This is a genomic window from Pseudofrankia sp. EUN1h (genome assembly GCF_001854645.1).
Classification (GTDB): Bacteria; Actinomycetota; Actinomycetes; order Frankiales; family Frankiaceae; genus Pseudofrankia; species Pseudofrankia saprophytica.
Window position 1 is genome coordinate 1 of sequence record NZ_MBLN01000099.1, and the last position, 87,657, is coordinate 87,657.

54 protein-coding genes and 4 pseudogenes are annotated in these 87,657 nt (G+C 74.0%); 22 read left to right on the forward strand and 36 right to left on the reverse strand.

The genetic code is table 11. The features are described 5' to 3' along the window. Positions 1–585 (reverse strand): toll/interleukin-1 receptor domain-containing protein (locus tag BCD49_RS36830; protein ID WP_442960540.1); only part of this gene is annotated, 585 nt, incomplete at its 3' end. Between the two features lie 389 nt (positions 586–974). Between BCD49_RS36830 and BCD49_RS36835 the strand changes: the two genes are divergently transcribed. Next, on the forward strand, positions 975–2,453 hold the full coding sequence (locus BCD49_RS36835) for a VWA domain-containing protein (protein ID WP_007517273.1): 1,479 nt from the start codon (positions 975–977) through the stop codon (positions 2,451–2,453). Positions 2,454–2,897: 444 nt separating this feature from the next. Here the strand turns inward: BCD49_RS36835 and BCD49_RS44485 are convergent, their stop codons facing one another. From BCD49_RS44485 to BCD49_RS36845, 3 genes are all read right to left on the reverse strand, one after another. Further along, positions 2,898–3,128, reverse strand: a complete 231-nt coding sequence (locus tag BCD49_RS44485; RefSeq protein ID WP_198939481.1) for a hypothetical protein — start codon at positions 3,126–3,128, stop codon at positions 2,898–2,900. Further along, positions 3,125–3,433, reverse strand: a complete 309-nt coding sequence (locus BCD49_RS44490) for a carbonic anhydrase (RefSeq protein ID WP_198536014.1) — start codon at positions 3,431–3,433, stop codon at positions 3,125–3,127. Before BCD49_RS44490 ends, BCD49_RS44485 begins: the two co-directional genes overlap by 4 nt. Before the next feature lie 320 nt (positions 3,434–3,753). After that, a complete protein-coding gene (locus BCD49_RS36845; RefSeq protein WP_007517271.1) occupies positions 3,754–4,629 on the reverse strand; it encodes an AraC family transcriptional regulator in 876 nt (291 codons plus the stop codon). 48 nt (positions 4,630–4,677) lie between these two features. Between BCD49_RS36845 and BCD49_RS36850 the strand changes: the two genes are divergently transcribed. Continuing rightward, entirely contained in the window at positions 4,678–5,121 is a 444-nt protein-coding gene (locus tag BCD49_RS36850; protein WP_007517270.1) for a DUF2000 domain-containing protein, read from the forward strand. Positions 5,122–5,286: 165 nt separating this feature from the next. Here BCD49_RS36850 and BCD49_RS36855 read toward each other — a convergent pair whose 3' ends face one another. Next, the gene (locus BCD49_RS36855; protein ID WP_007517268.1) at positions 5,287–5,649 is read right to left on the reverse strand and encodes a YybH family protein; all 363 of its coding nucleotides are present in this window, start codon (positions 5,647–5,649) and stop codon (positions 5,287–5,289) included. A 102-nt stretch (positions 5,650–5,751) separates the two neighbouring features. Here BCD49_RS36855 and BCD49_RS36860 point away from each other — a divergent pair, with 102 nt between their 5' ends. Together BCD49_RS36860 and BCD49_RS36865 are read left to right on the forward strand one after the other, a co-directional pair. Beyond that, positions 5,752–6,660: a LysR family transcriptional regulator gene (locus BCD49_RS36860; RefSeq protein ID WP_071042441.1), complete on the forward strand. Its 909-nt coding sequence runs from the start codon at positions 5,752–5,754 to the stop codon at positions 6,658–6,660. Between the two features lie 290 nt (positions 6,661–6,950). Beyond that, the gene (locus BCD49_RS36865; protein ID WP_083401926.1) at positions 6,951–7,787 is read left to right on the forward strand and encodes an acyl-CoA thioesterase; all 837 of its coding nucleotides are present in this window, start codon (positions 6,951–6,953) and stop codon (positions 7,785–7,787) included. Between the two features lie 52 nt (positions 7,788–7,839). On the opposite strand, the gene BCD49_RS36870 is transcribed toward BCD49_RS36865, so the two are convergent. Continuing rightward, complete coding sequence (locus tag BCD49_RS36870; RefSeq protein ID WP_232794103.1) at positions 7,840–8,847, reverse strand: antibiotic biosynthesis monooxygenase; 1,008 nt, start codon at positions 8,845–8,847, stop codon at positions 7,840–7,842. 230 nt (positions 8,848–9,077) lie between these two features. Here BCD49_RS36870 and BCD49_RS36875 point away from each other — a divergent pair, with 230 nt between their 5' ends. Further along, entirely contained in the window at positions 9,078–9,644 is a 567-nt protein-coding gene (locus tag BCD49_RS36875; RefSeq protein WP_007517261.1) for a nucleoside deaminase, read from the forward strand. A gap of 57 nt (positions 9,645–9,701) precedes the next feature. On the opposite strand, the gene BCD49_RS36880 is transcribed toward BCD49_RS36875, so the two are convergent. The 3 genes from BCD49_RS36880 to BCD49_RS36890 form a co-directional block, all read right to left on the reverse strand. Beyond that, the gene (locus tag BCD49_RS36880; RefSeq protein ID WP_051466333.1) at positions 9,702–10,838 is read right to left on the reverse strand and encodes a hypothetical protein; all 1,137 of its coding nucleotides are present in this window, start codon (positions 10,836–10,838) and stop codon (positions 9,702–9,704) included. Between the two features lie 91 nt (positions 10,839–10,929). Beyond that, positions 10,930–11,679: an SDR family oxidoreductase gene (locus BCD49_RS36885; protein WP_007517259.1), complete on the reverse strand. Its 750-nt coding sequence runs from the start codon at positions 11,677–11,679 to the stop codon at positions 10,930–10,932. Continuing rightward, entirely contained in the window at positions 11,672–13,243 is a 1,572-nt protein-coding gene (locus BCD49_RS36890; protein ID WP_007517257.1) for a DHA2 family efflux MFS transporter permease subunit, read from the reverse strand. The genes BCD49_RS36885 and BCD49_RS36890 overlap by 8 nt, the downstream gene beginning before the upstream one ends. Before the next feature lie 226 nt (positions 13,244–13,469). Here BCD49_RS36890 and BCD49_RS36895 point away from each other — a divergent pair, with 226 nt between their 5' ends. Then, on the forward strand, positions 13,470–14,486 hold the full coding sequence (locus tag BCD49_RS36895; RefSeq protein ID WP_007517255.1) for a sigma-70 family RNA polymerase sigma factor: 1,017 nt from the start codon (positions 13,470–13,472) through the stop codon (positions 14,484–14,486). 149 nt (positions 14,487–14,635) lie between these two features. On the opposite strand, the gene BCD49_RS36900 is transcribed toward BCD49_RS36895, so the two are convergent. Next, positions 14,636–14,989: a DoxX family protein gene (locus BCD49_RS36900; protein WP_007517254.1), complete on the reverse strand. Its 354-nt coding sequence runs from the start codon at positions 14,987–14,989 to the stop codon at positions 14,636–14,638. A 40-nt stretch (positions 14,990–15,029) separates the two neighbouring features. Here BCD49_RS36900 and BCD49_RS36905 point away from each other — a divergent pair, with 40 nt between their 5' ends. The 5 genes and pseudogenes from BCD49_RS36905 to BCD49_RS41565 form a co-directional block, all read left to right on the forward strand. Next, the gene (locus tag BCD49_RS36905) at positions 15,030–15,692 is read left to right on the forward strand and encodes a TetR/AcrR family transcriptional regulator (RefSeq protein WP_007517253.1); all 663 of its coding nucleotides are present in this window, start codon (positions 15,030–15,032) and stop codon (positions 15,690–15,692) included. Between the two features lie 201 nt (positions 15,693–15,893). Continuing rightward, positions 15,894–16,787 (forward strand): NAD(+)/NADH kinase, encoded by an 894-nt coding sequence (locus BCD49_RS36910; protein WP_007517252.1) that lies wholly within the window; start codon positions 15,894–15,896, stop codon positions 16,785–16,787. A gap of 199 nt (positions 16,788–16,986) precedes the next feature. Next, positions 16,987–19,008, forward strand: coding sequence for an FUSC family protein (locus tag BCD49_RS36915; protein WP_007517251.1), 2,022 nt, complete (start codon positions 16,987–16,989; stop codon positions 19,006–19,008). 213 nt (positions 19,009–19,221) lie between these two features. Further along, entirely contained in the window at positions 19,222–20,256 is a 1,035-nt protein-coding gene (locus tag BCD49_RS36920; protein ID WP_007517250.1) for a DUF3592 domain-containing protein, read from the forward strand. A 236-nt stretch (positions 20,257–20,492) separates the two neighbouring features. After that, a pseudogene (locus BCD49_RS41565) lies at positions 20,493–20,649 on the forward strand (metal-sensing transcriptional repressor); the annotation flags it as partial. 224 nt (positions 20,650–20,873) lie between these two features. On the opposite strand, the gene BCD49_RS36925 reads toward BCD49_RS41565, so the two are convergent. Continuing rightward, complete coding sequence (locus BCD49_RS36925) at positions 20,874–22,286, reverse strand: MBL fold metallo-hydrolase (protein ID WP_071042442.1); 1,413 nt, start codon at positions 22,284–22,286, stop codon at positions 20,874–20,876. A gap of 354 nt (positions 22,287–22,640) precedes the next feature. Between BCD49_RS36925 and BCD49_RS36930 the strand changes: the two genes are divergently transcribed. The 4 genes and pseudogenes from BCD49_RS36930 to BCD49_RS36940 all read left to right on the forward strand — a co-directional run bounded on the left by BCD49_RS36930 (position 22,641) and on the right by BCD49_RS36940 (position 26,647). Beyond that, complete coding sequence (locus BCD49_RS36930; protein ID WP_007517241.1) at positions 22,641–22,931, forward strand: YgaP-like transmembrane domain; 291 nt, start codon at positions 22,641–22,643, stop codon at positions 22,929–22,931. Next, a pseudogene (locus BCD49_RS46655) lies at positions 22,928–23,681 on the forward strand (sulfite exporter TauE/SafE family protein); the annotation flags it as partial. The gene BCD49_RS36930 and the pseudogene BCD49_RS46655, both read left to right, overlap by 4 nt. A gap of 311 nt (positions 23,682–23,992) precedes the next feature. Continuing rightward, positions 23,993–25,036: pseudogene (locus BCD49_RS46660) on the forward strand (cysteine--tRNA ligase); the annotation flags it as partial. Positions 25,037–25,279: 243 nt separating this feature from the next. Further along, on the forward strand, positions 25,280–26,647 hold the full coding sequence (locus BCD49_RS36940) for a phosphoribosyltransferase family protein (RefSeq protein ID WP_007517237.1): 1,368 nt from the start codon (positions 25,280–25,282) through the stop codon (positions 26,645–26,647). An 87-nt stretch (positions 26,648–26,734) separates the two neighbouring features. Here BCD49_RS36940 and BCD49_RS36945 read toward each other — a convergent pair whose 3' ends face one another. The 4 genes from BCD49_RS36945 to BCD49_RS36955 are packed head-to-tail and all read right to left on the reverse strand — an operon-like array spanning position 26,735 to position 27,960. Next, positions 26,735–26,986: an acyl carrier protein gene (locus BCD49_RS36945; protein ID WP_007517235.1), complete on the reverse strand. Its 252-nt coding sequence runs from the start codon at positions 26,984–26,986 to the stop codon at positions 26,735–26,737. Next, positions 26,916–27,287 carry a 2-oxo acid dehydrogenase subunit E2 gene (locus BCD49_RS46665; protein ID WP_083401928.1) on the reverse strand — a complete coding sequence of 124 codons (372 nt, stop codon included), beginning with the start codon at positions 27,285–27,287 and terminating at the stop codon, positions 26,916–26,918. The genes BCD49_RS36945 and BCD49_RS46665 overlap by 71 nt, the downstream gene beginning before the upstream one ends. Next, positions 27,194–27,454, reverse strand: a complete 261-nt coding sequence (locus BCD49_RS36950) for an FCD domain-containing protein (RefSeq protein WP_007517234.1) — start codon at positions 27,452–27,454, stop codon at positions 27,194–27,196. The genes BCD49_RS46665 and BCD49_RS36950 overlap by 94 nt, the downstream gene beginning before the upstream one ends. Continuing rightward, the gene (locus tag BCD49_RS36955) at positions 27,451–27,960 is read right to left on the reverse strand and encodes a DUF4440 domain-containing protein (RefSeq protein ID WP_007517233.1); all 510 of its coding nucleotides are present in this window, start codon (positions 27,958–27,960) and stop codon (positions 27,451–27,453) included. The genes BCD49_RS36950 and BCD49_RS36955 overlap by 4 nt, the downstream gene beginning before the upstream one ends. A gap of 493 nt (positions 27,961–28,453) precedes the next feature. On the opposite strand from BCD49_RS36955, the gene BCD49_RS36960 reads away from it, so the two are divergent. Beyond that, a complete protein-coding gene (locus BCD49_RS36960; protein WP_007517231.1) occupies positions 28,454–30,646 on the forward strand; it encodes an MMPL family transporter in 2,193 nt (730 codons plus the stop codon). Positions 30,647–30,743: 97 nt separating this feature from the next. On the opposite strand, the gene BCD49_RS36965 is transcribed toward BCD49_RS36960, so the two are convergent. After that, positions 30,744–31,745, reverse strand: a complete 1,002-nt coding sequence (locus BCD49_RS36965) for an iron-siderophore ABC transporter substrate-binding protein (RefSeq protein ID WP_007517230.1) — start codon at positions 31,743–31,745, stop codon at positions 30,744–30,746. 88 nt (positions 31,746–31,833) lie between these two features. Beyond that, positions 31,834–33,603: an amino acid adenylation domain-containing protein gene (locus BCD49_RS36970; RefSeq protein ID WP_007517224.1), complete on the reverse strand. Its 1,770-nt coding sequence runs from the start codon at positions 33,601–33,603 to the stop codon at positions 31,834–31,836. A gap of 293 nt (positions 33,604–33,896) precedes the next feature. On the opposite strand from BCD49_RS36970, the gene BCD49_RS36975 reads away from it, so the two are divergent. After that, positions 33,897–34,550: an MOSC domain-containing protein gene (locus BCD49_RS36975; protein WP_007517223.1), complete on the forward strand. Its 654-nt coding sequence runs from the start codon at positions 33,897–33,899 to the stop codon at positions 34,548–34,550. Next, a complete protein-coding gene (locus BCD49_RS36980) occupies positions 34,547–35,359 on the forward strand; it encodes a hypothetical protein (protein ID WP_007517221.1) in 813 nt (270 codons plus the stop codon). Before BCD49_RS36975 ends, BCD49_RS36980 begins: the two co-directional genes overlap by 4 nt. Before the next feature lie 49 nt (positions 35,360–35,408). On the opposite strand, the gene BCD49_RS36985 is transcribed toward BCD49_RS36980, so the two are convergent. The 16 genes and pseudogenes from BCD49_RS36985 to BCD49_RS37055 all read right to left on the reverse strand — a co-directional run bounded on the left by BCD49_RS36985 (position 35,409) and on the right by BCD49_RS37055 (position 80,060). After that, positions 35,409–37,223 carry an AMP-binding protein gene (locus tag BCD49_RS36985; protein WP_007517219.1) on the reverse strand — a complete coding sequence of 605 codons (1,815 nt, stop codon included), beginning with the start codon at positions 37,221–37,223 and terminating at the stop codon, positions 35,409–35,411. Between the two features lie 117 nt (positions 37,224–37,340). After that, positions 37,341–38,477 carry a YqcI/YcgG family protein gene (locus tag BCD49_RS36990; RefSeq protein WP_071042443.1) on the reverse strand — a complete coding sequence of 379 codons (1,137 nt, stop codon included), beginning with the start codon at positions 38,475–38,477 and terminating at the stop codon, positions 37,341–37,343. A gap of 101 nt (positions 38,478–38,578) precedes the next feature. Further along, complete coding sequence (locus tag BCD49_RS36995) at positions 38,579–58,564, reverse strand: non-ribosomal peptide synthetase (RefSeq protein WP_071042444.1); 19,986 nt, start codon at positions 58,562–58,564, stop codon at positions 38,579–38,581. 140 nt (positions 58,565–58,704) lie between these two features. Then, on the reverse strand, positions 58,705–60,381 hold the full coding sequence (locus BCD49_RS37000) for a (2,3-dihydroxybenzoyl)adenylate synthase (RefSeq protein ID WP_007509289.1): 1,677 nt from the start codon (positions 60,379–60,381) through the stop codon (positions 58,705–58,707). Further along, entirely contained in the window at positions 60,378–65,489 is a 5,112-nt protein-coding gene (locus BCD49_RS37005) for a salicylate synthase (protein ID WP_007509288.1), read from the reverse strand. The genes BCD49_RS37000 and BCD49_RS37005 overlap by 4 nt, the downstream gene beginning before the upstream one ends. Next, positions 65,486–65,761, reverse strand: coding sequence for an MbtH family protein (locus tag BCD49_RS37010; protein ID WP_007509287.1), 276 nt, complete (start codon positions 65,759–65,761; stop codon positions 65,486–65,488). Before BCD49_RS37010 ends, BCD49_RS37005 begins: the two co-directional genes overlap by 4 nt. Positions 65,762–65,908: 147 nt before the next feature. Beyond that, the gene (locus BCD49_RS46670) at positions 65,909–66,832 is read right to left on the reverse strand and encodes an ATP-binding cassette domain-containing protein (protein WP_425343350.1); all 924 of its coding nucleotides are present in this window, start codon (positions 66,830–66,832) and stop codon (positions 65,909–65,911) included. 3 nt (positions 66,833–66,835) lie between these two features. Then, a pseudogene (locus tag BCD49_RS46675) lies at positions 66,836–67,660 on the reverse strand (ABC transporter transmembrane domain-containing protein); the annotation flags it as partial. After that, complete coding sequence (locus BCD49_RS37020; protein WP_051466335.1) at positions 67,653–69,434, reverse strand: ABC transporter ATP-binding protein; 1,782 nt, start codon at positions 69,432–69,434, stop codon at positions 67,653–67,655. The pseudogene BCD49_RS46675 and the gene BCD49_RS37020, both read right to left, overlap by 8 nt. 148 nt (positions 69,435–69,582) lie before the next feature. Further along, complete coding sequence (locus BCD49_RS37025) at positions 69,583–70,503, reverse strand: ABC transporter ATP-binding protein (RefSeq protein WP_007509283.1); 921 nt, start codon at positions 70,501–70,503, stop codon at positions 69,583–69,585. A 79-nt stretch (positions 70,504–70,582) separates the two neighbouring features. Beyond that, positions 70,583–71,653, reverse strand: coding sequence for a FecCD family ABC transporter permease (locus BCD49_RS37030; RefSeq protein ID WP_007509281.1), 1,071 nt, complete (start codon positions 71,651–71,653; stop codon positions 70,583–70,585). Then, positions 71,650–72,711, reverse strand: coding sequence for an iron ABC transporter permease (locus BCD49_RS37035; RefSeq protein ID WP_007509280.1), 1,062 nt, complete (start codon positions 72,709–72,711; stop codon positions 71,650–71,652). The genes BCD49_RS37030 and BCD49_RS37035 overlap by 4 nt, the downstream gene beginning before the upstream one ends. Then, complete coding sequence (locus BCD49_RS37040) at positions 72,702–74,456, reverse strand: ABC transporter ATP-binding protein (protein WP_007509278.1); 1,755 nt, start codon at positions 74,454–74,456, stop codon at positions 72,702–72,704. Before BCD49_RS37040 ends, BCD49_RS37035 begins: the two co-directional genes overlap by 10 nt. Further along, positions 74,453–76,204 carry an ABC transporter ATP-binding protein gene (locus BCD49_RS37045; protein ID WP_007509276.1) on the reverse strand — a complete coding sequence of 584 codons (1,752 nt, stop codon included), beginning with the start codon at positions 76,202–76,204 and terminating at the stop codon, positions 74,453–74,455. Before BCD49_RS37045 ends, BCD49_RS37040 begins: the two co-directional genes overlap by 4 nt. Further along, positions 76,204–78,132 (reverse strand): ABC transporter ATP-binding protein, encoded by a 1,929-nt coding sequence (locus BCD49_RS37050; RefSeq protein ID WP_007509274.1) that lies wholly within the window; start codon positions 78,130–78,132, stop codon positions 76,204–76,206. Before BCD49_RS37050 ends, BCD49_RS37045 begins: the two co-directional genes overlap by 1 nt. Continuing rightward, entirely contained in the window at positions 78,129–80,060 is a 1,932-nt protein-coding gene (locus tag BCD49_RS37055) for an ABC transporter ATP-binding protein (RefSeq protein ID WP_007509272.1), read from the reverse strand. The genes BCD49_RS37050 and BCD49_RS37055 overlap by 4 nt, the downstream gene beginning before the upstream one ends. A gap of 302 nt (positions 80,061–80,362) precedes the next feature. Between BCD49_RS37055 and BCD49_RS37060 the strand changes: the two genes are divergently transcribed. Genes BCD49_RS37060 through BCD49_RS37075 form a run of 4 tightly spaced genes read left to right on the forward strand, consistent with a single transcriptional unit; the run spans position 80,363 to position 84,685 of the window. Beyond that, a complete protein-coding gene (locus BCD49_RS37060; protein ID WP_007509270.1) occupies positions 80,363–81,367 on the forward strand; it encodes an ABC transporter substrate-binding protein in 1,005 nt (334 codons plus the stop codon). A gap of 3 nt (positions 81,368–81,370) precedes the next feature. Beyond that, positions 81,371–82,576: a FecCD family ABC transporter permease gene (locus tag BCD49_RS37065; protein ID WP_007509269.1), complete on the forward strand. Its 1,206-nt coding sequence runs from the start codon at positions 81,371–81,373 to the stop codon at positions 82,574–82,576. 35 nt (positions 82,577–82,611) lie between these two features. Then, positions 82,612–83,778, forward strand: a complete 1,167-nt coding sequence (locus tag BCD49_RS37070) for an iron chelate uptake ABC transporter family permease subunit (RefSeq protein ID WP_007509267.1) — start codon at positions 82,612–82,614, stop codon at positions 83,776–83,778. Between the two features lie 49 nt (positions 83,779–83,827). Then, positions 83,828–84,685, forward strand: coding sequence for an ABC transporter ATP-binding protein (locus BCD49_RS37075; protein WP_071042447.1), 858 nt, complete (start codon positions 83,828–83,830; stop codon positions 84,683–84,685). Between the two features lie 136 nt (positions 84,686–84,821). Here BCD49_RS37075 and BCD49_RS37080 read toward each other — a convergent pair whose 3' ends face one another. The 3 genes from BCD49_RS37080 to BCD49_RS37090 form a co-directional block, all read right to left on the reverse strand. Beyond that, positions 84,822–85,523 carry a class I SAM-dependent methyltransferase gene (locus BCD49_RS37080; protein WP_035925055.1) on the reverse strand — a complete coding sequence of 234 codons (702 nt, stop codon included), beginning with the start codon at positions 85,521–85,523 and terminating at the stop codon, positions 84,822–84,824. A 155-nt stretch (positions 85,524–85,678) separates the two neighbouring features. After that, a complete protein-coding gene (locus BCD49_RS37085; protein WP_027140822.1) occupies positions 85,679–86,455 on the reverse strand; it encodes an alpha/beta fold hydrolase in 777 nt (258 codons plus the stop codon). Between the two features lie 364 nt (positions 86,456–86,819). Further along, positions 86,820–87,428 (reverse strand): TetR/AcrR family transcriptional regulator, encoded by a 609-nt coding sequence (locus BCD49_RS37090; protein WP_035925058.1) that lies wholly within the window; start codon positions 87,426–87,428, stop codon positions 86,820–86,822. Positions 87,429–87,657 lie beyond the last annotated feature (229 nt).

Here is an 87,657-nt window from a genome sequence, read left to right on the forward strand (position 1 = left end):
GGGGTCGGTGACGTCCCAGAGCCGCACCGTCTTGTCGGCGCTACCGGTGGCGAGGGTGCGTCCATCCGCCGCGAACGCCACCGACAGCACGGGCAGGGTGTGACCGATGAGGGGCCGGCGGATCGGTTCGGGATTGGCTGACAGCGGCTCGGGGGCTGGTCGGGCGAGACGGGGGAAGGCGGGTGCGTCGATGGGAGGGGCGCTGCGTGYGGGTACKGGGAACTCGGGAGCGGAAGTGGGCTTGGCTCGGCCGGTCACGGTGCCACGAATCTGATCAAGAATGTGCCGATGGGCGTCCTCCGCGCTCCGGTTGAAGAGGTCGATGGACACGACAACGCCAAGCAGACCCGGGCGTGGGCAGTCCTCGATACGGACCGGCAACAGTTTGCGGGCGAAGCCGTTGGGGTCGGCGGCCTGGGCGGCTTCCCACTCCTGGCGGCCGTAGATCGAGTCCAGGTAGGCGGCAGACAGGATCGCGATCGTCCGCTCGGAATGTTGGACGCCTTCGCCCATGCGGAACCGCCAGTTCGAGCCGGCAACGAAGTCCCACGCCTGAATCAGAACGCGGTATCCGGCGTCCTCCAACTGCCAGGCCACCCACTCCGCCCAGCCACGGTCCACGCTCGTGTAGGAGACGAAGAAGTCCCATCCCTCGTCCCGCGGCGATGCCCCCAAATCCACCACACCACAGATCTTCGCACCGCGTCAGGACCGCATGACGCCAGACAGGACATGGCGCAGCGGCGGCAACTCACCAACTGATGGTGGCAGCACGGGAGGCCGCCGGTGATAGCGGCTGGGGTCGAGTTGTCGAGTAGGGCAGCACGTCGAGCATCTTCCGGGATCAAACATGGAACCGTGAAGTCTCGCCGGCCGCCGGCCCGTTGCCAGGTCAAGGACCTCGGTCGAGCCAGCACCTCCGAAGGTCATGTTGGCGATATTCGGAATCGGACCCGGCGCACGATACTGGCCGCGTGGAACTGGCCAAGGGCGCGAACACCGTTCTCGGTGACCGGCATGTCGAGATCATCGTGAGCTGGCCCGCCGCCGACGCCGCTGGACGCCCGTCCCCGTCGTTGGATGTGTGCGCGCTACGGCTCGACGCCAACGGGAGGGCTCGCGAGGACGCCGATCTGGTCTTCTTCAACGCGCCGAGCAGCCCTGACGGGTCGGTCCGCCACCGCGGCCGCACGCCGGACGGCGCGGGCGAGGCGGTCACCGTCGACATCAACCGCCAGCCGGCCGACGTGGCGTCGATCGTCATCACCGCCACCGTCGACGTCGCCACCCCGCACCTGACGTTCGGCGGGCTGACCGTGTCGGCCCGGGTCACCGGCCTCGCCACGGGTACGGAGCTTGTCCGCTTCACCCCGCCGCGGCTGGACGCGGAAAGGGCCCTCATCCTCGTCGAGATCTACCGCCGGTCCGGTGCATGGAAGATCCGCGCGGTGGGCCAGGGCTACGCGTCCGGCCTCGCGGGCCTGGCCACCGACTACGGCATCGACATCTCCGCGGACGTGGGCGTCGCCGCCGCGCCGTTTCCGGTGACGGTGTCCGCGGCGTCGGTGTCCGCGGTTTCCGCGGCGTCGGTTTCGGCGGTTTCCGCGGCGTCGGCGTCCGCACACGCCGCGGCCGTTCTGCCGCCGCGGTCAGCCGCCGCGGCCGACCCGCCGTCGACGGAGAGTTCGGGCCTCGACATGCGCACCCGGCTCGATCTGCGCAAGAGGACCGTCCACACCGTTCTGACCGGGCACGGCATCCCTGAACACCGGGCCCGTGTGGCGCTGGCGCTCGACGCCAGCGGCTCGATGACGACGCATTACCAGACGGGCATCGTCGCCCGCGTCGTGGAGCGGGTGGCGGCCGTCGCCGCGACCATGGATGACGACGCGACGCTCGACGTCTGGTCCTACGCGACCATGCCACTYGCGCTGCCACCTCTGCGGGCCGACCAGCTGGCCGAGTGGATCCCGCTGTATGTCCGGATGTCCTACCCGGGGACCGGACAGGGCGGCAGGGACGCGACGCTCGCCCGCGAGCGCGCCGCGCGGGCCGCCGGCCGGCGGATACCCAGGTGGTATCTCCTCGGCGAGGAGAATGTGGAACCAAGGATTATGAGGCGGATCGTCGCGCATTACCAGCGGCTCCCATCCCCACCGCCCGCACTCGTTCTGATACTCACCGACGGTGGCATCTACCATAGCGCGCAGATCGCGAAGCTGCTGCGGAAGACATCGAATCTGCCGATCTTCTGGCAGTTCGTCGGCCTCGGGCAGGCCGAATACGGAATCCTGGAGAAGTTCGACACGCTCTCTGGCCGCGTCGTCGACAACGCGGGCTTCTTCGCCGTCGACGACATCGACGCGATCGACGACGAGACGCTCTACCGGAGACTTCTCGGCGAGTTTCCGACCTGGTTGCGGGCGGCCCGCGTCGCTGGTATTCCAGCATGACGTACGAATTCCGGCGGCGTGGCGTATGCGCGTGGGCGTGGGCGCCGGTGATCGGGCGGGATTCTCGGCGCCAGAGCGAGGAACCCTAATTACTCAGGTCTCGCATCGGATCTGGTCATGGGTTGTGGGGCGGATCCCGGCTTCCCGCCCGCCACAACCCATGGGTGGATGGACGTGCGCAGCGGAGCGGCGGCCCGGGCGCCCGGGAAATCCCGGGCGTCGCGTCAGACGTCAGGGGCGCCAAACGGCGCTGGTCGTGACTCTGACGTCGGACAGGACGAGCACCCAGCCGCCCGAGCGCCCGGGCGGCGCCCCGACCGGGCCCGGGCCGGGCTCCAGGCGGGGTTGACTCCGCGATCGCCAAGACGATCCCAGGGCGATTGCGTTCTTGCGTGCCAGGGCTCCGAGGATCTCACCGGATCATGAAATTCGACGCCGACGTTTCTAGCCGGTGGGCACCTGGGTGGGTGCGACGACGGATTCGACCAGGCCGGTCGAGACGTCGTAGACGAGGCCCGACACCAGGTAGCCGGGGCTCCGGACCTCCTGCCTGATGACGCCGACGTCGACTCGTACCGAGCCGTACGGGTCGCTGACGGCCTTGGCGCCTGGCTCATCGATCGGGATCTCGAAGTAGCCGGCCAGCAGTTCGGGGAAAGAGGCGAGATCCGTCATCCCGCAGTCGGTGTGATGCAGGATGACCAGGTTCCAGTCCCCTGGGCGGCGGCTTTCCGCATTGGCCTGGCCGACCTTTCCCAGCATCGCCATCGTGCGGAGTGTCGCGGCGTGATCCGCCCTCCGACATTGCGGATCACGGCGGCCTCGCCCTGCTCGAGGCCCAGCACGTGGGTCGGGTCGACGCGCGGGTCGACGCAGCCGACGACCATCAGGTTGCCGCTGGGGTTTATGGTCAGATTGGCCGAGAATCGGCTGGCGGCGAACTCCGCGTTGCGCCCGATCAGGTCAGCGGTGCCGGTCACGACGTGCCCCTCACAGGTGTGTGGTGCTCGATGTTCCCCGAGGCTTCCTTACGGCCGGTGCGCGGCGGACCCATCAGACCGAGCACCCACCGATCTCCGGCAGGACATCGGTGCCGCCGGAGGACCACGTTCGGCGACGATATCGGCGGCCCCTGCCTTCAGGCGGTAGGCAAGCTCGGAGACACGTGGGCTCGGCCGTCGGTGACCGCCACACGCCCTTGATCGCCAGCGACGTGTTGCCAGCGTCGTGATTTTGGCGCATTCGCGACGACGGCAACACGTGCGCGGCGATCACGGGGGTGAACGTGGCCGAGGCGGCGCTAGTCGTCCGCTCGGCGCGGCGGGTCCATGGGTGGGAGCGCTCGGGACTCCGCCCGGCCGGTTCCGGTGATCGGCTCCGGTACCACTCCCCTGGCGTAACGCCCGGGCCCGGTCCCCACCAGGCGGGTGAGGTGGCGCGTCAGGTGGGACTGGTCGTAGAACCCAGCCATCGTGGCCGCCTCCGCCGGGCGGTGGCCGGCGAGGAGCAGGCGGCGGGCCAGGTCGAGGCGGCGACCGATCAGGTACTGGTGCGGCGGCAGACCGTACTCCCGCCGGAATGCGCGCACGAGGTGTGCCGGGTGGGCGTTCAGGGCCTGGGCCGCCTCGTCGAGCGACAGGCCCCGCGGCACGCTCCCGTCCAGGAGGTCCCGCAAGCGGCGGGCCACCCCGGAGTCCCGACGGACGGGCGGGTCGCCGAGCCGAGGACGCAGGTGCCCCAGCAGTCGCTCCCTGATCAGCGCGAGCCGGCTCTGCGCCTCGAGCAGCTCATGCGGACGCGCGAGCAGGTTGTGCAACTGGTGGACGCCGTGGCGCAACGCCGCGTCCCGCAGGCTCGGGGCGTCGACCGCCGCGCCGACCAGGCGATCGTCGAGCAGAGCGCGGTCCAGGTACAGGACCCGCTTTCGAAACCCCTCCGGACGGACCGAGCGACCGTCATGGGGGACATCCGGCGGCAGCAGCGTCACGAACGGGGGCACCGCGCCGTGCTCACGCCGATCGAGGTCGTACCGCACAACCCCTTCGTCGATGACGAGCAGGGTCCAGGCGTCATGGGTGTGCGACGGATACGCGTGCTCGGTGAAACGGGCGTGGAAGACCTCGACGATTCCGCTCACCGAGGGCCGCCACGCCGCGATGTCCGAGCGTGCGGCCATGTCAAGAACGTACAAGACACCCGTGCCGGCGCCGGACAGATTGCACCCATGCCCCCTGCACCCATGTCAACAGACGGATCCGTCCCCTTCACCACCAAGATCGCCGTTGTGGTGCGCGATGATCTGGCGACCTGGCAACGGCTCAACGTATGCGCGTTCCTCGTCAGCGGCATCGCCGCCGCGAATCCGGAGCTGATGGGCGAGCCGTACGCCGACGGCGACGGCACGCCGTATCTGCCGATGTTCCGCCAGCCAGTCCTCGTCTTCTCCGGGTCGAAGGAGACCATCACGGCCGCGCATTCCCGTGCGCTGGCACGGGGCATCACGCCGGCGGTCTTCACCTCCGATCTGTTCGCGACCGGGAACGACCGCGACAACAGGGCAGCAGTGCGGGCGGTCCTGCGCGATCGGCTCGACCTGGTGGGCCTCGCCGTCCACGGCCCGCGGAACGCCGTCGACAAGATCCTCAAAGGAGCCCACCTGCATACCTGATCGACGCCAGGTCGACCTACCGCGAGCGGCGGATACAGCCCCGAACGGTTCGGAAAGGCCACAGCCCCGAGCGGTTCGGAAACGCTGACGCCGCCGGCGGTCTGGCGCGGCGGGCCGTGGAGGAGTCCGGACCGTCCTGGAGGCCAGGGCTGGTCCGTCACGCGGTCAGCGGGTCGGTGAGACGAACTCGGGCTGGTCGAGCACCCGCAGCCAGCTGCCGTCGGGCTGGCGCCGGACGACCTGCGCCCGGGCGCCGGCCCCGTCCCCGGGCGGCGTCGAGGTGAGGGCGATGTCGCCGCTGACCAGGGTCGGCAGCGGCTCCTCCGGCTCGAAGCGAGGACGGTTGGCCAGCACCTGTGCCCACAGCGCACGGATCGCCTCCCGGCCCACCGTCTGGCCGCCCGGCGGGTAGGCCAGCACCGCGTTCTCCTCGTAGAGCTCGGCGACTCCGGCCGCGTCACCGGCGTTGGACCGCTCGACGAACAGGCGGGTGATGTCCTCGGGCCGCATGGCCTTTTCGTAGGGCATGTTCCGCTCCTTCCAGGGGTCCGGCTCGTATGCCTCTCAGACTGGTCACTTGCCAGCCAGAAGTCCAACAGATGATTCTTCTGGAAGCTAGAATCTGGAGTCATGGAACTGCGGCAGCTGGAGTACTTCGTCGCGGTCGCCGAGGAGCGGAACTTCACCCGCGCGGCCGAGCGGGTACGGATCAGCCAGTCCGGCGTCAGCGCCCAGATCCGCCAGCTCGAACGCGAGCTCGGCGCCGAGCTGTTCGACCGCTCGGCGCGCGCCGCGACCCTCACCGTCGCGGGCAAGGCCGCGCTGGAACACGCCCGCGCCGCGCTCGCCGCCGCGGCGGCGGTCGACGAGGCGGTCGACGAGGTGACCGACCTGATCCGGGGGCACCTCACCGTCGGCATGGTCTCCGGCTGCACGCTGGCGCCGCTGTTCGACGCCCTCGCCGCCTTCCACCGGGCACATCCCGGCGTGGAGCTCGCACTGCTGGAGGACRGGTCCACCCAGCTCATCGAGGGAGTCCGCACCGGGACGCTCGACCTGGCCCTGGTAGGTACCGCGGGCACCACACCGCCGGGACTGGAGGCGTTCACCATCTTCAGGGACCGCCTCGTGGCCACCGTCCCGGCCGGTCACCCGCTGGCAGTGCGCGCGACACGGGGGTCGGGCGTCGCCCTGCGCGAGGTGTGCTCGTACCCGGTCGTGTGCATGCCGCCCGGCACAGGCCTGCGCACGATGTTCGACCAGGCCCGCGCCGAGCAGCGGATCGAGGCCAGGGTCGCGTTGGAGGCGAGCGCGCCGGACGCCATCGCCGGCCTCGCCGTCCGCGGGCTCGCCGTCGGGATCCTCAGCGACTCGATGGCCGCGTTCTACCAGGATCAGCTCACCGCGCTGACCATCGAGGACGCGCCGGCGCCCGTCCTGCTGTCCCTGGTCTGGCGCACGGCTCACGGTCCGGCGGTGCGCGAGCTGGTCGGGCACACCCGGCGGACGTTCGCCGACCAGGGACCAGGCCCGGCCTGACGGCGGGTCCGCCCGGACCAGCCGACGGTCGGACGAGGACCAGACGGTCGGACGCAGCCTGGACGGTTGGACGAGGGCAACGGTTGGACGCAGCCCGATTAGTTGGACCAAGGCCAAATAATTGACGAAGGCCACACGGCCGGACGAAGGCGGCGCGCGTGGGCGGGTTCCTCCTACGATGCGACTGCGCGTCGCCGCCGGCGACCGGCCCGTGGACGACGTTGCCGCCCTGCTCACCGCGGGTGGTGGTACGCCGTCCGGCGGCCTTCTCCCGCGAATGAGGAACTGCCATGATGATCGATCTGGACCCGGTTCTCGACACGTTGGCGCTCACGCGGGTCGCCGACGACCGCTATCGCGGGGAGAACCTGCCGATCGGCACGGGCGTGGTCTTCGGCGGGCAGATTCTGGCGCAGGCGATCATCGCCGCGCTGGTCGGGCAGGACGGGAAGTCGGTCAAGACGGTCCACACCGTCTTCGCCCGCGGCGGGGTCCCGGACCGGCCCATGGAGATCAGCGTCGACCGCGTGCACGGCGGGCGGACGTTCGCGAGCAGCACCGTGACTTTCAGCCAGGACGAGAAGGTGCGCAGCCGATCGATGGTCCTGCTGTCCGCCGAGGAGCCCGACCTCATCCGGCACGCCGACACCCCGACGCCCGCGCCGTCGCCCGCGCCCACCGAGAAGGCGGTCCGTCGCCTGCAGAGTGTGATCGTCGGCGATGTCGACCTCAACAGCCCCGACCTGGTCGGCCCGCCTKACCTCGACGTGTGGTCGCGCTGGGCCGACGCCCCCGACGACCCCGGGACGAGTCAGGCGCTGATCGCGTTCGCGAGCGAGAGCTTCCTGATCGGGACGGCGATGCGCCCGCACGAGGGGGTCGGCCAGGCACAGGGTCACGTGACGCTGTCGACCGGCGTCATCAGCCACACCATCACGTTCCACCAGGCGTGTGACGCTGGCAGCTGGTTGCTGTCGCGGCTGCACAGCTCATACACGGGCGGCGGACGTGCCTACGGACGCGGCGACATCTTCACCGAGGACGGCCGCCTGGTCGCGTCCTTCGTCCAGGACAGCATGATCCGTGCCATGCAGACGTCCGTGGACGGCTCCCGGCCAAGGTTGTAGGCGCCCAACACCGACGATCCGGCGGACCGCTGACGGCGGGACCGCGGGATCGTCAGCCGACGGTCAACCCGAACACCAGCAGCGAAAGCGCGTAGCAGGCGACCACGAGGGCGGCGCCGACAACCTGCCTGCGCCGGCTCCTCGCCACGCCGGGCAGCAGCCAGAAGGCGAATGTCCGGTTCACCAGCGGCATGAGGATCCAGGTCAGTGCGGCGACGCTCAGGACGTTGCCGAGGAAGAAGACCAGGAATTCGGGTACACCGCCGCCGGCCAGCGCATCGCCGACGGTGACGGTCACTACCATGACCGTCGGGTAGAGCGCGAGCAGGACCATCATCGCCTGTTTCCAGTTCGGCGGCTGCTCCGCCCGGCCGCTGGCGTCGCCGAATCGGAACCAGCCGCTGAAGGAGGAACCCACCTTCCGGACGTCGAAACCGCTGACATGGTCGCGGCCGTCCTCGATCAGGCGGCGCCGGGTGGAGGAGTCCAGCCATTCCTCCAGGTGACGCATCGAGTCGTACCGGAACACGGCGACCCACCGTTCCTGCACGCCGCGAACCGGCTGGAACAACTCGTAGCCCAGGAATCCAGGCGTGGTGGTCTGGACCTTGCGCACCTTCTCCTGCCAGGCGAGGAATGCCCTCTCGTGGCCCGGGCGGACGTCGTGTGCGACTACCGCCGACACGATGTCACGGTCGGGCGGCTCACCCGCGAGGATCTCCTGCCTGCCCGGACCGCTGAACAGGTCACGGCCCTCGTCGAGCAGGCGCCTGCGGTCGGGCGAAGCCAGCCAGTCGCGGAGCTGGGTGACGGTCCCGAACCGGAACACCGCGACCCAGGAACGGTCATTTGCGGACGTGGGTGGGTAGAGCTCCGCGGCCTCGAAACCGGGGCGCCGCCGAGCCGCGTCGTCTGTTCGCTCCTGCCAGCGCAGATAGTCGCGTTCCCGTCCTTCGCGCACGTCGACGATCATGACGGCGGTCGCCGCGCCGCCATCGACATCGGTGCCGACTCCGGTGCCGGAACCGACACCGATGTGACCGTTCCGCGAGTTCTCCACCACGCCGAGAGTAGGCCGACAAAACGAGCCCGGCGACCGCGCCACCCCTTATTCACCATTTTGCGTTCTCAGCGCTCCGACGCCGCGAACGACGCCAGGAACAACGACGCTAGGAACAACGCGGACATGGGTACACCCGAACATTGCAAAGACGCCGCCGGCGCGCGGCGGCACGGTAGTACGACGCGGCGGCACGGCTGTACGACCAGACGGCGGAAATGAGGGCGGAAATGGACAAGCGGGCATTGATGGGCGAGGCGGCGCGGCTGGCGACCCAGTCGGTCCAGAACGGCTGGGGCGGACCGTTCGGTGCCGTGATCGCCAAGGACGGTGACATCATCGCTCGCGGCCAGAACCGTGTCCTGCTGACCGGCGACCCCACGGCGCATGCCGAGGTCGAGTGCATCCGCAAGGCGATCCAGGTACTCAACCCGGACGGCCCGACGATCAGCCCGGACGAGCAGAACCGCACGACACTTCAGCTCGTCCCCCGGCCGCCAGGCTCCCCCGACCTCGTCCCCGAGCGGGCCCGGATGCTGCTCGGCTATTCGCTCTACACCGCCGGCATCCCGTGCCCCATGTGCATGAGCGCCATCTACTGGTCCCGGATCGACGACGTCTATTTCAGCAGCGACCTCGACGCGACCCAGGGAATCGGCTTCAGCGACGCCTTCCAGTACGAGGACTTCAGCCGGCCGCTCGACGACCGCTCGATCCACGTCGAACAGCTCAGCCCCGAGCTGGGCGAACAGGCGTACGCCACCTGGAACGAGAAGCCCGACCGCCATCCGTACTGACCGGACCGCCGGGCACGTTCCCGACAGGCCGGCGCGGCCCCGGCCCGCCCCACAGGATCAGCGGAAGGCGGGGGCGAGCGGCAGTGGCACGGGGCCCCATTCGCGCAGGGTCGCGGCATGGAGTGTGGCGGCGAGCTGGCGCAGGGCGGGTAGCGGGGCGTCCGTCTGGTCGGCGGCCCACCGCAGGCGATGCTGCAGCAGGGCCCGGCGGGTCGGGACGAGGTCATGGCGGGCGGGATCGGCCGGGCGCGGGTCGCCGTCGAGGGCGGCCTCGAGGAACCAGCCGGCGGAGATGAACACCCACGTGAGTGCGGCCTTGACGAGGTCGCGGTCGAAGGTGGAGGTCGTCACGACCGGCAGGGTGGGCGCGAGCGCCGCGCGCCAGTGCTCCAGCGCGGTGGCGGCGACCGGGGCGGGCAGCCGCCAGCCGCACCAGCACGACGGCCAGGGCACCCTCAGGTAGGCGGCGTCCCAGGCGACGTGCCGGTACTCGGCACCCTCGAAATCGATCAGTACCGGGCCGTCGGTCGTGACGATGGCGTTGTCGGGGCAGATATCGCCCGGGGTCATCGCGCCGGGTCGACCGGGATCCGACACGTCGAGGCCGGTGGCGACCGCGTGCAACTCGTCCCAGGCGGCCGGGTTCGCGGCGACGTCGAGCCGGGGCAGCACACGACGCAGCACGGCCACCGTCTGGCCGACCGTCTCCGCCGAGGTGTCGAGGCTCGGCGTTCCCAGCGGGGACAGCGCGGCGAGTTGTTCGGCGAAGGAGTCGCGTAGCCCGGCGGTATCGGCGTGGAACGAGCCGAGCGCCCCTGCCCAGGAGAGCAGGGACGTCTCGGCGGCGCGCGGTGTCGCACCGAGCAGCCGGTCGGCCAGCGTCGGTCCCGTGCCGAGGTCGTCGAGGACCAGCAAGCTCGGATCGGATCCGGCGGCCAGTAGCCGCACGGCCCCTGGAACCGCGCGGGCCGTAAGAAGCCGCAATGCCGCCTCCTCGCGAGCCGCGCCGTCGCCCGCACTCACGGCCGTCTTCACCACCAGCCGGTGGTACCGGCCGTCCCGGCCCTGAGCCGACACGCGCAACACCTGGTTCCGGTTGCTGCCTCTCAGCCGCTCCCCGACCATCACATCGACCACGCCAAGGACGGGTTCCAGCGCGGCCTCGACCGCTCGCCGCATCGCCTCGACGGACACTCCCCCAGCCTTTCAGACCGCGGCCGACCGCGACCCGCGCCTTTGGCCTATGGCCTTTGGCTCGCCGGCTTCGTCGCGGGATTCCCTCGGCCTACGGAGCCAACGCCCTCAGGCCGTCGCCGGTCAGCAGGTAACCGGGCGCGACGGTGGCGGTGTCGGCCCGCACCAGGCCGACCAGGGCGGTCCCGGCGATCTCGGGGGTGAGGGGCTCACCCAGCTGGCGGAGGTAGTCATCCTCGGACTGGCCACCGCGCGCCGCGTAGGCCCGGACCGCGGGGCGCCCGAGGTCGGTCAGTGGCGTCAGCCGGGGAAGCACCGCGGTGAAGGTGATTCCCAGACCGGCGCGGTCCGCCTCGTCGCGCGCGTAGCCGGTGATCAGGCGCTGGGTGGCCTTGGCACCGGCATATCCGCCGCTGAGCGGGGACCCGGCCATCGCGGCGCCGCTACTGACCACGATCACCGTGGCACCAGGCCGCAACGGCCGGAGCAGCGCCTCCCGGAGCCAGTGGAACGCGATCCGGACGTCGGTGTGCCAGTTGGCCGAGAACGTCTCCCAGGTCTGGTGGTGCAGCGGACGCATCAACGGGCTGGCGCCGGCGACCAGAACGACGATCGACGGCTCGTGGCGGTCGAGGAGGCTCCCCGCCGCCGCGGCGTCGGCTGCGTCGGCGACCTCGGTCCGGATGCGGGCGTCGGTGGCGGCGAGCTCCGCCAGCGCCGCGCCGGTGCGGGCGACCGCGACGGTCGGGGCCCCCGCCTGGGCGAAGGCCCGGGCGATCCCCCGTCCCAGGCCCCGGCTCGCGCCGACGACGAGCGTGGTCCGGTCCGACAGGTCACTCATGGCTTCCTCCGGTCGATGCTGTCGGGATCGCGGTGAGGTCGCGGCGACCGGGGACTGCCGCGGCGGCGATGATCCCGACGGCGGAGAACGCCGCCCCGATCCACAGGGCCGCGGTGAAGTGGTCGACGAACGTCCGCGTGGACGTGTAGACGCCGGAGCCCGCGAAGACGGATGCCAGGATCGCGATCCCGAACACGCCGCCGATCTCGCGCACCGCGCTGTTGGTGCCCGACGCGACGCCCATCTCCGAGGCGGGCACCGAGCCGACGACCACGCCCGCGACGGTCGGGAAGCACAGCGATATCCCGACGCCGGCGACGCCGAGCGCCACCGCCAGCCACCGGTAGCTCATCCCCGGTTCGGCGATGGCGGCGATCCAGCCCAGCCCGGCGGCCTGCAGGGCCAGGCCCGCGACCAGGAAGGGACGGTTCCCGAACCGGTCGGCCAGCGCGCCGGCGATGGGCGCGACCACCATCGGGGCGCCCGTCCACGGCAGGGTCCGCAGGCCCGCCGCGAGCGGCGAGTATCCGAGCCCGGTCTGCAAAAACTGCATCATCAGGAACAGCACGCCGAACAGCGACGCGTACATGAAGAAACTGACGCCGTTGGCGGCGTTGAACGCCCGCGACTGGAACAACCGCACCGACAGCATCGGCGTCGCGGTGCGCCGCTCCCACACCACGAACGCCGCGACCAGGACGACGCCTGCTCCGAGCGCGCCGATGGTCTGTCCGCTGTCCCAGCCGACCCGGCTGGAGCGGATCAGGCCCCAGGTGATGCCGAAGAACCCGGCGGCGGCCAGCGCCAGCCCGACGATGTCGAGCTGCGACCGGGGACCGAAGCTCTCGGTAAGGCGTGCCATGGACAGCGGTACCAGCGCCAGGCCGACGGGGACGTTGAGCCAGAAGATCCAGTGCCAGCTGATCCCGCCGACGATGGCGCCGCCCACGACCGGCCCGAGCGCGACCGCCAGCCCGGTGATACCGCCCCACAGCCCGATCGCGGCGCCCCGCCGGTCGGCCGGGAAGGCCTCGCTGATCAGGGTCAGCGTCATGGGCATGACGGCCGCCGCCGCCACGCCCTGCACGCCGCGGGCCGCGATGAGCACGCCGACGCTCGGTGAGAGCGCCGCCGCGGCGGAGGCAAGGGTGAACCCGAGCAGGCCGATCCAGTAGGTCCGCTTGCGTCCGTACCGGTCGCCGAGGGCGGCCCCGGTCAGGAGCGCGACCGCGAACGCCAGGTTGTAGGCGTTCACCGTCCATTCGAGGTCGCCGAGATCGGCGTGCAGGCTAGCCCGCAGCGCGGGCAGGGAGTTGGCCACCACCAGTGTGTCGAGCGCGGTCATGAACACCCCGAGCGAGGCCAGGATCAGCGTCCAGGCCCGGCGCGCCGGCTGGGCGCCCGGCTCGGCGGGCAGTGCGGTCGAAGCAGTGCGGGTGGTCGGGGCCCGGTCGCTCCGGCCTGGGTCCGGCTCCACGCCCGGACCCGGAGCCGGAGCCGGGGCCGGAGCCGGAGCCGGGGCCGGCTCGGCGCCGGGCCCGGTAGTCGTCGATGACACTGACATGTCGCGTCGTTTTCCCTTCGGTCGCGCCCTCGTGGGCGTCCGCACGCCGTCGACCGCCGGGGCCGCCAGGTCGCGCTGCGGTCCGCGGTCGGTGCGGATGCGTTCGAAGGAACAGAACCGGCGCTCGCCGGAAACTGGGCGGCCCGACGGCGACCAGTTCCGCCCACGCCCGGTGTCAGTAGGTGGAGAGGCGACCAGACGGCGGTGGCAGACACGGAGGTGGCAGATGTCGGCGGAACTGCTCCAGCGGGCCCGCGACGGTGACCGCGACGCGTTCGCCGACCTCGTCGAGCCCTACCGCGGCGAACTGGCCGTGCACTGCTACCGAATGCTCGGTTCGCTTCAGGACGCGCAGGACGCGGTGCAGGAGACGCTGCTGTCCGCCTGGCTCGGCCTGGCCGGCTTCGAAGGACGATCGTCGGTGCGGACCTGGCTGCACCGGATCGCCACCAACCGGTGCCTCAACCTGCTGCGCTCGTCCATGCGGCGGCCGACGACCACGTCGCCGCTGCCCGCGCCACCGCCCGAGCCGACCCACCTGGGTCCGGAGCCGACGCACCTGGGTGAGGTCCCATGGCTGCAGCCGTATCCGGACGCCCTGCTGGAGGGGCTGCCCGACGAGGCGCCGGGACCCGAAGCCCAGTACGCCTCCCGCGAGGCCGTCTCGCTCGCGTTCGTCACCGCCGTCCAGCTGCTGCCGCCAAACCAGCGGGCCGTCCTGATCCTGCGAGACGTGCTCGGGTACCGCGCGAGCGAGACCGCCGACCTGCTCGGGCTCACCGGCGACGCGGTCACCAGCGCGCTGCGGCGCGCCCGCGCGACGATGGACCCGGCCCGTTCGCCTGGCCCGCCGCCGCCGGCGCCGCGCAGTCCCGAGGAACGCGCGCTGCTCGACCGCTTCGTCGCCGCCTTCACCGACCTGGACGTCGACGCGCTCGTGGCGCTCATGACGGACGACGCCTGGGTGCGGATGCCGCCGCTGCCGTTCGAGTACCGCGGCCACGAGGCCATCCGCCAGTTCTTCACCGCCATCCGCTCCCGCCTGCGGCGGATCGACCACCTGGTGCCTGTGCGCGCGAACGGTCAGCCCGCGTGGGGCGAGTACCTGCGCGATCCGGTCACCGGCGGCCTACACCTCGCCGGGATCATCGTGATCGATGTCGCCGGTGACCTGATCTGCGAGCTCACCCGCTTCGAGACGACGGTCGCCCCGTACTTCGGCCTGCCCCGAACCCTCGACTAGGGCGCCTTCACCCAGCGTTGACCCAGCCGCACCACCGCGCCACGGGCCGATCTTCGAGGCACCGACCGACCGGCGTTGCTGTGGATGACTGTGCCCACTCCTCACATCCCACAGGTCGCCGCCCGCTTCGGCGCGCTCAGCGGTATCGGTCAGGCCGTGACGGCGCGCAGCACCGCGACGACTACGGCGAGCGCGCCTACGGCGATCGGCGGTGCCAGGGCCGCCCCCAGAAACCGCGCCCGCAGGTGCAACACGACGGCGCCGGCCATGAGCAGCGCTGCGCCGACGGCCGCGGCGATGCCGAGGGGCGCCCGCCACAACCCGGCCACCAGGCCGACGGCGGCGAATGCCTCCGGGAGACCGACCGCGGTCCACAACCGCGGCGACACGCCGAGGCGGTCACGCAGCAGCAACGTCTGCTTGTCTGGATTGGCCTTGCGGACCGTGGACTGTGCCATCACGGCGGCGAGAAGCACGGACAGCACGGCGGTGAGAACGAACATGGAAGACCCTTCGCTATAGTGGCGGTGAAATGAGGTGAGCATGACTGTAGCGAAAAAATCGCGGCCTTACCATGCCCCGCGACGGGCAGAGCAGGCCGCGGCGACCCGAGACGCGATCATTTCGGCCGCGTCGGCGTTGTTCGCCGAGCACGGGTACGCCACCACCACGATCGCGGCGATCGCGAAGCGCGCCCGGGTCACGCCGAAGTCGGTCTATGCGGTGGCCGAGAAACCTCAGCTGCTACTGCTCGCCGTCGACCGGGCAATCGTCGGCGACGACGAGCCGGTCGCGCTGGCCGACCGGCCCGAGATGCAGGCGCTGTTCGCCACTCGCGATCCGGAGGCGCAGGCCCGGCTCGCCGCTCGGATCGGAGCGCCGACCCTGCTGCGGCTCTACCCGATCTACCGCGCGTTCGAGCAGGCCGCCGTCACCGACCCAGCGCTGCGCGAGGCGTGGCGCGAATCCCAGCGCCAGCGCCACGCCGACGTGCGGCGGGTCGTCGGTGCCGTGGCCGAGGCCGGCGGTCTGCGGCCCACCCTGTCCGTCGACGACGCCACCGACACGCTGTGGGCGCTTGTGGGCTGGCACGCGGTCGCGCTGCTCGTTGAGGAACGCGGTTGGGACCTCGCCCACCTCACCCGCTGGCTCGAAGATGTCTTCGTGTCATTGCTCGGCCCGGCGTCTGAGGGCAACCCCCGCTGAGGACGGCGTGGACGGCGTCGTCCTACCCGCGCTCGCCGCCCTCCCCAACCAGATCACGCCGCTGATCGTCTGGGACGCGCGAGAGAGGCAGCGTTCCTGGAAGGCTGTTGGGCGGCCCGCCGCGATCGTCAGCAGAATGAGGCTGGGCCGCGGCTGTACGCGGCCGTGGGACCGGTGGCGGCGAGGAGCGGAGCGAAGCGGATGCACACGGTGGGGATCGTGCTGCACCCTCTTCGCGACTCGTCTGAAGCGGTGACCGCCATCGTTGACTGGGCCGCCGGCCGCGGTGCCCAGGTGCTCGGCGTCGAGGAGGAGATCCGGCGGTTGGGATGCGCCGCCCTTCCGGTGCCGGCGGCGGAGCTGGGCGGTCGCAGCGACTTGATCGTCAGTCTCGGCGGCGACGGCACGATGCTGCGGGCGATGCGGCTGGCCGACGGCGGACACGCGCCCGTGCTCGGCGTCAACCTCGGCAGGCTGGGCTTCCTGGCCGAGGTCGACGTACCCGACCTGCCCGACGCCCTGTCCGCGATCGACCAACATCTGTACACGGTCGAACCGCGGCTCGCGGTCGACGCCGAGGTGCACGGCGAGACGGTCACCGCGTTCAACGACGTCGCGGTCGTACGGGTACCCGGTCACGGCATCGCCGCGGTCTCCCTGCTGGTCGGCGGCCGGCCGTTCGTCAGCTACGCCGCCGACGCGGTGGTCGTCGCCACACCGACCGGATCGACCGCCTACAGCTTCTCCGCCGGGGGGCCGATCGTCAGCCCGTCGGTCGAGGCGCTGCTCGTCACCCCGGCGGCGCCGCACTCGGCGTTCAACCGCGGGCTCGTGCTGTCGGTGCAGGACGCGCTGGCTCTGGACGTTCTGCCGACGAGTGGCCGGCTCGCGGTCGAGGTCGACGGCCGCGTGTCCGGCTACGTCGAGCCGGGCGCGTGCGTCATCCTGCATCCACGGCCCGCCGCGGCGCACGTCGTCCGCCTCGGCCGGACGACGTTCTACGAGCGCGCGCAGCGCAAGCTGCGGCTGATGGGATCAGCCGAGGTCGAGCCTGCGCCGGCCCGGCCGCGCGACGGCCGTTCCACACCGTCATGATCCGCTGACCCGCTGACCCGGCCGGGACATCGACACGTCCCACGCGGGGTGGCGACGCAGGGCCGGGTAACCCGAGGTGTCGCTGCTCTCGTCGACCCCGCCATGCGCCTGAACGCCGGTTCGCCGCGGCCAGGCACCGCGGTCGACTGGCCGGGCTGGGGAATGCTTGCGGTGTGGTGCCGAGCCCTGCCGCCGCCTCATGACGAGCGACCCGCCCCGGCCGCCGGTTCCCGCGCCCGCTGGCCCGAGCCGGATCGGCGCGGTGTTCGGCGTCGCCCGCCCCCGCGGACGGCTGCGGATAGCCGTGGTCTGCGCGGTCGCGTTCGCCGTGCCGTTGACCGTCGGTGAACTTGCCGGAAAGCCGCAGGCCGGACTTCTGGCGACGTTCGGCGCCTTCTCCGCCGCGTACTTTCCGGACGCGGCCCTGGCCTTCCGGGCCCGGGCGCTACCGGTGATCGGCGTTGGCCTCGCCCTGTCCGCCGCGATCGGGGTGACGGCGGCGGGAGCCAGCTGGACGATCGCGGTGGGGATCTCCGGACTGGCGGCCTTGGCGACGCTACTCGTGCGCGCGTTCGACGTGCCCGCGCCCGGGGCATACCCGTTCGTCATCAGCTGTGCCGTGGCGACGCAGCTTCCGCAGGACGTCGAGCAGCTCGGCGAACGCGTCGCACTCACGCTGGCCGGTGCCGGTTTCGCCTGGCTGCTGACGATATCCGCGTCGTTCCCGGACCGGCACGGGCCGGCGCGGCGGGCAGCCGCGAAGGCCCTGACCAGCCTCGCCGACATGCTGGAGGCGATCGGTACGCCGGACTACGACTCCGCGCGGCACAACGCCGCGCAGGCCGTTCGCCTTCTCAGGACGGTGCTCAGGGAAGGCTCAGGGCAGGACAGGAGCAGGCGAGCGCTGTCGACGGTGGCATACGGGGCGCAGCACGTGTTCGACGCGGCAGTCTCCTACGCGACCACGACCCGGGAACCGGTCCCACCGGTTCTCCCCGCGACCCTGCGTGAACTGGCCGCCGGGATCCAGGTCGGCGCCGGTGGCACCGGTGCCACCGGCGCCGACCTGGTCGACCAGAAGCGGGACCGTGCCGATCTGCCAGGTGTGGGAACGTCGGCCTCGAGGGCGCGGGCTGGCCTCTGCGCGGCCGTCGCCGGGCTGGCTCATCCCGCGCCGGACCGGCCGTCGGACCGACCGCCGGCCCCACTGCTGCCCTCCGCCCGGGCCGAGCGGCGCCGGCGGCTGGACCGGGAGGCGTTGGCCTGGCCGCTGGCGGCCCGGGCCGGTCTGGCCGGGCTCGTCGCGGCGGCGCTGGCGATCGCCGCCGGGGTGGACCACCCCTACTGGGCTCCGGCCGCCGCGGCCACGGTGGTGCAGGGGACGACCGTCCGCTCCGCCGGCCGGCGGTCACTGCAGCGAGCCGCGGGCACAGCCATCGGAGCGGTGGTCGCGCTGGGCATCCTCAGCGTCCAGCTGCCCGCCTGGTGGCTGATCGTCATGATCGCCGTGTTGGAGGGGGCCGCCCAGATCCTCATGGCCGCGAACTACGCACTGGCCACGGTGCTCATCACACCACTGGCCCTGATCCTCGTGGAGTTCGCCAGACCGGGCACGCCCCCAGCCGAGCTGGTCGCGCCACGACTGCTGGACACGCTGCTGGGATGCGCCGTCGGCCTTGTCGTCGTCCTGCTGCTCTGGCCGCACGCCGCCGAACGCAGGCTGCCGAGAGCACTGGCGAACTCCCTCGACGCTACCGGCGACCTGCTCGTCCTTCGGCTCACGGCAGGCGGTAAGAACCCAGGCGACGCCAGTCGCGCGACGGGAGTCGCCGCTGCCCGTGAACGGCTGGAAATGGCCCTCGCGCGGATGACCGCCCTGCATGTCGACGCCGAGGACGAGCGGATACGCGGACCACGGACGGCCGACCTGCTCTGGCCCGCTGTGGTCGCCGCCCGCCGGCTCGGCTATCTGGTGCTGGCCGATCCGGCCGGTCTCCACGGGCCGCTGCCCGCCGGACCGGCCGCCGTCCGCGCCGCGTTCCAGGCGTGCGCCGACGCGATGACCGGCCGGCCGGGGGCCAGTCGTCCGGGGGCCGGCGAGGACCCGATGTCCGCGCTGCCCGCCTTCACCCCCCTGCGGACCGAGTTCGCCGCCCTGGCCGAGGCGGTGACGGCCGCCCGCGCGGCCGGAGCGCTACCCCCGCCCGGTCCGCGTTCCTGACCCGGTCGAAAAGAGCCGATACGTACTCGGGTTCGAACGGCGTGCACTCCCAGCTAAGCCCTCAGCCGATGCAGATCCGACCGCCTGTCACCCGTGTGCATGCCACCATCCTGGCCACTTGTCCGGTATCAGCCGCAGCACCATCGTTCCTGATCGGTGTGCCGGGAAGTCTGGTCGGCGGTCTGGTTCGGATGCTGACTCCTGGAGGCCCGGATGGCCGGCACGTTTTCCTCCGACAGGGCTCCCAGCGAAACGGCTCCCGGCGACGCGGGATACCCGGGCGGCCCTCGGAGCTGGTGGCGCCCCGAGACACGGGTCGCGGTGCTCGCGCTGGCCACGGCCCTGGTCGCGGCGGTGGTGGTTGCTGGTTTCTCCTGCCGGGGCCTCTGGGCCTACCACCACGCGCGCGCCCGGGCGACCGCGCAGGCGAACGGCACGATCACGGCCGTCAGCTCGGATGGGACGATCCGGCTCCGCTGGACCGATGGCGCGGGTGTGGCCCACACACGGTCGGTCGACGTCGACGGCCCCCGTGCGGTCGGCGAAAAGATCCGCATCGCATACGACCCGGCGGCGCCCGCTCGGATCTTCCCCGCGGACTCCGGGGACACCTCCGCCATCACGCGCTATTACCTCGAGCTTGCGGGCGCGGTCATCCTGGCCGTCCTCTATTCGCTCGTATGGACGGCCCGGTTGCTGCGGCTGCGGTCAACCGGCCAGCCAGGCCGGCCCGCGGCGGCGACCCTCTGGTCGGGCAAGGCATCCATGTTCAGCCGTAGTCCAGGCGCCGGCCCGAGCACCTGGCTCCGCCTCATCGAATCTCCGGGTTCGCCCCACCGCGGGGAACGAGAACTCGGATGGCAGCGGGTCATGTGGAACCCCGCGCTCGAACGACTCGAGCCGAGGACTCCCGTCACGCTGTCCGGCTCCATGACCACTCGCAGCCTGCTCGCGATCACGCTGCCCGACGGCACCCGGCTGTTGTCCATCGGCCGTCTGCGCCGTCGGCGACCGGACTGGCGATGGAACCTCGACCGCAGGCCGGCCGCCGACGGCCGGGCCTTCAAGCACCGTCGAGTCGTACCCGCGCTCTCCTGGGCGCTGCTCGGCGCGACGACCGGCGGGGTCGCCGTCGGTCTCGTGTCCGGGCACTGGATGTACGCCCCCCTTGGCGTCATCGTCGGCGCCGCGTATCTCGTGAACGCCTGGGCGCTCACCGGCGGCGCGCCCAGACTGCCGCTCCTCTGATCCCCGGCTACCCACGCTGTCTGGCCCATCACGCATGACCGGTATAGGCCGCGGTCTGCCTCTACGGGCAGCTCCGGCTGTTCCGCGAGGAGGTCATGCCGCTGGTCCGGCGCAGGCGGCGGTCCCGGTCGCGCAGTCGGCGCTGTGCCAGTCCCCTGCCGAGTAGAACAGCGTGAACGTCCCGTCGCGGGCGAGCATCGCGGGGCCTTCGATGACGCCGTGCTGCCACGGCAGGTGTGGTCACCCAGCTCGCCGCGGTCTCCCGCGCTCTCGACCGCGCGGGATTCAAGATCGTCGCTAGCGGCATGCGTCAGTGCATGACGGCCAGTGCCACCGACACTGCGCCCATGACCGAAGCCGAACTTTAAAAAGCTCTTCCTCGCACTGGCCTGACACCGGACCAGCCGCCTCGCCGAGCATCGCGATTTTCGCGGCGTCAAGGCCGGCACCGCGTCCGCCGATGACCCCGGTCGGCGTTCTCCCATCAGCGAGCGGCACGAGCCAACGCCCGTCACGCCCACCTCGTCATCTGTCCCGGCCGATGGCGGTGCGGGTGGTTGGTGCTCCCGGATCGGGTGACGGCGTGGGTGGTGCAGCCAGTGGCGGGGGCGGTGCGCTCAGACGGTGGTGGGGGTGAAGGCCTGCGCCCAGGCGGTGTATCCACCGAGCAGGTCGGACACGTCGCCCCGTCCGGCGGCACGCAGCACGCTCGCCGCGACGGAGGAGCGGTAGCCCCCGGCGCAGTGCACGACGACCGGCCGGTCGACGGGCACCTCGGCCAGGCGGCGGGCCAGTTCCGCGAGCGGGATGTGCAGCGATCCGTCGATCGCGCCCAGCGCGCGCTCGCCCGGGTTGCGCACGTCGAGCACGACGGGTGCGCCGCCCTGCTCGGGCTTCCGACCGATCGCGTCCCGCAGCTCGTCGGCGGTCAGCCGGTTGGCCGGGACGATCYGGCCGGGCGCGGCCCCGTCGGCCATCTCACGGAAGGCGCGCTCGGGCTCGCGCAGGTAGCCCGTGGCCTGGTCGAAGCCGATCCGGGCGAGCCGCACGACGATCTCCTCCTCGCGGTCGGGTGGAGCGATGACCAGCACCGTGCGGCCCGGTTCGACGACCATGCCGGCCGTCTCGGCGAACCGACCGTCGGCTGGGACGTTGAGCGAGCCGCGCAGGTGTCCGTCGGCGAACTCCCGCGGGTCGCGGGTGTCGACGACCAGGGCGCCCTCGGCGCGGGCCGCGAGGAACTCGGTGGTGGTCATCGACCGCGGCGGCGCCGTCGGGTCGAAGACGGCGTGGTCCTTGCGGTTGAGGACCGCGTCGAAGACGAAGTAGCCGGGCGCGGACGGCTGACCGCCGGTGACGAGGGTGAGGAACTGTTCGACGTCCATGGGCAGGCAGGCGTAGTTGGTGCGACGTTGACCGCCGATCGTGGAGGATCGTTCGGTGGACAGGTTCTTGCCGCAGGCCGAGCCGGCCCCGTGGGCGGGGAAGACGCGGACCTCGTCGGGGAGGCTCATCAGCTTGCGCTGCACGCTGTCGTAGAGCATCCGGCCCAGCTCGTCCGCGGTGACTCCGAGCGAGGCGAGCAGGTCGGGGCGGCCGACGTCGCCGATGAACAGCGCGTCCCCGGTGAGCACCCCGTAGGGGACGGCATCGGCGGCGTGCTCGTAGACGAGCACGCTGATCGACTCGGGCGTGTGGCCCGGGGTCTCCATGATCTGCAGGGTGACGTCGCCGAGGCTGATCCGGTCGCCGTCGGCGAGCTGGCGGATCGGGTATTCCGTGACGGCGCGGCGGCCGTAGCCGATCCAGGCACCGGTGGCGGCCGCGACCTCCAGGTGGCCGGCGGCGAAGTCCGCGTGGAAGTGCGTGTTGATCACGCCTTCGATGGTCAGCTCGAGCGTCTGGGCGTCGGCGAGGTACTCGGTGATGTCGCGGCGCGGGTCGACCAGCACGGCTCGGCGGCTGCTCTCGTCGGCGATCAGGTACGAGGCCTGGGACAGGCAGTCCAGGTAGTACTGGCTGAACAACACGATGCGTTCCCCCCTTCACACTCGGTCAACTTAATACCCATGGGGGTATCAATCGAAAATCGGCGACCTTCATTCCGGGCCGGCGCGGGTGGGCGGCGAGTTCGGACCTTGCGAGTGGTGCGGCCTCGGCGAGTCTTGCGCAATTTCGATCATGCGGACACGCGCCTCGACGAGGGTCCGCCCACTATACCCCCAGGGGTATAGTGGCCTCATCGTCGGCCACGTTCGAGGGCGTCATGGGACTCGCGCCACGTCCCTGGCGTGAACACCCGGCCGGGTGCGCTTCCGGTGCCCGGACTGTTGGCGAGCCGCCCACTGCGCGACCGAACCTCCGTCGCCGGGCTTGGAGGAGATATGAACAGTTCCGAACTCACCCGCCCGGCCGGCTGGGAACTGGAGCGTCAGGTCCGGTTCGCCGCTGGCCTGATCGTGCTCGTCGGCATCGTCCTCTCGGTCCTCGTGCCCCCGGTCCGCCACGTCGCTGGGGTCATGGGCGCCGGGCTCGCCCTGGCCGCGCTCGCCAACGCCTGCCTGCTGGGCAGGCTGCTCGCCAGGCTTCCCTACAACCCGGGTGCCGCCTGCGACCTGGCCACCATCGTCGGCCAGCCGCGGAACGCGCGGACCCCTGCGTCGAGCCGGCGGTGAGCATCGCCCTGACCATCGGGCTCGCCGTCGCCATCGGGGTGAGCCTGGGCCTGCTGGGCGGTGGCGGGTCGATTCTTGCTGTGCCGCTGCTGGTGTATGTCGCCGGCCTGCCGGTCAAGGAGGCGATCGCCACCTCGCTGTTCGCCGTCGGGGTCACCAGCGCGGTGGCGGTGCTGCCACATGCCCGCGCCGGACGGGTCCGCTGGCGCACGGGCCTGGTCTTCGGCCTCGGTGGAGTGACCGGCGCGTACGGCGGCGGCCTGCTCGCACAGTTCGTCCCCGCGGGGGTTCTGCTCACGGCGTTCGCGTTGATGATGCTCGTCACCGCCACCGCGATGATCCGAGGCCCCCGCACGGTCGAGAGCCGGCAGGCGTCGCACCCGCTGCCGGTGCCGCGGGTCATCGCACAAGGCGTCGCCGTTGGCCTTGTCACCGGCCTGGTCGGCGCGGGAGGCGGCTTTCTCGTCGTGCCCGCCCTCGCTCTGCTCGGCGGTCTGCCGATGTCGGCCGCCATCGGGACCTCGCTGGTCGTCATCGCGATGAACGCCGTCGCCGGCCTGGCGGGCGCCCTGTCCCACGTGGGCATCGACTGGAGACTGGCTGGCGCGGTGACGGCGGCCGCGCTGCTCGGCAGCATCCTCGGCAGCCGGCTCGCGGGCCGGATCCGCGAGAACCTGCTTCGCCGGGCCTTCGGCTGGTTCGTCGTCGTGATGGGCGGCTTTGTCCTCGCCCAGCAGCTTCCCACCGGCGTCTGGACCGAGCAGCGGTTCTGGGCCGCGACCATGGGCACAATCGTGATCGGCGTCGTCGTGGCACGTGCCTGGAGTTCGCGACGGCGCCGGGCCCGGGGCGCCGGCAGTCGTCACCGTCGCGGTGTTCGTCGCCGTCCGATCCGCGGTCGATCCACCTGCCAGTTGACAGCGGCGGACGGGCCGCTCGGGTCGGTGTTACCGGTGAGGCGGTGTGGCAGCCTCGTGGACATGACGACGACTTCCGGGGCGTTTCCGGTACCACGGCTGGGTGGACGCGGTGTGCCTCTGGTGGGCACGTGTCGCATGTACGTGTGCGGGGTGACGCCCTACGACGTCACGCATCTCGGGCATGCCTTCACGTTCGTGTGGGCGGACGCCGCCGCGCGAGTCCTGCGGCTGACCGGGGTGGACGTAGAGGTGTGCCGGAACGTGACCGACGTCGACGACGTGCTCACCGCGGCGGCGGCCCGTCGCGGTGAGCCCTACGACCGGTTCGCCGCCGTCACGCAGTTCCGCTTCGAGCAGGACATGACGGCGCTGGCGGTGCAGCCTCCGCGCAGTGAGCCCCGCGCGCACCAGTTCGTCACACAGGTCCAACGCCTGGCCAGCGCGCTCGTCGACATCGACGCGGGATACGTCCGGGACGGCGCGGTCTACTTCCGCGGCGCGGACGCCGCGCGGCGGGCGGGCCTGTCGCAGGCGGAGGCGATCGAGCTGGCCGCCGAGTACGGCGACAACCCCGACGACCCCGGCAAGCTCGATCCGCTCGACGTCGCGGTCTGGCAGCCCTCGGGTCCCGGCGACCCCGCCTGGGACAGTCCCTGGGGTACCGGCCGGCCGGGATGGCACGCCGAATGCGCGGCCATGGCCCTGAGCACCTTCGGACCGGCGCTCGACCTGCATGCCGGCGGAGCCGACCTGCGGTTCCCCCACCACGCCTACGAGGCCGCCATGGCCGAGGCGGTGACCGGTGTCCGGCCGTTCGCGCGAGCGTGGCTGCACGTCGGCCTCGTCTCCTATGAGGGCCACAAGATGGCCAAGTCGACCGGCAACCTGGTGCTCGTCCGGGACCTGCTGGGACACACGCCCCCCGCCCACATCAGGACGATGCTGCTCGACCGCCCCTACGACACCGCCTGGGAGTACACCCCCGCGGCCCTCGACGAGGCGGCGGACAGACTCGACGCGCTGCGCGTCGCCGGCGGCCGTACCGGACGCGCCGCCGCGAGGGCCGCCGCGCTCGCCGCGCTGCTCGACGACCTGAACATCTCCCGAGCCGTCGATATCGCGATCGAGGACGGCGGGGAAGCCGCCCATCTCGTAGCCTCCGTCCTCGCCCCCGCCCTCGGCTGACGTTTCGCGGCGTCCGAGAGCGGGCTCGAGGATGTCCCAGGCGAAGCCGCCGTCGGCGAACAAGTGGTGGTACTTCGGCCCATGTTCCGACCGTGGCCGCCCTGTCCCTGTCGATCACATCGCCACGCCGCCATGCTGCCGGGCCAGCCCGGGGCCACGGCCCGGCAGCCGGGAGGGTTGCGGTGTCGCCACCGGCCCGAGGGGGGAGGCCTAGGTCATGGCAGGAGGCAACAAGGGGCTAAGATGATCTTTCGACATCGCGCGGACGCGGGCCGGCAGCTGAGCCGGCGGCTGGCACATCTTCGCGGGCACGACGTGGTGGTGGTCGGGCTGCCCCGCGGCGGTGTCCCGGTCGCCTACGAGGTAGCGAAGGCGCTGGGCGCCCCGCTGGACGTCATCCTGGTTCGCAAGCTCGGCGTCCCGTTCCAGCCCGAGCTGGCGATGGGTGCCATTGCCGAGGGCGACATACTGGTCATCAACGAGCAGGCCCGGCGGCTGGCCGACATCACCCCGGAGGAGCTCGCCGCGGTCGAGGCCCGGAAGCGAGCCGAGCTCGACCGGCGGGCACGCCTGTTCCGGGGCACCCGGCCTCGCGAGCCGCTGGCCGGGCGTGTGGTCGTCGTCGTCGACGACGGAATCGCGACCGGGTCGACCGCCTCGGCCGCCTGCCAGGCCGTCCGCGCCGCCGGTGCTGCCCGGGTTGTCCTGGCCGCGCCGGTCGCGCCGCCGCCGGTGGTCGACCTGCTGCGCCGCGACGCCGACGAGGTGGTCTGCGTCGACACCCCCGAGGCCTTCTTCGCCATCGGCCAGTTCTACCTGGACTTCTCCCAGACGCCGGATGCCGAGGTCGTCGACCTGCTGCTGCGAGCCGCGGCGACAGCCCAGCCGGCGGCGCCCAGGGCCGCCACCACGGGAACGCACCCTGACCCTCCGGCCAGCGTGGTCGGTTCGCCCGCCCGGGAGATCGAGGTGGACATCCCCGCCGTCCCGGTACGCCTGGCCGGCCGACTCACCATCCCCAGCGCGGCCCGCGGCATCGTCGTGTTCGCGCACGGCAGTGGCAGCAGCCGGCACAGCCCCCGCAACCGCTACGTCGCCGACGTGCTCACCGCCGCCGGGTTCGCGACCCTGTTGTTCGACCTGCTTACCCCGGCCGAGGAGGTCGACCGGGCCGCGGTGTTCGACATCGCCCTGCTCGCCCATCGGCTCGTGGACGTCACCAGCTGGCTGCGCGGCGAACCGCAGGTGGCCGGCCTTCCCGTCGGCTACTTCGGGGCCAGCACCGGCGCCGCCGCCGCCCTGTGGGCCGCCGCCGAACCCGACTCCCACATCGCCGCCGTCGTCTCCCGCGGCGGCCGTCCCGACCTCGCCGCCTCGAGACTGGCCGCCGTGCGCGCCCCGACCCTGCTCATCGTCGGCGGAGACGACGACCTCGTCCTCGAGCTCAACAACCAGGCCCAGGCGCAGATGCAATGCGAAAGCCGCGTCATGGTCGTCCCCGAAGCCACCCATCTGTTCTCCGAGCCGGGCGCTCTGGAGACCGTCGCCGCGCTCGCGCGCGACTGGTTCGTCCGCCACCTCGACCTGGTCGCGTCACACCGTGGCGGCTGACGAACCGCGGATACTCACCAGCACCAGCCACCCCCACCTCGGCCAGGCGGCGGCGGGCGCGAACCGGGTGAAGACCCGGTCAGGCGGCTACTGACCCGCGGCGCGCTCGTGCAGGTAGGCGACGAACGATTCCACTGTGGACAGGCGTCCGATGTCGTCTTCTGGGATGTCGATGCGGGCGCTGCGCGCGACGGTCTCGATCAGCGACAGCATGTCCATCGAGTCCAGGTCCGCGGCCCGCTGGAGGTTCGCGTCCTGGTCGATCCCGTCAAGGTCGACCTCCGGGGCGATCTCGGCCAGCGCCTCGGTCAGGAGCTGGCGGGCTTCCTGGTCGGTCATGCGGCCGCCCCTGTCGACGGTTTTCCGGTCTGCCGAGCCAGTCGGCGAGACTGGACAGGAACGCTCCGCCGCGGTGGCCGTCGCTGGCCCGGTGGTCGGCGGCCAGGGTGACGGTGACGGCCGGACGGACGCCGAGGCATCCGTCGACAGCCCAGGGCGGTTCACTGATCCGGCCGAGGCCGACCATGGCGACCTGAGGCGGGTAGATCACCGGCAGGACGCTGTCGACGCCCAGTTCACCGAGGTTGGTGACGGTGATCGCCGGGTCGGTGAGCTCGTCCCGGGCAAGCCGGCCGTGGATGCCGTTCCCCCGCCCGCGTACCGCTCGATCGGGTCGTCGAACCTGTCGGCGATGGCGGCCGCCTCCCGGATCTGGTCGAGCTGCTGCGGAGTGCGCCGCTCGGCGGCGAGCCGGGCCGCGGGCACCTCCAGCAGGTCACAGACCTCGATCATCTGGTCGACGGTCACGAGATCGACGCCCGAAAGCGGGCCGAGGCCGCCCAGGCTGGCTCGACGGTGACACCGTCGCGTTCGTCGTCCCAGGCCACGGCGCTGATCCGCCACCCGCCGGTTGTCCGGACGAGCTGCAACGTCTTCATTCCGCGGGCAGTGAAGGGGGTCCCGTCCTGCACACCGGCCTTGGCGTAGCTCCCGAGGTGCTGGGCGATGTCGCCGAAGACAAAGGTCTGCCCACGCAGCTCCCACTCGGTGAAGTCGATCAGGGTACCGCCGGTGAGCAGTTCCCGTCGGGGAGCGATGAAGCTTTCCACGTCATAGACGGCAGGCTCGCGACCACAGGTCCGCACGATCACCGCATCGGGAAGGAACAACATGCGCAGCTCGTCGAGGCGGCCGGCGCAGCCGGGACCAGAGGTGAATGCACCGAAGAAGGTCCGCACTATGCCGGCGATCGCCTCGTGGTCAGCCGTCGTGCCCGTGCCCGGCAGGTCGTCAGACAGACCATGTGCGATCACGCGGTGAGCTTACGGCGGGCGACGCTGCCAGCAGAAGACTCGTCGGATCGTCGGATCGTCGGGCGAGGTTCCGGCGCACGGCCCGCCCCAGCCGGCCCGTTCATGATCTGGTGGGATCGTCGGAGCTGGAGCTCCCAAAAGTCCACCAGATCATGAACGGCGCGGCGCCGAGGTTCGCACGCGGCAGCCGATGAGCCACGGGCGGCCGGCATCCGCGATAGGTCGGCCGCCGGCCTGGACAAGTGGATGTTCTACATCGGCCACGAGGAGTCCACCCGCGACGAGGAGCTCCGGCTGTTCTGCGAGGTGGTCATGCCGCTGGTCCGGGCCGGCTGCGGCTGACAGCCGCGCCCGCCGCGACCGGCATCTCCACGCGGCCGGCCACGGGCACGGGCACAGGCACGGTCGAGGGTGGGCGAACGGTGCCCTGGTGGAACAAACCGCCCGCCCGGCACCTACGGTGTGGCTCGTGACGGAAGCTCGGCCGGGTTCGATGGGCCGCCTCGGCAGGTTCTGTGCGCGTCACGGGTGGTGGGTGCTCGCCGCCTGGATCGCGCTCCTCGTCGCCGCGACGGTCGGTCATCGCGCCGCGGGCGGGCACTACTCGGACGACTTCCAGCTGCCCCGCTCGTCGGCGCAGCAGGGTGCCGACCTGCTCAGGGCGCACGAGCCGCGGGCGGGTGGCCTGACCGGGCAGCTCGTCTTCACCATCCAGGACGCCACGCTGCGGTCATTCTCCTCCCAGCTGACGACGGCGACGGACGACGTCGCGAGGCTGCCGCACGTCCTCGCCGTCGGCGACCCGCTGGCCGCGGCGACCACGTCGAGGGATGGCCGTACCGCGTACGCGACGGTGCGTTTCGACGTCAACCCCAGGATCCTGGGCCCGTCCTACCTCGCCTCCGTCGACCGGGCGGTCGCCGGGGTGCGGGCGGCCGGCGTCGACGTCGACTACGGCGGTGTCCTCGGCCAGGCCGCGCGGCCGAAGGCCAACGAGGCGGTCTCGGAGGTCATCGGCATCGTCGTCGCGATCGTGGTCCTGCTGGTCGGGTTCGGCAGCGTCTACGCGGCCGGGCTGCCGATCCTCACCGCTGTGCTCGGCGTCGGGACCGGCATCGGGGTCCTTGGCATCGTCGCATCGGCCACCACCTTCGCCTCCGTGTCACCGACGCTCGGCATCATGATCGGACTCGGGGTCGGGATCGACTACGCCCTGTTCCTGGCCACCCGGCACCGCCAGCTCGTCATGGACGGGGTCGAGCCGATCGAGGCCGCCGCCCGCGCCGTCGCCACCAGCGGCCAGTCGGTGCTCATCGCGGCCGGCACGGTGGTCATCGCCATGCTCGGGCTGTTCGCCTCCGGCATCGGGTTCATCGGCAAGCTCGGCCTGGCGGCGGCGATCACCGTCGCGGTGTCGGCGCTGGCCGCCACCACGCTGGTCCCGGCGCTGCTGGGACTGGCGGGGCCGCGCATCGACCGGCTACGGGTTCGCCGCCCGGTGGCCGAGGGCACCGCGGGCGGCGCCCTGGGCGACACGGGCTGGCATCGGTACGCGGCCAGGGTGGGTCGCCACCCCTGGCGCTTCCTCGGCGCCGGCGCCGCCGTGCTGGCGGTACTGGCGGTCCCGATGCTGTCGATGACGCTCGGCCACGTCGACGCAGGGGCCGACCCGACCTCCTACACCGGTCGCCGCGCCTACGACGCCATCAGCAACGGGTTCGGACCAGGCGCGAACCGCCCGTTCGCCGTCGTCGTCCAGCTCGCCGACGGCGCGCCGGCCGCCGCGGTGGCCACCGATCTCGACCGCGCGCTCGCCGACACACCGGGYGTCGCCACGACCACCCCGGCGAGGACCACCACGGACGGGTCGCTGCTCATCGCCACCGTCGTGGCCAGTACGCGCCCGCAGGACGTGGCCACCGACCAGCTGCTCGCCCGACTGCACGACCACACACTGCCCGACGTGCTCGCCGGAACTGGCAGTCACGGCTACGTCACGGGAAACCTCGCCGCGAGCCTCGACTTCCGTGACCAGGTCGCGGCGCGGCTCCCGGTCATCATCGCCGTCGTCATCGCCGCGGCGTTCCTGCTGCTGCTCGTCAGCTTCCGCAGCCCCTTCCTCGCGCTGAAGGCCGCGGTGCTGAACCTGTTCTCGATCGGCGCCGCCTACGGCGTCGTCGTCGCCGTCTTCCAGTGGGGCTGGGGCGGGTCGCTGCTCGGTGTCGGCGAGAAGGTGCCCGTCGAGTCCTACGTGCCCATGATGATGTTCGCCATCGTGTTCGGGCTGTCCATGGACTACGAGGTGTTCCTGCTGTCCCGGGTCCGCGAGCGGTGGCTCGCCACCGGCGACAACACCCGCAGCGTCGCCGACGGACTGGCCGCCACCGCCCGCGTCATCACCTGCGCGGCCCTCATCATGACCAGCGTCTTTCTCGCGTTCCTGCTCTCCAGCAACGTCGTCATCAAGATGATCGCCCTCGGCCTGGGTGTCAGCGTCCTGATCGACGCCTCCCTCATCCGGCTGGTCGTCGTACCGGCGACCATGTTCCTGCTCGGCCGAGCCAACTGGTGGCTCCCACGCTGGCTCGACCGCATCCTTCCCCGGCTCGAACCAGGAGCCGAGCCGAAGGTCGAGACCGGTACCGGTACCGAGCGAGAGACGGATCCCGCACCCGCGGCGACGTGACCGTCCCGGCGCCAGATCATCGCGTTGCTTCGACTCGTCGGCGCGCTGGCCAGCGGAACTCGCGCGGCGAAGGCCACGCGAGTTCCGCTCCGCCGGGTCAGCTGGTGGCGGCGGCCTTGGCCAGGGTCGGCTTGAGCTGGTCGAGCTGCCACGGGATGTTGAGGATGGTCGGGTTGTTCACGGCACCCGCCGTGAAGGCGTCGACCTCGAGGGCCCGTCCCGCCTTGACCGCGGGGATCTCGGTGAACAGCTTGTTGCCGGCCATCTCGGTCTTCAGGTCCGGGGTCGCGTAGCCGATCAGCAGGAAGTCCGCGTCCAACGCGCTGAGCTTCTCCATGCTCAGCGATCGGTCCACCACGTTCTCCGTGACGCCCGGCGCGAGCTTCATACCGAGCTCGGCGTAGAGCTGGACCGACACCGTCTCCGGGTCGTCGATGACCGCCAGACCACCCGGCTCGTAGTAGAAGGAGTAGCTGAACGTCTTGCCGGCCAGGCCGGGCAGGCCGGTCGCGGTGTCCTTGATGACCTTCTCGGTCGCCGCGATCGCCGCCGCGGTGTCGGCCTCGCGGCCCACGGCCTTGCCGATGATGGTGCTGTTCTCCTGCCAGGTCGCGATGCCGGCGTCGTCGGTGAAGCCCACGGTCGGCGCGATCTTGGACAGACGGTCGTAGTAGTCGGCCAGGCCGTAGAAGTTCGTGGCCAGGATCAGGTCGGGCCTCAGCTCGACGATCTGCTCGAGGTTCAGGTCCCCCGCGGTGTCGAGCGCGGTGCTCTTCGACAGGTCGACCTTCCCCGTCAGCCACGGGAAGACGCCGTCGGGCTTGTACTCGTTCTTCGCGTACGCGATCGGCGTGATGCCGAGCGTCGCCAGGGTGTCCTCCTCGTAGCTGAGCGCGATGATGCGCTTGGGCTGCTCCGGGACGACCGCGGTACCGAACTTGTCCTTCAGCGTGACCGGGAAGCTGCCCGCCGCCGCGCTCGCGGGCGCCACCGTGTCGTCGCCCCCGTCGCCCCCGTCGCTGCCGCCGCAGCCGGCCGCGAGGGCGAGCGCGATGACGGCCAGCAACGCCGCCGGGATGAGTTTCAGTCTGTTTCGCACTCGTTCTCGTTTCCGTGGGTCAGGCCGCGAGCCTGGCTGGCTCGCGGTCGCGGGTGGGGACCGCGCGGCTCGTCGACCTGGGACGCCGTCAGCGCCGTCCGTCGGCCGTCGCGCGCGGCCGGCCGGCCGCCGCGGCCTGCTCGGTCAGCGCCCGGCGGTCGACCTTCCCGCCGGCGGTGACCGGGAGCGTGGGGAGCACGGTCACGGCGCTCGGCACCATGTACTGGGGAAGCAGGTCGGCGCACCACGCCAGCACCTCGTCGGAGAACGACCCGCCCGGGGCCGCCCCCTCCGCGGCGCCCGGCGCCGACGCTGGCCCCGGCACTGGCGTGCCCGCGGGGCGGTCGGCGGCGCCCCCGTCGGCGTCGGGGACGACGAAGGCGAGCAGCCGGGGCGAGGCGGCGTCGCGGGACACCACGACCGCCGCCCGCCGTACCCGGGGGTGGGTGGCGAGGGCCGCCTCCACCTCCTCCAGCTCCAGCCGCATCCCGCGGATCTTCACCTGGTTGTCGGCCCGGCCGACGAACTCCAGCCAGCCGGCGCCGTTCCACCGGGCGAGATCCCCGGTCCGGTACATCCGCGCGCCGCCACCGGCGAACGGGTCCGCGACGAAGCGCGCGGCGGTCAGCGGCCCGTTGTTCAGATAGCCGCGGCCGAGCAGGAAGCCGGCCACGTACAGCTCGCCGACCTCGCCGTCCGGCACCGGGGCCAGCGTGTCGTCGACGACGTGCAGCTGGGTATGCGGGTTGGGCCGACCGATCGAGGCGGCGAGACGCTCGGCGCTGTCCTTGTAGATGACGTGGGAGACGCCGATCGTCGTCTCGGCCGGCCCGTAGCCGTGGTACATCGCGGTGCCGAGCTGTGCCCGGAACCGGGCGAAGAGCGCGGGCGTCAGCACCTCTCCCCCGCACCAGACATGCCGCAGCGAGGCCAGCGCGTCCGTGCCCTCCGCCGCCTCCAACAGGACGTCCAGCATCGACGACACGAGGTAGACGAAGGTGACCCGCTCGTCCTCGATCAGGTCGACCAGATATCCCGGGTCCTGCTCGCCGTCCGGCTCCGCGACGACCAGCCGGCCGCCGCAGACCAGCGGCAGCAGGATCTCGTTGATCGAGATATCGAACGACAGCGGCGCCTTGAACAGGGACGCGTCGTCCGGGCCGAAGCCGAACAGGTCCGCCACCTGCCACCGCAGCCGCTCGGCGATCGCCTCATGCCGGATCATCGCCCCCTTGGGAGCGCCGGTGGACCCGGACGTGAAGATCACATAGGCCAGCGCCGCCGGCGGAATCGGCAGGTCGAGCGGCTCGGCCGACTCGGCGCCCCAGGACCAGGCGCTCAGGTCGACCGGAACCGCCGGCACCCCGTCAACCAACCCGCCGTCAACCATGCCCCCGTCCGCCAACTCGCCGGATGCCGCCGCCGCGTCCGCGTCGGTCACGATCAGCCGGGCCCGCGCGTCGGCCAGCACCCGCCGGCGCCGCTGGTCCGGCCACCCGGGCTCGATCGGGACGAACGCCCCGCCGGCGACCATGACCGCGAGCAGYGCGACGACCATCTCCGCGGACCGGACCAGCCGGATGCCGACGATGTCCTCTGGCCCGAGGCCCCGGGCACGCAGCACCCGCGCGAGCTGGAACACCCGCGCCCCGAACTCCCGGTACGTCAGCCGCACCCCGGGAGCCACGACGGCGGTCGCCTCCGGCGTACCGCGTACCTGAGCCGTGAACTGGTCCACGACGGTCGTGACCGTGACGGGCCCGCTGAAGTCGTTGAGGTCCTGGAGCGTCGCCGGTTCGTCGACCGGCCGAGGTGACGACACACCGTCACCAGAACGCGAGCTCACCATCATTCCCATCGGTCAGCGGGAAAGATCCAGTCCGTCCCGGCACGCGGGCGGCCGGCTCCCGAGGGCGGCGGAGGCCAGGGCGACCCTGGCGCGCGGGACAGCGTAGCAAGTAAGGCTTACCTACACAAGGTAAACCTTACCTAACCAACACGGCTCGGGCAATCACGGATGTCCCCAGATGCCAGCCGACCGGGTGGTCACCGCGCGGCATCGCCCCCGCCCGGCCGCAAGACCGTAGCCTCTGCCTGAGGTCATTCATCAGCCTTGTTCGAGGTCATTCATCGCGGACATTGGGGTTTCCGTTGGGGAGTCTTCTTGCCGTCAATCTCGCCGTCGTCCGAAATGAGGCGTGGACCGGGCGGCAGGGCCGGAGCGGGATCGACAAGCGTCCCGCCAGCGGGCCCGTGCGGGTCGGCCGCGTCGGCCTGCTCGGGGACACGATCTGCGACCTCACGTTTCACGGCGGCGTCGACCGCGCGGCATACCTCTACGCGCACGAGGATTTCACCTGGTGGGCGAGCACTCTTGACCGCGATATCCCTCCCGGCAGTTTCGGAGAGAACCTGACCTCGTCGGGATTGGACGTCACCGGCGCCGAGATCGGCGAGACCTGGGCGATCGGRTCAGCGGTGCTTCAGGTGACGGCGCCGCGCATACCCTGCCGGGTGTTCGCCGGATTCTGGGACGTCCCCGACCTCATTACGCGTTTCATCCGGCGCGGCACGCCCGGCGCGTACCTGCGGGTCCTGAGCGAAGGAGACGTCGCCGCCGGGGACCGCGTCGACGTCCTGCATCGACCAGGCCATGGGGTAACCGTCGGGCAGGTCTTCCGGGCGCTCACGACCGAGCCCGACGGGCTCCCCGCCCTCGCCGGCGCCACGAGCCTGCTCGCCGAGGACGTGCGGGAGAAGGTCCAGCGGCGGCTCGCCCCGCCGGCTCCCGTCGGCCGCCCGTGATCGCATTCGTCTGGTCGTTGGCCGCCGCCTGCGCGGCGGCCGTCCTGTACGGCGGCAGCAGCGTGCTGCAGGCGCGGGCGGCCAGTCGCAGCGCCGCGGTCAGCGAACTGCTGCGAAGCCCGGCCTACGTCATCGGGCTGCTCTGCGACGGCGCCGCCTGGCTGCTGTCGCTGCTGGCCCTGCGGCACCTGCCGCTGTTCGTCGTCCAGTCGATCCTTGCGGGCTCCCTCGCCGTCACGGCCGTGCTGGGCCTCGCCGTGCTGCGCCTGCCACTGCGGCGGTCGGCCGCCATCTCGGTCGGTGTGCTGGTCGCGGCGCTCGTCGTGCTGGCCGGCTGCGGTGGGCACCAGCCGGCATCGACGAGCAGCGACGCCGTCCGGCTAGGTCTCGTCGCCGGCGCGGCGGCGCTCCTGGTGCTGGCCGTCGTGGCCCGCGGAGCCAGGGCGATAGGCCTCGCGGTCCTGGCCGGGCTGGCCTACTCCGGCGCGGCCCTCGGCGCGCGCGTTCTGCAGGGCCAGCCGACCGGGCTGCCGCGGCTGCTGGAGCAACCGTTGACCTACGCCGTACTGATGTACGGCGTGGCCGGAACCTACTTCTACGCCCAGGCGCTCGAGCGCGGGGAGGTGACGTCCGTGACCGCGACCCTGTGGTCGGTCGAGGTCGTCGTCCCCACCGCCGTGGGGCTCGCCGCTCTCGGGGACGCGGTCCGGCGGGGCTGGTGGCCCGCCCTGGTGCTGTCCCTGCTCGCGGTGCTCGGCGCGACCATCCTGCTCTCCAGGACGGAGAGTCTCGATCTCCCACGGCCATGACCGGCCGAGCACCCGCCGCGCCCTGGGTGACGTGGTCGCGTGGGCGTGCTCAGAACCTCAGGTACATGTCGTCCGGAATGATCGGCTGGTGGTAGGTGCACGATCCCGACAGCACGGTGGACCCGTGCAGGCGCGACTTCGGGATCAGGATCTTGTCACCGTCGCTCAGCTCGATCTTGTGGGTGACGTTGTTCCAGAAGTGCATGTCCCCGGATTCGATCATGACCAGCCGGTGCTCGTCGTGGACGTGCGTCGTCGACGTCTCGTCGCAGGACTCGACGAACGTGTCCAGGTCGACCTCGATCCGCTCGGCCGTGAGGTAGGCGTCGATGGCCTCGGCCTTCGCCTTGTGCTCGTCGATCGAGTCCGCCCAGGCCAGCTGCTCGGCGAGGTCCCGGTCCCACCGGCGGGCGAGGTGCGCCGCGTCGGTGAAGCCGGCGTGGAAGTCGGTCAGGGCCGCGTCGCCGTACAGCGCGAGCAGCGGGGCGAGCAGCGTGTCGACCAGGTCGTCGAGCGCGGCCGGGGTCACCGCCGGCGCCGGTGTGAAGAAGGCCGGCCGCTCGCCGAGGCCGTCCTCGACCGCGTCCGCCCAGGTGGCGGCGACGGCCGCGTCGTCGATGCGCTGGTGCACGAACGCGCCGAGCAGCTCCGCGTGCCGTCGCGGCGACCGGGACAGCTGGTGGAGATGGTTGCCGCGGGCCAGCGAGGTGTTCAGGTAGAGCTGCCAGTACGCCCCCACCCCCGGGGTGAGCCGGGCCGCGGCGAGCAGCGCCGCCCAGTCCGCCGAGCCGGCCACCCAGCGCTGGTAGTCGCCGAGGAGCAGCGCCCTGGCGCCGGGCTGGGCGAGGTCGTACTCGCCGAGTGAAGCCCAGGCGGTCGCCGCGCGCGCCGCCGGCAGGTACGCCGAGAGCTGCAGCAGCGCGAACGTCGCGGCCTCCCGCCGGTCGCGGGTGCCACGCAGCACCGCGAACGCGTCCCCCGGATGGTCCCGGCGTTCCTCCCAGTAGCCGTGCAGGGCGCGCCGGAGCCCGCCCAGGCTCGCGCCGCCCGCGTCGTCTGGCGGCGAGGGGCGCTGGGCCGACAGGTACGAGAACAGGTGGTGTTCGAGGACCGGCTGGGCGAGCGCGCCGCGCAGCCGGTTCGCCTCGCCGTAGAAGTCCGCGGCGTCGCGCTCGGCCGCCTGGTTGCGGTTCGGCGGCAGGTACAGCAGGTCCGCGTCGTAGATGTTGCGCAGCATCCGGTGCCCGAGCAGCCCCGACAGCTTCAGGACCTCCTCGGGCCGCAGCGGCCTGCCGTAGTCCAGCCAGGCCAGGTCGGCGGGGCGGACCGGTCGCCGGTACGGGTCGTCCTCGGTGGTCAGCTCCTCCCACTCGGCCGGGCGGAAGGCCGGGTTCGACGCGAACGAGCGCACCAGCGCGTGTGCGCCCGGCCCAAGCCGGGCTGCTTCCACCTGGCGGGCCAGGTCGTCGAACCCGGCCGGAGCGGCGGTGTCGAGTGGGCTGTCCGGGCTGGTGAGCTCGGCCAGCGTCGTCTGGTCCGGAGTCATCGGCTTCCTCTCCCGGCGGGGATGGTGGTTGGTGTGCTGGTCCTGGTCATCGACCGAGCCGAGGAACTCGACCTCCCCGTCGGCACCCAGCCGGGCCAGGTCCCCGGTGGCGTACATCCGGCTGCCGGGCACCGGGCTGAACGGGTCGGGCACGAAACGGTCCGCCGTCCGGCGCGGGTCGCCGCTGAAGGACCAGCCCAGCGGCAGCCCGCTGATGAACACCTCGCCGGCGCCGCCGACCGGCACCGGGTTGTACTCGGCGTCCAGGACCCGGATCTCGGTGTTGGCCTCCTGGATGGAGGGCCGGTTCGCGGCCATCGGCAGTGTTCCCTTCAGTTCCACGGTGAACGAAAAGGCGCTGGTCAGCGACGTCGAGCGACCGGAGACGGGCGCCCTACCTCGTCCTGCTGGGTGCGTGGACCGGTTCGTTCGCGGTCAGCCGGAGCTCGCGGCGACGGGCTCGCGATCCCATGCCGGGTCCGCCGTGGAGAGCCCGCCGGGCCGGCCGGTGCGCGTCATCGCGCCACCCCCAGCCGCGCCGTCGATCCCGGGGGCACCCGGCGTCCGCCGCCGGAGGCTGCGTGGGCGCGGGTCGGACCAGGCCAGCTCGATGCTGTCCAGGCACTCCTGCCGGGTCCCCGTGACGAGCGTGTCGAACCAGCCGAGCGCGTTGCGGCGCCCCTGGGGCCACACCGAGTACTGCTGCTCCTGGTTGACGACCACCTTGAACAGGCGGGGTCCCGGCTCGCCGCCCCCGCTCCCGGCCGCGACCGCGGCCGTGACCTGGCCGGATCCGGCCTGGAAGGGGYACCTGGCCGGGACCGAGGCGTCGTCGCGCAGGAAGTACTGCTTCCACTCCCGGTTGGCCGGGTCGCCGTACGAGCCCAGCAGCGGGGTCGAGTCGACCTCGTCCATCCGGCGCAGGCGCTCGCGGATGGTCCTGCGGGCGGCGACGCCGCGCGGGGTGTGCGGTTCCAGCCCCTCGAAGACCCAGCGCGGCTGGAACGTGATGTTGAAGACCGGGCTGCTCCGGCTGCGCAGCCGCTGGTGGCCCGGCGTGTTGCAGACGACGAAGATCGGGCTGCCGCGGAAGCTGAACTCCCAGCCCGGGGTGTCGGTGTCGGTCGGGATGCCGGACGGCCAGGGCTCGCCGTCGCTGTCGTGCAGATACCGCAGCAACGACCAGAACCGCCGCTCGTACCCGAGGACGTCGTCGGCGCGCTGGCCCGCCGTCCCACCGCCGGACCCGAAGAACACGACGAGGGAGGTGTTGCGCGATATCGACTGGTAGACCGAGAGGTAGGTGGCGAGTATGTCCGGCAGCACGGACCAGGTCCGTTCGTCGTCAAGATCGTCGACGAAGCCGAACCGCAGCCCGCCCCGGTTCGCGGCGGCCGTCGCGAAGACGCAGGGGAACGGCTCGGTACTGGACCGCAGCGTCGCGATCATGTCCCGCGCGCAAGCGGTGCCCCACGCCGGCATCGGACCGATGGCCAGGTCGAGGATCTCCTCGCGGTGCGCATCGGTCGGGCCGGCCGTGCTCACCCCACTGAGTTTCAGCCTGTCTCGCACTGTGGTTTCTCTCTTTGGTCAGCCGCGGGCCGGTCCCGGTCCGTGGTCATGGCGTGGCTCGGTTGATGTGCTCGGATGTGGAATGGCCTGGTTGAGGCGGCTCAGTGGGCGCCGTCCGAGACGGATGGCGCCGATGCGGATAGCGGGGGTGTGGATAGCGGGGGCGCGGGCCGTCCCAGGCGGGCGGCGCGGGCCGCTAGGGCGTCGAGCGCCCGCGTCCAGGAGTCCGCGAGACCCCGCAGCACCGCCGCGGGCGGACCGTCCGGTCCCACGGACCACCGCGCGCCGAGCTCGGGACCGCCCGGGCCGTCGACGGCGCGGACGATCAGGCTCAGCGGGAACGGGTCGGGCGCCTCCGCGTTCCAGTCGGCGAACAGTTCCTCGTCCTCCGCGGCGACCGACCAGTCCGTTACCTCACCCCGCGTCAGCCGGCCCACGTAGTTCAGGTAGACCGTGGGCGGTGGCGCCGCCGCGAGGAGCGGCGCGGTTCGCGGATCGAGGTAGCGCAGCATGCTGTAGTCGGTTCCGCCGTCGGGGATCTCGCCCATGAGCGCGTGCACCCGGGCCACCGTGGCGTCCACGCAGCGGTCGCCGAGGACGGCGCCGTCGTCGGGGGCGCGCTCGAGCAGGAACGGGAAGATCTCCGCGAGCCAGCCGACCGTGCGGGACAGGTCCAGGTCGCCGACGACCTGCTCCTGGCGGCCGTGGGCCTGCACCGCGGCGACCATCGCCGACGAGCCGGCGCCGTTCGGATGGGTCTGGTCGGCCAGGGCCAGGGACAGCGCGGCGAGCAGGAGCTCGTCCACGCCGACGCCGAAGGCGGCGGGAACCGTCGACAGCATGGGCGCCGCCCGCTCCGGCGGCAGGCTCACCGTGACCACCGCGGGTTGCTCGTCATCGTCAGGACCCGGCCCGGCCGAGTCGGCCGGGCACGCCGTCCACGCCACCGGCGTGACGCGGTCGAACATGCCCAGCCAGAACGGCAGCCGCTGGTCCGTCTCGCCCGCCCGCGCCCGCTCGTCGAGCCGGCTCGCCCAGTCCGCGAACGAGACCTCGACAGGCGCGAGCCGAGGCCGCGCGCCCGCCGCCAACGCGGCCGCGGCGGTCGCGAGATCCTCCAGCACGATCGACCAGGACACGCCGTCGATCAGCGCATGATGAATGATCAACAGCAGCCGGCCGGGGCGGGAGTCGCCCGCGTCCAGCCAGACGCCGCGGATGGTCTGCCCGTCGTCCGGGTCGAGCTCGGCGTTGGCGGCCGCCGCGAGCCCGGCGATCAGCGCGTGCCCGCCCGCGCTGCCGAAGCCGTCGCCGGCGGCGAGGTCGGCCGCGTCGACCCGGCGGACCCACCGCCCGACCTCGACGCCGCCGGGCGGCGCGATCGCCAGTGACCAGGCGGGACCGCCGTCGGCACCCGCCGCCGCCGCGCCGTCCGGAAGCGGCCTGGACGAGTCCGAACGGACGAGGCGCGCCCGCAGGACGTCGTGGTGGTCGACGACCGTCGTGAGCGCCGCGACCAGCGTCGCCAGATCCAGCCCGGCGGGGGTGCGCAGCAGCACCGGCGAGGAGAACGACGCGAACGCGAGGCGCCCGTCCGTCCCGGTGCCGCGGCCGCGCGCCGCCTGCAGCGCGGGCGTCGGCGGGGCGACGACGACTCCGGCGAGCCCTGAGCCCGCCTCGGCCGTGCCGCCGGACCGCCGGGCCCCGCCACCGGCCGCCCGCCCGACCTGCCCAGCCGGCCCGTCACTGGCGGCGCCGGCCGCGCGGGCGGACCGCGACGGGGCCCGGCGGGTGACGACGGTGGCGAGCGCCTCGGGCGTGCGATGGCCGAACAGCAGGCGCGGGGTGACGGTGAGGCCGGCGGCGCGGATCCGGTTGACCAGCCGCATCGCGACGATGCTGTCGCCGCCCAGGGCGAAGAAGTCGTCGTCGACGCCGACCTCGTCGACCCCGAGCACCGCGGCGAACGTCGCGACCAGGGTCGCCTCGATCTCGTTCGCGGGCGCGCGCCCGGCCACCGGCTCGTCGACGTCACCGGCGGGCCGCGTCGGCGGGTCCTCGTCCGGCGGGTCCTCGTCCGGCCGGTCGACGACGTCCAGCGTGCCGTCCGGGCGCCGGCGGGCCCGACCGCCGGTCCGGTTCGTCCACTCGTCCGGGCCGCCGATGTCCAGCACGCTGACCGGTATTTGCTGGTCGGCCGCGACCGCGGCGAGGACGCGCAGCAGCCGCTCGCCGAACCGCTCGGCGGTGGCGCGGTCGAACAGGTCGTCGCTGTAGCGGACACCGACGGCCATGCCGTCGTCGGTGCTGGTCCGCTCGAGGAAGTCGAAGGACAGGTCGAACTTGGCACTCGCGGTCCTGACCGGCTCGGGGCTGGCGCCCACGCCGTCGAAGGCCAGCTCGTCGACGGCGTCGGACGCCGCCAGGTACACGATCATGACCTGGAACAGCGGGTGGCGGGCCAGCAGCCGTGGCGGGTTGACGGCGTCGACCACCCGGTCGAACGGCAGCTCCTGGTGGTCGAACGCGGCGAGGTCGCTGGCGCGGACCCGCCCCAGCAGCTCGCCGAACGTCGGGGCGCCCGACAGGTCGGTCCGCAGCACGACCGTGTTGAGGAAGAAGCCGACGAGGTCGTCGAGGGTGTCGTCGACCCGGCCGGAGACCGGGCTGCCGATCGGGATGTCCTCGCCCGCGCCCACCCGGTGCAGCAGGGTCGCGACGACGGCCCGCAGCACCATGAACAGGCTGGCGTTGTGGGCTCGGCCGACGGCCCGCAGCGCGGCGACGCGCTCGGCGTCGATCGACAGCTCGACGATCCCGCCGGTGTGGGTCGGCTCGTCCGGGCGCGGCCGGTCGGTCGGCAGCGCCAGCTCGGCGGGCAGGCCGGCGAGCTGGCGGCGCCAGAACTCCCGCGACGTGGCGGCGGGGCTCGTCGCGTCCGCCTCGTCGCCGAGCAGCTCGCGCTGCCACAGCGTGTAGTCGACGTACTGAACGGGCAGCGGCGCCCAGTCCGGCGCCCCGCCCGCGGCCCGCGCCCGGTAGGCGGCCGTCAGGTCCCGGGCCAGCGGCCGGTCGGAGCCCTCGTCGGCGGCGATGTGGTGGATCAGGAACTGGGCGATGTGCAGGTCCGGGGAGCACCGGACGACGGTCACCCGCATCGGCGGCTCGCGCTCCAGGTCGAACGCGTAGGACGCGGCGTCGGCGAGGACGTCCGCCAGCCCCGGGTCGCCCGGCTCCGGATCGGGCCTGCCGGCGCCGGCCACCGACGCCCACTCGACGACGTCGAACGGGATCTCCGTGTCGGACGGGTCGAGGATCCACTGGACCGGCTCGCCGCCGGGCGCGGGGAAGACGGTCCGCAGCGCCTCGTGCCTGGCGACGACGTCGCCCACCGCCGCGCGCAGGGCGGCCAGGTCCAGCGGCCCGGTCAGCCGCCAGGTGATCGGGATGTTGTATGTCGGGCTGGGGCCCTCCACCTGCCCGAGCACCCAGAGGCGCTGCTGCGCGAACGACAGCGGCGGGTTCACCGGGCGCCGCGCGCGGCCGACGGCCGGCCGGGCGGCGCCGGCCTGGTCCATCCGCCGCGCGAGCCGGGCGACCRTCGGGTCCTCGAAGACCGCGCGCGGCGTGATCTCCACGCCGAACGTCGACCGGATCGCGGCGCACAGCCGCATGACGAGCAGCGAGTGGCCGCCGAGGGCGAAGAAGTCGGCGTCGGTCCCGACCCGCCGGACGCCGAGGACGGCGGCGAACCGTTCGGCGAGCAGCTCCTCGCGCGCGTCACGGGGCCGGCGGCCGGCCGCCGGCACGGGCGCGGGCGGCCCGGGCAGCGCGGCCCGGTCCACCTTGCCGTTGACCGTCCGGGGCAGGCGGTCCAGCGCGACGAACGCCTGGGGAACCATGTAGGCCGGCAGGATCCGGGCCACCTGCGCCCGAACGGCCTCGACCAGGCCCGACCCGGCCGGCAAGCCCGGCCCGGTGGGGTCGGGTACCAGGTAGGCGATGAGCTGGAGGGCGGGCGGGGCGTCCGGCCGGAACCAGACCGCCGCCTGGGCGACGCCCGGCGCCGCCTCCAGCGCCCGTTCGATCTCGCCGAGCTCGATCCGGAACCCGCGCAGCTTGATCTGGTCGTCGGCACGCCCGAGGAACGCGAGCGAGCCGTCGGGGCGGCGGCGCGCGAGGTCCCCGGTGCGGTACATGCGCTCCCCCGCCGCGCCGTACGGGTCGGCGACGAACCGGGCCGCTGTCAGGCCCGCGCGGCGCAGGTAGCCCCGGGCGAGCCCGGGACCGGACAGGTACAGCTCGCCGGCGACCCCGTCGGGGACCGGGCGCAGCGCCGCGTCCAGGAGGTAGGCGCCGGTGTTCCCGATGGGCGCGGCCCAGCCCGCGCTGTGCCAGCCGTAGGCGTCGACGGAGTACTCGGTCGGCCCGTAAAGGTCGTGGGCCACCGTCCCCGGCAGCGAGCGCAGCCGCTCCCACAGCGCCGGCGGGGTGGCCTCGCCGCCGACCAGGAGCACGCCCGGCCGGTGGCCCTCCGGCCGCAGGAACCCGTTCCTGATCAGTTCCTGGAGGTAGGTCGGGGTCAGGTCGAGCACGTCGATCCGGGTCCGCTCGACGTAGTCGACGAGGGCGGCCGCGTCCCGCGCGACCCGCTCGTCGACGACGTGCGTCTCATGCCCGGCCAGCAGCCACAGCAGCGGCTCCCAGGAGCCGTCGAAGCTGAACGAGGCCGCGTGCAGGACGCGCTGGGCACCCCGGTCGGGACCGGCGGCGCGCTCGGCCTGCGCGATCAGGTCGACCGCGTGCGAGGCGAAGAGGTTGACCAGGCCCCGGTGGGTGCCGACGACCGCCTTGGGCACGCCGGTCGACCCCGACGTGTAGATCACGCTCGCCGCGCCGGCCGGGTCGGGCGCCGGCACGGGCGGCGCGGCCCCCAGCGGCGCGGCGTCGAGCGGCGCGGCGTCGAGCGGGATGACGGCGGCCGCGACGTCGGGCAGCAGCCCGGCGTACGCGCCGGTCGTGAGGACGGCGGCCGGCGCCGCGTCGGCCAGCAGGAACGCGAGCCGGTCCGCGGGCACCTCGACGTCGATCGGCAGGTAGCTCGCGGCCGCCGCCAGCACGCCGAAGATCGCCGGGACCATCAGCGCGCGGGGCAGCGCGAGCGCCACCACGGCTTCCGGGCCGGCGCCCAGGCGGGACACCACGGCCGCGATCCGGTCGACCTCGCCGGCCAGCTCCGCGAAGGTCGTCCGGCCCTCACCGGTGACCAGCGCGACCCGGTCGGGATACGCGGCGACGACCCGGGCCAGCAGGTCCGGCACCGTCGTCCCCGGCGCCGTCGTCCCCGGCGGCGTCGCGGCCGCCGCGGCACCATCGGCGCCGAGGACGGGCAGCGCCCGCCGGGGGCCGCGGGCCACGCGCAGGGCGGCCGCGCGCTCCTCCTCGTCGACGATCTCCAGCCGGCTGACCGGCAGGTCGGGGTCACGGACGATCTCGGCGAGCAGCCGGACCAGCCGGTCGGCCAGCCGGGCACCGCTGCCCGGGTCGAGGACGTCGGTGGCGAACTCGACGAGCGCCGTGATCTCGCCCTGGGCGAACCGGTCGACGAAGGTCACGTCCAGGTCGAACTTCGCCGTCCCGGCCTCGGGGTCGATCCAGGTCACCGGCGCGCCGAGCAGTTCCCGGTCGTCGCCGGCGAGGTGGTGGTAGCCGGCCATCACCTGGAACAGCGGGTTGACGCCGGGCACGCGGCGCGGGTTGACCGCCGCGACGACGTCCTCGAACGGCAGGTCCTGGTGGTCGAAGGCGGCGAGGTCGGTCTGGCGGGTCCGGCCCAGCAGGTCCCGGAAGGTCGGGTCGCCGGTCAGGTCGGACCGGATCACCAGCGTGTTCACGAAGAAGCCGACGAGCCGGTCGAGGGCGGCGTCGGTGCGCCCGGCGATGGGCACCCCGATCGGGATGTCGTCGCCGGAGCCCAGCCGGTGCAGCAGGGTCGCGATGGCCGCGTGGGCGAGCATCGACATGCTCGTCCCGGTGGACGTGCACAGTGCGCGCAGCCCGGTCGCCACCGGCCCGGGCAGCACCCGGACCACCCGCGCGGACGCCCCGTCCCGCTCGGCCGGGCGTGGCCGGTCCAACGGCAGCGGGATCTCCTCCGGCAGGCCACGCAGGGTCTCCAGCCAGAAGGCGAGCTGCCGGGCGGCCAGGCCGCTCTCGTCGTCGGGCCCGCTGAGCAGGTCTCGCTGCCAGAGGGTGTAGTCGGCGTACTGGACCGGCAGCGGCTCCCAGTCCGGCGCATGCCCGGCCAGCCTCGCGGCGTAGGCGGCGTCCAGATCGAGCAGGAACGGGCGGTCCGACCACTCGTCGGTCGCGATGTGGTGCAGGACGGCCACCAGCACGTCGGCGTCCGGGCAGCGCAGCAGGGCGATGCGCAGCGGCGCCTCGCGGGTCAGGTCGAACCGGCGCGCCGCGGCCCGGGTGATCCAGCCGGCCACCTCGTCCTGGGCGCATCTGAGCACCTCGACCCCGAGGTTCGCCTCGGCCGGGTCCAGGATCCGCTGGTAGGGCTCGCCGTCGACGACGTCGATCACCGTGCGCAGCGCCTCGTGCCGGCCGAGGAGGTCAGTGACGGCGGCGCGCAGCGCGGCGACGTCGAGGCGGGCGCCGGTCCGCAACGCGAGCGGGTAGTTGTAGGCGTCGGTGCCGCCGGCCAGCGCCTCGACGAGCCACAGCCGCCGCTGCGCCGGTGAGAGCGGGATCCGCTCGGGCCGGTCCGCCGGGACCAGCGGCGGGCGCCCCGCCACGGTGCGGCTGGCCACCTTCGCCGCCAGCGCCTCGACCGTCGGCGCGTCGAACAGGTCGCGGATGGCGAGCTCCGTGTCGAGCGCGGCCCGGGCCCTGCTGACCACCCGGGTGGCCAGCAGGGAATGGCCGCCGAGGGCGAAGAAGTCGTCGTCGGCCCCGACCTCGGGCAGGCCGAGGATGTCGGCGAACAGCTCCGCCAGGGTCCGTTCGACGGGGGTGGCCGGTGCCCGGCCCGACCGCGGCGCGGCCACCGGCTCGGCCGGTGGCAGGGCCGCCAGGTCGAGCTTGCCGTTGGCGTTGCGAGGAATGGCCGGCAGTGGCACGAACGCCGACGGGACCAGGTAGTCCGGCAGGACCGCGGCCAGGTCGGTGCGCAGCCGGCCGACGAGCGCGGCGGCGGCGCGGGCCGCCGTCGGGTCGTTGGTCAGCGCCGTCCCCGGGTGCGGCCGGCTGGCCGGGTCGGTGGCCGGCCGGGTCACCGGCAGGGCCGCCGGCCCCGAGCCGCGCACGAGCAGGGCGTCGAGCCGGCCGGCGTCGTCGGGGCGCGGCGTGAGGGCCGCCTCGTAGCCGAGGGCGTCGGCCAGCGCGTACACGTCGTCCGGGTCGACCGCGCCGGCCTCGGCCTCCGCCGGGACCACCTCGCCCACCGGTCCGAGCCCGGCCGCGGCGAGGTCGGCGGCGACGCGGGCGTCGGGGATGGCGGTGAGGCGGATCCGCCGCGGCCCATGGGCGCGCACGAGCGCGCCGAGCCCCTCGAGGCTGCGCACCTCGACGCCCCAGGCCGCGACGAGCGGCTCCGACCCGGCGGCGGGCGCCGCGACGGCCGGCCCGGCCGGCAGGGAGTCGCCGACCGGCTCCAGGGCGGGGCGGCGCAGCACGACGTCGAAGCGGTGCTGGGTGAGCTCGTCACGGTGACGTCCGCGCCGGACCCGTACGCACACCTCGAGGTCGCTGGTCCTGGCCACGTCGAGGAAGAACGCGGGCGCGACCACCAGCTCCTTCTCCAGCAGGACGCGCCGGTCGACGGCCGCCGCGAGCCGGGCCGGGTCGAGGCCGGTCAGCGCGGTCGCGGTGTCGGTGCCGGTCGTCGTCTCGGCGGCGGACGCGGTGGCGGCGGATGCCTGGCCGCAGCGGGCCAGCTCGATCGTGCTGTGGAAGAGGCGCAGCCGGCCCAGGTCCCGGACGTCGCCGACGAACAGCGAGCCGCCAGGGGCGAGCAGGTCGAGCGCGCCGTGCAGCACCGAGCGCAGGTAGTCGGCGCTGGGGAAGTACTGGATCACCGAGTTGACGACGATCGTGTCGAAGAACGCTGTCGGCAGCCCGTCGGTCACGTGGGCCGGCTGGTGGCGCAGCTCGACCCGGCCGAAGCGGGCGGGGTCGGTGGCGAGCTCGGCGCGCAGCTTCGCGATGACGGGCGCGGCGAAGTCCGTGCCCCAGTACTCGTCGCAGCCGGGAGCCAGCTGCCCGAGCAGCAGGCCGGTGCCGACCCCGATCTCCAGCACGCGCCGCGGCGCGAGCGCCCGGATCCGCTCGACGGTCCTCGCCCGCCACTCCCGCATGTGCTCGAGCGGGATCGGCTGGCCGTCGTAGCTGGAGTCCCAGCCGTCGAAGCTCTCCGCGCGCAGCGCGGTCGGGATCCGCTCGTACTCGTCGGTGTAGACCTGCCGCCACTCGCCGACCTGGTCGGCCTCGATCGCGGCCCGGTCGGCGGCCGAACGGTCGGCCGGCACGACGTAGGCGACGAGGCGCTTCGCCCCCGGCGTCACCGGGTCGTCGGTCGCGATCACGGCGGACTGGCTGACCGCCTCGTGGCCGTCGACGGCGGCGGCGACCTCGCCCAGTTCGATCCGGTGGCCACGGATCTTGACCTGGTCGTCGGTGCGGCCCAGGAAGTCGAGGTTGCCGTCGTCGGCCCGGCGGGTCACCAGGTCACCGGTGCGGTACATCCGCCCGCCCGGGCTGGCCGGGTCGGCGACGAACCGGGTCGCGGTCAGGCCGAACTGGTCCAGATAGCCGCGGGCCAGGCCGTCGCCGGCGATGTACAGCTCGCCGGGGACGCCGTCCGGGACCGGGCGCAGCCAGCGGTCGAGCACGTAGACGGCGGTGTTGCGGATCGGCCGGCCCACGGTGGGGGTCCTGCTGTCGGCCGTCGCCGCGCCGAGGGTGTTGATCGTGTACTCGGTCGGGCCGTAGAGGTTGTAGCCGGCCGTCCCGTCGGTGTCGCGCAGCCGGTTCCAGATCGAGTCGGGCACGGCCTCGCCGCCCAGCATGACCAGGGGCGGCCGGTGGCGGTGCCCGCTCGCCGGCGCACCACCGTGGTCCGCCACAAGCGACGCCGGCGACGTCGCTTCGACGTACGCCCCGGCGCCGTCGGCGGCCGGCTGCTCGGTCCGGTCCAGCAGCCCGGACTCGAACAGGTGGGCCGCGTACGTCGGGGTGACGTTGACGACGTCGATCCGGTGGCGGTCGCAGTAGGCGACGAGGCCCTCGGCGTCGCGGCGCAGGTTCTCGTCGCAGATGTGCACCTCGTGGCCCTCGACGAGCCAGAGAAGCTCCTCCCACGACATGTCGAACGCGAACGAGACGGTGTGCGCGATCCGCAGCCGGCGGCCTCCCGCCGCCGCCACGGTCGGGTCGAAGATCTCGTCCCGGTGGTTGAGCCACATGTTCGTCAGCCCGCGGTAGGGGGTGACGACGCCCTTGGGCCGGCCGGTCGATCCCGACGTGTAGATCACGTAGGCCGGGTGGTCGAGCCGGTCCGCGCGGTCGCGGGCGAAGGCGCCGAGCTCGGCGTCCGAGAGCACGCCAGGGGTGGTCGCGGCCAGCTCGGCGGCGACGGCCTCGTCGTCGAGCACCAGCCAGGCCGCGGCGGTCCGGTCCGGGTCGCCGGCCGTCCCGACCGTGACGGGAGCCACGGTGCCGGGAGCGTCGGTGCCGGGCTGGGCCGTTTCGCCGGTGAGGTAGCCGCCGGCGGCCCGGGTGGTGACCACCAGCTCGGCCCCCGCGTCGGCCACCATCTCCAACAGGCGGGCGGGCGGATGGTCCAGCTCCAGCGGCAGGTAGGCGGCGCCGGTGCGCAGGACGGCGAACAGGGCGACGACCATGTCCACCGTCCGGCCGATCCCGAGGGCGACGACGGTCTCCGGGCCGGCGCCGTGGGCGATCAGGAGGCGCGCCAGCCGGTTCACCCGGTCGTCGAGCTCGCGGTAGGTCAGCCGCTGGTCGCCGAGGACCAGCGCGACCTGGTCGCCGAGGTCGCCGGCCCGGTCGGCGAGCAGGTCGGACACGGTCTGGCCGCCGACCGGCCGCCACGGCGCCGCCGCGGCGGCCAGCCGGTCCCGCTCGGCGGGCAGCAGCAGATCCAGGGAGCCGACCGGGGCGTCGAGATTGCCGACCAGCGCGTCGATCGTCGCGACGAGCCGGGCGAACAGCGCCTCGGCCACCGCCGGTGTGACGACGTCGGCGCGGTACTCCAGGCGAGCCGTGATCCGCGCCCCCGGGAACAGGACGAACGTCAGCGGGTAGTGGGTGTGGTCGAGGCTGCCGCCGCCGATGATCCCGTGGCGGGCGGTGGTCTGCTCGTTCGCGACCTCGTCGATGAAGTTCTGCAGGACGTAGAGGGTGTCGAACAGCACCGGGTGGCCGCTGGCCCGCTGGATGTCGCCGAGGCCGAGGTACTCGTGGTCGAGCAGGTCGAGGCGCTGCTCCGCGACCCGGCGCAGCAGCTCGCCGACCGTCTCGCGCGGGTCGAGCCGGACCCGGACCGGGACGGTGTTCAGAAACAGCCCGACGACCTCGTCGATCCCGTCGAGCTCGGTCGGGCGGCCGGCGACGGTCGTGCCGAACACGACGTCGTCCGTCCCGGTCGCCGTCGCGAGCACCAGCGCGAGCGCGGCGTTGAAGACCGTGTTCAGGGTGACGCCGTGTGCGCGGGCGGCCGCCCGTGCCGTGGTCGCGGTCGCCTCGGGCAGCTCGGCGGTGATCCGGGCCGGCGCGACCGGCCGCAGGCCCCGCGCCGCCGGCACCACCAGCGTCGGGCCCTCCAGGTCGGCCAGCGCCGAGCGCCAGGCCTTCTCGGACGCGGCGGTGTCCCGCTGGCGCAGCCACACCAGGTAGTCCCGGAACGAGCCGCGCGACGCGGGCGGGGACGCCGGGTCCGGCGCGCTAGCGCCAGCCGTGCCGGTGTTGGTGTCGGTGTCGGAGGCCTCGGCGGGGTCGGCGGCGTAGAGGTCCAACAGCCCCTCGACGAACAGGGCGCCCGACCAGCCGTCCCACAGCAGCACCTGGCGGTTGACGACCAGCCGGTCGCGCCCCTCGGCCAGGTGGATCAGGATCAGGCGGAACAGCGGTGGCCGGGCGACGTCGAACGGGCGGGCGCGGTCGGCGGCGGCGATCCGCTCGGCCTCGGCCGACCGGTCGGGCTCGGCCAGGCCGGACAGGTCGATCTCGTCGACCGGCGCGGGCAGCTCGCTGGCGATGACCTGCACCGGGCGGGGAAGGCCGTCGGACAGGAAGCCGGCGCGCAGCGTCGGGGTGCGGGCCATCAGCGTCCGACAGGCGCGGYGCAGCCGCTTGGCGTCGAGCCGGTGGTCGAAGTCGAAGGTGAACTGGGCGGTGTAGGCGTCGCTGGTCTGGTCGAGGGCCGAGTGGAAGTACAGGCCCTCCTGCAGCGGCGAGAGCGGCCAGACGTCCTCGACCGGGGCAGGGAACGCGCCGGCGATCCGGGCTGACTCCTGCACGGAGAGTGTGAGCAGCTCGACCGGCGGCTGGGCCGTCGCCGGCCCGACGGCCGTGGTCGCCGTGGCCGGCGCGAGCGTGGCGGTGGCCGGCGCGAGCGCGGCCAGCTCGCCCAGGGCGGCGAGGAAGCCGTCGGCGATGCGCGCCGTGTCGCCCGCCGCGAGCACCGTCGTCAGGTAAGTGAACGTCGCGCGCAGCGCCGGCCCGTCGGCGGTCTCGACGCAGACCGCGTCGACGGTCAGCGGGTAGCCGACGCCCAGGCCGGGGTCGGGCCTGGCGGCGAGCGCGTCGAACTCCTCGGCCGGTCCCCAGTCGGCCCGGCGGTCGGCGCCGAACCGGCCCAGGTAGTTGAACAGCACCTGGGCCCGCCCGGCGCGGGCGAGCGCCGGGCCGGCGAGCGGGTTGGCGTAGCGCAGCATGCCGAAGCCGAGGCCGCCGTCGGGCGTGGCCCGCAGCCGGGCCGTCACGTCGGCGAGCGTCGCGCGCACCTGCGGCCGGGCCGCCGGGAGCCTGACCGGCGCGATGCTGGTGAACCAGCCGACGGTCCGGGAGAGGTCGACCCCGGGGACGACCTCCTCGCGGCCGTGGCGTTCGAGGTCGACGAGCAGGTCGCCGTCGCCGGCTCCCACCGGCTCGCCGCCGGGCTGACCGCCCGCCGGCCCTGCCGGGAGCGCGAGACGCAGGCCGGCCAGCAGCACGTCGGTGACCTCGGCACCGGTCGCCACGGGGACGCCGGTGAGCAGCGCGGCCGTGACCGCCGACGGCAGCTCGACGACCAGGCTCGCGGTCTCGGCCACCGTGCCGACAGCCGCCGGGCCCGGCTGGGGCTCGGTCGGGCCGCCGGCGGCGGCGGTGACCGGCCCGATCGGCTCGGCGAACGGCCGCCCGCCCGGCGCGAGCGTGTCCAGCCAGTGGGTCAGTTCGCCGAGCCGGGCCGGGGCGGCCGCCTGCTCACCGAGGACCTGACTGAAGCCGCGCAGCGACGTGCCCACCGGGTCGAGCGCGGGCCGCCCGCCGGACCCGGCCGCGAGGTACCCGGCCTCCAGGTCGGCCAGCAGGATCCGCCACGACACCCCGTCGACGACGAGGTGATGGGCGACGAGCACCAGCCGGCCCGGCTCGGCGGGGCCCGCGTCGAGCCAGACCGCGCGCAGCATCACCCCCGCGTCCGGGTCGAGACGGCCGGCGGCCGAGCCGGAGGCGGCGGCGATGACCGCGCGCAGCGCAGTCGGGTCGAGCCCGGCGACGTCGATCCGGGTCAGCAGGTCGGCGCCCGTCGGCCCGCCCGCCGCCGTCGCGTCCCGCGTCGCCTTGCCTGCCGCCGTCGTGCCCTCCGCTGCCCCGTCACCAGTCGTGGACGCCGCCGGGTCGATCTGGAGCAGCCAGACACCGGGCGCGGGCCGCAGCAGCCGGGAACGCAAGCCGTCGTGGTGCGCGACCAGGGCCGCGAGCGCGGCTCGCAGCGCGGCCTCGTCGGCACCGGGCGGAGTCCGGACCAGGAACGCCTGGTTGAACCGCCGGATCTCGCCGCCCCACTCGGCCAGCCGGGCCACGATCGGCAGCGGGGTGAAGATCCCGGTCGCCGTCGCGTCGAAGGCCGGGAGCATGACCGCGGCCGGATCGGCGGACGCGGTGGCCGGATCGGCGGACGCGGTGAGCCGCGGCGGCCGCCCGGACGGGGCGGATTGACCCCGCGGAATCAGCTCGCCCTCGGGGACAGGTCCGCCCTCGGGGACAGGCGCAGGCTCCACCGCTGCGGCGCGGCCGGCGACGAGTGCCGCGAGCGCGGCCGGCGTCCGCTGGACGAAGACCTCGCGCGGGGTGAGCCTGATGCCCTCGCGGCGGGCCCTGGTGACCAGCTGGATCGCGAGGATGCTGTCGCCGCCGAGCGCGAGGAAGTCGTCGTCGGCGCCGACCCGGTCGAGGCCGAGCACGGCGGCGAACACCGCGCACAGCGCGCGCTCCAGCTCGGTGCCACCGGGCCGGGACGAGGTGGCCGCGGACAGGTCGGGGGCCGGCAGCGCGGCCCGGTCGAGCTTCCCGTTGCCGGTGAGCGGCAGCGCGTCCAGGGCGACGACCGCCGCCGGGACCATGAAGTCCGGCAGCGCCGCCGCGGCCCTCGCCCGCAGCGCCGCGCCGTCGACCCGCTGGTCCGCGCGGGGGACGACGTACGCGACGAGCCGGTGCCGGTCGGCGCCGTCCTCCCGGGCGAGGACGACGACCCGTTCGACCGCCGGGTCGGCGGCGAGGACGGCCTCGATCTCGCCCGGCTCGATCCGGAAGCCACGGATCTTGACCTGGTCGTCGGCCCGGCCGAGGTATTCCAGCGCGCCGTCCTGGCCCAGCCTGGCCAGGTCGCCGGTGCGGTACATCCGGTCGCCGGGCTCGCCGTACGGGTCGGCCACGAACCGGGTGGCGCTCAGGCCCGAGCGTCCCAGGTAGCCGCGCGCGAGCTGACCACCGCTGACATAGATCTCACCGGGGACGCCCGGCGGCACCGGGGCGAGGTGGCGGTCGAGGATCCGCGCGCGCAGGCCGCGCAGCGGCTCGCCGATCAGGCCGTGCCGGCCGCCGACGGCCTGACCGAGGCGCAGGTACGTGACGTGCACCGTGGTCTCGGTGATCCCGTACATGTTGACCAAGGTCGGCGCGTCGTCCGGGTGGCGCTCGTACCAGGGGGCGAGCCGCCCGACGTCCAGCGCCTCGCCGCCGAAGATGACCAGGCGGAGGCTGAGGTCGGCGCCGCCCTCGGCCGCCTCGGCCGCCTCGGCCGCGACCAGCGCGCCGAAGGCCGACGGCGTCTGGTTGAGGACGGTGACGGACTCGCGGCGCAGCAGGGCGAGGAACTGCTCGGGGGAACGGGAGACGTCGTGGTCGACGACGACGAGCCGCCCCCCGTGCAGCAGCGGCCCCCACAGCTCCCACACCGAGAAGTCGAACGACGCCGAGTGGAACAGCGTCCACACGTCCGCGGAGTCGAAGTGGAAGTGGTCCCGGCTGTCGGCGAACAGGCGCACCACGTTGCGGTGCGGGATCAGCGTGCCCTTGGGCCGGCCGGTCGAGCCGGAGGTGTAGATGACGTAGGCGAGGTTGTCCGCCCCCGCCCGCGCGTGCCCGTCCGGGCCTGGTGACGTGGACGTGGACGGGGACGGGGTCGGCGGCTGCTCGGCCAGCGCCGCGGCGACCAGCGGGTCGTCCAGCGCGATCAGGGGTACGCCCGTCCGGGTCGGCAGCGCCGCCCGGGTCGCCGCGGTGGTCACCGCGCACACCGGCGCGGCGTCGCGCAGCATGAACGCGATCCGGTCGGCGGGGTAGGTCGGGTCGATGGGCAGGTAGGCGCCGCCGGCCTTCTGCACCGCCAGCAGGGTCACGACCAGGTCGGTCGACCGGGGCAGCGCGACCGCCACGATCGACTCCGGCCCGACGCCCCGCGCGCGCAGCAGCCGCGCGAGCCGGGAGGCCTGCGCGTCGAGCTCGGCGTAGGTGAGTTCCTCGTCGCGCCAGCGCAGCGCCACCGCGTCAGGGGTCCTGGCGGCCTGGGCCTCGAACAGGTCGGGCAGGGTGGCGTCCGCGCCCCAGGCGCCGCGCCGGGGCGCCGGGGCGAGCGCGGCCTGGTCCCGCTCGGCCGGGGGCAGGGCGGCGGCGGCGCCGATCGGCCGATCCGGATCGGCGGCGATCTCGCCGAGCAGCGCGAGCAGGCGGTCGGCGAGGCCGGCGACGGTCGCGCCGTCGAGGACGCCGCGCTGGTAGCCGAAGGTCAGCCTCAGCCGGTCGCCGGGGATCACCCGGATCGTCAGCGCGTAGTGGGTGGCGTCGTGACCGTCGACGGCGACGAGCCGCGGCCTGCCGGCGGGGATCAGCGTGGCCGCGTCGAACGGGTACGACTCGAGCACGAGCAGGGTGTCGAACAGGTCCCCGTGGCCGGCCAGGGCCTGGATGTCGGCCAGGCCGAGGTGCTGGTGCGCGAACAGCCGGCCCTGGGCGGCCTGCAGGTCGGCCATGAGCTCGGCGAATGTCCGCTGCGCGCTGACCGCGGCCCGGACCGGGACGGTGGTGACGAACAGGCCGATCATGGCGTCGACGCCGGTCAGCTCCGGCGGCCGGCCGGCGGTCGCGGCGCCGAGGACGACGTCGTCGCGGCCGACGGCCCGCGCGAGCAGCACGGCGTGAGCCGCCCGCAGCACGGTGCTCAGCGTCAGGCCCCGCTCGCGGCCGAGCGCGGCGAGCCGGTCGGCCAGCGCCGGGTCGACCTCACGGTCGAGGGCCGCCGCTGGGCCCGGCTCGGCGGCGACGCGGTGCCCGGCGCCCGGTGCCAGCAGGGTCGGGCCGTCGAGACCGGCGAGCTCCGCCCGCCACGCCGCGCGCGCCGCGTCCCGGTCCTGGGCGCCCAGCCAGCGCAGGTAGTCCTCGTAGGGGCGGGCGGCCGGCTGGTACCCCGCCACCGTGGCGGCGGTGTCGGCACCGCCGCCGGAGCTGGAACCGGAACTGGCGTCGGCGTCGGCGTCGGCCAGCGCGAACAGCTCGCGCAGCAGGAGAGGCAGCGACCAGCCGTCGACGATGACGTGGTGGGCGCAGACCGCCAGCCGGGCGCTGTCCGGGCCGGTGCGGACCCAGAGGAAACGGATGAGCGGGGGCGCCGCCAGGTCGAACCTCGCGGCCCGGTCGTCCGCGACCAGCCGCTCCGCCTCGGCCACCCGCTCGGCGGCGGGCCAGCCGGACAGGTCGACGACGGTCCACTCGGGTTCCGCGTGGTCCAGGATCGCCTGGGCCGGTGCCCGGCCGTCGGCGAGGACTGCGGCGCGCAGGATGGCGTGCCGAGCGGTCAGGGTCCGGGACGCCGCCCGCAGCCGGTCGAGGTCCAGCTCGCCCGCCAGGTCCAGGACGAACTGGATCACGTACACGTCTGGCGCGTCGTCGCCGTCGACGAGACGGTGGAACAGCATCCCCGCCTGCGACGGCGACAGCGGCCACACCGCGGTCAGGCCGGGCAGCCGGTCGCGCCAGCGGGCCAGGTCCGCCGGGTCCGCGGGCGCCAGCCCCGCGAGGTCCGGCCCGGCCGGAGAGCCCTGCCCGGCCGGGGCAGCCTGCCCCGGGGCAGCCGTCAGCTCGGCCGCGGTCGTGACGTCCGCCGTCGTGGTCGCCACGGCGGCGAGACCGGCGACGGTCGGGGTGCTGAACACGTCGGCCAGCGCGACCGTCACGCCGGCGGCGGACGCCCGGGTGACCACGGCGAAGGCGAGGATGCTGTCCCCGCCCCGGTGAAAGAACGAGTCGTCGACGCCGAGGTCGGGCTGGCCGAGCACGGCCGCGAAGACGTCCCGCAGGACCGTCTCGGTGCGGGTGGCCGGCGTCCGGCCGGGCTGGGCGGCCGCCGCGAAGTCGGGAGCGGGCAGGGCGGCGCGGTCCAGCTTCCCGCTCGTGTTCGTGGGCAGCGCGGGCAGTGCCACGAAGGCCGCCGGCACCATGTAGCCAGGCAGGAACGACGCCGCGTGCGCGCGGAGCCGGTCCGCCAGCGGCTCGCCGTCGGCCGGGACGGCCTCGCCGTCGACCGGGACGACGTAGGCCACCAGCGCGCGCCCGGCCGGTCCGTCCTCCCGGACGACGACCGCGCAGCGCGCGACCGCCGGGTGGCGTTCGAGCACCGCCTCGATCTCGCCCGGTTCGATCCGGAAGCCGCGCACCTTGACCTGGTCGTCGGAGCGGCCGGCCACGACCAGCTCGCCCGGGGTCCCTGCCGGATCGCCTCCGGCGATCTGGGAGGTCCGCGCGGTCCAGTGGGCGAGGTCGCCGGTGCGGTACATCCGCTCGCCGGGATCGAAGGGGCTCGCGACGAAGCGGGACGCGGTCAGCGCCGGCCGGGCGAGGTAGCCGTGGGCGACGAAGGGGCCGGCGATGTACAGCTCTCCCACGGTTCCGGGCGGCACCGGCATGAGCGCGCCGTCCAGCACGTAGGCCCGGGCGTTGCGCAGCGGCCGGCCGACCGGCGGCAGCCCGCCGCCCGCGCCGGCGTCCCGCCAGGGCCCCGCCGTCACCCAGACCGCCGTCTCGGTCGGCCCGTACAGGTTGATGACGCTCTCCGCGCGCGCGGCGAGCTCCCGGGCAAGACTCGCTGGCATCGGCTCGCCGCCGCACAGGGCGCGCACCCCCGGGTAGGCCTCGGGGGTGGCGTCGAGGATGGACCGCCACCGCGACGGGGTCGCCTGGGCCACCGTGACCTCGCCGGTGGTCAGCGGCCGGGCCAGCTGGGACGGGTCGCGGGCGGTCTCGTCGTCGACGAGGTGGATCGAGGCGCCGACGGTGAGCGGCGCGAGCAGCTCGACCGTGCTCGGGTCGAAGGTCAGGGTGGTCGCGGCCAGCACCCGGTCGTCCGGTCCGATGCCCACGGCCTCGGTGATGGCCACCAGGAAGTTGCCGAGCGACCGGTGGCTGAGCGGTACGCCCTTGGGCCGGCCGGTCGAGCCGGACGTGTAGATCACGTACACCAGGTCGTCCAGGCCGACGGCCGGCGGCCACGCTCCGACGACCGCCGCGGGCTCGGAGCCGGATTCGGAGTCGGGCTCGGAGTCGTCGATGAGCACGAGCTCCAGGCCAGGCCTGACCGGGATCCGCGAGGCGAGGGCGCGTGTGGTCACCACGATCGCCGGAGCCGCGTCCTCGATCATGAACGCGATCCGGTCAGCCGGATAGTCGGGGCCGATCGGGAGGTAGGCGGCCCCGGCACGGCCGACGCCGGCCAGCGCGACGAGCAGGTCGACGCCGCGCGGCAGCGCGATACCGACGACGGAGCCGGGCCCGGCCCCTCGGCCGGCGAGCCGGCGGCCGAACGCGTCGGCCGCGGCGGCGAGCTCGCCGTAGGTCAGCGTCCGCCCGGGCGTGACCAGCGCGGTCCGGTCGGGGTCGCGGCGCGCCCACGCGTCGAACAGCGCCATCCACGGCGCGGTCGGGCCGGGTCCGGCGGTGTCGTTCCAGGCACCCAGGATCTGGTCGCGTTCGGCCGCGCCGAGCAGGTCGGCCGATCCGATCGGCGCGTCGGGCTCGGCCACCACGCGGGCCAGCAACCGCGAAAGCCTCGGGCCTACGGCGCCGGCGAACGTCGCCGACACAGCCGCCGGTTGGTAGGTCGTCTCCAGTTCGAGCGAGTCGGGCTGGCCGGCGTCCCCGCCGAGCTCGGCGACGACCATCAGCGGGAACTGGGCGGTGCCGTTGTGCAGCGGGCGGCGCTCGCCGCGCAGTTCGTCGCTATCGGGGTCACCGCGGCGCAGCGCGGCGGCGGCCGGCGAGCGGACGCCGAGCATCGTGCTGAACAGGCTGGACACGCCATCGGAGCGGTCCGGGTTGACGGCGCGCACGACGTCGACCAGGTCGATGTCCGCGTGCGCGAACGCGCCCAGGCACGCCTCGCGGGCCCGCTCCAGCAGGTTGGTGAAGGTGTCGGCCGGCCCCACCGCCAGCCGGAGGCAGACGGTGTTGCCGAAGTAGCCGATCACGCCGTTGGTCGCGGCGTCGTCCCGGTTGACGACGGGCGATCCGACGGTCACGTCGGTCGCGCCGGTGACCCGGTGGATCAGGGCGGCGTAGCCGGCGACCAGCACCATGAACGGCGTCACGCCGCGCAGGGCAGCGAACGCCCGGATCCGGCCGGCGAGCTCCGTCGGCGCGTGGTGGACGATCTGCCGGCCCGCGTCGCGCCGGCCCGGGCCGCTCCGGCCGGCGTCGCGTTCGCCGGCGGCCGCCTCGGGGAGGTCGCCGGCCGCGAGCGCGTCGGCCGCGCGGTCGTCGGGGGTCGGCTCGGGCAGGCGCACGGGCTCGGCCAGCGGAAGCAGCCGGTCCCGCCAGTAGGACAGGCCCTCGGCCCGGACGGGCGGCTCGCCGGCCGGCACCGCCGCGTCGATGAACTGGACGGCGTCGTCCGCCCCGGCCTGCTGGCCGCCTACGGCCGAGTCGCCAGTGCCTCGGCCGTAGGCGGCCAGCAGGTCGCCGAAGAAGACGTCCCAGGACGCGTCGTCCCAGGCGATGTGGTGGGCGGCGAGCGCCAGCGTGTGCCGCAGCGGCCCGTGCCGCAGGACGGTGACCCGCAGCGGCGACTCGACGGTCAGGTCGAACGGGCGCCGGGCGGCAGCCAGGGCGATCTCCCGGGCACGCCCGTCGCGGTCGTCGGCGGGCTCGGTGGACAGGTCCACGCTGAGCCAGGCCGGTTCGACGTCGTCGCGCGCAACCTGCTCGAGCCGCCCGTCCGGCGTGACCTGGTACGTCGTGCGCAGGATCTCGTGTCGGCGGGCGACGGTCAGCAGTGCGCGGCGCAGCGCCGGCACGTCGAGCGGGCCGGTCAGTTCGAACGCGGCCGAGATCGTGTAGGCGGCGCTGCCGGGGTCGAGCCGCGACAGGAACCACATCCGCCGCTGCCCCGGGCTGACCGGGTAGCCCCGGCCGGGTACTCGCCGCGCCCGGCCGTCGGCACCGCCCGCCGCCTCGCGCGTCAACCGCTCGGCGGCCAGTCGGCGGCGGAGCAGCTCGCGCTTGCGCTGCGCGGAGTCGGGACTTGCCACGATGCACGTCCTTCCGGTGATGCGGCCCTGGGGCGACGAGCGCGAACACGGTGTGGCTGGTGAACACGGTGCGGCTGGTGAGGAGGGCGCCGGGCGCGCCAAGTGGGCCGGCGCCCTGACGGCGCCGGCCCGGGGCGGCGCTAGCCGAGGCGGTGCCGCAGCTCCCGCTTGTCGATCTTTCCGACCGCGGTGAGCGGCAGCGCGTCGACGACCGTGAGCAGGTCGGGGAGCATGAAGCGGGCCAGCCCGCGCTCGCGCAGGAACGCCTTGAGCGCCTTGAGGGTGAGCGTCGCCCCGGATGCCAGGACGACGACCGCGCGGACGCTCTCGCCGACCTGCTCGTCGGCCGCCGCGACGACGGCGGCCTGCGCGATCGCCGGGTGGGCGAGCAGGTGCTGCTCCAGCTCGCCGGCGGAGACGTTCTCGCCACCGCGGTTGACGACGTCCTTGATCCGGCCCTCGACGACCAGGTTGCCGCTGGGGGTCCGCCGGACCAGGTCACCGCTCTGGTAGAAGCCGTCCGGGCTGAAGGCCGTCGCGTTGTGCTCGGCGGCCCGGTAGTAGCCGCGCAGGGTGTAGGGGCCGCGGGTCCACAGCTCGCCGACCTCGCCGGGAGCGACGTCGGCACCGTCGGCGCCGACGATCCGGATCTCGTCGGCCGGCGCGAGCGGACGGCCCTGGGTGGTGAAGGCCAGCTCGTCGCCCTCGTCCAGGCGGGTGTAGTTCAGCAGCCCCTCGGCCATGCCGAAGACCTGCTGGACGCCCGCGCCGAGGGCCGGCGGGATGCGCCGGGCCAGTTCGGCGTCCAGCCGCGCGCCGCCCACCTGCAGCAGGCGCAGGCTGGAGGTGTCAGGCCGTTCCCACTCGGCCGCGTCGACCCAGATCCGCGCCAGCGCCGGCACCAGGGCGGTCACCGTGACCCGCTCCCGCGCGATCAGGTCGAAGGCGACGTCCGGGCTGGGCGAGCTCGCCATCACCACGGTCGCCCCCACGCCGAGCGCGCCGAGGATCCCGGGGCAGGCCAGCGGGAAGTTGTGCGCCGCGGGCAGCGAGACCAGGTAGGTGTCCTCGGCGGTAAGCCCGCACAGCTCGGCACTGGCCGCCGCATTGTACGCGTAGTCCCAGTGGGTGCGCGGGATCAGCTTGGGCTTGCCGGTCGTGCCGCCCGAGATGAGCAGCACCGCGACGCCGGCCGGGTCGGGAGCGGGCGGCGTCGCGGCCCGGCCGTCGGCCCGCGCGGCGGCGCCGGCCGCCGCGAGCGCGTCGAGGCCGGTGAACTCGCCGGCCTCGCCGGCCACGAGGACGCGGCGCACGGACGGGACCGTCGCCGCGATCTCCCCCGCCAGCACGCGGTGGTCGAAACCCTCGTGGGTGTCCGGGACCGCGTAGGCGACGGCGCCGGACAGCCGGGCCAGGTGCTCGATCTCGACCCGGCGGTGCGCCGGCAGCGCCAGCACCGGGATGACGCCGAGCCGCAGCGTCGCGAACAGCAGCGCCACGAACTCGGCACGGTTCGGCAGCTGGACCAGGACGCGGTCGCCGGGGGCGATGCCGAGCTCTGTGAGCCCGGCGGCCAGGTCGTCCGCGGCCTGGTCGAGCTCGGCGTAGGAGAGCCGGACCGGGCGTGACGCCGGCCCGGCCACGACGGCCGTGGCCGCGGCGGACCGGGCGGCCCAGTCCCGGAGCCGGTCGCCCAGCGGGCCGCCGTCCCAGTAGCCCTCGGACACGTAGCGGCGGGCGAACTCCTCCGGCCAGCGGACCCAGCCGTCCGCCGCGTCCGGCTGGGCGGTGAGGTCGGTGACCGGCGGGGCGCTCACCGCTGCGTCCCGGCGACGTCGGCGGCGCCTACCTGCTCGGCCTGATCGGTCCGCGCAGCATCGTCGACCTGCTCGGGCGCGTCGGCCTGCTCGGCCACGTCGAGGAGCCGGGCCTCGATCTCGTCGTCGGAGAGCGCGGCGATCTCCCAGGCGATCGCCGCGACCCGGTCGAGGCGGCCGGGCGTGGCCTCGGCCGCGCGCATGCCGTCCGCGAGCCCCGCCACCGTCGGCGCGCCGAAGACCATCCGCACCGTCACCTCGCCGGTGTCGAGCTCCTCGCGCAGCCGCGCCACGACGGACGTGGCCAGCACGGAGTCGCCGCCGAGGGCGAAGAACTCCTCGTCTACCCCGAACTCGCCGACGTCCAGCACCTCCCGCCAGACGCTCTGGATCACCCGCTCCAGGTCCGACCGCGCCGGCGCCGAGGCGGGGCGGGGGCCGGCCTGCTCGCGCTCCAGAAGCGTGCCGACGGCGCGCCGGTCGATCTTCCCGTTGGCGCTCAGCGGGAGCTCGGCCACCACGACGACGCGGTCGGGCACCATGTGCGGCGGCAACAGCGCCCGCAGGCCCGCCTGAACCGCCCCCTGTGCCCGCGCCTCGTCGGTCCCCGCGGTCAGGACGACGACCGCCCCGAGCGCGGGCGGGCGCCCGGCGGCGCCGGGGGTCAGCGCGGCCACCCCGGCCCGGACCCCGGGCACCGAGCCGAGCGCCGCCTCGATCTCGCCGAGCTCGACCCGGAATCCCTTGATCTTGACCTGGTGGTCGCGGCGGCCGAGGAACTCGACGGTGCCGTCCGACTGGTAGCGGGCCAGGTCGCCGGTGCGGTACCAGCGGGCACCCTCGTGGGTGACGAACCGGTCGGCGGTGCGCTCCGGGTCGCCGCGGTAGCCGCGCGCGACGCCGGCGCCGCCGATCCACAGCTCGCCGGCCACGTGATCGGGGCAGTCGCGGCCCAGGGCGTCCACCACGCGCAGCGCGACGTTGCGAAGCGGCGTGCCGTAGGGCACCGAGCGCCACTCGGGCGGCACCGGGCCGCCCCCGGCGACCTCGCACACGGTGGAGTGGATCGCGGTCTCGGTCGTGCCGCCGAGGCCCAGGAACCGGCAGCCGGGGACGGCCGCCTCCAGCCGGCCCGGCAGATCCACGCCGACCCGGTCGCCGCCGAGCAGCACCGCGCGCAGGCTGTGGCCCAGGGGCACGCCGGTGGACAGGACCAGGTCGAGCACGGCCGGCACGCAGTTGAGGATCGTGACGCCGCCGGCGATGAGCTCGGCCCACCGGGTGGCCTCGCGCCGGGACTCCTCGTCGACGATCACGACGGCGCCGCCGCAGGACAGCGGGGCGAAGACGTCGAAGACCGACAGGTCGAAGTCGAGGGCCGAGACGGCCAGCGTGCGGTCCGCCGGGCCCAGCCCGAGGCGGTCGATCAGGTCGTCGATGGTGTTCATCGCAGCCCGGTGACCGACCTCGACGCCCTTGGGCTGGCCGGTCGAACCCGAGGTGAACAGCACGTAGGCGGGTTCGTCCAGGCGGTGGGGATCGTCCGCCGCGCCCAGTGTGAGCGCGCCGCGCGGGGCGGCCTCGCGGGCGTCGTCGAGGCGCAGCGGGGTCACGCCGGCCGGCCATTCCTGGCCGGCCGGCAGCGCGATGACGGTGCGCAGCCCGGCCGTCGCGGCGATCTGCGCGACCCGGGCCGGCGGCTGTTCCACGCCGACCGGCACGTAGGTCGCTCCGGCCGCGAGCACGCCGAGAACGGCGACGACCTGGTCCGGCCCCTTCGGRAGGCTGACGCCGACCAGCTCGCCGCGCCGGGTGCCGCGGGCGATCAGCGCGCCGGCCACGGCCGTCGCCCGCTCGGCGAGCTCGCCGTAGGACAGCGAGCGGCTCCGGGCCGCTCCAGGCGCGGACGCCGGCTCGTCCCAGAGCAGGGCGGGCGCGTCGGGACGGCTCCGCGCCGCCGCGAAGAACCCCTCGTGCAGCAGGCGGGTAGACGCCGGCCCGGCCGTCGCCGCGACTCGGCGGCGCACCGCCCGGGTGGACTCGTCGAGCAGGCCGTCGACGGGCTGGTCCCAGGCCCCGCCGCCCGCGCTGCTCGCCGAGCCCAGGTCGGCCAGGTCGCGCACGAGCCGTTCGAACGCCGCGAACATCGCGTCGACGACGCCGGGCGCGAAGGAGCCCTCGCGGATGTCCCAGTTGACCAGCAGCCCGCCGTCGAGCTCGGTGACCTGGGCGTCCAGCAGCACCTGCGGGCCCTGCGAGATGATCCACACCGGCTGGCCGAACTCCCGGCGCACCGGGGCGTCGAACAACTCGCCGAGGCCGAGCGCGCTGGTGAACACGACCGGCGCCAGCACCGGCTCGCCGTGGCGGCGGCCCAGGTCGCGCAGCACCTCGACGCCGGAGTAGTCCGCGTGGGCGGCGTCGGCGTGCAGCCGGGCCTGGACCTGGCGGCTGCGGTCGACGAACGGCACGCTGTCGGTCAGGTCGATCTCCAGCAGCACCGAGCTGGTGAAGTCGCCGACGACCCGGTTGACGTCGGGGTGCAGCTGCTCGCGGTCGAACAGCGGGACGTTGAGCAGGAACCGCGGCTGCGCGCTCCAGCCGCCGAGGACCTCGGCGAACGCGGTCGCGACGGCCATCGCCGGGGTCACGCCGCGCTGGTGGGCCGCGCGGCCGAGGGCCTCCCGGGCCGACGGCGGCAGCTGGAAGTGGCGCCGGGACACGCGCGGCACCGCCGCCGGGTCGCCGGGTGTGGCTGGCTCGCCGGTGCCTCCGGTCGCCACCGGGGTCGACGCGAGCGCGAGCTGGGGCGCGCCCGGCAGGCTGGGCAGGCGGTCGAGCCAGGCGGCACGGGCCTGGGTCACCGCCTCCGGACGGGCGGCGCCGTGCTCCGCCCGGTAGCGGCGGTAGCTGTAGGCCAGCGGGGGCGCGACGTCGTCCGGGCGCTCGTACAGGTCGGCCAGGTCGGCGAGCAGCACGCGGTAGCTGACGGCGTCCGCGGCGACCATGTCGACGTCGAGGTGGAACCGGGTCGCGCCGCCGGGCCGCAGGCTGAGCGCGGTCGAGAAGACCTCGCCCCGCTCGATGTCCAGCATCTGGTGGGACAGTGCGTCGCGGACGGCGGCCAGCCGGGCGGTGGCGGTGTCCTCGTCGAGGTCGCGCAGGTCGTGGACGGTCAGCCCGCGCCAGCCGGAGACCGGCTCGACGACCTGGCCGCCGTTGTCGGTGATCCGGGTACGCAGGGCCTCGTGCCGCTCGACGAGCCGCTCGATCGCGGCCGACAGCCGGGCCGGCTCGAGGCCGCTCCCGTCGAACTCGGTGTAGATGTGGGCGGCGACGCCCCCGTAGGTCTGGCCCGCGGCGCGCCCGACCCAGTAGGCGTGCTGCATGAGCGCCAGCGGGAACTCGGCGCCGGCCTCGGGCTCCGCCGCCGCGGAACCCACTGGCCCGACGGCCGCCGGCGTCGTCCCGGTCCCGGCCTCGGCCTCGGTCCGCGGCGGGGCCGAGGGCCGCCGGCTGGTCAGCAGCTTGAACCAGCCGTCGAGGGTCGGGGTCTCGGCCAGCTCCGCGAAGTTGACCTCGATCCCGGCCCGCCGCCACTGCCCGATCGCCTTGATCAGGGCGATCGACTCCAGGCCCAGTTCGAACAGGTTGTCCTGGTCCCCCAGCGCCGCCGGGTCCTCCTCCAGCAGCTCGGCGACGGCGCGCCGCAACGCCTCGAGGTCCTCTGCCGCCACCGAACCGACCAGCCCCGAGCCGGGGGCGACCGCGGCCGGCGCTGGCGCCACGGGCGGCCGGGCCGGCACGAGGAAGCGGCTGACGCTGCGCAGCTTCTCGCGCGTCTCCTCCAGCTCCCGCTCCGGGCGCGACGCCCCGACGATGCCGGCGCCGGCGCGCAGCCAGGTACGGCCATCGCGCTGGAACACCGTGCGCAGGACGAGGGCGGCGTCGATGGCGCCGTCCGAGGTCGCGCTGATCACGGCGCCGCTGTAGAGGGCGCGCTGCCGCGGCTCGTAGCCGCGGATCGCGGCGCACGCGGCGTCCTTCGGCACGCCGGTCGCCGTGATCGACGGGAAGACGGCGGCCAGCGCGTCCCAGCCGTCCTTGCCGGGAACGAGCCGGCCGCTGACCCGCGAGGCCAGGTGCTGGACGCTGCCCCGCTCCAGGACGTTCATGAACTCGTCCACGACCAGCGTGCCCGGCGCGCACAGYGGCCGCAGCTCGTCCTGGACCGCCTGTACCGACACCGCGTGCTCGTAGATCTCCTTCGGGTCGCGCAGCAGGTCGTCGCGCCGGCCCGCGTCGCCGTCGTCGCCGAGCAGCGCCCTGGTGCCGGCCAGCGGCTGGCTGGAGACCCGGCCGTCGGCGCTGACCTCGACCACGGTCTCCGGGCTGAAGCCGATCGCGCGCTCACCGGCCAGGTCGACCAGGAAGGACCGGGCGGGCGTGTTGCCGCGCCGGCCCAGCTCGTAGGTCGCGACCAGGTCGATCTCGCCCTCGACCGGGACGACCCGGGAGGCGATCACCTTGCGGATCCGGCCGGCCGCGATGTCCTCGACGGCACGCGCGACCGTGCGCCGGTACTCGTCGGCGTCGTGCTCAAGGTCGGCCAGCGGCCGGGCCTCGCCCGCCACGGCGGCGTCCGCGCCGGTCAGGATCGCGGCCAGGGCGTCCAGGTCGGCCGGGTCGGCCGCGCGCAGCAGCGCGCCGGTCGCCGACAGCCGCGCCTCGCGGGCCGGGATGACCAGATGGGCGAGCGGGTCGGCGCTGACCGGCCCGGGCAGCCCGAGCTCGCGGGGGCCGAGCTCGAAGCCGGCCCAGCCGCACGCCCGCCAGTCCGCGATCGGCAGGACCGACAGGACGCGGGCGAGGGCGCGCAGCGGGGAGCCCTCGACCGGTTCCACCCGCCAGCCGCCGTCCGTCCGGTAGCGGATCTCGTCCCAGTACAGGACGATCTCGGCCAGGGCGCCCGAGCCGCAGCGCCATTCGCCGTCCTGCTCGTACACGGTGACCGGAGCGGCCGCGCCGCGGGCGAACCGGGCCGCCGCCGCGAGCGGGTCGCCCACTCCGGGCACCGTCCGTTCGCGGTAGACCACCGGAGCCGTCATCGCGACGTACCGGACTCGACGCCGTCGCGGCTGGCGTGGACGGCGAGCGAGGCCGGGCGGTCGGCCTCCATCCGGGCGATCAGGCTGGCCGGACGCAGGTCCGTCCAGTTGGCCTCCACGTACTCCAGGCAGGACGCCCGGCTCGCGGCCCCGTGCACGGTCGTCCAGCCCGCCGGCACCGGCGCGAACGTCGGCCACAGCGAGTGCTGGCCCTCCGCGTTGACCAGGACGTAGAAGCTGCCCATCTCGTCATCGAACGGGTTGGTCGACATGAGGTGCCCGTCTCCTTGGATCTCTGCCCGCTGAGTCTCAGCCCGCGACTTAGGCTCGCTTTACTTTAGGTAATCCTTACCTAAAATCGCCACATTCGTCTACCCCTGTGGGTCCGGATTCCTGTAGCTCCGGCTCGCCGAGCCGGGTCAGCTCAGCCGGCCGGCCTCGACCCGCACGACCCGGGGCAGGCGCTCGATGGTGGTCGGCCGGTGCGCGATCACGATCAGGGTCCGGCCGGGCCGGAAGCGTTCGACGGCCGTCTCCAGGCGGCGCGCGATGTCCGGGTCGAGGTCGGCCGTCGCCTCGTCGAGCACCAGCACCGGCGGGTCGACCAGCGCGGCCCGCAGCAGCCCGACGATCTGCCGCTCGCCCGCCGACAGCCGGTCCCCGCGCGCGCCCAGGTCCGCGTCCAGCCCGCCCGGCCGCCGGGCGACCCAGTCCGCCAGGCCGAGGAGCTCGACCGCGCGCTCCATCGCCGCCCGGTCCGGCGCGCCAGGCGTGAGTGCCAGGTTCTCGGCCAGCGTGCCGGTGATGATGTGCACCTGCTGGGGGATGAGGACGATCCGCGACCGGACCCGTTCCGGCGGGACGGAGCGCAGGTCGACGCCGCCGTAGCGCACCGTCCCCACGTCCGGCTCGTAGAGCCCGGCCAGCAGCTTGGCCAGCGTGGTCTTGCCGGATCCGGTGGCGCCGACCAGGCCGGCCCGGTCCCCGGCGGGGAAGGTGACCGAGACGCCGCGCAGCACGTCCGCGCCGTCGACGTAGCCGAACCTCACCCCGTCCGCGACCAGGTCGCCACGCGCCGGCAGGTCGCTCCCCCGCCCCGGCGGCCCGTCCGACCCCGACACCTCGAGGGATCTGGCCGTCTCGATGTACACGGGCGCCTCGGCGTGGCCGGTCGCGGCGGCCGGCGGCAGCGTCTCGAGCAGGTCCGTCAGACGGGCGAGGCCCACCCGGGCCAGCTGGGCCTGCCCGGCCAGCCCCGCGAGGGTGAGCCAGCTCTCGAACAGGTTGCGGGTCGCGACCACGAACACGACGACCGTGCCCACGCCCAGGTGCCCCGCCCGCACGAGCCAGACGCTCAGCAGCAGCAGCGCCGCGGTGGCCAGGCCCTCGATCATCCCGAACAGCTCCAGGCGGTTCTGGACGGCGATCGTCCGGTCACCCGCCCGCAGTAGCTCGTCGTTGTCCGCCCTGAACCGGCGGACCCACTCGTCCGGCCGGCCCGGCGCCACCAGCGCCTCGAGCGCGCCCAGCGACTCGGTGAAGGTCGCGGTCATCGCCGCGTCCGCCGCCGCCTGCCGGCCGAACGCCGCCGGTGCGCCCCGGTTGAACCAGGTCACGACCACGAACGCGACCGGCACGAACAACACGAGGAGCAGCAGCGCGAGCAGCCACGAGTAGACCAGCAGCAGCACTGTGGTCAGGACGACGGTGAGGCTCATGCCGATCAGGTTGGGCARCTGGTCGCGCAGGAAGAGGGTCAGGTCGGAGATCTCACCGGTCGAGCGGCGCAGCAGGTCGCCCGTCCGGTGCGCCTCGATGAAGCGCAGCGGCGCGCCGGCGAGGCGTTCGACGACGAGGTCGCGCAGGCCGCGGATCGTCCGTTCCCCGGCCGCCGACAGCAGCACCTCGGACCACCGCAGCAGGAACATCCGGGCGACGACGAGCCCGGCCATCAGGACGACCGCCCACCACAGCCGGCCCCGGTCGCCGGCCGTCACGGCGTCGACACCCGCGCCGATCACCGGGGCGATGCCCACCACCGCCGCGGTGCTCGCCAGGCTCGCTAGCACCGCGCCGGCCAGGATCGCCCGGTGCGGCCGCAGGTAGGGCCAGAACCGCCGGAACACCCCGGCGGTGGACGGCTMGTCGGCCAGCACCCGGACCTCAGCCATTCCCGCCTCCCACCCCGACGGTCTCGTCGTCGCCCTGCTCCCCCGCCGGCACGGATTCCCGTGCCGGCCCCGGCCGCGGCGTGCCGTCGGAGGGCGCGGGCGTGCCGTCCGCCGTCAGCCGCAGCACGCGGTCGGCGGCGGCGAGGACGGACGGGCGATGGGAGATCACGACGAGCGCGGACTCGGGCGACCACGCCCGCAGCCGGCGCAGGATCGTGGCCTCGGTCGCGGCGTCGACGGCCGCGGTGACGTCGTCGAGGATGAGGACGTCCGGGCGGCCGACCAGCCCGCGGGCCAGCGCGAGTCGCTGCCCCTGGCCGCCGGACACGGACGCCCCGCGCTCGCCGAGCTCGGTGTCGTAGCCGTCGGGCAGGCTCATCACGAAGTCGTCGACGGCGGCGACCTCGCACGCCGCCCGCAGCTTGCCGAGCTCGATCTCGCGGCCGACCCGCAGGTTGTCCGCGACGGTGCCGGCGAGGATCAGCGGCCGCTGCGGCACGAGGCCGATCCGGCGGGACAGCTCGAGGCGGGAGACCCGGCGCAGGTCGACGCCGCCCAGGCCGACCGCGCCGGTCGCCGGGTCCTCCAGCCGGCACAGCAGGTGGGCGAGCGTGGACTTGCCGCTGCCCGTCGGGCCGGTCACGGCGACGAACTCGCCCGGCTCGACGCGCAGGTCGACCGGGCCGAGCACCCGGCGCCCGTCGCGGTGCGCGGTCGCGGCGGTGGCGCGCAGCGAGCCGCGCGGCGGCGGGGTCTCGGCGTCGGCCGGGTCGTCGTCCTCGACCGAGGTGTCCAGGACCTCGGCGATGCGCCCGGCCGCGACCCGGGCCTGGCCCCGCTGGGAGAGCAGATCGACCGCGACCGTGACGGCCAGCGTCAGGGTCGTCATCCAGGAGGTGAAGGCGACCAGTCCGCCGATGGTGAGGTCGCCGCGCAGCGCCGCCAACCCGCCGACGGCCAGCCCGGCCGCGATCGAGAGCCGGGGCACCGCCGGCGGGATGGCCGTCCACGACGCCGAGACGCGCGCGGCCGCCATGGTGTGCGTGGTGAGCACCGCGCTGCGGTCGTGGTGGCGGCGGACGAGGGCCGACTCGCCGCCGATGCCGCGCACCGCGGCGCTGGCCGAGAGCAGGTCGTCCACGGCGTCGGCCCGGGCGGCGAACGCGCCGGAGAGCTTCTCGTTCGCCGCGTCGAACCGGCTCGGGAAGTACGCGTTCGCGAGCGCCACGAGCGGGATGGTCACCACGCCCACGACGAGCAGCGGCCAGGAGAGCAGGGCGAAGGCGGGCAGGACGACCAGGACGGTCACGACGATGCGGACCCAGATGGCGAGGCTCTGCACCCACAGCCGGACCAGGTCGACGTCCCGGGTCACCCGGGTGGCCAGGTCGCCGTGCCCGTAGCGGGCCAGCGCGGGGCGGTCGAACGCGGACACGCGCTGGACCAACGCCGCGCGCAGCGTGTGCGCGACGCGGTTGGCGGCCCGGCCTGACCACCACTGCCCGCCGGCGGCGCCGAGCATGAACACGACGGCGACCAGCGCCGTCAGCCCGGCCCAGACGAGCGTGCCGTGCACCGAACGCGGGGTGATGCCCCGGTCGAGGGCGCGCTGGATCCCCCACGGGAGGGCGAGCATCCCGGCCTGCTGGACGACCGTCGCCATCCCGCCGAGAGCCAGCTCGCGGCGTCGTGCCCGCAGTTGCGCCCTCAGCAGTCGGATGCCCGCCGTGCTGTCCAACCCCGCACCGTCCTGACCGGATCGAGCCCGCGCCATCCGACCAGCCGCTGGGCGCGGCTGCAGGCGGGCGAGGTCGACAGCCCGCGKCCCGCATGATCGGAGACAGCGAGCAGCGGTTACCTGCCCGAGAAACTTAGGTATAGCTAACTTAATATTTACATGGCAGTCAACCCATGTCGACGGGTCAGCTCGCCTCCGTGACCGGTCCGGCCGGTCCGGCCGGTCCGCTCGACGCACCCGCGACGCTCGGCACCCCGACCGCATCCACCGCCGCCACCGGGGTCGCCTCCACGGCCTCGTCCACCGTGACCGGACCGCGGCGCCGATCCCGGTGCACCGGGATCACCAGCGGCGTCCCCGACTCCGGGTCGTCGATGACCCGGCAGTCCAGGCCGAAGACGTCCGCGACGAGGTCGGCGGTGACGACCCCGGCCGGCGGCCCCTGGGCGACGATCCGCCCATCGCGCATGGCCACCAGGTGATCGGCGTACCGGCTGGCCTGGTTGAGGTCGTGCAGCACGGCCACCAGCGTGTGCCCCTCGTCCGCGAGCAGGTCGGCGCACAGGTCCAGCACCTCGACCTGGTGGGCGATGTCCAGGAACGTCGTCGGCTCGTCGAGCAGCAGGATCGGCGTCCGCTGGGCGAGGACCATCGCGAGCCACACCCGCTGGCGCTGACCGCCGGACAGCTCGTCGACCAGCCGGTCGGCGAGTTCCGTGACGTTGGTCCTGGCCATCACCTCGGCCACGACCCGCTCGTCCTCCCGCGACCACTGCCGCAGCAGCCGCTGGTGCGGATAGCGGCCACGGGCGACGAGGTCGGCGACGGTGATGCCGGCCGGCGCGGTCGCCGACTGGGCCAGCAGGCCGAGCCGGCGGGCGACCTCCTTCGTCGAGTACGACGAGATCAGCGCGCCGTCGAGGTGGACCGCGCCGGCCTGCGGGCGCAACAGGCGAACGAGCGCGCGCAGCAGTGTCGACTTGCCGCAGGCGTTCGGGCCGACGATGACGGTGAACGCGCCGTCCTGGATGTCGATCCCCAGCTCGCGGGCCACGACCCGGTTGTCGTACGCCAGGGTGAGGTCACGGGCGCTCAGCCGCGTCATCGGCGGTCCTCCTTCGTCGACCGGTCCGTCGGCGACCGGCCGGGTACGGCGCCGGCCCGAGGGCGGCGCCGGCGCGGTGTCACGCCGGCCGCCGCTGGCGGACCAGCAGGACGGCGAGGTAGATGCCGCCGATCGCGGCGGTCGCCACGCCGACGGGGAGCTGGGTGGGGGCGAACAGGCGCTGCGCCGCCAGGTCGCTGACGGTGACCAGTGCCGCGCCGGCCAGCGCGGTCGGTACCAGCGGCGGCGACGGTGCCGCCGTCAGCCAGCGGGCGAGCGGCGGGGCGGTCAGCGCGACGAAGCCGATCGGTCCAGCCGCCGCCGTCGCGGTCGCCGCCAGCGCCGCCGCGGCCAGGATCAGCGTGAGGCGGCACCGCTCGACGTCGACCCCGAGCGCCTTCGCGGTGTCCGTCCCCAGCTCCAGGTAGGCCAGCCGGCGGCCCTGGTAGATCCCGATGGGCACCAGGACGACCAGGGCCACGGCCAGCGGCCGGGCCTGCTCCCAGCCGCGGCTGTTCAGGCTGCCGATCAGCCAGACCTGCGCCGTGACCGCGTCCGCCAGCGTCGCCCGGGTGATCAGGTAGGAGTTGACGGCATTCAGCAGCGCGGCCGTCGCGATGCCGACGAGGACCAGCCGCGCACCGGCGAGGCCGCGCCGGTAGGCCAGCAGGTAGACCGCCGCGCCGGTGACGACGCCGCCAGCCAGCGCGCCGAGCGACGCCTGCGTCGCGTCGCCGCGCAGGACCAGCAGGACGATCACCGCGCCGGTGGCCGAGCCGGTGGTGAAGCCGAGGATGTCCGGGCTGCCCAGCACGTTGCCCGAGACGCTCTGGAAGATGGCGCCGGACAGCGCCAGCGCGGCACCGACCAGCAGGCCGGTCAGCAGGCGCGGCAGCCGCAGCGTGTTGACCACGAAGTCCGTGCCGCCGTCGCCGTGCCCGAGCAGGGCGCGCACGACGTCGCCCACCGGGATCGAGTAGTCCCCGGTCGTCAACGTGGCGACGCCGGCGGCGACGATCACCACGACGAACCCGACGCTCAGCGCGACGGAACGCGGGACGACCCGGACGGACACCGCGTCGCCGCCGAACCGGGCCACCCGGTGGCGCCACACCGACGGGCGGGCCACGGAGGTGGCCGAGGTGGTCACGCCCGACCCAGCCGGGCGCGGCGGCACAGCACGATGAACACCGGCGCCCCGACGAAGGCCGTGACGACCCCCACCTGCAGCTCCCCCGGGGCGATGATCGTCCGGCCGACGAGGTCCGAGCCGATCAGCAGCACCGGGGCCAGCACCGCGGAGTACGGCAGGACCCAGCGGTTGTCGGGCCCGGCGATCACGCGGGCGATGTGCGGGACGGCCAGACCGACGAACGTGATCGGCCCGGCGGCGGCGGTCGCCCCGCCGCAGAGCAGGACGACGGCGACCGCGCCCGACACCCGGGCGCGGTGCAGGCGGACGCCGAGCCCGCGCGCCGCCTCGTCGCCCAGCGCGAGCGCGTTCAGCGGCCGGCCGAGGGCGCACGCGACCAGAAGGCCGACGGCCATGAACGGCGCCGTCGCGACCAGGCTGCCCGATCCCCGCACMGCCAGCGAGCCGACGTCCCAGTGCCGGAACTGGTCGAACGTGCGGGTGTCGAGCAGCAGCGCTGCGTACACGAACGAGCCGAGGATCGCGGTGGCGGCCGCGCCGGTCACCACCAGGGTCGCCGGCGACGTCCCCGAGCGGCCGGTGGCACCGATCGCGAACACGGCCACCGAGGTCAGGGCGGCGCCGACGAGCGAGAACCACACGTAGCCGGCCGGGCTGGTGAGGTCGAAGACGGAGATCGCGACGACGACCGCGGCGGACGCGCCGATGCTGACCCCGAGCATCCCCGGCTCGACCAGGTCATTGCGGGTCAGCGCCTGGGTCAGCGCCCCGGCGACGCCGAGCGAGGCGCCGACCATTAGGCCGAGCAGCGTGCGCGGGATCCGCAGGTCGTGGACGACCACCGCGGCCTGCGAGCCGTCGTCGTGCCAGAGCACCCGCCACACGACGCCGAACGAGAGGTGGTTGGCGCCGATCCAGACGCTGAGCAGGCACACCCCGGCCAGCACGAGCACCGCGAGCACCAGGCCGGGCAGGCGCCGCCGCCGCGGCTCCCAGAGCCGCCACCGGACCTGGGCCACCGGCTCGGCCTGGTGCTCTGTCAGGATCACGGGCACCCCGGCTGGTCCCGGCGCTCGACGCCGTGCAGCCGCCAGCCGCGGGCACGGCCGCGCTCGCGCCAGAACGCGGCGTACCGCCCGTCCCGGGCGAGCAGCTCGGCGTGCGGTCCGCACTCGACGACGCGGCCGCCGTCGAGCACGGCGATCTGGTCCGCGCGCACGATGGTGTCCAGCCGGTGCGCGATGACCAGGACCGTGCGGTGGACGGCGAGCTCGGCGAGCGCGGCGTGCACCGCGGCCTCGTTCTCCGTGTCCAGGGACGCGGTGGCCTCGTCGAGCAGCACGATGGGCGCGTCCTTGCACAGGGCACGGGCGATGGCGACGCGTTGGCGCTCGCCGCCGGACAGCAGCCGGCCGCCCTCGCCGACGCGGCTGGCCCAGCCGTCCGGGAGCCGGGCGACGATGGAGTCCACCCGCGCGCGCCGGGCGGCGTCGCGGACCTGTTCCGGGGTGGCGTCGGGGTTGCCGAAGCGGATGTTGTCCTCGACGGTGGCGTCGAACAGGTAGACGTCCTGGAACACGAGCGCGAGGTGGCTCAGCAGCTCGGCGCTGGTGAGGTCGCGGACGTCGACGCCGCCGACGCGCACCGAGCCGGCGCCGACGTCGTGGAAACGGGCGATGAGCTTGGTGACGGTGGTCTTCCCCGAGCCGGACGCGCCGACGAGCGCGGTGGTACGGCCGGCCGGGATCGTCAGCGTCAGCCCGGTGAGCACCTCCGGGCCTTCGGGGTAGCCGAAGCGGACGTCCGCGAGCTCGATCCCGGCGTGGCCGATCCGCTGGCCGGCCGCGGGTTCCGGCAGCGGCTCGACCGCCAGGAGCTCGTCGATCCGCCGGGCGGACGCCTGGGAGCCGCGCAGCGCGCCGCCGAGGCCCACGAGCGCGTCGAGCGGCCGCAGCAGGCTGATCCCGAGGACGACGACGGCGATCATGCGGGCCGGGCCGAGGTGGCCATGCGTGGCCAGGGCGAGGCCGGTGAGCAGCAGGGCGGTGAAGGCGAGCTGGATGCCGAGCTCGCCGAGGTACTCGCCGGGCAGCGAGCCGACGACCTCGCGCCGCGCCGCCCGGTGCTGGCCGGCCAGCGCCTCGTCGAGCGACGCCCGCCCGGCGGCGGCGTTGCCGGTGGCCCGCAGCGTCGGCTGGGCGCCGGCGAACTCGACCAGCCGGCTGCCGGCCTCGGCGGTGGCGGCGTGGTGCGCCGCCTCGGTCCGTTCGGTCAGCCGGCGGCCGACCGCGAGCGCGACGAGGACGACCGGGACGACGAGCAGCGCGGCGATCCCCACCCGCCAGTCGAAGACGAGCAGGAACACCGCGATCGTGGCGGGGGTCAGGACCGCGCCGAGCAGCGCCTGGGCGAGGAACACGGTGTTCGCGACCCGGGCCACGTCACCGACGATCAGCTGCGGCACCTGGCCGGCGCGGGGCCCGTCGAACCAGCCCAGCGGCAGCGTCAGCAGCTTGTCGCCGATGCGGGTGTAAAGCGCCCGCCGCAGCGCTGCCGACAGCCGCAGCGCCCGCGACCCCAGGTAGTAGTGCGCGAACCAGCCGACGCCCGCCGCGGCGGTGAGCGGGATCAGCCACCAGGAGGCGGTGGCGGTCCGGCCCTCGAGCAGGGCGATCAGCAGTGGGACGAGCACCCCGAAGGCGACGCCCTCGCTCACCGCGTAGCCGGCCACGGCCACCAGGTAGCGGCCCAGCGGCCGGTGCTGACCGGCCGGGATGGCATCCCGCAACGGGCCCGTCACAGCTCACCTCCCTGCTGGGCGCGCCACAGCTGCGCGTAGCGCCCGCCGGCGGCGAGCAGCTCGTCGTGCCGGCCGCGTTCGACGAGACGGCCCTCGTCGAGGACGAGGATCTGGTCGGCCTCGGTGACCGTGTACAGGCGGTGCGCGATCACGAGCAGGGTCCGGCCGGTGGTCAGCTCGGCCAGCGCGTCCTGGATCGCCGCCTCGGAGTCCGGGTCGGCGAACGCGGTCGCCTCGTCGAGGACCACGACCGGCGTCCCGGCGAGCAGGGTGCGGGCGATCGCGACCCGCTGCGCCTCACCGCCGGACAGGAGGGCGTCCTCGCCGACCACCGAGTCGTAGCCGCGCGGCAGCGCGCGGATCCGGTCGTCGACGGCGGCCGCGCGGGCGGCGGCGCGCACCGCCTCCTCGGTCGCGTCCGGGACGGCGAGGGCAATGTTGTCGCGGATCGAGCGGCGCAGCAGGACGGCGTCCTGCAGCAGGAACCCGACGTGGCGGTAGAGGTCGTCCCGGTCGAGGTCGCGCAGGTCGACGCCGCCGAGCCGGATGGCGCCCTCGGAGACGTCCGCGAACCGCGCGAGCAGCATGGCCAGCGTCGACTTCCCCGCCCCGGACGGCCCGACCAGCGCCGTCACGGTGCCCGGCGCGAGCGTCGCGCTGACCCCGCTCAGGACCCGATGCCCGTCGGTGTAGCCGAAGTGGACGTCGGCGAACTCCACCGTCAGCGGGCTGCCCACCGGGCGGGCCCTGCCCGGGTCGACGGTCGTCTGCCGGGGCTCCCGCAGCAGCTCACCGATGCGGCCGGCCGCTCCCTGGGCGCTCTCCCGCAGGTCCTGGGCCAGGTAGATCGGGGTGAGCTGCTCGAACAGGCCGACCGCGAGCAGGGCGAAGGCCACCAGGTCCACCGGGTCGCTCCACCCGGCCGCGACCAGCCCGGTCCCGACGGCGGTGACCGCGAACACCACGGTCGCCGGGGCGACCGTCGCCCTGGCCACGCCGCGGGGCCGCAGGAAGATCCGCTGTGCCTGCTCGTCGGCGTCGACGTACTCGGCCGCGGCCGTGGTGAACCGCGCCGCGCCCCGGCCTCCGGCGAACGTCTTGACGACGCTGATGCCGCGCACCGTCTCGAGCACGGCCGCGGTCAGCTCGGTGTTCGCCGCCGCGATGCGCCCCATCTGACCGGTGGCGCGGACCTGGACCCGCATCCGGATCGCCTGGGCCGCGCCGACCATCAGCACCGTCACCAGGGCCAGTGGCCAGTCCACCCAGAGCAGGTAGCCGACGACCACCACCGGGCCGGCCACGGCCGCGGCCAGGTCCCCGCGGGCGTGCGCCACGGCGTGGTGCAGCGTCGCCACGTCGTCCTGCGCCGTGGCGCGTACCCGGGCCGACACCCCGCCCGCGAACCAGCTCAGCGGCAGCGCGCCCAGCTGCTCGGTCAGGCGGCGGCGCAGCAGGTAGGCGAGGTCCGCGTCGGCGAGATGGGCCAGCAGGCTCGCCGACGCGTACAGCGCGAACCGGGCCACGAGCAGCCCGACCGCCAGCCACGCGAGCGGCCAGACCGACTGCCCGGACCCACTGAGCTGTCCCGACCCGCCCAGCAGCCGCCGCGCGATCTCCACCAGGACGACCGCCGGCGTGACCACCAGCACCGCGGCCAGCGCCTGCAGGCCGGCCGCCACCGTGACCCGGACCCGGACCGGCCGCCGCAGCTCGGCGAGATCAGGCGTGACCAGTTCGGCGGCCATCAGGCCCTTCCTTCGACGGGAGCCAGCACGGACCCGCCGAGGGGGTCCGGGCGGTGGGCGGTCCAGGCCGACCAGAGGGTGGCGTAGGGGCCCGGGGTGGTCACCAGCTCGGCGTGCGGGCCGGACTCGACGACCCGGCCCTCGTCGAGCACGACGACGCGGTCGGCCGTGGCCGCCTGGGCGAGGCGGTGGGCGACCAGGATCGCGGTCCGGCCGCGCAGCGCCGCGTCGGCGGCGGCGTCCAGGGCGCGGGCCGCCGCGCTGCCGGCCTCGGCGGTGGCCTCGTCCAGGATCGCGACCGGCGGGTCGGCGAGCACGAGGCGCGCGAGTGCCAGCTGCTGCGCCTGCGCGACGGTCAGCCGGTGCCCGCCCTCGCCGACGACCGTGTCCAGGCCCGCCGGCAGCAGCCGCGCCCAGGCGAGGGCGCCGACCACGCCGAGCGCGGCGTCCAGCTCGTCGTCGGTGGCGTCCGGCGCGGCCAGCCGGAGGTCGTCGGTCAGTGGGCCGGCGAACACGTGCACCTCCTGGGTGACCAGCGCGACGGTGCGTCTGGCCGCCGCCGGCCCGAGTTCGTCGAGCGAGACGCCGCCGATCGACACCGAACCGCCTGACGGCCGGTGGATACCAGCGATCAGCTTGGCCAGCGTCGTCTTGCCGGCGCCGCTGGCGCCGACCAGCGCGACCCGCTCCCCCGCCTGGACCGTGAGGTCGACGTCGCGCAGCACGTCATGCCCCGGGCGGTAGCCGAACGTCACCCCGGCAACGCACACGGACGCCGCGCCCTGTTCGATCAGGGCGCTCGGCGCCGCGGGCATCGCCGTCGCGACCGGCGCGCGTGGCCCCGACCGCGCTACGGCGGGACCCGGCTCGGGCTCCGGCGTGCTCTCGGCCGGCAGGTCGATGACGCCGACCAGGCGGGCGAGGCTCGCGCCGGCGGCCTGGGCGTCGTCGACGAGGCTGAGAGCGGCGTTGATCGGATTGAACAGGTTGTGGAAGTACAGCGCGGCCGCGGTGGCCGTACCGATGCTGACCGCGTCGTGCCGGACCAGCAGGAACCCGGTCGCCAGCACCGCGGCGAGCCCGACGAACTCCGCCAGGTTCAGCCGGCCGAAGAACCGGGTGAGCAGCGCCGTCCCCGACAGCGTCCAGCGCACGGCCGCCGCGGACCGCTCCTCGACCCGTCCCAGCTGTCGGGGGCCCAGGTGGAACGCCCGGACCGTCGCCGCTCCGCCGACTGTCTCCAGGAGCTGCTGCTGCTGTGCACCGGCGGCGATCCGCTGCGTGGCGTACACCGCCGGCGCGGTCCGCGCGTACCACCGGACCGTCACGGCCTGCACGGGGGTGGCCAGCAGCGCGGCCAGCAGGAAACGCCAGTCGAGCACCGCGAAGCCGACCAGGGTGAGCCCGATCGTCAGGCCGGCGCGGGCGAACTGCGGCAGCGCCGACCGGACGACGTCGGCGATCATCCCGACGTCGTTGGTTACCCGCGCGGTGAGGTCGCCCGTCCCCGCCGCCTCGACCCGCTCCAGCGGCAGGCGCAGCGCCCGGGCCACCAGTCGTTCGCGCAGCTCGGCGAGCATGTCCTCGCCGAGGCGCGCGACCAGGGACTCGCCGAGGACGGTCAACCCGCCGGCGACGATCGCGACCGCGACCAGGAGCAGGAACGGCGTCGTCATCGAGGGGGGCCCTTGGCCGTCGACGGCGAGGTCGACGAGGTGCCCGAGGATCGGCGCGGTCAGCAGTCCGACGCCCGTCGCGGCCGCGACCGCTGCCAGCGCGACGACGGCCAGCGCCCGCCGCGTGCGCAGCAGTTCRCCGAGGGCGGCCCGGGTGCGCGCGCCACTCGCTGTCGGCAGCAGCACCGGGCCTGGCGCCGTGTCGGCCGTCGACCCGGTGTCGGCCGTCGACCCGGTGGCAGCGGCGGTCACGCGAGCACCGCCGCGCGGTAGCCGGCGTCGCGGTCGAGCAGGTCGCGGTGCGTGCCGTCGGCCCGCACACCGCCGCCGTCGAGCACCACCACCCGATCGGTCACCGCCAGCAGCGCCGGGCTCGTCGCGACCAGCACCGTCGTGCGCCCGCGCCGCAGCTCGCGCAGGCCGGTGGCGATCCGGGCCTCCGTGACGGTGTCGACGGCGGTCGTCGGCTCGTGCAGCACCAGGACGGGCGGGTCGGCGGCGAGCGCGCGGGCGAGCGCGACCCGCTGGCGCTGGCCGCCCGACAGCGACCGGCCGAACTCGGAGATCTCCGTGTCGACGCCGTCGGGAAGCGCCCGCGCGACCTCGTCGGCCCCGGCCGCCGCCAGCACCGACGACAGGTCGGCGACGCGCGGTGGCGCCTCGGCCGCGCCGGCTCCGATCGTGGCGCCTCCGCTCGTGACGGGTCCGCTCGTGACGGGTCCGCTCGTGACGGGTCCGGCCGCGCCGCTCGCGGCGAAGCCCGAGGCGACGTTCTCGGCGAGGGTGCCCGCGAACAGGTCCGCGTCGTGGGCGGCGACGAGGAGCAGCCGGCGGGCCTCGCCGGGCGGGAGGTCCGCGAGCGAGACGCCGTCGAGCTCGACGACGCCGGCGTCCGGGTCACGCTCGCGCGCCAGGCAGCGCAGCAGGGCGCCCGCCGCGTCCGGGTCGGTGACGACCAGGCCCAGCAGCTCTCCCGGGACGACGTCGAGGTCGACGGCGCGCAGCTCGCCGGCGCAGGCCAGGCCGTCGATCCGCAGGCGGCCGCGCGCCGGATGCGCCGGATGCGCCGGCGGGCCCGCCTGTCCGCCGGCCACCGCCGGCCGCGCGCAGAGGACCGTGGCGATCCGGGTGGCCGACGCCCTGGCCTGGGCGAACTGGCCAAGGACGGTGGTCAGCATGCTCAGCGGGCTGAGCAAGTACTGGGCGAGCCCCACCGCGGTGACGAGACCGCCGATGCTGATCTCGCCGTGCGTGGCCAGCCGCCCGGCGACCAGTGCCACCACCGCCAGGAAGATCCCGTTGAGCGCGAGCACCGCACCCTCGAACCCTGCCTGGGCCCGGGCTGCCCGCAGCGTCGCGGCCAGCGAGTCCCGGCTCGTGCGCCGGTAGCGGGCCACAGCGGCGTCCTCGGCGCCGATGCCCTTGAGCACCCGCAGGCCGGTGGCGAGGTCGGTGGCCACGCCCGACGCGCGCGCGGCGCGTTCCTGCTCGACCGCGCTGCGCCTCTCCAGCGGCCGGCCCAGCAGGTGCGAGATCCACAGCAGCGGGGGTGTGCCGAGCAGCACCAGCAGGCCGAGCACGACCGACACGTTCAGCAGCGCGACGGCGGCGACCACCAGGCCGGCAAGCCCGGCGGTGCCGCCCGGCATGACCAGGTTGACGGCGCTGGCACGCCGGACGTCGCTGGTTGCCAGGTTCGTGAGCTCGCCGGCGAGGCGGCCGGCCTCGGCCCCGCCACGGTCGTCGACGACCCGGGCCGCCACCCGCAGGCGCAGGTCGTGTCCAGCCCACTCGGAGGCGTTGACCGTCACCCGGAAGCCGAACCGGAAGCCCATGGACAGCAGGACGAAGTCCGCGGCGAGCACCGCGAGCCAGAGCAGCAGGTCACTCGTCGCGCCGTGCGCGACCGCCCGATCGATGATCACACCGATCAGGACGGGGACGAGGGCCTCACCGCCCTGGTGACAGATCGCCCCCACGACGCCGCCGACCAGCCGGCGCCGCTGGCCGCGCACCGCCGCGTGCAGCAGGTCCCCACCCGTCGGATGGTCCCCACCCGTCGGATGGTCGTCGCTCGTCGGACGGTCGTCGCTCGTCAGGTCCGCCGCGCCCGACGGTGGTGCGCCACCCGCGGCGGGCTGCGCACCACCGTCGGTGGGCGGTGGCACGACGACGTTCACGGGCAGCTCCCTCCGTCGAGTCCTGGCAGGTCCGAGGGCTGCGCGGGACGCGCCGCGCCGCGCGCGAGGGCCGGCCCCGCGCCGTCGGGTTCGCGCCGGGCAGCCGGGCACCTCAGGTGTCTATCAGGTTAGGTAAGCCAAAGCTAAACATGTCATGCTATGACCTGGAGCGATGCGCGCTGTGCGCTGCGTGGGCGAGCCTCTGACGGGCGGGCATGGCGAGGCGTCCAGTCGGACGTGTGACGGACGCCACGCCGCCGGCTGGATGACGATGGACTTGTAACTAAGGTAAGGCTAACTTCATGCTCAGATCCAGCCGAATGTGGCGAATGTTCCTGGCGCTGGTGGCGGCGGTGCTCCTCGCCGGCACCGCCGCCGCCTGCGGCTCCGACGACGACAGCGACGCGGCGCCCGCCGCCACGGCCGACTCGCAGACCCTGCCCACCCCGGTCACTGTCCAGCACGTCTACGGCAGCACCACGATCAAGACCATTCCGAAGCGGGTCGTCACCCTCGACCTGCAGTGGACCGACGTGATGCTCGCCATGGGCGTCACGCCGATCGCCTACACGGTCGACCCGGGAATGCCGGCTGCCGGCGTCCCGTGGGAGAAGCTGCCCGCGGACTCCGTGAAGCTCTCGGCGACCGACGGCCTGCCGGTCGAGAAGATCCTCGCGCTGAAGCCGGACCTCATCGTCGCGGCCTACGCGATCCAGGACGAGGAGACCTACAAGCTGCTGTCCGCCAGCGTGCCGACCATCGCCGGCCCGCCAGGCGACGCGGTGCCGGCCTGGCAGGACCTCGCCCGCACCGCGGGCAAGCTCCTGAACGACCCCACCAAGGCCGAGAAGGTGATCTCCGACGCGGAGGCGCCGGTGACGGCGGCGGCCAAGGAGCTGCCGGAGCTGAAGGGCAAGACGTTCGCCCTGGCGCAGTACATCGTCGGCGACTCGATGTACATCGTCGGCGACCCGAAGGACGGCTCCAGCCTGTTCTTCGAGGACTTCGGCATGACGCTCTTCCAGCCGGTCCTCGACGAGGCCAAGAAGACAGGTGAGACAAGGGTCAACGTGAGCACCGAGCGCGCCGACCTACTGCGCGCCGACCTGCTCGCCTTCCTCGTCAACGGTGGCGACGAGAGCGACCTCAAGGACATCCCGGGCTTCGACCAGCTTCCGGGAACGGTGGCCGTCCTCGACTACGCGACGATCGTCGGCCTGAACACGCCGTCGCCGCTGTCGATCCAGTACTCGCTGGAGAAGCTGCGGCCAGCCCTCGACAAGGCCGCGGGCAAGGCCGGAGCCTGATCGATGACCCCGACCGTGCCGCCGTCGGCGACTCCCGCCACGTCGGCCGGCGTCACCGCCGCGGCCCCGCCGCCGCCGGTGACGCCGGTCGGGGCTGACCGATCACCCGCCCCGTCCACCCCGTCCACCCCGTCCGCACCGGCCCTCACGGCCGAGGCGGCAGGGACGACCGGGGCGGCCGGGGCGGCCGGGGGGGCACCGGCGGCGTCACGGCACCGGGGACGACTGGTGCTCGGGCTCGTCGCGCTCGCCGTCCTGCTGCTGGCCGTGTCGCTGCTCGCGATCGCGGTGGGCGCGCGGCAGGTCGGCCTCGGGGTCATCCTCGACGCGCTGCGCCACCAGCAACCAGGCAACAGCGACCACCAGGTGGTCATCAACCGGATCCCCCGGCTGTGCGCCGGCCTGCTGGTCGGCGTGGCCCTGGGACTGTCCGGAACGATCATGCAGGCGGTCACCCGCAACCCACTGGCGGACCCGGGGCTGCTTGGGGTCAACGGCGGCGCGGCGTTCGCGGTCGTGTGCGCGATCAGCCTCGGCGGGATCACCTCGGCTCTCGGCTACGTGTGGTTCGCGTTCGCCGGTGCCCTCGCCGTCGCCGCGCTGGTCTACGCGATCGGCGCGGTCGGCGGCGGGGGCGCGACGCCGGTCAAGCTCGCGCTCGCCGGCGCGGCCGTGCAGGCCGCCATGCTCTCGGCGACGACGGCCGTGCTGCTGACCGACACCGCGACGTTCGACCAGTTCCGGTTCTGGAGCGTCGGCTCGCTCGTCGGCCGGCGCTCGGAGCTGGTCGCCGAACTGGCCCCGTTCGTCATCGTCGCGGCGCTGCCCGCGCTGTGCTCCGGACGGCTGCTCAACGCGCTGGCGCTTGGCGACGAGGTCGCGCGCGGTCTCGGGCAGCGGGTGGGGCTGGCACGCGCGGGCGTCGCCGGCCTGGCCGTCGTGCTGTGCGCCACGGCGACCTCCATCGCCGGGCCGATCTGGTTCATCGGCCTGCTCGCTCCGCACCTCGCCCGGCCCTTCACCGGGCCGGACCACCGCTGGATCCTTCCGTACGCGGCGCTGATCGCCCCGATCCTGCTGCTCGCCTCCGACGTGCTCGGGCGGGTGATCGCCCGGCCCGGCGAGCTTCAGGTGGGCGTCGTGCTGGCGTTCCTCGGCGGCCCGTTCCTCATCGCGCTCGTCCGCCGCCAGCGGATGGCCGAGCTGTGACACAGACCTCCCAGGCCGCCCCGGAGCCCGCGTCAATGTCCACGTCGTCCATATCCGCCTCCGCACCCGCCCCCACCTCCGCCTCCGCCTCCGCCGTTCGGGCCGGGCCGGCCCCCGCACCTGGGGACACGGCCGCGGTGGCTCGGGCGAGGTCCGCGGCGGAGCTGGACGCGGTGGCCAGGGCAGCCATCGTCCGGGCGCGGCGGGTGCGCGACGCCCGCCAGGCGGCCGTGCTGCTCACGCTCGGCGCGCTCTGCTTCTGCGTGCTGTGCGTCTCGCTCTCACTGGGCGAGGTCAAGATCCCGGTGCTCACGGTCGTGCGGACCCTGTTCGGGGCCGACGAGGGCAGCGACGGCTACATCGTGACGAGCCTCCGGCTCCCCCGGGCGCTCACGGGTGTGCTGGCCGGCGCCGCCTTCGGGATGTCGGGCGCCATCTTCCAGGCGCTGCTGCGCAACCCGCTGGCCAGCCCCGACGTCATCGGGATCACCGACGGTGCCAGCGCGGCGGCCGTCATCGCGATCGTCGGGTTCGGGCTCGGTGGCTACTCGGTGTCGGTCATCGCCTTCGTCGGTGCTCTCGCCACCGCCACCCTCATGTACCTGCTGGCCTGGCGCCGGGGCGTGACCGGCTACCGCCTGGTGCTGATCGGCATCGCGGTGGGCGCGATGCTCAGCAGCGTCATCTCGTACGTCATGACGATCTCCAAGGTGTACGAGGCACGGCAGGCGCTCGGCTGGCTGACCGGCAGCCTCAATACCAAGTCGTGGGACACGGTCCGGCCGCTCGGCCTGGCCATGGCCGTGCTGGTCCCGCTGGTGCTGCTCGCCGGGCGGCGGCTCGCGGTGCTGCGCGCCGGGGACGACGTCGCCCGGGCTCTCGGCGTGACCGTCGAGCGGTCCCGTCTCGCGCTGCTGCTGCTCGGCGTCGCGCTGACGGCGGTGGCCACCGCGGCGGTCGGCCCGGTCGCGTTCGTCGCCTTCACCTCCGGGCCGATCGCGCGGCGCCTCGTCCTCGACGGCGAGGCCGCGGTCATCCCGGCGGCGCTCGTGGGCGCCCTGATGATGACGACGTCGGACCTCGTCGGCCAGCACGCCATCCCCTCCATCGACTTCCCGGTGGGTGTGGTGACGGCGATCATCGGCGCGCCCTACCTGCTGTGGTTGCTCGCCGCCACGAACCGCACGGGCCGCGGCGGCTGACCGCGCGCGACCGGTGGACGACGACCTGGACAACACCAAGGAGTGGACGATGACGACCGGGGCAAGCACGACCACGGTGGCGCAGCCCCGACTGTCCGGCCAGGCGGTGACGCTCCGCTACGGCCCACGCGAGATCGTCAAGGACCTGTCGGTCGACATCCCGACCGGCCGGATCACCGTGATCGTCGGCGCGAACGCGTGCGGGAAGTCGACGCTGCTGCGTGGCCTCGCCCGGCTGCTCGCGCCCGCGTCCGGCGCGGTGTACCTGGACGGCAAGGACATCCACTCGCTGCCGACCAAGGCCGTCGCCGCGAAGCTCGGCATCCTGCCGCAGTCGCCAGCGGCGCCGGACGGCATCAGGGTCGTCGACCTCGTCGCGCGCGGCCGCTACCCGCACCAGGGCTGGTTCCGCCAGCTCAGCCCTGGCGACGACGCGGCCGTCGCGCGGGCGCTGGTGGTCACGGACACCGTCGAGCTCGCGTCCCGGTCCGTCGACGAGCTGTCCGGCGGGCAGCGCCAGCGGGTCTGGATCGCGATGACCCTGGCCCAGGGCACCGACCTGCTGCTGCTCGACGAGCCGACCACCTTCCTCGACGTCAGCCACCAGGTCGACGTCCTCGACCTGCTCACGGACCTCAACCGGCAGGAGGGGAAGACGATCGTCATCGTGCTGCACGACCTCAACCTGGCCTGCCGCTACGCCGACCACCTGATCGCCATGCGCTCCGGCGCCGTCGTCGCGGCCGGCGACGCCTCCGAGATCGTCACCGAGGAACTCGTCACCACCGTCTTCGGAATCCGCGCCCGAGTCGTCCCCGACCCCGTCTCCGRCACCCCGATGGTCGTCCCCATCGGCCGCTACCACGCGGACGCCAGCTCCGAGCCGGCCGGCGCGGTCACGCCGTAGCTCTGGGCCAGCCGCCGTGGCTCTGGGTTAGCCATCTCCTCGACGGGTTGCCGTCGGCCATCCGAATGGTGGACGCGCTCGGCTGGCCGCCTGTCGTCTGGCGGAAAAGCTGTCGTCCGACGGAAAAGCTGTCGCACTAACGCGCTTTGACAACACGCAAGAACGTGATGCCGCACCATGGGCCGCCGTACCAGTACTCGGGCCCGAGTGGGCGCAGCGTGCCCTGGCCGATGTGCGCGGCGTACTTCCTGGCCATGGGCCAGAGGTCGGCGACGAGCAGCTGCCCGCCCGGGCGCAGCACCCGCATGGCCTCGTCGACCGCGCGGTATCTCCCCTCGTACGACGGGATGTTGTGGATCGCCAGCGCGCTCGTCACGACGTCGAACGAGCAGTCGGCGAACGGCAGGGCGGTCATGTCGGCCGTGTGCACCTCCACCCGGTCGGCGACCCCGGCCGCGGCGGCGTTGGCGAGGGTGGCCTCGGGACCGTTGCCGCTCTGGTCCTTCCCGGACCACAGGTCCGCGCCGTAGGCGCGTCCCGCCGGTAGCCGCCTGGCCGCCGCGATCAGCACCGCGCCGCGGCCGCAGCCCAGATCCAGCAGTCGCTCGTCACCCTTCAGGCCGGCCCGGTCCAGTTCCCGCTCCCAGACGCGCAGCTTGCCGCGCAGCGTGGTGTGCAGGTACACGCCCGTGCTGGCCAGCAGCACTCCCCCAGCGGCGGCCATGGCGACCCGGCCTGGCCGTCGCCGGGCGGCGGCCAGGGAGCAGGCCGCCCCGGCGGCGCCGAGGGCCGCCACGAAGGCCGGCGCGTCGACGCCGTACCGCGGCCAGCTGAGCATTCCGGAACGGCGGGAAGCAGGGAGCCTGGAGAGATCGATCGGAGAATCAGGCATTCCGAGACGTCCTTCCTGCGGTTGATCTTTCATCTGGTGCGGACTGCATCTGGTGCGGACTGGACGCCGCGCGCCGTCCAAGGCGCCGCCGCGTCAGGGGGTCACACCCGCGTCGCCGCGAAATCCAGCAGCAGCGCGCTGGTAGCCGCAGGCGCCTCGAACATCGGCGTGTGCCCGACGCCGGGGAGCATCTCCACCCGCGCGTTCGGTACGACGTCGTACGCATGGGCCGACGACCCGTCCCAGCGGCGGTCATCAGCGCCGAAGATCACCAGGACTGGGACGTCGAGGTCGGCGAGGCGCGCGGGAAGCGCCCGCTCCGCGAGGTAGGCGGACAACCGCAGCGGCGCCATCCTGAACGCGCCGTAGGTCATGCCCCGCACGGCGGCGACGAGGTCAGCCGGAATGTCGACCTCGCGAGTGAAGGCGGTGCCGAGCCCACGGCGGATCATCGCGTCCGAGCGCAGCGACCAGGCGATCCGGCCGAGGGGCGGAGCCGACAGGACCCGCAGGAGCGCTGGCTGCGGCAGGAAGGCCGCGAGGCTCGGACCGGTGTTGATCAGAGCGATCGCGCTCACCAGACCGGGCCGCAGCTCCGCGAGCGCGGTGGCGACGTAGCCGCCGCTGGAATGCCCGATCGCGACGACGGGAGACGCACCGAGGTCGTCGAGCACCGCGGCCACCCGACCTGCCTGCCTGGACACGTCGTACGACGGCGCCGGCGGCGATCCACCGTGGCCCGCGAGGTCGACCCGGATGACACGGTGGCGTTCCGCGAGCGCCGGAAGCACCGGGTCCCACCAGGCGGCCGAGGCCGCGGTCCCGTGGATGAGCAGCAGCGGATCCGCCTGCCGAGGACCGTCGTCGAGCACGCGCATCGCGGACGTGTCGTACTCGTCGACCTCACCGGGCGCGGGCGATCTCCGATCCTTCACGTTCTTTGACATACCGTAAGAGTTATGCGAACTCATACAGCTTGTCAAGGTTAAGACGGGCCGGCGCCTCCGCTACCGATGACAAACCGACTCGACTGCCGATGGCGGACCCAGCGGCTACCGATGACCTAGCGGCTACCGATGGCGGACAGGCTCGACCATGCGGCGCCGACCCGACGAACGGCCATGGCGTCGGGTCGGGCTGGCTGGCTGGCTGGCTGGCTGGCTGGCTGGCGACCGTCACCGGGCGAGCCGGTTGGCGACGCGGCCGAGGACCCTCGGAAGGCGCGGCTGGAGCCGATCCCGCCTAGCGGTGTGCGTCGACGGCGCCGCAGAGCCGCAACGAGCTCGCGAGGAGCACGGCCGGCGCCTCGCCGGCCGCGAGGCGCCCGGCCGCGACCTGCTCGGCGGCGGTGTGGCCGAGGTCGAGAATGGCGGCGGCCAGCCAGCTGGCGGCGAGGGTGCGGTCGAAGTCGCCGGTGCGCTGGCCTCGACGGATGAGTCGTTCAAGCCAGGAGGCGACAGCGAGGTGCGGGTCGCCGCCGTCGAGACGTCCGCTCCTGTTCAGCGCGGGGTCGAACAGCAGCGGGTAGTCGCGCAGGAGCTGCCAGCCGATCTCGAGGAACCGGCCCAGCGCCTCGGCGGGCGGGGCGCTGTCGAGGCGGGCGGCGTCGAGGGCGGCGAGGCCCTGCACTCTCGCCGCCTCGACGAGGGCGGCGATCAGAGCGTCGCGCGAGGGGAAGTGGGCGTAGACGGTCTGACGGGTCACGCCGGCCGCGGTAGCGATGTCCTCCATGCTGGCGTCGGGCCGCTCGCCGAGCACGGTCCGGGCCGCGTTGAGGATGGCCTCGACGCTGCGCCGGGCATCGGACCTGCGGCGACGGGTCGGCGGCGAGCCATCAAGCGTGTCAGCCATCAGCGCGAACGTACCTGCCCGACCATAATCTTGACAAGCTGTAAGAGATTGAGCCGCGACGCCGGCGAGCGCGGTCACCGGACGCACCGAGGCCTCCGAGTCCACTTTTCATGATCTGGTGGGATCCTCGGAGTCAGAGCGAGGAACCGAAATTACTCAGGTCCGGGCCAGAAGATCCGCATGACGCCGGTCACCTATGCGTGGGGCACGCCGAAGCGGCATCGCACCC

Coding starts and splice junctions, on each gene's coding strand:
- BCD49_RS44485 (WP_198939481.1), bottom strand. CDS start 3,128: ATGACGGATCTCGCCTCTTTCCCCGAACTGCTGGCCGGCTACTTCGAG.
- BCD49_RS36845 (WP_007517271.1), bottom strand. CDS start 4,629: ATGGCCGCACGCTCGGACATCGCGGCGTGGCGGCCCTCGGTGAGCGGA.
- BCD49_RS36850 (WP_007517270.1), top strand. CDS start 4,678: ATGCCCCCTGCACCCATGTCAACAGACGGATCCGTCCCCTTCACCACC.
- BCD49_RS36855 (WP_007517268.1), bottom strand. CDS start 5,649: ATGCCCTACGAAAAGGCCATGCGGCCCGAGGACATCACCCGCCTGTTC.
- BCD49_RS36875 (WP_007517261.1), top strand. CDS start 9,078: ATGGACAAGCGGGCATTGATGGGCGAGGCGGCGCGGCTGGCGACCCAG.
- BCD49_RS36885 (WP_007517259.1), bottom strand. CDS start 11,679: ATGAGTGACCTGTCGGACCGGACCACGCTCGTCGTCGGCGCGAGCCGG.
- BCD49_RS36890 (WP_007517257.1), bottom strand. CDS start 13,243: ATGTCAGTGTCATCGACGACTACCGGGCCCGGCGCCGAGCCGGCCCCG.
- BCD49_RS36895 (WP_007517255.1), top strand. CDS start 13,470: ATGTCGGCGGAACTGCTCCAGCGGGCCCGCGACGGTGACCGCGACGCG.
- BCD49_RS36900 (WP_007517254.1), bottom strand. CDS start 14,989: ATGTTCGTTCTCACCGCCGTGCTGTCCGTGCTTCTCGCCGCCGTGATG.
- BCD49_RS36905 (WP_007517253.1), top strand. CDS start 15,030: ATGACTGTAGCGAAAAAATCGCGGCCTTACCATGCCCCGCGACGGGCA.
- BCD49_RS36910 (WP_007517252.1), top strand. CDS start 15,894: ATGCACACGGTGGGGATCGTGCTGCACCCTCTTCGCGACTCGTCTGAA.
- BCD49_RS36915 (WP_007517251.1), top strand. CDS start 16,987: ATGACGAGCGACCCGCCCCGGCCGCCGGTTCCCGCGCCCGCTGGCCCG.
- BCD49_RS36920 (WP_007517250.1), top strand. CDS start 19,222: ATGGCCGGCACGTTTTCCTCCGACAGGGCTCCCAGCGAAACGGCTCCC.
- BCD49_RS36930 (WP_007517241.1), top strand. CDS start 22,641: ATGAACAGTTCCGAACTCACCCGCCCGGCCGGCTGGGAACTGGAGCGT.
- BCD49_RS36940 (WP_007517237.1), top strand. CDS start 25,280: ATGATCTTTCGACATCGCGCGGACGCGGGCCGGCAGCTGAGCCGGCGG.
- BCD49_RS36945 (WP_007517235.1), bottom strand. CDS start 26,986: ATGACCGACCAGGAAGCCCGCCAGCTCCTGACCGAGGCGCTGGCCGAG.
- BCD49_RS36985 (WP_007517219.1), bottom strand. CDS start 37,223: ATGGCCGCGAACCGGCCCTCCATCCAGGAGGCCAACACCGAGATCCGG.
- BCD49_RS37010 (WP_007509287.1), bottom strand. CDS start 65,761: ATGTCGACCAACCCGTTCGATGACGAGATGGGCAGCTTCTACGTCCTG.
- BCD49_RS37020 (WP_051466335.1), bottom strand. CDS start 69,434: ATGGCGCGGGCTCGATCCGGTCAGGACGGTGCGGGGTTGGACAGCACG.
- BCD49_RS37025 (WP_007509283.1), bottom strand. CDS start 70,503: ATGACGCGGCTGAGCGCCCGTGACCTCACCCTGGCGTACGACAACCGG.
- BCD49_RS37045 (WP_007509276.1), bottom strand. CDS start 76,204: ATGGCCGCCGAACTGGTCACGCCTGATCTCGCCGAGCTGCGGCGGCCG.
- BCD49_RS37060 (WP_007509270.1), top strand. CDS start 80,363: ATGCTCAGATCCAGCCGAATGTGGCGAATGTTCCTGGCGCTGGTGGCG.
- BCD49_RS37065 (WP_007509269.1), top strand. CDS start 81,371: ATGACCCCGACCGTGCCGCCGTCGGCGACTCCCGCCACGTCGGCCGGC.
- BCD49_RS37070 (WP_007509267.1), top strand. CDS start 82,612: ATGTCCACGTCGTCCATATCCGCCTCCGCACCCGCCCCCACCTCCGCC.
- BCD49_RS37080 (WP_035925055.1), bottom strand. CDS start 85,523: ATGCTCAGCTGGCCGCGGTACGGCGTCGACGCGCCGGCCTTCGTGGCG.
- BCD49_RS37085 (WP_027140822.1), bottom strand. CDS start 86,455: ATGCGCGTGCTCGACGACGGTCCTCGGCAGGCGGATCCGCTGCTGCTC.
- BCD49_RS37090 (WP_035925058.1), bottom strand. CDS start 87,428: ATGGCTGACACGCTTGATGGCTCGCCGCCGACCCGTCGCCGCAGGTCC.